The organism is Armatimonadota bacterium (assembly GCA_016125185.1).
Lineage (GTDB): Bacteria > Armatimonadota > Fimbriimonadia > Fimbriimonadales > Fimbriimonadaceae > Fimbriimonas.
On record WGMG01000006.1, the window covers coordinates 1310861 to 1426203 of the forward strand.

General features: G+C 56.3%; 104 protein-coding genes and 1 tRNA gene (2 of these 105 running past the window's edge). 48 read left to right on the top strand and 57 right to left on the bottom strand.

From position 1 onward, the window contains the following. Window positions 1-993, top strand: partial view of a phosphoesterase gene (locus GC165_14170; protein MBI1334014.1) — the final stretch only. 1407 nt of this gene lie to the left of the window's left edge; 993 of the gene's 2400 nt are visible here — the last part of the coding sequence; its start codon lies off the left edge, out of view; its stop codon occupies window positions 991-993. A gap of 1 nt (window position 994) precedes the next feature. On the opposite strand, the gene GC165_14175 is transcribed toward GC165_14170, so the two are convergent. The 5 genes from GC165_14175 to GC165_14195 are packed head-to-tail and all read right to left on the bottom strand — an operon-like array spanning window position 995 to window position 7768. Further along, on the bottom strand, window positions 995-2410 hold the full coding sequence (locus GC165_14175) for a serine hydrolase (GenBank protein MBI1334015.1): 1416 nt from the start codon (window positions 2408-2410) through the stop codon (window positions 995-997). A gap of 54 nt (window positions 2411-2464) precedes the next feature. Beyond that, a complete protein-coding gene (locus GC165_14180) occupies window positions 2465-3277 on the bottom strand; it encodes a helix-turn-helix domain-containing protein (GenBank protein ID MBI1334016.1) in 813 nt (270 codons plus the stop codon). Between the two features lie 25 nt (window positions 3278-3302). After that, window positions 3303-3761: a hypothetical protein gene (locus GC165_14185; GenBank protein ID MBI1334017.1), complete on the bottom strand. Its 459-nt coding sequence runs from the start codon at window positions 3759-3761 to the stop codon at window positions 3303-3305. Window positions 3762-3766: 5 nt separating this feature from the next. Further along, complete coding sequence (locus GC165_14190; protein ID MBI1334018.1) at window positions 3767-4480, bottom strand: hypothetical protein; 714 nt, start codon at window positions 4478-4480, stop codon at window positions 3767-3769. A gap of 15 nt (window positions 4481-4495) precedes the next feature. Next, window positions 4496-7768 carry a hypothetical protein gene (locus GC165_14195; GenBank protein MBI1334019.1) on the bottom strand — a complete coding sequence of 1091 codons (3273 nt, stop codon included), beginning with the start codon at window positions 7766-7768 and terminating at the stop codon, window positions 4496-4498. A gap of 65 nt (window positions 7769-7833) precedes the next feature. Here GC165_14195 and GC165_14200 point away from each other — a divergent pair, with 65 nt between their 5' ends. Both GC165_14200 and GC165_14205 read left to right on the top strand, forming a co-directional pair. Next, on the top strand, window positions 7834-8559 hold the full coding sequence (locus tag GC165_14200) for a helix-turn-helix domain-containing protein (protein MBI1334020.1): 726 nt from the start codon (window positions 7834-7836) through the stop codon (window positions 8557-8559). A 46-nt stretch (window positions 8560-8605) separates the two neighbouring features. Continuing rightward, the gene (locus GC165_14205; GenBank protein MBI1334021.1) at window positions 8606-9916 is read left to right on the top strand and encodes an AAA family ATPase; all 1311 of its coding nucleotides are present in this window, start codon (window positions 8606-8608) and stop codon (window positions 9914-9916) included. Here the strand turns inward: GC165_14205 and GC165_14210 are convergent. Then, window positions 9913-10479, bottom strand: coding sequence for a hypothetical protein (locus tag GC165_14210; protein ID MBI1334022.1), 567 nt, complete (start codon window positions 10477-10479; stop codon window positions 9913-9915). The two genes, GC165_14205 and GC165_14210, sit on opposite strands and share 4 nt — an antisense overlap. Window positions 10480-10535: 56 nt before the next feature. Continuing rightward, window positions 10536-10622: transfer RNA gene (locus tag GC165_14215), tRNA-Leu, on the bottom strand. Window positions 10623-10743: 121 nt separating this feature from the next. Here GC165_14215 and GC165_14220 point away from each other — a divergent pair. Both GC165_14220 and GC165_14225 read left to right on the top strand, forming a co-directional pair. Further along, the gene (locus GC165_14220; GenBank protein MBI1334023.1) at window positions 10744-12444 is read left to right on the top strand and encodes a type II secretion system protein GspE; all 1701 of its coding nucleotides are present in this window, start codon (window positions 10744-10746) and stop codon (window positions 12442-12444) included. 155 nt (window positions 12445-12599) lie between these two features. Further along, window positions 12600-13820 carry a PilT/PilU family type 4a pilus ATPase gene (locus GC165_14225; protein MBI1334024.1) on the top strand — a complete coding sequence of 407 codons (1221 nt, stop codon included), beginning with the start codon at window positions 12600-12602 and terminating at the stop codon, window positions 13818-13820. 7 nt (window positions 13821-13827) lie between these two features. Here the strand turns inward: GC165_14225 and GC165_14230 are convergent, their stop codons facing one another. Further along, a complete protein-coding gene (locus GC165_14230) occupies window positions 13828-14442 on the bottom strand; it encodes an orotate phosphoribosyltransferase (GenBank protein ID MBI1334025.1) in 615 nt (204 codons plus the stop codon). Here GC165_14230 and GC165_14235 point away from each other — a divergent pair. Then, window positions 14336-15694 (top strand): cation:dicarboxylase symporter family transporter, encoded by a 1359-nt coding sequence (locus GC165_14235; GenBank protein MBI1334026.1) that lies wholly within the window; start codon window positions 14336-14338, stop codon window positions 15692-15694. The genes GC165_14230 and GC165_14235 overlap by 107 nt on opposite strands. On the opposite strand, the gene GC165_14240 is transcribed toward GC165_14235, so the two are convergent. Continuing rightward, window positions 15691-16869 (bottom strand): PDZ domain-containing protein, encoded by a 1179-nt coding sequence (locus GC165_14240; GenBank protein MBI1334027.1) that lies wholly within the window; start codon window positions 16867-16869, stop codon window positions 15691-15693. The genes GC165_14235 and GC165_14240 overlap by 4 nt on opposite strands. Before the next feature lie 52 nt (window positions 16870-16921). Then, a complete protein-coding gene (locus GC165_14245) occupies window positions 16922-17719 on the bottom strand; it encodes a tetratricopeptide repeat protein (protein ID MBI1334028.1) in 798 nt (265 codons plus the stop codon). A 104-nt stretch (window positions 17720-17823) separates the two neighbouring features. On the opposite strand from GC165_14245, the gene GC165_14250 reads away from it, so the two are divergent. The 5 genes from GC165_14250 to GC165_14270 all read left to right on the top strand — a co-directional run bounded on the left by GC165_14250 (window position 17824) and on the right by GC165_14270 (window position 23026). Beyond that, complete coding sequence (locus GC165_14250) at window positions 17824-19110, top strand: ABC transporter substrate-binding protein (GenBank protein ID MBI1334029.1); 1287 nt, start codon at window positions 17824-17826, stop codon at window positions 19108-19110. Further along, window positions 19065-20282 carry a hypothetical protein gene (locus GC165_14255; protein ID MBI1334030.1) on the top strand — a complete coding sequence of 406 codons (1218 nt, stop codon included), beginning with the start codon at window positions 19065-19067 and terminating at the stop codon, window positions 20280-20282. Before GC165_14250 ends, GC165_14255 begins: the two co-directional genes overlap by 46 nt. Beyond that, window positions 20258-21490 carry a hypothetical protein gene (locus GC165_14260; GenBank protein ID MBI1334031.1) on the top strand — a complete coding sequence of 411 codons (1233 nt, stop codon included), beginning with the start codon at window positions 20258-20260 and terminating at the stop codon, window positions 21488-21490. The genes GC165_14255 and GC165_14260 overlap by 25 nt, the downstream gene beginning before the upstream one ends. After that, window positions 21487-22251 carry an ATP-binding cassette domain-containing protein gene (locus GC165_14265; GenBank protein MBI1334032.1) on the top strand — a complete coding sequence of 255 codons (765 nt, stop codon included), beginning with the start codon at window positions 21487-21489 and terminating at the stop codon, window positions 22249-22251. Before GC165_14260 ends, GC165_14265 begins: the two co-directional genes overlap by 4 nt. A gap of 118 nt (window positions 22252-22369) precedes the next feature. Next, window positions 22370-23026, top strand: coding sequence for a hypothetical protein (locus GC165_14270; protein ID MBI1334033.1), 657 nt, complete (start codon window positions 22370-22372; stop codon window positions 23024-23026). Between the two features lie 9 nt (window positions 23027-23035). On the opposite strand, the gene GC165_14275 is transcribed toward GC165_14270, so the two are convergent. Genes GC165_14275 through GC165_14290 form a run of 4 tightly spaced genes read right to left on the bottom strand, consistent with a single transcriptional unit; the run spans window position 23036 to window position 28227 of the window. Next, a complete protein-coding gene (locus tag GC165_14275; protein ID MBI1334034.1) occupies window positions 23036-24967 on the bottom strand; it encodes an alpha-L-fucosidase in 1932 nt (643 codons plus the stop codon). A gap of 36 nt (window positions 24968-25003) precedes the next feature. Then, window positions 25004-26017, bottom strand: a complete 1014-nt coding sequence (locus tag GC165_14280) for an alpha-ketoacid dehydrogenase subunit beta (protein MBI1334035.1) — start codon at window positions 26015-26017, stop codon at window positions 25004-25006. Further along, window positions 26014-27234 carry a hypothetical protein gene (locus GC165_14285; protein ID MBI1334036.1) on the bottom strand — a complete coding sequence of 407 codons (1221 nt, stop codon included), beginning with the start codon at window positions 27232-27234 and terminating at the stop codon, window positions 26014-26016. The genes GC165_14280 and GC165_14285 overlap by 4 nt, the downstream gene beginning before the upstream one ends. A 9-nt stretch (window positions 27235-27243) precedes the next feature. Continuing rightward, window positions 27244-28227 carry a thioredoxin fold domain-containing protein gene (locus GC165_14290; GenBank protein MBI1334037.1) on the bottom strand — a complete coding sequence of 328 codons (984 nt, stop codon included), beginning with the start codon at window positions 28225-28227 and terminating at the stop codon, window positions 27244-27246. A 38-nt stretch (window positions 28228-28265) separates the two neighbouring features. On the opposite strand from GC165_14290, the gene GC165_14295 reads away from it, so the two are divergent. From GC165_14295 to GC165_14340, 10 genes are all read left to right on the top strand, one after another. Next, window positions 28266-29660 carry a phospholipid carrier-dependent glycosyltransferase gene (locus GC165_14295; GenBank protein MBI1334038.1) on the top strand — a complete coding sequence of 465 codons (1395 nt, stop codon included), beginning with the start codon at window positions 28266-28268 and terminating at the stop codon, window positions 29658-29660. A 26-nt stretch (window positions 29661-29686) separates the two neighbouring features. After that, complete coding sequence (locus GC165_14300) at window positions 29687-30253, top strand: sigma-70 family RNA polymerase sigma factor (protein ID MBI1334039.1); 567 nt, start codon at window positions 29687-29689, stop codon at window positions 30251-30253. Continuing rightward, a complete protein-coding gene (locus GC165_14305) occupies window positions 30243-30965 on the top strand; it encodes a hypothetical protein (protein MBI1334040.1) in 723 nt (240 codons plus the stop codon). The genes GC165_14300 and GC165_14305 overlap by 11 nt, the downstream gene beginning before the upstream one ends. Window positions 30966-31000: 35 nt before the next feature. Next, window positions 31001-31726, top strand: coding sequence for a hypothetical protein (locus GC165_14310; GenBank protein MBI1334041.1), 726 nt, complete (start codon window positions 31001-31003; stop codon window positions 31724-31726). A 110-nt stretch (window positions 31727-31836) separates the two neighbouring features. Continuing rightward, window positions 31837-35034, top strand: coding sequence for a hypothetical protein (locus tag GC165_14315; GenBank protein ID MBI1334042.1), 3198 nt, complete (start codon window positions 31837-31839; stop codon window positions 35032-35034). A gap of 77 nt (window positions 35035-35111) precedes the next feature. Continuing rightward, entirely contained in the window at window positions 35112-35633 is a 522-nt protein-coding gene (locus tag GC165_14320) for an adenine phosphoribosyltransferase (GenBank protein MBI1334043.1), read from the top strand. A gap of 2 nt (window positions 35634-35635) precedes the next feature. After that, window positions 35636-36016 carry a hypothetical protein gene (locus GC165_14325; protein MBI1334044.1) on the top strand — a complete coding sequence of 127 codons (381 nt, stop codon included), beginning with the start codon at window positions 35636-35638 and terminating at the stop codon, window positions 36014-36016. Window positions 36017-36022: 6 nt separating this feature from the next. After that, entirely contained in the window at window positions 36023-36910 is an 888-nt protein-coding gene (gene miaA, locus GC165_14330) for a tRNA (adenosine(37)-N6)-dimethylallyltransferase MiaA (protein MBI1334045.1), read from the top strand. 10 nt (window positions 36911-36920) lie between these two features. After that, complete coding sequence (gene hfq / locus GC165_14335; protein MBI1334046.1) at window positions 36921-37181, top strand: RNA chaperone Hfq; 261 nt, start codon at window positions 36921-36923, stop codon at window positions 37179-37181. Between the two features lie 17 nt (window positions 37182-37198). Further along, window positions 37199-38002 (top strand): diaminopimelate epimerase, encoded by an 804-nt coding sequence (locus GC165_14340; GenBank protein MBI1334047.1) that lies wholly within the window; start codon window positions 37199-37201, stop codon window positions 38000-38002. Here GC165_14340 and GC165_14345 read toward each other — a convergent pair. Together GC165_14345 and smpB are read right to left on the bottom strand one after the other, a co-directional pair. After that, window positions 37985-38596, bottom strand: coding sequence for a hypothetical protein (locus tag GC165_14345; GenBank protein MBI1334048.1), 612 nt, complete (start codon window positions 38594-38596; stop codon window positions 37985-37987). The two genes, GC165_14340 and GC165_14345, sit on opposite strands and share 18 nt — an antisense overlap. A 43-nt stretch (window positions 38597-38639) precedes the next feature. Beyond that, window positions 38640-39119 carry an SsrA-binding protein SmpB gene (smpB, locus tag GC165_14350; GenBank protein ID MBI1334049.1) on the bottom strand — a complete coding sequence of 160 codons (480 nt, stop codon included), beginning with the start codon at window positions 39117-39119 and terminating at the stop codon, window positions 38640-38642. Between the two features lie 58 nt (window positions 39120-39177). On the opposite strand from smpB, the gene GC165_14355 reads away from it, so the two are divergent. Together GC165_14355 and GC165_14360 are read left to right on the top strand one after the other, a co-directional pair. Continuing rightward, entirely contained in the window at window positions 39178-39960 is a 783-nt protein-coding gene (locus GC165_14355; GenBank protein ID MBI1334050.1) for a hypothetical protein, read from the top strand. Window positions 39961-40093: 133 nt separating this feature from the next. After that, window positions 40094-40480 carry a hypothetical protein gene (locus GC165_14360; GenBank protein ID MBI1334051.1) on the top strand — a complete coding sequence of 129 codons (387 nt, stop codon included), beginning with the start codon at window positions 40094-40096 and terminating at the stop codon, window positions 40478-40480. Between the two features lie 14 nt (window positions 40481-40494). Here the strand turns inward: GC165_14360 and GC165_14365 are convergent, their stop codons facing one another. Further along, window positions 40495-41235, bottom strand: coding sequence for an SDR family NAD(P)-dependent oxidoreductase (locus tag GC165_14365; protein ID MBI1334052.1), 741 nt, complete (start codon window positions 41233-41235; stop codon window positions 40495-40497). Window positions 41236-41298: 63 nt separating this feature from the next. Here GC165_14365 and GC165_14370 point away from each other — a divergent pair, with 63 nt between their 5' ends. Continuing rightward, window positions 41299-42657 (top strand): ascorbate-dependent monooxygenase, encoded by a 1359-nt coding sequence (locus GC165_14370; GenBank protein ID MBI1334053.1) that lies wholly within the window; start codon window positions 41299-41301, stop codon window positions 42655-42657. 45 nt (window positions 42658-42702) lie between these two features. Here the strand turns inward: GC165_14370 and dnaK are convergent, their stop codons facing one another. Both dnaK and GC165_14380 read right to left on the bottom strand, forming a co-directional pair. After that, the gene (dnaK, locus tag GC165_14375; GenBank protein MBI1334054.1) at window positions 42703-44592 is read right to left on the bottom strand and encodes a molecular chaperone DnaK; all 1890 of its coding nucleotides are present in this window, start codon (window positions 44590-44592) and stop codon (window positions 42703-42705) included. Between the two features lie 266 nt (window positions 44593-44858). After that, complete coding sequence (locus GC165_14380) at window positions 44859-46388, bottom strand: hypothetical protein (protein MBI1334055.1); 1530 nt, start codon at window positions 46386-46388, stop codon at window positions 44859-44861. A 640-nt stretch (window positions 46389-47028) separates the two neighbouring features. Between GC165_14380 and GC165_14385 the strand changes: the two genes are divergently transcribed. Next, window positions 47029-47481, top strand: coding sequence for a transposase (locus GC165_14385; GenBank protein MBI1334056.1), 453 nt, complete (start codon window positions 47029-47031; stop codon window positions 47479-47481). A 341-nt stretch (window positions 47482-47822) separates the two neighbouring features. Here the strand turns inward: GC165_14385 and GC165_14390 are convergent, their stop codons facing one another. Then, window positions 47823-48926 (bottom strand): aminotransferase class I/II-fold pyridoxal phosphate-dependent enzyme, encoded by a 1104-nt coding sequence (locus tag GC165_14390; protein MBI1334057.1) that lies wholly within the window; start codon window positions 48924-48926, stop codon window positions 47823-47825. 83 nt (window positions 48927-49009) lie between these two features. Next, on the bottom strand, window positions 49010-52513 hold the full coding sequence (smc, locus tag GC165_14395) for a chromosome segregation protein SMC (protein ID MBI1334058.1): 3504 nt from the start codon (window positions 52511-52513) through the stop codon (window positions 49010-49012). Between the two features lie 73 nt (window positions 52514-52586). On the opposite strand from smc, the gene GC165_14400 reads away from it, so the two are divergent. The 7 genes from GC165_14400 to GC165_14430 all read left to right on the top strand — a co-directional run bounded on the left by GC165_14400 (window position 52587) and on the right by GC165_14430 (window position 60487). Then, a complete protein-coding gene (locus GC165_14400; GenBank protein ID MBI1334059.1) occupies window positions 52587-53084 on the top strand; it encodes a hypothetical protein in 498 nt (165 codons plus the stop codon). A gap of 87 nt (window positions 53085-53171) precedes the next feature. Next, the gene (locus tag GC165_14405) at window positions 53172-53963 is read left to right on the top strand and encodes a hypothetical protein (GenBank protein MBI1334060.1); all 792 of its coding nucleotides are present in this window, start codon (window positions 53172-53174) and stop codon (window positions 53961-53963) included. A 577-nt stretch (window positions 53964-54540) separates the two neighbouring features. Further along, complete coding sequence (gene rfbD, locus GC165_14410) at window positions 54541-56271, top strand: dTDP-4-dehydrorhamnose reductase (GenBank protein MBI1334061.1); 1731 nt, start codon at window positions 54541-54543, stop codon at window positions 56269-56271. A 98-nt stretch (window positions 56272-56369) separates the two neighbouring features. After that, window positions 56370-56669 carry a PEP-CTERM sorting domain-containing protein gene (locus tag GC165_14415; protein ID MBI1334062.1) on the top strand — a complete coding sequence of 100 codons (300 nt, stop codon included), beginning with the start codon at window positions 56370-56372 and terminating at the stop codon, window positions 56667-56669. 99 nt (window positions 56670-56768) lie between these two features. Continuing rightward, window positions 56769-58574, top strand: a complete 1806-nt coding sequence (aspS, locus tag GC165_14420) for an aspartate--tRNA ligase (protein MBI1334063.1) — start codon at window positions 56769-56771, stop codon at window positions 58572-58574. Window positions 58575-58601: 27 nt separating this feature from the next. After that, the gene (locus GC165_14425; protein ID MBI1334064.1) at window positions 58602-59297 is read left to right on the top strand and encodes an alpha/beta hydrolase fold domain-containing protein; all 696 of its coding nucleotides are present in this window, start codon (window positions 58602-58604) and stop codon (window positions 59295-59297) included. A gap of 278 nt (window positions 59298-59575) precedes the next feature. Beyond that, window positions 59576-60487, top strand: a complete 912-nt coding sequence (locus GC165_14430; protein MBI1334065.1) for a hypothetical protein — start codon at window positions 59576-59578, stop codon at window positions 60485-60487. Here GC165_14430 and GC165_14435 read toward each other — a convergent pair. Further along, complete coding sequence (locus tag GC165_14435; GenBank protein MBI1334066.1) at window positions 60484-61758, bottom strand: sigma-70 family RNA polymerase sigma factor; 1275 nt, start codon at window positions 61756-61758, stop codon at window positions 60484-60486. The genes GC165_14430 and GC165_14435 overlap by 4 nt on opposite strands. A gap of 59 nt (window positions 61759-61817) precedes the next feature. Beyond that, a complete protein-coding gene (locus GC165_14440; protein MBI1334067.1) occupies window positions 61818-63023 on the bottom strand; it encodes a type II secretion system F family protein in 1206 nt (401 codons plus the stop codon). Window positions 63024-63241: 218 nt separating this feature from the next. On the opposite strand from GC165_14440, the gene GC165_14445 reads away from it, so the two are divergent. Next, window positions 63242-64909: a hypothetical protein gene (locus tag GC165_14445; GenBank protein MBI1334068.1), complete on the top strand. Its 1668-nt coding sequence runs from the start codon at window positions 63242-63244 to the stop codon at window positions 64907-64909. Window positions 64910-64927: 18 nt separating this feature from the next. Here the strand turns inward: GC165_14445 and msrB are convergent, their stop codons facing one another. From msrB to GC165_14475, 6 genes are all read right to left on the bottom strand, one after another. Then, window positions 64928-65407, bottom strand: a complete 480-nt coding sequence (gene msrB, locus GC165_14450; GenBank protein MBI1334069.1) for a peptide-methionine (R)-S-oxide reductase MsrB — start codon at window positions 65405-65407, stop codon at window positions 64928-64930. A 34-nt stretch (window positions 65408-65441) separates the two neighbouring features. Next, window positions 65442-66041, bottom strand: a complete 600-nt coding sequence (locus tag GC165_14455) for a hypothetical protein (GenBank protein ID MBI1334070.1) — start codon at window positions 66039-66041, stop codon at window positions 65442-65444. A 181-nt stretch (window positions 66042-66222) separates the two neighbouring features. Then, window positions 66223-66588 carry a hypothetical protein gene (locus tag GC165_14460; GenBank protein MBI1334071.1) on the bottom strand — a complete coding sequence of 122 codons (366 nt, stop codon included), beginning with the start codon at window positions 66586-66588 and terminating at the stop codon, window positions 66223-66225. Window positions 66589-66611: 23 nt separating this feature from the next. After that, window positions 66612-67238, bottom strand: a complete 627-nt coding sequence (locus GC165_14465; GenBank protein ID MBI1334072.1) for a ComF family protein — start codon at window positions 67236-67238, stop codon at window positions 66612-66614. Further along, on the bottom strand, window positions 67222-67713 hold the full coding sequence (locus tag GC165_14470) for a DUF1854 domain-containing protein (GenBank protein MBI1334073.1): 492 nt from the start codon (window positions 67711-67713) through the stop codon (window positions 67222-67224). The genes GC165_14465 and GC165_14470 overlap by 17 nt, the downstream gene beginning before the upstream one ends. Before the next feature lie 99 nt (window positions 67714-67812). After that, window positions 67813-68088 carry a hypothetical protein gene (locus GC165_14475; protein ID MBI1334074.1) on the bottom strand — a complete coding sequence of 92 codons (276 nt, stop codon included), beginning with the start codon at window positions 68086-68088 and terminating at the stop codon, window positions 67813-67815. A 218-nt stretch (window positions 68089-68306) separates the two neighbouring features. On the opposite strand from GC165_14475, the gene GC165_14480 reads away from it, so the two are divergent. After that, complete coding sequence (locus tag GC165_14480; GenBank protein MBI1334075.1) at window positions 68307-69059, top strand: methyltransferase domain-containing protein; 753 nt, start codon at window positions 68307-68309, stop codon at window positions 69057-69059. Window positions 69060-69078: 19 nt separating this feature from the next. On the opposite strand, the gene GC165_14485 is transcribed toward GC165_14480, so the two are convergent. Further along, entirely contained in the window at window positions 69079-69495 is a 417-nt protein-coding gene (locus GC165_14485) for an RNA-binding protein (GenBank protein MBI1334076.1), read from the bottom strand. 183 nt (window positions 69496-69678) lie between these two features. Between GC165_14485 and dacB the strand changes: the two genes are divergently transcribed. Then, window positions 69679-70917, top strand: coding sequence for a D-alanyl-D-alanine carboxypeptidase/D-alanyl-D-alanine-endopeptidase (dacB, locus tag GC165_14490; GenBank protein ID MBI1334077.1), 1239 nt, complete (start codon window positions 69679-69681; stop codon window positions 70915-70917). A gap of 25 nt (window positions 70918-70942) precedes the next feature. Beyond that, window positions 70943-71257 carry a hypothetical protein gene (locus tag GC165_14495; GenBank protein ID MBI1334078.1) on the top strand — a complete coding sequence of 105 codons (315 nt, stop codon included), beginning with the start codon at window positions 70943-70945 and terminating at the stop codon, window positions 71255-71257. On the opposite strand, the gene GC165_14500 is transcribed toward GC165_14495, so the two are convergent. The 4 genes from GC165_14500 to GC165_14515 all read right to left on the bottom strand — a co-directional run bounded on the left by GC165_14500 (window position 71254) and on the right by GC165_14515 (window position 75187). Then, on the bottom strand, window positions 71254-71784 hold the full coding sequence (locus GC165_14500; protein ID MBI1334079.1) for an acyl-CoA thioesterase: 531 nt from the start codon (window positions 71782-71784) through the stop codon (window positions 71254-71256). The two genes, GC165_14495 and GC165_14500, sit on opposite strands and share 4 nt — an antisense overlap. Before the next feature lie 777 nt (window positions 71785-72561). Further along, window positions 72562-73335, bottom strand: coding sequence for a family 16 glycosylhydrolase (locus tag GC165_14505; GenBank protein ID MBI1334080.1), 774 nt, complete (start codon window positions 73333-73335; stop codon window positions 72562-72564). Window positions 73336-73379: 44 nt separating this feature from the next. Beyond that, window positions 73380-74156, bottom strand: a complete 777-nt coding sequence (locus GC165_14510; protein ID MBI1334081.1) for a triose-phosphate isomerase — start codon at window positions 74154-74156, stop codon at window positions 73380-73382. Continuing rightward, window positions 74153-75187 (bottom strand): DUF1385 domain-containing protein, encoded by a 1035-nt coding sequence (locus GC165_14515; GenBank protein MBI1334082.1) that lies wholly within the window; start codon window positions 75185-75187, stop codon window positions 74153-74155. The genes GC165_14510 and GC165_14515 overlap by 4 nt, the downstream gene beginning before the upstream one ends. Window positions 75188-75601: 414 nt before the next feature. Here GC165_14515 and GC165_14520 point away from each other — a divergent pair, with 414 nt between their 5' ends. The 3 genes from GC165_14520 to GC165_14530 all read left to right on the top strand — a co-directional run bounded on the left by GC165_14520 (window position 75602) and on the right by GC165_14530 (window position 79674). Continuing rightward, on the top strand, window positions 75602-76702 hold the full coding sequence (locus GC165_14520; protein ID MBI1334083.1) for a Nif3-like dinuclear metal center hexameric protein: 1101 nt from the start codon (window positions 75602-75604) through the stop codon (window positions 76700-76702). 474 nt (window positions 76703-77176) lie between these two features. Beyond that, complete coding sequence (locus GC165_14525) at window positions 77177-77827, top strand: PEP-CTERM sorting domain-containing protein (GenBank protein ID MBI1334084.1); 651 nt, start codon at window positions 77177-77179, stop codon at window positions 77825-77827. 86 nt (window positions 77828-77913) lie between these two features. Then, entirely contained in the window at window positions 77914-79674 is a 1761-nt protein-coding gene (locus tag GC165_14530; GenBank protein ID MBI1334085.1) for a family 43 glycosylhydrolase, read from the top strand. Window positions 79675-79693: 19 nt separating this feature from the next. Here GC165_14530 and GC165_14535 read toward each other — a convergent pair whose 3' ends face one another. Then, on the bottom strand, window positions 79694-80212 hold the full coding sequence (locus tag GC165_14535; GenBank protein ID MBI1334086.1) for a hypothetical protein: 519 nt from the start codon (window positions 80210-80212) through the stop codon (window positions 79694-79696). A gap of 24 nt (window positions 80213-80236) precedes the next feature. On the opposite strand from GC165_14535, the gene GC165_14540 reads away from it, so the two are divergent. Further along, on the top strand, window positions 80237-81400 hold the full coding sequence (locus tag GC165_14540) for an MFS transporter (GenBank protein ID MBI1334087.1): 1164 nt from the start codon (window positions 80237-80239) through the stop codon (window positions 81398-81400). A gap of 202 nt (window positions 81401-81602) precedes the next feature. Further along, a complete protein-coding gene (locus GC165_14545) occupies window positions 81603-83714 on the top strand; it encodes a hypothetical protein (protein MBI1334088.1) in 2112 nt (703 codons plus the stop codon). On the opposite strand, the gene GC165_14550 is transcribed toward GC165_14545, so the two are convergent. The 5 genes from GC165_14550 to GC165_14570 form a co-directional block, all read right to left on the bottom strand. After that, window positions 83711-84208 carry a hypothetical protein gene (locus tag GC165_14550; GenBank protein ID MBI1334089.1) on the bottom strand — a complete coding sequence of 166 codons (498 nt, stop codon included), beginning with the start codon at window positions 84206-84208 and terminating at the stop codon, window positions 83711-83713. The two genes, GC165_14545 and GC165_14550, sit on opposite strands and share 4 nt — an antisense overlap. 50 nt (window positions 84209-84258) lie before the next feature. Continuing rightward, on the bottom strand, window positions 84259-85110 hold the full coding sequence (locus GC165_14555) for a metalloprotease (GenBank protein MBI1334090.1): 852 nt from the start codon (window positions 85108-85110) through the stop codon (window positions 84259-84261). A 40-nt stretch (window positions 85111-85150) separates the two neighbouring features. After that, window positions 85151-85945 (bottom strand): hypothetical protein, encoded by a 795-nt coding sequence (locus GC165_14560; protein ID MBI1334091.1) that lies wholly within the window; start codon window positions 85943-85945, stop codon window positions 85151-85153. A 27-nt stretch (window positions 85946-85972) separates the two neighbouring features. Beyond that, complete coding sequence (locus GC165_14565) at window positions 85973-86419, bottom strand: hypothetical protein (GenBank protein MBI1334092.1); 447 nt, start codon at window positions 86417-86419, stop codon at window positions 85973-85975. 75 nt (window positions 86420-86494) lie between these two features. Next, complete coding sequence (locus GC165_14570; GenBank protein ID MBI1334093.1) at window positions 86495-89647, bottom strand: hypothetical protein; 3153 nt, start codon at window positions 89645-89647, stop codon at window positions 86495-86497. A gap of 134 nt (window positions 89648-89781) precedes the next feature. On the opposite strand from GC165_14570, the gene GC165_14575 reads away from it, so the two are divergent. Next, window positions 89782-92223, top strand: a complete 2442-nt coding sequence (locus GC165_14575; GenBank protein ID MBI1334094.1) for a hypothetical protein — start codon at window positions 89782-89784, stop codon at window positions 92221-92223. A gap of 5 nt (window positions 92224-92228) precedes the next feature. Here the strand turns inward: GC165_14575 and GC165_14580 are convergent, their stop codons facing one another. From GC165_14580 to GC165_14600, 5 genes are all read right to left on the bottom strand, one after another. After that, window positions 92229-92486, bottom strand: a complete 258-nt coding sequence (locus GC165_14580) for a hypothetical protein (protein ID MBI1334095.1) — start codon at window positions 92484-92486, stop codon at window positions 92229-92231. Window positions 92487-92498: 12 nt separating this feature from the next. After that, the gene (locus GC165_14585; protein ID MBI1334096.1) at window positions 92499-93401 is read right to left on the bottom strand and encodes a hypothetical protein; all 903 of its coding nucleotides are present in this window, start codon (window positions 93399-93401) and stop codon (window positions 92499-92501) included. Further along, complete coding sequence (locus GC165_14590) at window positions 93398-94228, bottom strand: hypothetical protein (GenBank protein MBI1334097.1); 831 nt, start codon at window positions 94226-94228, stop codon at window positions 93398-93400. The genes GC165_14585 and GC165_14590 overlap by 4 nt, the downstream gene beginning before the upstream one ends. A gap of 180 nt (window positions 94229-94408) precedes the next feature. After that, entirely contained in the window at window positions 94409-94999 is a 591-nt protein-coding gene (locus GC165_14595) for a hypothetical protein (protein ID MBI1334098.1), read from the bottom strand. Between the two features lie 605 nt (window positions 95000-95604). Then, window positions 95605-95850 carry a hypothetical protein gene (locus tag GC165_14600; protein MBI1334099.1) on the bottom strand — a complete coding sequence of 82 codons (246 nt, stop codon included), beginning with the start codon at window positions 95848-95850 and terminating at the stop codon, window positions 95605-95607. 169 nt (window positions 95851-96019) lie between these two features. On the opposite strand from GC165_14600, the gene GC165_14605 reads away from it, so the two are divergent. Further along, a complete protein-coding gene (locus GC165_14605; protein ID MBI1334100.1) occupies window positions 96020-96889 on the top strand; it encodes a hypothetical protein in 870 nt (289 codons plus the stop codon). On the opposite strand, the gene GC165_14610 is transcribed toward GC165_14605, so the two are convergent. Continuing rightward, window positions 96882-97394, bottom strand: a complete 513-nt coding sequence (locus GC165_14610; protein ID MBI1334101.1) for a hypothetical protein — start codon at window positions 97392-97394, stop codon at window positions 96882-96884. The genes GC165_14605 and GC165_14610 overlap by 8 nt on opposite strands. A 12-nt stretch (window positions 97395-97406) precedes the next feature. Here GC165_14610 and GC165_14615 point away from each other — a divergent pair, with 12 nt between their 5' ends. After that, a complete protein-coding gene (locus GC165_14615) occupies window positions 97407-97688 on the top strand; it encodes a helix-turn-helix domain-containing protein (GenBank protein MBI1334102.1) in 282 nt (93 codons plus the stop codon). 139 nt (window positions 97689-97827) lie between these two features. Here GC165_14615 and GC165_14620 read toward each other — a convergent pair whose 3' ends face one another. From GC165_14620 to GC165_14645, 6 genes are all read right to left on the bottom strand, one after another. Beyond that, a complete protein-coding gene (locus tag GC165_14620; GenBank protein MBI1334103.1) occupies window positions 97828-98775 on the bottom strand; it encodes an IS1595 family transposase in 948 nt (315 codons plus the stop codon). A 410-nt stretch (window positions 98776-99185) separates the two neighbouring features. Further along, the gene (locus GC165_14625; protein ID MBI1334104.1) at window positions 99186-99494 is read right to left on the bottom strand and encodes a hypothetical protein; all 309 of its coding nucleotides are present in this window, start codon (window positions 99492-99494) and stop codon (window positions 99186-99188) included. Window positions 99495-99597: 103 nt separating this feature from the next. After that, window positions 99598-99954, bottom strand: a complete 357-nt coding sequence (locus tag GC165_14630) for a hypothetical protein (protein ID MBI1334105.1) — start codon at window positions 99952-99954, stop codon at window positions 99598-99600. Window positions 99955-100252: 298 nt separating this feature from the next. Further along, a complete protein-coding gene (locus GC165_14635) occupies window positions 100253-100690 on the bottom strand; it encodes a hypothetical protein (protein MBI1334106.1) in 438 nt (145 codons plus the stop codon). After that, a complete protein-coding gene (locus GC165_14640) occupies window positions 100641-104969 on the bottom strand; it encodes a hypothetical protein (protein MBI1334107.1) in 4329 nt (1442 codons plus the stop codon). The genes GC165_14635 and GC165_14640 overlap by 50 nt, the downstream gene beginning before the upstream one ends. A 229-nt stretch (window positions 104970-105198) precedes the next feature. Beyond that, a complete protein-coding gene (locus GC165_14645) occupies window positions 105199-106173 on the bottom strand; it encodes an NAD-dependent epimerase/dehydratase family protein (GenBank protein ID MBI1334108.1) in 975 nt (324 codons plus the stop codon). A gap of 118 nt (window positions 106174-106291) precedes the next feature. On the opposite strand from GC165_14645, the gene GC165_14650 reads away from it, so the two are divergent. Beyond that, window positions 106292-107578, top strand: coding sequence for a DUF3386 family protein (locus GC165_14650; GenBank protein MBI1334109.1), 1287 nt, complete (start codon window positions 106292-106294; stop codon window positions 107576-107578). Between the two features lie 60 nt (window positions 107579-107638). Here GC165_14650 and GC165_14655 read toward each other — a convergent pair whose 3' ends face one another. Beyond that, on the bottom strand, window positions 107639-109219 hold the full coding sequence (locus tag GC165_14655; GenBank protein ID MBI1334110.1) for a heme peroxidase: 1581 nt from the start codon (window positions 109217-109219) through the stop codon (window positions 107639-107641). A 120-nt stretch (window positions 109220-109339) separates the two neighbouring features. Here GC165_14655 and GC165_14660 point away from each other — a divergent pair, with 120 nt between their 5' ends. Both GC165_14660 and GC165_14665 read left to right on the top strand, forming a co-directional pair. Next, on the top strand, window positions 109340-111277 hold the full coding sequence (locus GC165_14660; GenBank protein ID MBI1334111.1) for an aspartate kinase: 1938 nt from the start codon (window positions 109340-109342) through the stop codon (window positions 111275-111277). Between the two features lie 38 nt (window positions 111278-111315). Continuing rightward, window positions 111316-111915 (top strand): hypothetical protein, encoded by a 600-nt coding sequence (locus GC165_14665; GenBank protein ID MBI1334112.1) that lies wholly within the window; start codon window positions 111316-111318, stop codon window positions 111913-111915. On the opposite strand, the gene GC165_14670 is transcribed toward GC165_14665, so the two are convergent. Both GC165_14670 and GC165_14675 read right to left on the bottom strand, forming a co-directional pair. Next, window positions 111912-112232, bottom strand: a complete 321-nt coding sequence (locus GC165_14670) for a hypothetical protein (GenBank protein ID MBI1334113.1) — start codon at window positions 112230-112232, stop codon at window positions 111912-111914. The genes GC165_14665 and GC165_14670 overlap by 4 nt on opposite strands. 14 nt (window positions 112233-112246) lie before the next feature. Then, window positions 112247-112894 (bottom strand): cupin domain-containing protein, encoded by a 648-nt coding sequence (locus tag GC165_14675; protein MBI1334114.1) that lies wholly within the window; start codon window positions 112892-112894, stop codon window positions 112247-112249. A gap of 26 nt (window positions 112895-112920) precedes the next feature. Here GC165_14675 and GC165_14680 point away from each other — a divergent pair, with 26 nt between their 5' ends. After that, window positions 112921-113478, top strand: a complete 558-nt coding sequence (locus tag GC165_14680; GenBank protein ID MBI1334115.1) for a hypothetical protein — start codon at window positions 112921-112923, stop codon at window positions 113476-113478. A gap of 7 nt (window positions 113479-113485) precedes the next feature. On the opposite strand, the gene GC165_14685 is transcribed toward GC165_14680, so the two are convergent. Further along, window positions 113486-114955 carry a hypothetical protein gene (locus tag GC165_14685; protein ID MBI1334116.1) on the bottom strand — a complete coding sequence of 490 codons (1470 nt, stop codon included), beginning with the start codon at window positions 114953-114955 and terminating at the stop codon, window positions 113486-113488. Beyond that, window positions 114952-115343 carry the 3' portion of a sigma-70 family RNA polymerase sigma factor gene (locus GC165_14690; protein ID MBI1334117.1) on the bottom strand. The gene runs 187 nt beyond the window's last position, so the window shows 392 of its 579 coding nt (coding positions 188-579); its start codon lies off the right edge, out of view; its stop codon occupies window positions 114952-114954. Before GC165_14690 ends, GC165_14685 begins: the two co-directional genes overlap by 4 nt.

Consider the following 115343-nt stretch of genomic DNA (forward strand, 5'->3'; position numbering starts at 1 on the left):
ATCTTCGGCGAGAAAATAACGCCCAATCGCCACCGTCTTGCTCGCGACTACGTGCTGATGGACAACCTGTACTGTGACGGCGAAGTGAGCGTGGACGGCCACGCCTGGTCGGACGGCGCGATCGCCAACGACGCCAACGAGCGCGATTGGACTTCCAGCTACGCCAGCCATGGCCACGTCGACGGGAGCGACGATGTCCAGCTTGCCGCTTCGAACTACATTTGGGATTCCGCCCTGCGGCATGGCCTCACCGTCAAAGCCTACGGCGAAGGCACCCCGAACTACCTCGGCGGACGAGCGCTGGCCACGAACTACCGCGGCACCTGGAAGGGCAAGCGCGACAAAGATAAGGTGGATGGATTCATCGCCGACCTCAACCAAGGCGAGAAGGACGGCAAGTGGCCAAACTTCATGATCATGTCCCTCGGCGAAGACCACACCACCGGCACCAAGCCCGGGACGTTCACCCCGCAAGCCGCCGTCGCCAGCAACGACCAAGCCATCGGCAAAATCGTCGAAGCCGTCTCCAAGAGCAAGTTCTGGGATTCGACCGCGCTCTTCTTCATCGAGGATGACGCTCAAAACGGCCCCGACCACATCGATGCTCACCGCACGTTCGGCCTTGTGGTCGGCCCATATGTGAAGCGACACTACGTCGATCACACGATGTACACCACTTGCTCGATGCTCCGCACCATCGAACTCCTGCTCTCCCTCCCGCCGATGACCCAGTACGATGCGGCCGCTCAGCCAATGTTCGATGTCTTTACGAAAAGTCCTAAAGCCGAACTCTACGCCCTTGCCCCGGCGCAAACCGACCTGAACGCTAAGAACACCGCTCAGTCGATCGGCGCCGCAGCATCGGCAAAGATGGACTTCAGCGAGTACGACCAGGCGCCGGAAGACGAGCTCAACCGAGTGCTGTGGGCGAATGCCAAGGGCCCCGATGTTCCTTATCCGGGAATCGTTCGACGCTACGCAGCAACCCACTGAACTATCGCTTGGGATGGTAAAGGACTCGAAGAGCGATTGAGTTCGCGATCTCGTCCGCGCGCTGGTCGCCGGAGTTCATCAGAACGACGACTGCCATTTTGCGCTTTGTAAAGACCCTCACGTTTGCCGTAAATCCGCCCGTGCCCCCTTCGTGATGGACGTAGGGGCCTCCCAGACGTGATTTTCCGACGAGCCAAAAGTAGCCCAGTTTTGGATACAAATCGCCGTTAAGAACCTGATGGCTCATCGTCACGATTGGGTTTGAATCCTTCATATTGAACATTGCGTACTTCAACAGGTCGTTCATCGTTGATCGGACCGCCCCTGCACCCTCAATTCCATGAACGTTCCAGCGATCGGTTTCTTCACCTTTGGCGTCGTGAGGGGTTGCATACTGCCCTTCCATCTCGGTCGTCAAGGCAATTCCTGTATGCTTCATGGCCAAAGGCGACCACAGTTGCTCATTCAAAAGAGATTCGAAAGACCGATGATACGACCGAGCCAGCAGCAAGCCGCAAAGGCCTCCTCCCATGTTTGAGTAGGAGAACCTCGAACCCGGTTTTGCCGTCAATCGGATGGTTGCGAGGTCTGAAAGGAGACCTTCCGAGGTGTAACGATCATAGGCTTCTGCTCCGGCATCGTCGGGAATTCCTGGCGGATTGGCTGGAAGCCCAGAAGAGTGAGTGGCCAGATCGCGAAACGAAATCGGCTTTCCTTGGAATTCGAGATTGTCATATTTATCTGGAAGCAAAGTTCTGATGTCTTGGTCTAGGCTCACCCTCTTGTCTCCCACCGCTTTTGCGAGCAAATAGCCCGTCATGGTTTTTGTAATGGAACCAATTTCATAGACTGTGTTGGCAGTCGGAGCTTTGCCCGGTCGAGATTGACCATAATTCCAGACGCTCGTCTTCCCTTTCCAAATGAGGCCAATGGTAAGACCTACTGGATGGAATTTGCTGAGATAGTCTTGAACAGACGCGTCAACATCGCGATCAATGGCTGTTCGCAAGGGATTGTCAGAACCAAGCTTAGTCAGTGGAGCGTTTGCACTTTCCCAAGGACTGATCTTTAGGGAAAAGAACCGACTTTTCGACTCGGCCCCAAGGGTCAATCCGAGGACAAAATCGGGCTTCCCTTCGCTCTTCGCAACCACTTTGTATGTTCGTTCCTCGCCAAGGTCCAGAGAGAGGACCGGTTTGCCCAGCAATCCCAAGCCATGCACCTGCGCCACCAGGCGGGGAAACACTCCATGTGGAATAGTCTCGAAAAACTCTGGAAGAGCAAGCTTGGACAATTGATCGACCTCATTGCTGTTCACCAAAGCGACAACTTTTTCGGCGAGCAGATTTGCTTCGCGAGTGTCGGCGATACCCGACTTCGCCAGACATGCGGTGAGGGACACGAGCGACAAAACCATGACAATAGGTTGCGATAGATGGACCTATGAAAGCTTGTCGAAAACTAACATTCTTCAGGCTAGACTCCGTCTTCGAAAATCGGAAGGCGACATTCCCAAATACTCACGGAAAACGCGCGAAAAGTGCTGCTGATCGGCAAAACCAAGATCGCATGAGATATCGCCAATCGACTCACTCCAGGGCGCCATGCGGAGCCGCCTGCATGCTTCGGATAGCCTCGTCTGCCGAACATAAGAACCGATCGAAAGGCCATAAACCTTTCGAAAGGTTCGCATCAAATGAACCGGATGAATACCAATCTCCGACGCCAGTTGCCCAATAGAAATTGCCGAGTCCGAATGGTCGTGCAGATATTCTCTGGCCAAGGTCAACCAAGTCGGAATACGCCCACCCTCGTCCACAGTGGCTCGCGACGAAAGATCGTCGAATAGCTCGATCATCATTCCCTCCATGATCAGCTTGGAAGCGGCGTCGCATCGCCGGTACTCCTCGTAAAGCGATCGCCCCAAGGCAGCGATTGGTCCGTCGATAACGTCAAAGGCACGACAAAACAGCTTCGAACGCAACAAGGCTGTTCGTTCGAAAGTCGAGGCTCGAACAGAAACATAAAATCCGATTGCCTCCGACATATAGCGGGAGGCATGCCTCGTTTGCGGCGGCATGTAGGAAAAGGTCGACTCCCCACTCAAGACCTTACTTCCGTTGACTTCCGACTCGACTTGGCCAGACAGCAGGAGAGCAAAGTGAGCTTCTTCATGTTCGTGAAACGCCATATCGAAGGGTTCACAATGATGAATCTGCTGAAAGAAAATACCTTCGGTGTCGACGACGTCTCCAGAGACGAAGTTCGTCATTCGCTCATCCATCGCTTATCCTAACAAGCCTTGTGCCTTACCAGTGCCAGCCGTCGTCGCCAAGGAGCGTCTGTATAAAGTTCAATTGCCCGCTGTGGTACCAAAGGTGGAGGGCCATAAACCGACATCGCTCGAACCGATTGGTTTCGGAACCGTCAGACTGAATTGGCTCCAACATCTCCGCTTCGCTATAGCCTTCGACCGTCGCCAAAATCTTCTCTGACGACTTCTTAAAGGAGTCCACAACCGCTTGCTTCGAGTTCAACTCCGGTGGAGCCGTAATCCATCCGTCCGGCCACTCGAAAAGCTCTTCACCGCGAATCGTCAAGCCAATGTGGTCATTCACCATGTTCACTTCGTGCACGATATCCGCCACGGTGCGAGCCTTACCGCCAAATGATTTGCAGAACGCCTCTTCCGGCAGAGCCTCCAGGTCCTTCAAAAAAATCCCACACGCGCTCTTCAGAGCGTTGAACGCAATCGGCTTGACTTCCATCTCGGCTAGGCTACCCCTTCGAAAGCAAATTCAACATGCAGAGACGAATGGTCCGAAAGCCCGTCGGTGCGCACGTCGTGCCGGTATCGCGCCGACCGCAAACACGAAACCAAGGAGGGCGAAATCAGGCAGTGATCCAGGCGAAATCCGTTCTTCTTATGGCTGTACCAGGTGAACTCTCGCCCCTCGGGATGAAGCCTCCGCCAGGCATCGACCCAACCGCACTCCAAGTACCCGTTGAAGTAGGTTGCCTCGTTGATGAAAGCCCCTTCGCAGTCCTCGTCCCGCGCCGTATTCAAGTCGCCGATCACAACGGCATGACCGTCCAAGTTCGCCTTGACAAAGGCGTCAATGCACTCCAAAAACTCCCGCTTGTTCCAGACCTCGCTGACGTTGGGAACGTGCACTCCCAAGACCACGACGCCATCAAACTCCGTCGCTACGCTCACCCACCGATGAAGGCTTTTTGGGAAGCGAGGACAATCGCAGACTCGCACCGGCGATTTCGACAAAACACACACGCTGTTGTGCGGCCCGTCCGGCTCGCCCGCCACCATATGGTAGTTGAGGGGCGATAGCCGCTCTAAAAGCGCCTGCCCCGGCTTCGGACGATATTCGGTCAACACCAATACGTCCGGCTCCTCGCACAGGATGACATCCGCAATGGCGGGAATCCGCTTCCCTCCCCCTGCCCGGATATTCCACGTCGCCAACCTCACCGTTACAGTTTGACATTAGCCACGGCTCCCTCCCGTTTTGATTGGATACGGGGGATGAACCGGCATTTGGAATGGATGGGCCTTGAGTTCCGACATGAGGACTGAAATGGCCTTATCGAGTTGAGGGTCTCGACCCGCCATGACAGAGGCCGGATCCTCATCGATTTCATAGTCGGGAACCGCACCCTTCCCTTCCACGATCCACTCGTTTCCAATCCACGCGCCATAGTTGGGAACGCTGATCCCTCCGCCATCGACAAGTCGATAGCCGACCGGCCCGACGGTGCCGCCAGTAGTCCGGTGGCCGATGACCGGACCAATCTTGAACCGCTTGAAACACTCGGTAAAGTAATCGGCATCGGAGAAAGCCCATTGGTTGGTGACCAGCGCCATCTTTCCGAGAGGCGCCCAACTTTCCCGGCGGTAGTTGGTACCCGTCCTGTACGCAAAGAATGCCATGGGGTGAGCGCTCAGGTCGCTGAGGATATTGCCCGAAATATTTCCGCCATCGTTGCCTCGGATATCGAAGATGATGCCCGGCTTATCGACATTTGGATAGTATTGTTGGGCATACTGGGTCGCTCCGGGGTCAGACATGTCGCCAAGATACACGTACGACAACTGGCCACCTGAGGCTTTCTCGACATAAGCCCGACGACTCTCGATCCAGTCGCTCAATCTCAAGTCTCGATCGCTCGCAATCGGCTTCACGACCAACGTCTTAGCGCCCTCCAGAGTCGGACGACGATTGACAACGAGTTCGACGCTTCGACCAGCCATTCCCAACAGGAGCGCGGCCGGATCAAGATCGCCGCTTAAATCTTTGCCCGCGATCTTGAGTAGATAGTCGCCTTCCCTGATGTCGGATCCAAGCGGCGATAAGGGCGAACGTGCGTCCGGATTCCATGCGCTCCCTCGATAGATGTGGGATATTTGATAGGCATGGACTGTTTCATCCCAGGTTAGGTCCGCGCCAAGTGAAGCTGGACGAGATTCCTTGCCCACGTAGTCGGGAAATGAACCCGCGAAAGAATGCCCAGTGTTCAGCTCGGAAATCATATCGCGGATGAGTCGCGTCAGATCGTATCGACTTCCGACCATCGACAGCCGGGGCTCGTACTTGGTCCACATCGCCTTCCAATCGATCCCATGCATTTTCGGATCATAAAAGAGATCGCGCCATACTCGCCAAGTCTCCCTCAACATCTGCCGCCATTCCTTCTCAGGTTCGACGGTCACCGTCAGCCCCTGGAGATCGACCGTCCCAGCGCCATCGGGAGCCGATTCGGCTCCCGCATCCAAAACCCGATAACTGCTCCCGCTTTGGACAAGGAGCTTCTCTCGGTTTCGAGACAAATCGAGGATCGTCGAAGAACCTGCGAGCCTTGAGGTCTTGCCGGTAGAAATTTCGCAGGATAAGACCACATTGTCTCCTTGAACCAGTAATCGATTCTTGGCGGTAAACAACGCCCAGTACGGCCCTGGCGGCATATGCAGATCGAACGTGCGAGATTCCAAACCGTCGAAATCGATTGAAGGTGGAGCGTCGTCTCCTTTCTTGCTCGTTCCAACCATTGGGTTCGGTGTTTCCTTCGAAAGGCAAACGCCCGTAACCAGCCCTGCATAGGTTTGACTCATCCGACCTGAGATGCCCGTCCAGCTCTGCGAGATCGACCGGTCCTGAATCATGAAGAGGTATTTGCCGTCGGCGGAGAATACTGGGGCAGAGGAGCCGATATTGGGATTCGAAACCCGAACCGATTTGCCCGTTGCAACCTCGTATAAGTAGACAGTCGTAAATCGCCAACCAGCCGAAACGGCATATGCGATCCACCTACTGTCAGGGCTAAACGAGAAGTCCGCCTCTATATATCCGCCCGACCAAGGACCTTTATCATGAGCAACCTCGGTCTCCTTTCCGGTCGCGACATCGACCAGTTGAATATGTCCCGACCGATCCCCGATCAAAAGGAACTTCCCGTCTGGCGACCAAACTGGAGGTCCGTGCTCCCCTGTTAATCCCCGGGTGATTTGGCGAGCCTTCGAACCGTTATGATCTTCGATTTCGTACAACTGCTCTTCTCCAGAAGAGTCGCTGAGGTAGGCGATTTGTTTTCCGTCGGGTGACCAGGCCGGATATTTGACACGTTGGCTCGAGTCATCCACCAATTGATGGACCTCGCCCTCCTTGACTGGCACGGTCACCAAGTGTCCACGGGGCGAGAGGACGATTCGTTCTCCGTCCGGGCTCATACCCGCCCCGGTCGATACGTCGTCCATATTGGGCTTGACCAAGGCCTGAAACGGACGGGCATGAACTCGGTCCGAGTGAAGATTGATCGTCACTGGACGCGAAGCGCCCGTCTTTGGATCGTAAAGGCCGAGGCCAGTTCCCAGTTGGAAGATAATCCGATTCCCATCGGTGGAGGGAAATCGAACTTGGTCATCCTTGAAGAAGGTCACCTGGACAGCCCTTTTCGTTGCCGGATCGAGTCGCCAAAGGTTGCGGGTACCACTTCGTTCCGAAACAAAATAGACCTCGGATCCAAACCAAATCGGCTCGGTGTCGACGCTTTTCGAGTCCGTTAGGCGGCTAAAAGTTCCCTTCGTAATATCAGCAAGCCAAACCTGATCGGCCTCGCCCCCTTCATAGCGGAACCAGTTCATCCACTCCGAACTGGAGGGCACGTACACGACGGACTTTCCGTCCGGGCTCCAAGACGCATAGGTCGCTCGTGGCACCGCAACCAATTTTGGTAGGCCGCCCGTCGAGGACACTGTAAAGAGCTGTTGGGTCATGACCTGTTCCCACTTCGGCGCCGATAGCTTCGCCCCCGAATTAAACACGATGTTCTTCCCGTCCGGCGTCCATCCTTGCACTCCGTCGGCGAACGAGTCGTCTCCACCCGAAAAGAAGGTCAATCGGCGAGGAATCCCGCCGTCGATCGGCATCATATAGACGTCGCGGCCACCGTCATACTGGGCAGTGTATGCCAACTGCGAACCATCGGGCGAAAAATGGGCGTTGGTCTCAACCCCTCGGTCGCTTGTCAGCCTCCATGCGTCCCCGCTTTTGAGTTCTGCAATCCATAAATCGCCTTCCGCGGTAAAGACGATGCGATCACCGTGGATATCTGGATGACTCAGGAAGGCGTTCGGTTGAGCGAAGCAAATTGGAAGCATGGCAAAAGCCCCCATACTCGCCAGGATTCTTCGAACCGTAGTCAGGAAGTGCATGATTTCATTCTGGTCGTCACCGTTCCCCAAAACGCATAACTGCCCGAGCATGCAAAGACCTGAGTGCCTATTTAAGTCTTATTAATTATGCAGATAACAGGTAAACATGGAGAGCAGTGACTCATAAGGCTCGCGACTTCGCGCTCATTGGATTCAACGTTCGATGCCTTCGGATGGCCCACAACCGCACCCAGGCCCAACTCGCGGAGGAAGCTGGAGTCAACACGTCCACCGTCCACCGTTTGGAATCTGGCCATCGCATTCATCCGCGCAACCTAGAAGAAATCTGCACCGCCTTGAGCCAAACCGTCGAGTTCGTCAGTTCGGTTCTTCCGTATGGTGCGCCGGAAACCGTTCGCTCTCTCTTCGTGCATCGCAATTCTGACCTGGATTGGTACGCCTCGGGCGATCGACGCAAACGAATTCCAACCGATAATCATCGCCAGATTCAGCGCGATGGCGAGCGACTAAGGCTGGGAAAACTTGGGTTTGCTCGCTCATTTCAGGCCTACATGCTCGTCATGCCGAACGGCCCCTCCATGTCCCGAATTGAGATATTCGAGCAGGTGAATGTGGCTCCTAATCCAGCCTATAAAGACTGTATCCTCGTCTGCGCGCAAGGAAGGATCATCTTTCGTGCTCAAGACCAGGCGATTGAGTTGAGCCAAGGCGACAGCATCGGCTTTTCGACCGATCAAGAAGCTACGATCGAGCCTATGGAGTCGATCGATGCAACTGGATTTCCGCCAGTCGTCATGGTCGTCACCGCAAATCGGCGGGGAACCGTCCCTCTGGAATACCAAAATCGGAAACGTGCGAGAACCCGGCACAAAGCTTCCTAAAGAATCTGCTTTGTTCTGACCTCGGTGACCGTAAAATCTTGTGTACATGGCCAATCTCTTCGAATCCGACGAATTCGAGAAGGACTCGCCGCGTCCGTTGGCCGACCGCCTCCGCCCTCAATCCCTCGATGAGGTCTTGGGTCAGGATCATTTGCTCGGCCCGGGTGGACCGATTCGCCGCATGGCCGACGTCGGTCGCTTATCGTCGATGATCCTATGGGGACCGCCAGGAACCGGCAAAACCACCATCGCCCGCCTGCTCGCCCACACCACCGGCTACCATTACGAACAGCTCTCCGCCGTCTTTTCCGGCGTCGCCGACCTGAAAAAGGTCTTCGAAGCCGCTAAACTCCGACGTCAATCCGGGCATCAAACCCTCCTCTTCGTCGATGAGATTCACCGGTTCAACCGAGCCCAGCAGGACGGCTTCCTCCCATTCGTCGAGCAAGGCATTGTCACGCTAGTGGGCGCGACCACCGAGAACCCATCGTTCGAGCTCAACGGAGCGCTTTTGTCGCGTTGTCAGGTTTTTGTCTTACGACGCCTCGACGAAACCGCCCTCGAAGAGCTTCTGCGAAAGGCTCAAGACCACAACGAGCGAGCGTTGCCCCTCACTCCCGAAGCCCGCACCGCCCTTCTCGCTCTAGCCGATGGCGACGGACGCTACCTGCTCACCCTCGCCGAAACCCTGTTCAACATCGGTCCGTCCGAACCCTTGTCCGTCACCGAACTCAGCCAACTCCTCCAAAAACGAAGCCCTGCTTACGATAAAGATCGCGAGGAGCACTACAACCTGATCTCGGCGCTCCACAAGTCCATTCGTGGTTCCGATCCAGACGCCGCCCTCTATTGGCTAGCGCGAATGTTGGTAGGGGGCGAAGACCCTCTCTTCATTGCCCGACGATTGATGCGAGCCGCCAGCGAAGACATCGGTGCCGCCGATCCGCTCTCGCTCCTACTTGCCAACGCCGCCAAGGACGCTTATGACTTTATGGGTTCGCCCGAGGGTGAATTGGCCCTCGCCCAACTGACGGTCCACCTCGCCTGCGCGCCGAAGTCGAACGCCGTGTACACCGCCTTCGGCGCAGCCATGCGCGCCGCCCGAGAGACCGGTTCCCTAATGCCTCCCGCCCATATCCTCAACGCCCCCACCAAGCTGATGAAAAACCTCGGGTACGGCAAGGGTTACGAATATGACCACGACGCCGAAGAAGGCTTCTCGGGTCAAAACTACTTCCCGGACGGCATGCCCAGACAGAACTTCTATCAGCCAAAAGGCGAAGGTGCGGAGGCGAAGATCAGAGAGCGACTAGAGCGGTGGGCGGCGATCCGAGTCGACAAAGCCCCAAAGGCTTAAGAGTCGTTAAGAAGCTTGACAAGTTTCACGCACACTTCTTCTTCTTTCGAAGTTCTAGTTGCCGAATCCTTCAGCTCGTTCAAGTAGGTGGCTGCCAACTCTACGACACCCGGATTGCTGAAGATTTCACCTGCACGGGGAGGTCCGTATCGAGAAGGCTGGTCTTTGGTTTCTTTGGCAATCCACTTCAGAGCGACATCAGCTCGACCGAAGTCCCTTCGAATGATCACCGTTAAGCTTCTAGCACAGGTAGGGACTTCCTGCCGCATGTAGAGAGTCAAGGCCGACATCAAAACAATTCCCGTAAATACCAGCCAGATTGCGCGCCTCACATTGTCGTTGGTCATAAAAGTCACGCCAACGAAGCAGAAGAGGCCAACTGAGTAAATTGCGACAAGCGAATTTCTAAAATGCTTCAATCGCTGATCGTAGCGCTCGATCAGTCCCAAATAGGAGCTGGCATCAGCATCGGATAGAAGTTGCTTGAGGACTGAAACTCGGAGAGATTTAAGGCCTTTTTCGACCTCGTTTGAGATAGTGCGGTCTAACTCGTCTAGACTCATCAACGATCCCCGCCAATAAATCTGCAAACTGCTAGTCGCAGACTGCTAACTAAAAATGGTGCCCAAGAAAGGACTCGAACCTTCACCCCCTTGCGAGGACTAGTACCTGAAACTAGCGCGTCTACCAATTTCGCCACCTGGGCAAGTGGAGTCAAAAATATACCCGGTCAACGACCAATTCGTGCAAAAAACCAATAGAAATTCTGCACCTGATTGCCGATCATTCCCCTAAGGGAACGTGTCCCCCGAGGTTTTTACGGTTCTATGGTTCTGACAGGAGAACATTTTCTTCAAGAAGGGTTGATCTCAGAAGATCAGCTTAGTCAGGCCATCACAAAGCAGCGCGAACTTGACAACAAGGAGTCGCTCGCAAAGATTCTGGTCCAACTCGGATTCATCACCGAGCGCGACCGCGTCCGGTGTCTGGGCAAGGTATGGGGTGTCCCGTTCGCCGACGTTAGCGATGTGATTCCACGGCCCGAGGCCCTTGAACTGCTCAGCATCAAGAATGCCCGCAAATTCAAAGCCCTGCCGATCGAGCGACACGGCAACCGAATTCTGGTCGCCATGGCCAATCCGCTCGACATCTTCGCGATCGACGAGATTCGTCTGACGACCGGCCTCGACGTCGAACCGATGATCGGCATCGAAGAAGACATCGTCAACGCGCTTCAGCAGTACTACCGAAGCGAAGGCGAAGTCATCGCCGGCGTTATTCGCGACTTCGATGGTAGCGAGCTCAGCATTCAGGCTCCTGCCGAAGAGGAGGAGGAGCAGGAAGCCGACGACGCGCCGATCATCCGACTTGCCAACCTGATCATCAGCCAAGGCGTTATCGACAAAGCGTCGGACATCCACATCGAGCCACAGAAAGACGGCCTCCGCGTCCGATACCGCATCGACGGCGTGCTGATGGAAGGCATGAACCTACCCAAAAAGGTCAGCGCCGCACTCGCCAGTCGCTTTAAGATCATCGCCAACATGGACATCGCCGAGAAGCGCGTCCCCCAGGACAACCGAATCTCGATGAACGTCTCCGGTAAGGAGTTCGACTTCCGCGTTAGCACCCTACCGTGCGTCTATGGCGAAAAGATCGTCATGCGCGTCCTCGATAAAGGCAGTATCAAAGTCGGTCTCAACCGGCTTGGCCTTCTCGAAAACAACCTGATGCTCTTGGAGGATATGTGTTCCAAAACCTACGGCATTATCCTCGTCACCGGTCCCACTGGCTCGGGTAAGTCGACGACGCTGTACTCCGTCCTCAATCACATCAACACCGGCGACAACAACATTATCACGATTGAGGACCCGGTCGAATACGAGCTTTCCGGCATCAACCAGTGCGGCGTCAACGTCCGCGCGGGCATGACATTTGCCGCTGGCCTTCGTGCCATGCTCCGCCAAGACCCGGACGTGATCATGGTTGGTGAAATGCGCGACAGCGAAACCGCCACCATCGCGATGGAAGCCGCTCTGACCGGACACTTGGTTCTGTCCACGCTTCACACCAACGACGCGCCATCCGCCCCAACCCGACTGATGGACATGGGCGTCGAGTCGTTCCTCATCTCATCTTCGATCATTGGTATTCTCGCCCAGCGACTGATCCGCGTCACCTGCAACAGCTGTAAAGAGTCCTACCAAGTCAAAAAGCAGGACGTTTTGCGGTTCGGCTTCGAGCTTCCGCACCACCTGATGAACGACGGTTCCGACTCGATCACCCTCTACCGTGGCATCGGTTGCGATAAGTGCAAGCGAACCGGCTATAAGGGTCGAACCGGTATTCACGAGCTCATGATCGTGACCGACGAAATTCGCGACCTCATCCTGAAGGAAGAAGCCGCACACGTGCTGCGCAGCACCGCCCAAAAGAACGGAATGCAGAGCCTTCAGGACGACGCGCTGGCCAAGGTGCTCCTTGGCGTCACCACTATCGACGAAGTCGTCCGCGTCATTTACGCATAAGATTTGAATCCAAGTATGGAAATAAATAAACGATATCAGACATTGAAAGGGGAAAAATGAGCGAGGAATTTAACTGGAAGCAGTTTCTGAAGACCGAGGAGAATCTTTCTCCGGCGGTTCAGGAAGGAGCGATTGTCGATCCGCGGACCGGGGTCATGATCCATCAGCCGTACGAAAAGAAGGACGGCGAGGACAAGATCAATATCCATGCGTCCCAGACCCTTGCGGACCAAGAAGTCGACCAAAACCAATTCCAAATCGACTCCGATCGCCCGTCTGGATTCAGCAAAGAAGAGCTGAAATCGGTCACTGACTATCACATCGACGATATTCTACGCATCGCCCTCGAGCGAAAGGCTTCGGACATCCACATCACCGTCGGCCTGCCGCCGATGATCCGCTTGGATGGTGAAATCATTCCGCTTCCCTTCCATGCTCTCACGCCCCGCGATGCTCGCCGACTGATTTACGACACCCTGACCAACGACCAGTTGGAGCGATTCGAAACCAAGCATGAGCTTGACTTTGGTTACTCGGTCAAGGACCTGGCCCGTTTCCGTTTCAACGTCTATATGCAACGCGGCTCGGTCGCTGGTGCGCTTCGAACGATTCCGACCATCATTCCTCCGTTCGAAAGCCTCGGCTTGCCTCAGGTCATCCGCGAGGTTTCCAAGCGAACGTCCGGCCTTATCCTTGTCACCGGTCCTACCGGCTCCGGTAAGACGACCACGATCGCCTCGATGATCGACGACATCAACGAGAACTATCCGGCTCACATTCTCACCATCGAAGACCCGATCGAATACATCCACAAGCACAAGCGATGTATGGTCAACCAACGCGAACTGCACCACGACACCTTCTCGCTCCACGACGCGCTCCGTGCCGTGCTCCGTGAAGACCCGGACATCATCCTCGTCGGTGAGTTGCGCGACCTTGAAACGATCGAAGCGGCTTTGACTCTGGCAGAAACCGGTCACCTCGTGTTCGGCACGCTTCACACGCGAAACGCTCCCGCGAGCGTTGACCGTATCGTCGACGTTTTCCCGTCTGACCAGCAAGATCAGATTCGCGTCCTTCTTGGTAACACCTTGGAGGGTATCGTCGCCCAACAGCTTCTGCCGAAGCTCGGCGGTGGTCGTATCGCGGCCATCGAGGTCATGCTCGGTTCGCCCGCTATCAAGAACCTCATCCGCGAAGGAAAGACGCACCAGATGTACTCGATCATCGAAATGTCGGGCGCGTCCGGTATGCAGACGATGGACCGATCGCTAGCCGATCACTACCGCGCTGGCATCGTAACGTTCGAAGAGTGCCTCATGCGAGCCATCGACAAGGACACCTTCGCACGACTCGCCAAGGGCGTCGCGGCTTAGCAATCAGCTACTTAAAGACGCTCGTACCAGGCTTAACCGGAGGAATCTGGTTGAGCCATTCGGGTATTTCATCCTCGGCATAGCTGACTGCTTCCACCGTATAGGCGCTGAACAGCGGCTCGGCATCGATGCGCACCTGTGCCCGGTTGACCAGGACAGCGTAGGCCACCGGAGTCCCTCCTGCTCGGACGATGGCGTCGCGAGTTTCGAACAAACTCTTGCCAGTTGTTAGCACATCGTCCACAATCAGGACTCGAGATCCAGTCGGAATAGTCTTTCCTCGACGCAGGGTTTTCACCCCATTCTCCGTTTCCGCGTAGACCGCAGGCTTGCCCATCTGACGCCCGACCTCGAACGCGATGATGATGCCGCCCGTCGTGGGCCCGCAGACGTAGTCGAACTCCAAATCCTTGTAGGCTTCGGCGATCTCGGAGCAGAGCGCGCTCAGCACATCTGGTCTCTCGATCACCCGAAATTTCTCGAAATAAACCTCGCTGTGGCGTCCGCTCGCCAGGATGAAATGCCCCCTCAGAATGGCTCCCGACTCCTCCAGGAGCCGACCAAGATCAACTTTAGTCACACTAGTATTTTGGCGGAGATTCGGGCAGAATAGCGCAAGCATGGATACCGGCCACGCAGAACCGCTCGAAACCACCGCCAAAAAGAATTGGTACACGCGGGTCCCGCTCTATATCAAAATCATCATCGCGTTGGTTTTGGGAGCGATTCTCGGCCTCATCGCCCCTGGTCAAGGCTGGGATATGGAGAAACTGAAGTGGATCTCCGATCTCGTCCTGCGCATGCTTCGCACCCTGGCGACGCCGCTGATCTTTAGCGCTGTCCTTGGCAGCATCATCGGTGCAAACATCACCGGGAAGAAGGCGGGCCGACTCATGTGGCTGCTCATTTCCAACTCGGTCGTCGCCATCGTCATCGGCCTCGTCGTTGCCAATGTGCTTCAGCCGGGTCAGCACCTGCGCGATCACATGACCCAGGGCGCGGCGAGCAACAAAGAGCCTTACAACCTTTGGCAGCACCTCTTCGATAGCATCCCCAGCGACTTCATCACGCCGTTCCAGAAGAACGACATTATCAGCATTCTCGTCCTCGCCATCGCCTTGGGTTGTGCCATGAGAATCCTGCTCCATTCGTCAAACGAGCAGGTCTCGCGAAGCGTCCGCTCGCTGCAGAACGTCCTCAACGCCCTTTTCCAAATCGTCATCACCGTTCTCAAGTGGGTTTTTGAACTTGTACCATTGGCTGTCTTTGCCGTCGTCGCGCGGGTCGTCGGAAGCGGTGGACTCGGCAAACTTGCCGCGATGGGCTACTGGATCGGATCGGTCGTCACCGCTCTCGCCCTGATGATGGCGTTCTATCTCATTCGAATGATGATTTCGTCCAAGACCAAACCGTGGGACTTCCTCCGGGGCGGCTCCGACGCCTTCGCCATGGCCTTCTCGACCGCATCTTCTGCCGCCACGCTACCGGTCACCTATCGGTGTGCAACCGACAAGCTCGGAATTCGGCCCGATAACGCGAACATGGGAATCATGGTCGGCGGCACATTCAATCACGATGGCACCGCCCTCTACGAAGCCATGGCCGCGCTCCTAATCGCCCAAGGCCTCGGCCAGCACCTCAACATCTCTCAACAGATCGTCGTGGTTCTCATGGCCATCATCGCCAGCGTCGGCGCGGCCGGAATTCCCGAAGCCGGACTCGTCACGATGATCGCCGTTTTCCACGCGGTCAACCTACCCATCGAGTACATCCCGATGCTCCTCACAGTCGACTGGTTCCTGGATCGATGCCGAACGACCATCAATGTGATGGGCGACATGGCGTCCACGTGCATCCTCGATGCGAAAGACTAGCCTTTCGGGTCGTTGATCAGCAAAACGCGTTCGACTTCGGCCCGATAAAGCTCGCCTCGTCGGGACATGGCGATCTTCACCTTTGATCCTGGAGGGCCCTCAAGCTTTGCCCGCATTCGGTCGAAACCGATGTTCAACGCCTCGTCTCCGTCAACGCCGATCATAATGTCGCCCTTCTTGACGCCCGCCTTCGCGGCCGGACTGCCTTCCTGGACGTGGTACACCACGTAGCCCTTCCGGCCTTGGTCCCAAAAGACGTCCATGCCGATGCCGCCAACTTCGTCATCGCTCACCTTGCCGGTAAAGTTCTCCAGCCAAACGTAGCGTCGATCATAGTCAATGATGATATTGAAGTTCTTCAGGAACCCGAATCCGACCGTTCCGTCCGAATCCGAAGAGCTCGAAGGCAGGTCGATCACATCCCAAATCGACGACTCCACCGGCACACCGAAAATGGTGAGCTTCGGCATTCGAACGTACCACGAGTCCACAACGCCTGATGCCACGCCCGCCGCCGTCATAAAGTTCGGCTTGCGCGAGATCGGCCAAATGCCGACCCGGTCTAAAACCTCTTTGTGGGTCGTTGCGTAAAACGAGTTGCCGGTGTCGAGGGCAAGGTGCATCGACTTCCCTTCCGCCGTCTTTACCGCCAACTCGACGGCGTTGAAGCCTTGTGGAAGCATCTTCACCAAAAACGTTCGCTTATTGTCCGGCACCTTTTTCGTGATGTCGAACGATTGCGGATAGAACACAAACTTGCTCTTCTCAAAGTTGATTTCAGTGATCGTGTTCTTGATGACCGAGAAGCCCATGATGCCGTCGCAGTGGGTACCAAACGCCTCGGTGTAGCCGCTTGGCGGCGTCAAAACCGCTTTCGATGACTCATCCAGTGGCAAGTCCATCGTTCCCAATCGAAGCGACTTGATCGTCACCGTGGGAACTTCCATCAGACCGACAAAGTCCTGCAGAGTCATCTTCCCGTCCGGCTTACCGAGATTGATGCTGTCGTCGAGAACCGTCCATCCGCCGAAGCCGGTGTCGAACATCAGCGAGACCTTCTTCTTATTCACCTCGGCATCCACAATAAAGGCGGTATTCACCATCTTAAAGGGACACTCGCTGATTGCCTGCTTCGAGGCGTGCGCGGCCAGCAATAGGGGAAGAGCGGTCAACATGATTCAATAAAGATAACGTATGAACGCCCCAAAAGGTCCACCGTTTTCGTACCTATTTTCGTCCTAGCGCCATGTAGAGCGGCAGGGTGAGGAAGTTTCCGCCCAAGAACATTCCACAACAGCTACACGGAATATGGCCGATCAGCCATAGGAAGCTTCCCTTCCGGTGGATGATGTCCATGATCATGTAGATGATGTTGGCAAATACCAGAATGTAGGGTCCAAAGCTCAGAACCGGGTTGGAAACCTTCATCGCAAAATCGCGCGTCGCATCCGGGTTGTTTTCCTGCGCCGCCTTCATCAACTCGTTGATGTGCGGGAACAGTGTCGCCCAAAAATAAATGAAGAAGACGAATGTCAACGCGCTGATTCCCCAACCAATCGCCGTCCACTGCGGAGCCTTGTTGCGCAAAAACGCGATTCCTTCGTACGCAGGCTGGAAGCCTTCCATGGGCTCGCGCGGGTACGCCGCCGTTGGCGTGCTGAAATCCGGTGCTGCCGGAAGCTGGCTCAAAACGTTCTGAGCCCCGCTGTGCGACGGGTCCATGCTCAAAACTTCTTGGGCATACGATCGCGCAAGATCGAACTGCTTCGCGTTCAACGCATGCACCGCCGCGTTGTACCGAACGCGCGTATCCGTTGGGGCCAGAGCCGCCGCGACCGAAAACGCCTCGGTGGCGTCGCTTACGTTTCCAAGTTGAGAAAGCGAGATCGCCTCGATGAGTTTCGCATCGGCGCTATTCGGGTCGGTGACCAAAACGGACCGGGAGAGTTCGAGGGCTTCAGAAAATTTCCCTGAGTTGACCAAATCCGTCGCTCGTTGAATCAGGGATCGCTGTTCTTCGCTCATTTACAAGCGATTCTACTTTGAGAACCAAGAAATTAACGCCAAATTTCTGTATACTTTCGGCACTCGGATCGTTGACACGTCGTTAACACGAACAAGGTGAACCAGTGAAAATCGGGGGACGAAATCTTAACCTACTCGCGCTTGGAATTCTTTTCGCAGGCGCTCTCGTCGGATGTAATGGCGGTGGCGGCACCGATAGCAACAGTTCAGGTGCTAGCGGAGGCAACACGGCCAGCAACGACAGCGGCGCGGGTGCACGAAAGATGCCCACCGCTGAAGGCTTCAAGGTCGAGGGTGATACCATCGACATCGGCGTTGCCGCGAGCATTTCGGGCGACAGCAAGCCGTGGGGCGATGACGAGCTAGCCGGATGCCAGCTCGCCGCCGACGAGGCCAATGCGGCTGGTGGAATCAACGGCAAGAAGATCAAGCTGGTTGTCGAAGACACCGCTTCCAAGCCCGACCAGGCCAAGCTGGCCGCTGAAAAGCTTCTTGGACAAAAGGTCGTCGGCATCGTCGGTGAAGTCTCGAGCGGTAACACGATTCAGATCGCCAAGTCGGCCTTCGACAAAGGCGTTCCCGTCGTCGCCGTCGGCGCGACCCGAACCGACCTCACCAACGAAGGCGCTCACGTCTTCCGCGTTTGCTACACCGACGCCTTCCAAGGCCCGGTCATGGCCACGTTCGCTTTCGATAAGCTCAAGCTGAAGAAGGTTGCCATCATCACCGACAACTTCCTTCCCTACTCGCAGGGCCTCAGCGCCAGCTTCAAGGACAAGTTCCTTGCTCTCGGCGGCGAAGTCGTTGACGAAGAAACCTACGAATCGGGCGGCAAGCAGGTCCCCGACTTCCAAGCGGTTCTCACCAACATTGCCAAGGCCAATCCCGACGGAATCTTTATGAGCGGCTACTTCCCCGAAGTCGGCCCGCTTGCCAAGCAGGCCCGCGCCGCTGGCATCAAGGCGACCTTTATGGGTGGCGACGGCTGGGATAGCGACACGATCCTTACCGGTGGCGGCGACGCAATCATCGGCGGATACTTCTGCAACCACTACAACAACTTGGACCAGGCGCCCGAAGTTCAGGACTTCCTGAAGAAGTGGCGCGCCAAGCACGGCGGCAGCGATCCCTCGACCACGATGGGCGCCCTCGGTTACGACGCGATGGCCCTGACGATCGACGCTCTGAAGCGGGCTAAGAGCCTTGACTCGCGATCCTTGATTGATGCGCTTGAGAACACCGAGAACTTCAAGGGCGTGTCCGGCACCATCACCCTCAAGGGTATGAACGGCAACCCGCCAAAGAAGGCGATCGTCGTGCAAGTCACCGCGAAGAACGGCTCGAACTGGCAGAAGTACGCCGTCAGCTACACTCCCGATCAAATCAAATAGTGATTCATCTGGCTCACCTTCCATTGGCAGCGTTGGACTTTACAACGCTGCCACAACAGCTTGTGAATGGACTCTTTTTGGGGTCCATTTACGCGTTGATCGCCCTTGGGTACACGATGGTGTACGGCGTCCTCAAGCTCATCAACTTCGCCCATGGCGAAGTCTTCATGTTGGGCTCCTATGGTGCGTTGTTCACGTCGTGGATGCTCGGCTTTGGTCCTGGCGGTAACGCCGCGCAAGGCTCGATCTTCACCCTCGCCCTCATGCTCCTCGGCGCCATGCTCATGAGCGGAACGGCAGGATTCATCATCGAGCGCTTTGCCTATCGACCCATCCGAAATCACCCGCGAATCGCGTCGCTCATCACCGCTATCGGTCTCTCGCTTCTCCTCCAGTACGGCGGTCAGGCGTTCCTCCTCGATGGCAAAAAGCAGGCGATCACTTCGAAGGTCAGCCCTTACAACGATGACATCATCCTGAACCTGCGCAAGCCGAATACGGAAAAGCTCCATGAGGCTCAGGCGCTCCAGCCAGAAGTGGACGCCGCCAAAGCCGCATTCGATGCCCAGCTCCCCTTCGAAAAGAGTCAATTCGAATTGAGCCCCAAGGGCGACGCCCTCAGTACCGCTCTGGCCAACGTCAAGGAAAAGCAAAGCAATTTGATGACCGCCGCGAATGCCAGCGCCGTCTCGCTTCGCCTGCCCAAGGGCAAACTGATCATGTTGACCACCACGATCATCCTTATGATCGCCCTGTGGTACCTGGTCATGAAGACCAAGATGGGCCGCGCCATGCGTGCCGTCTCCGTCGACTTCAATGCCTCATCGCTGATGGGCATTAACCTTAACACGGTCATCACCTTCACGTTCATCCTCGGCTCGGTCCTGGCTGGCGCGGGCGCGATGATGTATTCCACTTTCCAATCCGCGCCCATCGACCCGTTCTCGGGCATGGCCCCAGGCGTCAAGGCGTTCGTCGCCGCGGTCTTGGGTGGCATCGGAAACATTCCTGGCGCGGTCCTCGGTGCCATCATCATGGGCATCGCCGAGAACCTCGTCAGTTGGTCCGGCTACTCCAGCTATCGCGACGCCATCGCGTTCGTCATCCTCATCGGCGTACTGCTCTTTAGGCCCGGCGGGCTCCTCGGATCGAGCAAGGTGGAGAAGGTTTGAAGAACTTCCAGTTCGGCAAGTGGATTGGCTTTCGCGTGGTGAGCTTCGGCGTCGCCGCGCTCCTCTGCTTCCTCCTCGACCGAATACTCCAGGGTGATAACCAGTCCTACACTCGGTTCTTGGTTTCCCTGGCGGGTATCTACGTCACGCTTGCCGTTAGTCTGAACCTCATCAACGGCATCACCGGCCAGTTCTCAATCGGTCACGCTGCCTTCTACCAAATCGGTGCCTACACCGGCGCGGTGTTAGCGGGCGGAATGTTTGCCAAATTGGCCACCAGCCAGCCATTGCTCTGGCTCGTCCTCGCCGCCATCTTTGGGGCCATCACCGCCGGAATCTCTGGGTTCATCGTCGGCTTGCCGTCTCTTCGGCTTCGCGGCGACTACCTGGCCGTCGTTACGCTGGGCATTGGCGAGATCGTCAACATCATCGCCAAAAACCAAAAGGCGCTCGGAGAAGCCTATGGTCTGGCCGCTAACAAGATCGAGTCGGTCTTCCTGGTCAGCCTGCTCGCCGTCATCTGCATCGCCGTTTCGCGCAACCTTCTCAAGACGGCCCACGGCCTGGCCTTCCTTGCCGTCCGCGAAGACGAAATCGCCTCGTCCGCGATGGGCGTCAATGTGACCAAGATCAAGGTCACGGCATTCGTTCTTGGGTCCGCCTTTGCCGGCGCCGCTGGTGCGCTCTACGCCCACACTAAGGGCTTCGTCAGCCCGCCCGACTTCTCGATGGACGTCTCGTTCCTCATCCTTACGATGGTCGTCCTCGGTGGAACCGGTTCGATCACCGGCTCCGTGCTCGCTGCCGTTGTGCTGTTCATCATTCCCGAGAAGATGCGCGACCTCAAGCCGGTCATGATGGGCGCGCCGATCGGTGTCGCCATCGGCATCATCGTCGGCGTCGCGCTGCTCAAGAAGATTCAAGATAACTATCACGGTCCGGCCCTCAAGCGCTTCGGCATGAACGTGGGGTCGATAGCCATTGGCATTGTCATGGCAAAGCTCATGGCGACCCTTCTCGTCAAGATTCCCGCCCTTCAGCACATGATCAACGGTGCATCGTTCCGAATGCCGGCTCTCGCCGTCACCCTCGTCGTTCTGATGCTCCTTCGCCCGCAAGGCGTCTTCGCCCACCATGAATTCAGTTGGAGTTGGGTTCAGAAACTATTGGGTCGAAAATCCGTCCCCGAGACTGAGGTGGCCGCGTGAGCCTTCTCACCCTCAACCAAGCTACGATCCGCTTTGGCGGACTGGTCGCCGTCAATCAGGTCTCGTTCGAACTCAATAAGGGCGACCTATTCGGCCTCATCGGTCCGAACGGCGCGGGTAAGACGACCTGTTTCAACCTGATCACCGGTGTCTACGCGCCGACCTCTGGCGTGATCACCTTCGATGGCCGCAACATCACCGGAACACCATCGAACAAGATTGCCCAACTCGGCATCTGTCGTACGTTCCAGAACATCCGCCTCTTCCAGTCGATGTCATCACTGGAAAATGTCGTCGTAGGCGGCTTTCTCCGCCATCGCACCGTCCTCGGATCGGCGCTCATGTATCTTCCCAGCGCAATTAAGGAAACCGAGCGGCTCAAGGAACAGGCAATGCAGCTCCTTGACCTCGTGGACCTCGCCGACGTGGCAAACACCCGAAGCCGAGACCTCCCGTACGGCAAACAACGTCGATTGGAGATCGCCCGCGCCCTCGCGACTCAGCCAAAACTCCTGCTCCTCGACGAGCCGGCCGCCGGCATGAACCCGCAGGAGAAGATGGAGCTTTTGCAAATGGTCAAAAAGGTCCGGGACGAGCTTGGAGTCACCGTCTTGCTCATCGAACACGACATGAAGTTCGTGATGAACCTTTGCGAGCGAATTGTGGTCCTCGACCACGGCGAGGAAATCGCGCAGGGTCCTCCATCCCAAATCCGAAATGACCCCAAAGTCATCGCCGCCTATCTGGGCGAAGCCGTCTAAGCGGTCGCACTTTCTGGCCTATCATATCGGCATATTTCGATTTCCCTAACGATTGTCCTGGGCGGGTGGTAACACCCCCCCCCCCTCATTTCAAGTCGTCCTGCTAACATAGATCGGGATGTGCCTTCGATACCAGTACGAGTACGACCAAATGGATCGGGACGCGATCGAAGTATCGGTGGCGGCCCAGGCTGCTTTTGGATCTTCGAGTGGAGACCAGTCAGATGCCTTCCCTGCCTCGATCACGCCGATCATCATCCTGGATAATGGCAAGCGAGTGGTGGTGCCTTCCTACTTCGGGATGACGCCGCCGTGGGCTAAAGACGAGACCTTCGGAAAGAAATACGCCTATAACGGACGCGGCGAGACGATCAACGAGCGGCCGACCTTTCAAGCTCCACTTCGGGCTGGCCGCCGGTGCTTGGTTCGGGTCGTTTCGTTCATGGAGAATCTAGGAAAGAACCGATGGCTAAAGGTGTCGTGCGTCAATCCCGACTATCAGCTTTACATTGCGGGTCTCTACGAGGAGCCTAATCGGCATCGCACAACAATCTCCCATTGCTTAGTCACAACGACACCAAATGAGCTGATTGAGCCATATAATGACCGAATGCCCGTTCTGCTCTCCGGGCCCGGTCAGGACAAATGGCTCGACCCGAAGACCTCCGTGTTCGATGCTTTAGAACTCCTTCGCCCATGTCCAGCCGAATGGCTCGCCATCGAAGAGTTCGAAGAGGTTCGCCGTGACCAGAAGTATCTTGACTTTGGAGAATGACAAAGTTAACTACTCTTGCCGCCGCAAGAACGTGTCGCATAGGTTGATGGGTTGCCACGACTCCGGCACCGCCGCCGAGAGCGTCACGTCGTACGTGCCCGCTGGAAGCGCCACCGATTGCGGTGTAGCCGCCACAAAGTCCTCCCAGCTCCCATTTCCCACAATCTTGAACGTGAGCTTTTGAGCCTTATGGCTGGCCGCGTCCGTGATCGTGCACAACAGGTCCGTTCCGCTTCGCGCCGTACAAGCGGCAAAGCCAAACTCGTATGTTCCCTCCGAATCCACTTTCACTCGCCACGTCACCTTGTCGGCCGAAGAATCCCAGAACCCGAAGTTCCGCTTGCCTCCGCGCGACTCAACCCGCACGCCTCCTTCCACGTCCGCCTTGTCCGCCGATAAGTCGAAGTCGCCTTTGGCATCGGCCTTCAGGGCAACCGGTGACGGCTTGGGCACCAAGTCCGGACGGAAGGCATTTACATCGCTACAAGTGATCTTGAAGGCGTACGCCAGTCCATTCCGCGCTTCCGCCGGAAGCTGAATATGAAGTCCTGTCGCATCGTGAGTGAACTTCAACTCCTTCTTATCCGCCAGCGAGACCACCTTCGTCACCCTGCCTTTCACGCCATCGAACCGCGCCAACGATTGAATGGTCACCTCATCCGTCTTCGGCGCACCAAGCGTCGTCGCGTAAAGCGTATTCTTCCCGTGCGTGGCAAAACGAATGTCCTCGGCCGAGAATGGGAAGTCTTCGCTGAAGTGTCCACCTCCCACCTTCGTCGGTCCCTCGCCAAAGGTTAACCAGGGCCGAGTGCCGTAGATCGACTCCCCGTTCGCCTTCAGCCAACCACCTACCGTGTGGAGAGTCTGTACTAGGTCGTCGTCCAGGCTGCCGTCCGGCCGCTGAACCACGTTCAACAGCAGGTTTCCGTTCTTACTGACGACGTCGATGAGAGTGTGGAGAATCCAGTCTGCCTTGCGGAACGGCCAATGCTTGTTGTAGAACCAGTCGCCAACCGATGTATCGGTCTGCCATTCGAAAGGGTAGATTTCCGACATCGAGCCCCGCTCGCGGTCGGTCACGCAAGTGCCCGCCACGAACTCGCCGGACGTCATGTCCTTGCACAGGTACACCGCTTGCTCCACGCCTTTCGTATCCAAATGCTGGTTGTAGTGGTTGGCCACCACCTGCCGACCAATTGCCCCAAAGGGCACGCCACCATCGGAGTACAGCAGGTCGGGCTTATAGGAGGAAATCAGATCGTTGATCCGCTCCGACCATTCGTGTTGCCAAGCCGGATTGGTCGAATACCAGGCGTTGTCGTCGGCCGCAGGCAGAGGATGATAAAGCTCCTGATAGGCCGGATTCGCTCCTTCGTACGGCACGCCCGCCTTTGGCCCCGTCTTATCCGAGCCCTTCGAGCCTCGCCACCAGGTGTAGCTCGCACCCAAGTGCTCCGAAACGCCGAACTTAAGACCGTACTTCTTGGCCGCCTTCTGCCACTCGCCCACGACGTCACGATGGGGGCCGTGCTGAACCGCATTCCAGGTGTGGTACTTCGAGTTCCAGAGGTCGAAATTGTCGTGGTGGACGCCCATGCTCACGAAGTACTTCGCGCCGGTGTCCTTGTACAGCTTCATCAAGGCGTCCGGGTTCCACTTCTCGCACTTCCACTGCTCGATGATCTCGCGGTAGCCATGCTCCGAGGGGTGCCCATACTCCTTCAGGTGGTCTTCGTACTGCCGCTCACCCTGGATGAACATGTTGCGGGCGTACCAGTCGCCGTCCATCGGCACCGACTGCGGACCCCAGTGCGCCCAGATTCCGAACTTGGCATCCCGAAACCATTCCGGGCACCGATACTTCTTGAGAGAATCCCAATCAGACGTGAACTTCTGCGTTTGATGAACCATACTGAACCCGACAAGCCATGCCAGCGACATGCGGGTCAGTATATTCCGATTGGGATACGGTTATGCCTAGAACCGATAGATTCGAACTGCTTCGGCCACGATCTTGTCGATCGTCGGCAGAACGTGAAGTTCTAGCGGCTTCACCCACGGCACTGGCGTGTCCATTCGCGTGACTCGGCTGGGAGGCGCATCCAGGAGGTGGAACGCCTTCTGGCTGATCCGCGCAATGAGTTCGCCCGCAAATCCACAGGTCATCGGCGCTTCGTTCACCACAATCACTCGGCTCGTCTTCGCGATCGAATTGAAGATCGTGTCTTCGTCGAGCGGGACCAGCGACCGAATATCGATCACCTCCGCCGAGATGCCAAGCTTCTCAAGCTCGACCGCCGCGTCCAAACAGTGGTACACGTTTTGGCCATAGGAGACCAGCGTCACGTCCTTCCCTTCTCGTCGGATCGCCGCTTTGCCAAGCGGAACAATGTAGTCCTCGGTAGGAAGCTCTTCCTCGATCTCGCGCTTTCGATAAAGCTCTTTGATCTCGTAGAAAATGACCGGGTTGCCGTCGCGCAGAGCCGCCTTCAGCATTCCCTTCGCGTCGTACGGCGTCGATGGGCACACAACCTTCAGGCCCGGGGCGTTGCAGAACCACGCCTCGTTCATCTGGCTGTGGTACAGCGCGCCGCCGCCATAAGCGCCGGCTGGGCCGCGCACCACGACCGGAATATGGACTTCGCCTGCCGTTCGGTAGTGGTAAGTCGCCATCATGTTGACGATCTGATCGAAACCGCACGAGATGAAGTCGATGAACTGCATTTCGGCCATCACCGTCATGCCGTTCAACGCCATGCCAACCGCCGATCCAACAATCGCCGCTTCCGAAATCGGCATATCGACGACTCGATCTTCGCCGTATTTGGCCTGAAGACCTTCGGTCACGCCGAACGCACCGCCCAGGCGACCAATGTCCTCGCCTTGGCAAAGCATCATCTTATTTCGGGCCATTTCCTCATCCAGCGCCTCCTTGAGGGCGGTGAGGTAGTTCTTCTTCAAAGCTGCGGGAGCTTCGGTCGTCGCGCTCATGCCTGACCTCCGTTCCAGAACACCCATTTCTCGGCTTCTTCCGCCGCTGGCATGGGCGAGTTCATCGCGAATTCGATACCTTTGTTCAGGAAGTCCACCACCTCGGGCGGGAAGTCGTCGTTGGTCGCGTCGCCCGCGTTCTTGCCTTCAGCCATATACATCGTCTTTGCGTCGCCCGTCAGGTAGCCGAGGTCGATCAACGTCTGTCGGCAAACCGCGATCGGGTCGCGTCGCCTTCCCTTCTCAATCTCTTCGCTCGGTCGATACTTCATCGCGCGGTCGTCGTCGTGGTCGCCGTGACCATATGCGCGGAACGTCTTACACTCCACAATCGCCGGACCGTTGCCTGCGCGAGCGTATTCGACGGCTTCCATCACTTTATCGTAGACATCGAAAACATCCTGACCATCCGCGATGAGACCGGGAATGCCGTAGCCCTTTGCACGGTCAGCGACGTCGGGAGTCGGGCACTCTTGGTCAACCGGAGTTCCGTACGCCCATTGGTTGTTCTCGACAATGGTGATGACCGGCAGTTTGTGGACGGCGGCATAGTTGACCGCTTCGTGGAAGATTCCCTGAGCCGTCGAGCCTTCGCCGTTGTACGTCAGAACCACGGCGTCTCCGCCCTGCATTCGGTCGGCGTAGGCCACACCGGCGGCAACCGGAATCGTGCCCGCCAGCATCGATGTTGAGTGAATGATTCGCTTGGACTTGCTTCCGATGTGCGACCAGTTGTCGCGGGCGCGACCGGGCGAGCCTTCCTTGCCCCAAACCTGGGCGCACACCTCTTCGATGCTCATACCCAGGCGATCCGGGTTATCGATATCGAAACGAAAATCTTTCATGAAGAAGGCCGGCATATCGCGGTGAATCGGACTGATCCAGTCGGTGGGTTTCAATCCGAACAAAGAGCCGACCAAAACGGCCTCTTGGTTATGCGAGGAGTAAAGCGTGCCGCGAAGGCGTCCCCGCTTCTTTTCTTTAATAAGCCTTACATCAAAATAACGAGCTAAGTAAAGTTGTTTGAAAATTTCTAAGCAATCTTCCTTCGTCAGTCGCTGACTAGGCTTTTTGACTTGCTCCGCCCTTTCAGCGGTCGCGGATCCAGACTTGGCGCTCAACAGATTCTCCGTCTTCTGTATAACAATTATGGCTAGGTTACCCCAGCCCAAATAGACTAAAAAACCCGAGGGGACGAATTCCCTCGGGCTCTTCAAAAGAAACGACTATTTCGTCGAATCGATCATCGCTTGGATCTGCGGGATGAACTGGTCGGCGGGGGTGTAGCCGAGCACGTGTCCAACCACCGAACCATCGGGTCGGATGACGAACATATTCGGGATCGCTTCGACTCCGTATTGGTCGGCAAGAGCCGGATTCAGGTCGATGTCGATCTTGCAGAACACCAGGCCCTTGCCCAGCGCTTTGAACTCATCCGTCTGGAAGACCGTCTGATCCATCATCTTGCACGGGCCGCACCACGACGCCATGAAGTCCACGAAGATCTTCTTGTGCGTTCGCGTCGCTATCAGTTTGGCCTCATCGAGGTCATGGAACCACTTCGACGAAATCAGATCTTGATAATTGATTTCCTTGGCATCGTCCGGAGCGTTAAAGGCATAAAGCGTGTCGGCCTGGCTGCCATTCACGACCAAGTCCTTCGCGTTGATGACGGCCACGTAGTCGCCGCCCTGTTGCTTCTTCGCCGTAATCGAAGCTCGCTTGGCGATGTTGTCGCTGCCGACGTAGAACGACTGGACCTTCTTTCCAGATTTGTCGTAAAAGCCCTTGACTTCAAGGACCTGATCGCCGCCGAGGCTCTTTCGCGCGCCGTCTTCGGTCTTGAAGAGGTCCGGGGCGTCACCGAAGAAGCCGGTGAACAGAGAATATTGATCGTCCCCCAAAAGAACCTTCATATCCTCGTCCGTTTGCGGCTGCTTGTAGTAGACGCCCTGTTTCTTGTCGAAAGTCGTGATGTTCTTGCCGTCCGCAATCACCAAAGTCGAACCGGTATCGAGGCGAAGAAGATTCGGCTTCTTCATGTCGATGGTGTACGAGTTCGACGTACCGCCAACTTCCTGAACCGTCACCTTCGCGCTGATGGAGGTTTTGCCCTTGAGGGTATCCTGCCACGCCGCGAAGCCCTTGCTGGGCGCATCGACCCCACCAAAGAATCCTGAGAAAACGCTTAATGCTAATAATGTCGTCATAGCCAAGACCTAGCCTTAAACGCTATGATACAACCAGAATGACCGCACCAAGCAAGCTGACAAAGATTTTATTGGTCGTATTTGCTTGCTTACACCTTGCGTTTGCTACCAGTTTTGCCCTCGAAACACCGTATCGGACAGGAGGATTTCTCTACAACCAGCGCGACGTAGAACACGGAGGCTATGCCCATGCTCCCGACATCGGTGCGCCCGACGAACGGCAGCACGCCAACTACGTTCGATACCTACTGAAAGAGCATGCGTTACCGGTCCTTCACCCCGGGGCGCCGGACACCGGTGAAGAGTACGAGAGCCACCAGCCGCCGCTGTACTATGCGCTGACGGCGGGCGTCGCTACCGTTACGGGCCAGACCGACGTCGAAACGGGCAGCTTTGGGAACGTCGCTCGCATCTTCAATGCTCTTATCGGCGTCAGCGGAATCATCGGCATCTTCTTCGCCGCGCTTTGGGCCACCAAGCGAGAGGACGTCGCCATCGTTGGGACGGCGTTCGCGGCCCTGCTTCCGATGAATTGCGCCCTCAGCGGCGCGATCTCGAACGACCCGCTCCTGATCTCGATGATCTCATGGTCGTTCGCCTTATGCGCCAAAGCTCTTGGTGCCGAGGAAGATAGGGACATCAAGAAGGCGATGATCCTGGCCGCCGTGTTTGCCGGGCTCTCCTGTTTGACCAAGTCGACCGGTCTAATCTCGATTCTCGGTCTGGTTGCCACGGCGATTTCTCTTCGCAAGCAGGTCCCCCTGGCCAAGGTTGCCGGATGGGCATCCATCGCCTTTCTCATCGCGCTTCCCGTCTGGATTCGCAACCAGATGATCTACGGCGATCCCTTAGCGCAAAAGGTGTTTAAGGAAGCGTTTACCGGTTCCGCTCAAAAACCGATGATCATCGCCACGATCGAAGCCAGCAACGCGCCTGGCTCGCCCGAGGTTCAGTACTGGCTGAATTGGGTGGGATACTGGGCGGCTCGGAGTTATATTGGCGTCTTTGGCTATATGGACATCTGGATGAACGCCTCCGGCAAGGCCATTCGGGACACGGACCCCAACTGGCTGTACAAGGGCATTCTCGCCTTCATCGCCGTCGGCAAGCTCGCTTTCCTCGTCTATCTGCGAAATAAATGGAAGGAAGTCCCCAGGGCCATATGGGTCGGGTTGCTGATCGCCGTTCTCACCATTTTGCTGTTCATCGGCTTCAACATGACCTACTTCCAGGCCCAAGGGCGATACCTCTTGCCCGCCTTGGCTCCGGCCGCCATTGTGCTCGGCATCGGATGGGGCATGATCTTTCGGTCTAAACTAATCCCGGCACTCCTGGTCGTTGTTCTAGTTTTTGGCGGTACATCGGTGTACGCATTGAGTCAACTTTCGTCCGAATTTGCCGCACGCCAGTCCGGGTCGCTGTCACCTCGATAGCGCCTTGCGCGTCACACTAAGAGGAAGTGGTGTCGATTTATTTAGAAGGTGCCGGCAATTACGATGAGGACGCGATCCTGGTCGAGCGTTTTGTCGCGGGTGAAAAGACCGCCTTCGAAGACCTTTACCACAAGTACTACAACAAAGTTTTCTCGCTCGCCAAGGGCGTGATGATCCTCGAAGAAGAAGCGATCGACGTCACGCAAGAGGTCTTTGCCCTCGTCTACCGAAACCTCCACCGCTTCAATCGCCAAGCTAAATTTTCAACGTGGCTGTTCCGAATTACTATTAATCGAAGCATTCAGGAGTCCCGAAAGCGACGATTCAAGCACAAGCACGTTGAACTCATCGAAGCGGCCGAAAGCGTCGCCCCGGAAGCGCCGGAGCACGACGACCCACGAATTCAGGCCGCGATGGAGAAGCTCACCCCTCAAGATCGCGCCATCATCATCCTATTCTATTGGCAGGAGCAAACTCTCCAGGAGATTGCCGAGTCGATGGACATCAACCTGAACGCCGCCAAGACAAGGCTGTATCGCGCCCGTGAGCGTTTCCGAATCTTCTTCGAAAAGGAGACTGGCCATGATTCCTAGAGAAATCGACGAATTGATGTGGACCATCGCGGAAGGTGGTAATTCCGAGGCCATTTCCGAATTTGGAGATCGCTATCCCAACCTTCGCGAAGAGCTTCTGAAGCGGATTCGAACTGTAAATGCCTTAAAGTCTGGTGGTCGCAGCGTGCCAAGTGGGAAGGTTCCAACCTTCAACAACACTCGCGTCCAGCCTTTCAATTGGCGAATCGTCTTTGCCACTCTCGGACTCACCATTCTCGTCATGGCCAGTTACGGCCTTTGGCGAGCGACCTCGCATCCTCAGTCGGCACCAGTCGTTCCGCCGGTGAACGTCAACGAGCCCCAGCTTCCCCAAGCAAACATCGCGATTCAACCGGGCAGCGCCGAACCTCAACCTCGACCCAAGAACAACGCGCCGATCAACTCACCCGTTGTTCCCAATGTCGAGCCCGATGTTCCCGCTCAGCAAGCTACGAGCGTCAAGCTGGAATCAGCCACTTTGCACGCAGCGATCACACTGATCGCCGAAGCCGGTGGGATGAAAGTCACCATCGCTCCCGGAACGCCAAATCCGACGGTTAAGATCGATTTCGAGGACATGACCCCTTTGGACATGCTGAAAAAGCTCGGTCAAGACTACGCCTTCAACACGCTGATGGACGGCGACCACGCCATTCTCGTCATCCCCAAGAAGGACGAGGACGACGAACTAATGACCAACGAAACCCGTTGACGAAAAACCCGTCGTCGGCTATAGTTGAAAAATTCATGCGAATCCAACGGTATTCGGACGTCATCGAGAAGATCAGCGAGAAGGCGTTCTACTTTTTCGTGGGCGCCGTTTTCAGCGGCGCTTTCGGCGCATTACTCTTGCGGTACCGGGGAGACGGCATGTTTCTTGGCCTTGCCTGGGTTCTGATTCTCGCCGCCATTGGGATGCTGGCGTACGGCCTATTTGTCGCCTTCACCACGACCAAAGTGACGAGTTTTTCTATCGAGTGTCCAATCTGCACAGAAGTGAACGAGCTCACCGAGAAGCCAGAAGATGACGATATCACCTGCGTTGCCTGTAACCACCGCATTCCGATTCGCGACGGCCAGGTTCTGCCCGTCATGCAGGTCCGGTGCGGTTTCTGCAACTCACTGAACTATTACAGCGACAAAACCGACCTGCTGATCTGCGAAACCTGTAACCACGAAATTCCAATTCACCAGGAAGAGGGCAAGCCGGTCAAGCATCTGCCGAAAGGATTTGCGGTCGTCGATGACAACATGCTTTATGAGTTGGTCCTTCTCGATGCAGGCAAAGGCGGTGAAGATGTGGTTAAGACTTTGCAGTCGATGCTAGCCCTCAACCGCAACCAGGTGAAGGACCTTTTGGAGGAGGTGCCCGTCACACTTCTGCAGGGAATCACCCGCATGAAGGCGGACATGCTGACCGCTCAATTGACCGTTCATGGGGCCAAAGCCGAGGCCCGACAGATCGACCAATAAGTCCTGTTGCACTTTGGCACGGGCTTTGCTAGGTACAATAGTCGCAAAGTCCGGGTCAGCGGCCAAGTGCTTCACGCACGGAAGCGTTTGATTTCAGGTGGTAAGAAACCATGAAGTCACTTCAGCTCGCAAAAGGGCGTGCTCTTAGCACACCAACTCGTTTACGCCTATTAGGCATATTTGTTCTGGGTCTCCTCTCTTCGTTCGCGTTTGCGGGCGAAGGCGAAAATGTCCATCTACAATTCGCATCGTCCGACAACACGACGCTCATTATCGCGGCCGTGCTCGGCCTCCTTGGCATCTTCATGGCCGCATTCCTTGGAAAAGGAATCGCGAGCGAGGATCGAGGAAGCGAAGGGATGCGCGAGGTCCAAGACGCTATCGAGTCTGGTGCGCGCGCCTATTTGAAGAAGCAGATCAACATGATGGCACCATTCATCGTCATCCTTGCGATTCTGCTGTTCCTCCTCTACAAGGGTTCCCACGGCAACTGGGCATTGGGTGTCTCGATCACCTTCATCCTTGGTGTCGTTTCGAGCTACATGTCCGGTTTTGCAGGCATGATCATGGCCGTCAAGGGCAACGCCCGAGTGGCCGCCGCCGCATTGACCAGCAACAAGAAGGCTCTCGAAATCGCCTTCAAGTCCGGCTCGGTGGCCGGCTTGATGACGGTCGGTATCGGCCTCTTCTTCTCCTCGCTGATCCTGCGCTTCGCTCCGGCTAACGCCATCATCCTGCTCATCGGCTACGGATTCGGCGGCTCGCTCGCCGCCCTGTTCATGCGCGTTGGCGGTGGTATCTACACCAAGGCCGCCGACGTCGGCGCGGACCTGGTCGGAAAGGTCGAGCAGTCGATGCCGGAAGATTCTCCGCGCAATCCAGCCACCATCGCCGATAACGTTGGAGACAACGTCGGTGACTGCGCCGGTATGGCCGCCGACGTATTCGAGTCGTACGAAGTCATGCTCGTCGCCACCATCGTTCTTGGTGCGGCGACCGCTTCCGTCCTCGACGCTTCCGTCTGGCCCAAGCTCATCGTTTTCGCCCTCGCCGCATGCGGCATTGGCATTGTCGCCTCGATCATGGGCATCCAGTTCGTGAAGGGTAGCGACGACGTCGAGACCGACCCGCTGAAGCCAATTCTTACTGGTTTCCGCATCACCGCTCTGCTCGCCGGTATTGGCACCGCGATCCTCGCTGCCGTTCTGCTGAAGGACGTCAACGTTCAGGAATTGGTCACCCAGCAGGCTGCAAACGTTCGTCTCACCAAGAAGATCGTCGCCATCCGCGACGACTACGCCAAGCAGAAAGGCATCGACAAGACCGCGGTTCAGGCCAAGGACCTGTTGAGCGACGAAAAGATCAAGGCGCTTGGCTTTACTGACAAGGACGAGAATCGTCTCTCTTCGGCTCTGTTCACGACCCCGGACATGCTGAAGAACGACGCCGCCCTCGAAGGCTACCGAGAGGTTTCGGCCGACGATATCAAGAACGTTGCCTTCCCGGCGCTGAACTATGCGGTCGAAAAACCGCAAACCGACGCCACCGCGCCATCGTCCAAGACGGAGTTCATCACCGTCGCCGACATGTTCAATCCGACCAAGGATCCTCTTGTTGCCGCCAAGCTGACGGTTCACCAATCGGCCCCAGCCCAAAACGGACAACCCGCCCGATCGGCCGACCAGGTCGTCTGGGTGAGTGGCGCGACGGTCAAGGACCTGAACGAGCAGCTCGACAAGGCCCAAAAGGCCGCCATGGCTCAGGGCGGTTCGCTCAAGATTGACGTGGACAAGGATCACATCCTCCCCATCAAGCTGTTCTACAACCAGCGCGACGACAAGTTTGCGATGGTCGCAGGCATCGGCGTTGACAAGCCGGAAATGTTCCAGACGATGTTCCCATACGCTTTCTTCCGAAAGTCGGTATCGGACATGGAGTCGATCAGCGGAAAGATCAAGGTCGATCCGAAGTCGGCTACGATGCCGGAAAGCGTTTCCTTCGATTCCGCCGCCGCAATGGTGGTGGCCAAGGCTGAGTGGTGGAGATTTGCGCTCGCCCTCATCTTTGGAATCATCATGGCGATGGGCATCGAAGCGCTCACCAACTACTACGTCGGCACCTCCAAGCGACCGACCAAGGAAGTGGCGGGCGTAGCCACCACCGGCCCGGCTCCGATGATCATTCAAGGCTTTGCCTACGGTGCCGAATCCAGCGTCTTCATGGTCATCGCCATCGTGATTGCGCTCATGGTGCCGCTCTTCCTCTTCCCTGCCGCCACCTTCGGTTCGATGGTGCTTGGCTTCTACGGAATCGCTCTGGTCGGCCTCGGCCTTCTCACAACCACTGGCTACATCCTGGCGATGGACACCTTTGGCCCGATCTCGGACAACGCCCAAGGCGTCTTCGAGATGAGCGGCGAAAGCCATAACGAGTACGGTTCGAAGTCGCTTCAGCGTCTCGACGCCGCTGGCAACACGACTAAGGCTCTCACCAAGGGCTTTGCCATCGCTACTGCGGTCGTAGCCGCGGTCGCCCTGTTCCAGTCGTACGTTGGCGCAGGTCAGCTTGAGAGCATGGGACTTCGCATCGACGTTCCCGAGATCTTCATGGGTCTCCTGATCGGTGCCGCCGCTCCGTACCTCTTCAGCTCCTTCGCAATCAACGCGGTTGGACGTTCGGCGTTCGAACTCATCCATGAGGTTCGCCGCCAGTTCAGGGAGAATCCGAAGATTCTGACCGGAACCGACAAGCCGGATTACGGCCGATGCGTCGAGATCGTCACCGCTGCCGCTCAGCGCGAACTGCTCGGCCCGGGCATCCTCGCCATCTGTCTCCCGATCGCGGTCGGCTTTGGCTTCAGCCTTCTGCCCGGCACGCCGGTTACCATCGGCGACCACGTCTACAACCTCAAGGGCGCGCAAGCTCTGGGCGGATTCCTCGCCGGTGCCATTGCTAGCGGCCAGTTGATGGCTGTCCTCCTCTCCAACTCGGGCGGTATGTGGGACAACGCCAAGAAGCTGATCGAAGACGGAATGTTCGGCGGAAAAGGAACGGAAGCCCACCGCGCGGCCGTCGTTTGCGACACCGTAGGCGACCCGTTCAAGGACACGGCTGGTCCGGCCCTGAACCCGCTCATCAAGGTCATGAACCTCGTTGCTCTACTCATCGTCGGCGTCGTGATCGAAAGCTCGATCAGCGTAGCGATCCGAGGAGCGGTAACCGCGGTTGCGATCGCACTGCTCGTGTTCGCATTCTGGCGAAGCAAGCAGGGTTCACTGGCCGACAAAATGCAGCACATGAACGACTAAGGGTTCCCTTACCAACCCTTCCAGAGCCCAGAGCCAACCGGCCCTGGGCTCTTTTTCGTGGTATCCTCTCGGACGATATGGCAGAGCTTCTAGCCCGTGCCCTCGTTCGAGACGTTCCCGACTTCCCGAAACCAGGCATCCTATTCAAAGACATCACGCCCATCCTCGAAGACCCTGCGGCCTTCCAAGAAGTCATCGACCTCTTGAGCAAAGACGCTATCGCCAAAGGGGCGGAAGTGATCGTCGGAATCGAGAGCCGAGGTTTCGTTTTCGGAACTCCGATCGCTCTCCAGTGCAAACTCCCGTTCGCCATGGCCCGCAAGCTTGGCAAACTTCCCTACGACCGCATCACCGAGGAGTACGCACTTGAGTACGGCACGAATACCGTGGAAATGCACGTCGATGCGATCAAGCCGGGTCAGAAAGCCTACATCGTCGATGACCTCTTGGCAACCGGTGGAACCGCCGGAGCCGCAAGCCGCTTGGTCGAAAGACTGAAGGGCGAGGTGATTGGCTTCGGTTGTCTGATCGAGCTCGGCTTCCTCGACGGTCGCAAGGCCCTGCCTGATCTCCCCATCACCGCGCTGATGGAGTACTAACCATGAAACGAGTTCTCTCCCTTTCGCTCATTGCCGCCGCCGCATTCGCCCTGGCCGTCGAATCCGTCACGCCTTCCGACATCGTAAAGTCCCCGGACAAGTTCGACAAGAAGGAAGCCACCGTGGTTGGCTTCGTCAAGAAATTCAAGGCCCGCACTTCGAAGGCTGGCAACGACTACTTCATTTTCGACCTGACCAAAGGCGGAGACAAGATCGCCATCTACGGCCACGGCAAGCTAGAAAAGGACCTGAAGGACGGCGACAAGGTCGAAGTCAAGGGCATCTTCACCAAAGAGAAGACCGTCGGTCAATCGACCTTCAAGAACGAACTGGACTGCTCCGGCAAGCGCGGCGAAAAGCCGAACCTCAAAGTCCTAAAGTAATTCCTTATGTCGGCCCCGCGTCTGTTCGCAGTAATGGGGCCGACAGCCTCTGGTAAGTCTCATCTCGCCGAGGAGATTGCGAGCCTCCTCGACGCCCCCATCCTCAACGCCGACGCGTTCCAAATCTATCGGGGTATGGATATCGGTACCGCCAAGCCTAATGATCGTGAGCGGTATCACCTGCTCGACCTCAAGAATCCCAATGAGGACTTCGGCGTTGGCGAATTTGTAATCCTCGCTGCCGACCTCCTCCGGCATTTTTTTGATCAAGGTCGTGACGTAGTGATTTGCGGTGGAACCGGACTTTACGTTCGGGCCCTCTTGGAAGAATACAAGGATCTCATGCCGGCGCCATCTGAGGCCCTTCGCCGCGAGATTGGCTCTCTCAGTCTGGACGAAGCTCTCGAGCGCCTACAAAAGGCTGACCCCGATGAAGCCGTTCGAATCGATGCCAAGAATGAAATTCGGGTCAAGCGAGCCCTCGAAAAACTGACCGGAGGTCAAACCCCGATTCAATTTAGCTTGCCCCCCTTTCTCACTACAAAAATCGCAATCATCCCGCCCGTGGAAATTTCACGTACAAAAATCATGCAACGGACAAAAGAAATGATTCAAAATGGCTGGGTAGCCGAAGTTAATGAATTGATTAGTCAAGGCTATGGACCAGGAGACCCAGGATTCCGGGCCCTTGGGTACGAAGCCATCGCGCAGTACGTACAAGAGGGTGGGGATGAACTGGAATTGGTCCAGAAGATCGAGTTAGATACGGTAAAGTATGCAAAACGTCAAAGGACGTGGTTGCGGGCTGAACCTAACTTGACTGTTTTTAATGAAGCCTCCGAGGCATTGGACGCCGTCGAGCGACAAGTTCGAGGAGGTTATTACGAAGGATAAGAAAGACAAGATGGGCAAGGCAATAAACCTGCAAGATATGTTTTTGAACCAGGTCCGAAAAGAAGGAGTTGGCGTTACCATTTACCTCACGAATAGTGTCCAGTTGCGTGGACATGTTCGAGGCTTCGATGCATTTACGATCCTGTTGGATAGCTCCGGCAAACCCACCCAGCTCGTTTACAAGCATGCGGTAGCAAGCATCGTTCCCACGAAGACCGTTGGATCCTATAAGTCGCCTAGCGAAATGGATCATAACGAATCAGAAGATTGAACCTGAAATTCACCAAAATGCACGGAATCGGAAACGATTTCGTGCTGATCGACACCATTCGGGACGGGGAGCCCGAGGGTGATTTGATGACTTTGGCTCAGAAACTTTGCGACCGGCGCTTCGGAATTGGAAGCGACGGGCTGATTCTCGTCGAGAACCCAGACAGCAGTCTCACCATGCGGATGTTCAATCCGGATGGATCGGAAAGCGAGATGTGTGGCAACGGCCTACGCACCTTCGCCCGGCTCTGTCACGACCGCGGTTACGGCGGAGACTCTTTTCCTGTCGCCACTGGCGCAGGAACTCTGCAAGTCACTTTCCACGACGATCAGACGGTTTCCGTGAACATGGGTCCCGCCATCCTTTCCCCCGAAGGGATCGGCATGACTGGCGTCACCGGATCAACGTTCGTCGGCCAGGACATCGGCAAGGGGCAGTTTGGAACCGCAGTTTCGATGGGCAACCCACACCTAGTGATCCTCGTCGAGGTTATCTCCAAGATTGAACTGGAAGTCGAAGGTCCCCGGCTAGAGCGGCATGCCTTCTTCCCCAAGCGCACCAACGTTCACTTCGTACAGATCGACTCAAGCGATGAGATTTCGATGCGAACGTGGGAACGCGGAGCGGGGCCAACCCTGGCCTGCGGAACCGGAGCCTGCGCCTCGGCAGTCGCGGCTTACCTGAACGGCAAGACCGGACGAAAGGTGAAAGTGAATCTGCCTGGAGGCAGCTTGAACGTCGATTATCAGGACGACGGAACCGTCCTCATGCGAGGACCAGCGGAGTATAGCTTCGAGGGATCGTTAAGCGACCCGCTTTAGCGCCGAATAAAGCTTGTCGCGCGAATCGTCGAAGAAGTCCATAAACTCGATGCCGTTGCTCTTCCCTTCCACGTTTTCGTGGACGACGAGGCCAAGCGCTCGAATCTGCTCTCCGTCGATCTCACATTTGAATTCGACCAGCGAATCCTTGGCCAGCGGCGGGTCCATGGAAATCCAAGCCCCACCCAGACTCAGATCCTTGGTTTCGCCCTGACAGACCGAGATGACGGTCGATGTCTGGACATCGGAAACGGATCGAAGGCTCACCGGCACATGCACTGCATACCGAGGATAAACTCGTCGGTCGACTTCTTTCAAATTCGTTCGGCGAATCTCGAGAACGTTGCCCGACTTCCACGGCATCGTTCCGACCGCCTCAGCCTCACCCTTCAAAACATCCACGCCTCGGTGCCAAACCAGCACAACCGGAAGCGGATACTTCAGATCGAGAATGCGTAAATCCTTCGTAAAGAGATAGAGCGGTGCCTCGCTCGTCACAAGACAGCTGACCGCCATCGGTCGACCCTCAATCATAAATGCCACGACGACCGTGCTATCGATCGGCAAATATTTCGAGACTTCTTGCTTAGACACGCTGTAAGTATCGGAAGCGCAAGAAAAACCCTGTAGGGAAATATCAGAATTTTTCCGACTGCGCGCGCTCTAATTCTCGGCGAGTGTCCTTCTTGGCGATGGACTCCCGTTTATCGTACTGAGCCTTGCCCCTTGCCAGGGCGATTTTCACCTTGGCTTTGCCGTTTTTGAAGTAGATCTCCAAGGGCAGAATCGAGAAACCTTTCTCTAGCGCCTTGCGCTCCAAAACCAGAATTTCTTTCTTGTGCATCAACAGCTTTCGCTCGCGGCGTCGCTCGGGCTGAAAGTTCGAACTGTACTTGTATGGCTCGATGTCCAACTGAAAGAGCCAAAGCTCTTCGTTGACGATGCGACAATAGGCGTCAGTAAGGTTGGCGCGTCCGTTATACAGGCTTTTGACCTCGCTCCCGGACAGCACGATTCCCGCCTCTTGCTCGTCGAGGATGTGGTAATCGAACCTAGCCTTGCGATTCTGGATCGTCTTCGGCCCCGAGGGTTCTTGCTTGGTTTTGGACTTCGCCATCCCCGTAAGTGTACTTTGTGGGAGCAAATTGGCACGATTTTGGGTAATTTCTAATGATATGACGCGATATGCGTACCTGCTTCTCGCCGCCGCCCTGCTTGGTGGCTGCACGACCGACAAAGGAGCGAGCAACAATGCGGCTCCCGAAGCGAACAACGCTCCGGTTCCAACCTCTGCGGAATCGCTAAAAGTCGGCATCAAGGATATCGTCGAAGGCAAGGGCAAGCCGATCGCTAACGGCGACACGGCCATCGTGTTCTACATCGGCAAGCTGACGAACGGAAAGCAATTCGACGCCAACATGAATGAGGACTACACGCCCAAGTCCGACAAGGAACCTTTTGCGGTTCAGGTCGGCATGGGTCAGGTCATCAAGGGCTGGGAAGAAGGCCTGATCGGTGCAAAGGAAGGCGGCGTTCGCCAACTCCATATCCCGTGGCAGAAAGCTTATGGCGCCGAAGGTCAAGGGGCGACGATCCCGCCGAAGGCTGACCTCAACTTTACGATTAAGATTCAGACCGTCTACCACGCCGGTGAGGCGCCGCAAATCTTTGCGAACGACATCAAGGTCGGAAGCGGACCAGCCGTCACTCCGAATAGCACGGTCACCTTCACCTACGTAGGCAAGCGCCTGAACGGTCAGATTTTCGACGACCAGACGCGAAAGCCGCTGGTTCAGCCGGTTTCCAACCTCATCCCCGGATTCAAGGAAGCCATCATCGGTATGAAGCCAGGCGGACGACGACTGATCAAGTGGCCCCCGGGATCACCAAACCCAACCGGCATGATCCCCGGCAATCAACCGGTCGAGTACACCATCGACATCATTGCCGTCAAGTAAGCCTCTCAAAAGCCTCGAAGCCAAACTTCGGGGCTTTTTTGTGCCTCTTGGAACTCCCAGGCGGGGTTAAATCGAAAGTGCATTAGGTGAATTCACTTTGAAACAGACCGTCTCTCTCCTGCTCGTCCTCGCCATGACCGCCGCCTTCGCTCAAAAAGGCAACTTTAAGAAGCTCACGACCAAAGACCTCAAGAAGGGCTCTGGCCGCGCCGCCAAGAAAGGCGACTCCGTCACCGTTCTCTACATCGGCAAGTTCAAAGACGGAAAGGTCTTCGACTCCAACATGGACGACAAGTACAAGCAAAAGCAGGGGAGCGAGCCGTTCACCCTCACGCTAGGAGCAGGTCAAGTCATCAAGGGCTGGGACCAGGGTCTTGTTGGCGCAAAGGCAGGCATGGTCCGCGAACTGCACATTCCTTACAGCCTGGGCTACGGCGATCGGGGCGCTGGCGGCGTGATTCCGCCCAAGACGGACCTCGTCTTCGTCGTCAAGGTCCTCAAGGTCCAAGCCGGGTCCTAAGGCAAGTAGATCGCCTAGTGGAAGTAACTCGCCCCATTGATATCGATCACGACGCCGCTGAGGTAGCTAGCGGCGTCGCTGAGTAGGAAGCTGGCCGTCGCCGCGCAATCCGCCGGCGAGGCCATCCGTCCCATCGGGATCGTGGCGAGAATTTCCTTCAGCCGATTGTCCATTCCGTCTCGCGCCATCGAGGTATCGACCCAGCCTGGCGCGAGGCCGAAGAACTCGATTCCTGAATTGGCATATTCGACCGCCAGGCTCCTTGTAAGGTTGATCAGCGCGGCCTTGGAAGCCGCATAGAAGGCGGCATTCGCCTCACCCCGGAAGCCAACTCGACTAGCGACGTTCAGCACCTTCCCTTTGCCTCGCCCTTCGAAGTCCTGCAGAGCGGCGTAGATCAGTTCGGTTGGCGCTTCGAAGTTCACGCGCGTCATCTCGTTTCGGACCTTCTGCCAGGTGGCCGCATCCGAGCCAAACGGGCTCTGGATGTATACGCCGGCATTGTTCACCAATGCGTCGATGGGAGCCATCTCGCGAGCAGAGAGCCATAGTTTCTCCGTCTCTTCGGGACTGCGCAGATCGGCCTTCACCACACCCAGGCAGGCGTCTCCCAACGACTCGGCCAATACATGTGCTTCGGTCACCCCGTTCGTACAGTGCAAAATCACCTGCCAGTCATCGTGAACTAATTGTCGAGCGATCTCGGCTCCGATTCCCCGGGAGCTTCCCGTCACCAGAGCGGTCTTTCCATTCATCTAGACAAAAGTTTACAATCCAGACGGAAACCTTGGATACCGAGCAACGTATAAACTAGCAACATGAAGTTGCCGTCCGTTTTAGTTGGGGTTCCGTGCTGTGCGATTGTCGGCTTCGGACTCTTTGGGTTCGCCAAGAACGGCGATCAAAAGACGAAGGTCGCACCGGTTGTGCCGGTGGTCACAGTTCCCGACAAGGTTACCTACGCCGAGAACGTCGCTCCGATCCTGGACAAGCACTGCACCAAGTGCCACCACGACGACGCCGTTGCGCCGTTCTCGCTGGTTGGTTACGACAATGCCAAGCGGCAAAGTGCAATGGTTGCCAACTCGGCCAGCGACAAACGAATGCCACCCTGGAAGGCGGTCCACGGCTACGGCGATTTCCTCGACGAGAACCGGCTGACTGACACCGACATCGCGATCTTGAAGAAGTGGGCCGAGACGGGATCGAACCGCGGCGATGCCGCCAAGGAACCTAAGCCGCAGGTCTTCAACCCGACCTGGGAGCTCGGCACACCGGATATCGTTCTGCAGGCATCGAAGCCGTTCAAGCTAGAAGCAGAAGGCGACGACGTCTACCGCAACTTCGTCTTCGACCTCCACAACACCGAGCCGGTGTACGTGACGGCGATGGATGTGAAGCCGGGCAACAAGCAGGTGGTTCACCACGTGATCGGCTTCCTCGATGCCAGGGGCCGTTCGGTCACGCTGGAAAAGAACAACAAGGACGGACAGGAGGGCTACACGACTTCCGGCGGTGGAATCGGCGTTCCTCCGAGCGGCGCCCTCGGCGGATGGGCACCCGGCGTGACGGTTCGAAAGACCCCGGCGGGCACCGCGTTTGTGGTCCAACCTGGCACCAAGATCGTGATGCAGGTCCACTATCACAAGGACGGCAAGGAAGAGACCGACCAAACTAAGCTCGGCCTTTATACGACCAAAGTGAAGCCGGAGCGGCAGATGGACATCTACTGGTGCGCCCAGCACTTTTTCAAGATTCCCGTCGGTGCCGCCGACCAAGAAGTTACTTGGCAGGATACGATGCCGGCCGACGCCACCATCTACTACGTGATGCCGCATATGCACTTGCTTGGCAAGTCGATGAAGGCAAAAGTGATCAAGGATGACGGCACCGAGGTTCCGCTCGTGTTCGTTGACCACTGGGACTTCAACTGGCAGTTGATTTACGCGCTAAAGGAGCCGCTCAAGGTGAAGAAAGGCTGGAAGCTGGCGGTCGAAGCCCACTATGACAACTCGGATGATAACCCGTACAAGACGGACCGCCCGGTGACGTGGGGCGAGCAGACGACCGATGAGATGGCGCTCCTGGTTGTGGGCTACACCGCAGAAAGGCCGATCACTATTCAGCAGATGATTCAGCAGAAGCTGAAGGACGGATTCCGCCGAGGCGGCCAGTAACAAAAAAATCCCCCCGGCATTCGCCGAGGGGACCTCTCTCCAGTCTTACTTCTCTTCCTGGAACTCGGCGTCGATGACCTCTTCGCCGTCGGCTTGCCCTGCCGTCTCGCCTGCGGTCGGTTGACCCGCTGCGCTATCGGCATAGAGCTTCTCTGCGATGGCGTGCGACACGGTTTCCAGCGCTGCGTAGGAGGTTTGAATCTCCTCTTCGAAGCCCGCGGTGACGGCCTTGCGGACCGCCTCGATCTTCTCGGTGGCGTCCTGTCGGGTCGCCTCGTCGATCTTGTCGCCCGCGTCCTTCAGCGTCTTTTCCGTCTGGTAGGACAACTGGTCGGCCTTGTTCTTCAGCTCGGCGAGCTCCTGGAACTTGCGGTCGGCCTCGGCGTTCACTTCGGCGTCGGCCACCATTCGCTCGATGTCGTCGCGATTGAGGTTGCCCGAACCGGTGATCGTGATGCTCTGCTTGGCTCCGGTTCCCTTCTCCTGCGCGCTGACGTGCAGAATGCCGTTGGCGTCGATGTCGAAGGTCACTTCGATCTGCGGAACGCGAGCCGGGGCCGGCGGAATGCCCGCCAGGTGGAATCGGCCCAGCGACTTGTTGTCGCGTGCCATCGGCCGCTCGCCCTGCAAGATGTGAATCTCGACTTCCGGCTGGTTGTCCGTCGCCGTGGTGTAGATTCGGCTCTTCTTGGTCGGGATCGTGGTGTTGCGGTCGATCAGCTTGTCGAAGATGCCGCCCTGAGTCTCCACGCCCAGCGAGAGCGGAGTGACGTCGAGGAGGACGATGTTCTTGACTTCGCCGCCGAGAACGCCTGCCTGGATGGCCGCGCCGATTGCGACGACTTCGTCCGGGTTCACCGATCGGTTCGGTTCTTTGCCCGTAAGCTGTTTGACCAGGTCCTGCACCTGCGGCATTCGGGTCGAACCACCCACCATGATGATCTCGTCGATCTCGCTCGCCTTCAGCTTCGCGTCTTCCAGCGCCTGGAAGAACGGCTTCTTGACGCGGTCCATCAGGTCCGAGGTCAGTTCTTCAAACTTGGCTCGGGTCATGGTCATGTCGAGGTGCTTCGGCTCGTTATCGACGGCCGTGATGTACGGCAGGTTGATCTGGGTCGAGGCCTGGCTGGAGAGCTCGATCTTGGCCTTTTCCGCCGCATCGCGCAGTCGCTGGACTGCGGCGGTGTCCTTCAATAGGTCCACGCCCTGCTCCTTCTTGAACTCGCTGGCGAGGTAGTCCACGATCTTGTTGTCGAAGTCGTCGCCACCGAGGTGGCTGTCGCCACTGGTCGATCGCACTTCGAACACGCCTTCGCCCACGTCGAGGATGGAAACGTCGAACGTACCGCCACCGAGGTCGAAGACGAGGATGGTTTCGTTCGCCTTCTTATCCAAGCCATAGGCCAGCGAGGCCGCCGTCGGCTCGTTGATGATGCGAAGGACCTTCAGGCCCGCGATCTCACCCGCGTTCTTGGTCGCTGTTCGCTGGGCGTCGTTGAAGTACGCCGGAACGGTGATGACCGCCTGGTCGACCGTCTCACCCAGATAAGATTCGGCGTCGGTCTTCAGCTTCTGAAGGATCATCGCCGAGACTTCTTCTGGAGTCAAATCTTTGTCGAGGGCCGGAACAAAAGCGACGGCTTGGCCGTTCTTGCCCGCCTTAATCTTATAAGAAATTCGGCTCTGCTCTCCCGAGACTTCGCCGAACTGGTGCCCCATAAAACGCTTGATCGAATGAATTGTATTTTCGGAGTTTGTGACGGCCTGGCGTTTTGCCGGCGCGCCCACCAAGCGCTCACCATTCTTCTTATAGGCGACGACACTGGGACACGTTCGCGCCCCTTCCGCCGTACTGATGACGACGGGCTCACCGCCTTCCATTACTGCGACGACCGAGTTGGTCGTACCTAAGTCAATTCCTACTGTTTTTCCCATTGCTACTTACTATTATGGCATTAAACCACTTGAGTCTTATACGCTCAAGGAGTTTTACGTTTAGGTTACCAGAGGCGTTGCACGATGGGTACGAATCGGTGCGCTTCTTTATAAAAATGTGGACATGTTTCTTTTCCGGGCGATGGGGAATGGCCGAGATCATCACGATTCCATGCCTTAGGGAAATGAGTGTGAAACCCTTCTTAACGCGATGAATCGCGTTGGTGAAAGCGCGGATGAATCCGCGCAGTCCAAATGGGCTCCCATTACTCCCGCCACCGACCCGCCAGAATATCGTCGATCGCCTGAATCTTTGGACTCGTCTTGGTCAGATCGTCGGTCAGGCCCCACGTTCCATACTGGCCGTCGTACCCCGTCGCACCCGCCACAAAATAGTTCATCAGCCCTCCGCCCATCGACCGCCACGTTCGGTAATACTTCAGCAGAATCTGCCGCATCCGAGGGTCGAACTGGGCTTCTTTCTTCCCCTGGATCGAGTTCGGACCGAACGTATCCGGCCCCGCCTCGTACGCCACCAATCGCAAACCGTACTTCTTCAGGTTTGTTGCGTACCAGTCGGCCTTGCAGTAGGTCGGAATCGCGTCCACGACCTTGCTCATGGCGTCCAGTACCTGGTCCTTGGTCAGGTCCTTTTCGTCGTTAGCCTTGCCCAGGTTGAAGTACGGCGCACCGGCGATGGCATAGATGTAGTCCTTCGGCGGGCCATAGTTGTGGTCGATGTAGTTCAGCCCCTGCTCTAGCCAGTTCTCCGGCCACACTACTTGCCCCGCCAGGATCGGCCGCACCGAGTCCGAGAATCGTGCGCCGTACACGTCTTTGAAGATTGCGCGAATCTGCATCAGACGTTTGGCGATGCGCCGAGCGGGCCAAGTCCAATCCTGCCCCTTACCGTCCCAACTGAGGTCCTTGGCGTCCGGCCCCTCGGCCTTGGCGTGGTCCAGGTTGTAGTGCGACTGCTCGAAGCCCCAATTCCAAACCTCGTTGCTGTTCTCCACGTACACATGCAGTTTGGGGTCCAGCCGCTTCTTGCATAGCTCGGCCAGGTTGCGCACATAGTCGTCGTCGGCGTGCTCCGGCACGCAGAACCATGGATCGGCATGCACCAGGTTCGCCAAATCGATCATCGCCTCGTACGGCACACCGCGGTCGTTGGCGTAGCTCGGGCTCTCCGGCAGGTTCCTCTGCGACCATTTCTCCTGCTTGTTGCCGTTGGTCGAGCCCCAATCCATGAACCGCAAGGTCCCGAACCGACGAATGTGGTCGACGAAGACTTTGGTGAATTGGCCCTCGGCCGGAAGCGGACGGAGGACGTGCAGATTTCGCACGCCGCCATCGGTGTTGGTGAAGCCCAACATCAGCGAATCCTGCCCTTGCGGAGCATCGAGATCGGCTTTCCAGAGCCCGCCTTCGCGATGCAGATTCTGGATCGTACCGCCCGAGGCCACCGCCCGGATGCTTGGATTACCTTTGCATTCAAAGCTGAGCTTGTAGGTGCCGCCGGTGTTGGCGACGCCCTTTTGCGAGGCCATGAGGATCACGCCGAAGTCGGTCGTGGGCCAGCCTTGCGCGTCGAGGGTTTTGATCGCCACCCACGGCTTATCCGGCTGACCGAACTCGCGCGACTGCTTCATGATGTCGGCAAACGCCATCGATCGGCTCCAGTCGGCGATGCCCTCCAGATTCGCCCCCAAGAGGTCGCGGTTGGGGCTCGCCGCCGACGCCGAGGTCGGCTTCTGGCACCCCAACAAGACGGCAAAGACGACCGTGCCAAGCATATAGGAACTATACAGGAATCCGGCTCGCATGAGGAATAGGGGGAGTCTAGACCTTTGCTACCTCAGTAGCAAAAGGATCGTCTTCCTATGGTTTCTCTGTTCGACCCTTTAGGCTGGAGGTCTTCAAGTCTTCTACCTTGCCCCGTTGGGCAATTAAAATTGACCCAGCATGAAATGCTGGGTAAGTTCCGGCAGAAACAAGCGAGCTGAAAGTTCGCATCAATGTTGACCATCTCCGAGATTGGCAAATGGGGATTGAGGCGAGCCTACAGCTCGCTTCATTTCCCGGCTAACTACCCAGGGTTACACCCGTGGGCTAATTTGAGCCAGCCCTTCAGGCTGGGGGTCCTCGCTGATGAGGCTTCTGACCACCCTCAACAGCGAATGCCCAAACGATCCACTTCAGCTCATCAAATTGGAGTACAAATCTGATGAGCTACGGAGGAGACCAATGTCCGCTTTCCAGCGCACTGCGCTAATGTGATCCAGCACTTCAGGCTGGAGGCCCTAAAGACTGAAGGAGTCTCCTACTTTGCCCCAACGGGGCAATTCAAATTAGCCCAGCATGAAATGCTGGGTAAGTCCCGCACCAAACCGGCGAGCTGAAAGTTCGCATCAATCCAAATAAAATAGATGAGCCATGCCGCAGTCTCTGTCCCAGATCGTCGTCCACGCCGTTTTCAGCACCAAAGATCGGACGCCTTGGCTCGACGAAGCATTGAGGCCAGCGCTCTTTGCCTATATCGCCACCGTTATCAAATCGGACGGCCACGTACCAATCATGGTCGGCGGACATGACGATCACGTTCACATTCTCTTCGGTTTGGCCCGAACGGTGCCCATTGCCGACATGATCAAAAAGACAAAGGTCACCTCATCGGTTTGGATCAAATCAGAATTCCCGCACCGGTCGAACTTCGCATGGCAGGGTGGCTACGGAGCGTTCAGCGTTTCCTACCCGTCGATCGACGCCGCAATCGCCTATATTGCAAATCAGGACCAGCATCATCAGAAGCTTTCGTTTCCCGAAGAGTTTCGCCGTCTCATGGATGAGAATGGAATCGCCTTCGATGAGAAATACGTTTGGGATTGAGGCGAACCTTCGGCTGGCTTCATTTCCCGGCCAACCCCTACCCAGGGTTTCACCCTGGGCTAATGTGACCCAGCCCTTCAGGCTGGAGGTCTTCAAGTCTCCTACTTTGCCCCAACGGGGCAATTCAAGTTAGCCCAGCATGAAATGCTGGGTAAGACCCAGGCAAAACCAGCGAGCTGAAAGTTCGCATCAATTTAGATCATCTCCAAGATTGGCAAACGGGGATTGAGGCGATCCTAGAGCTCGCTTCATTTCCAGGCCAACTTCGAACATGCATAGACGGAGCCTTCCTCACCTGTTCTGCCGCAGCATGTTCGTCTAACCGTGCCATCCGTGATTGCTCACGTTCGACACGCCACAATCGAACCGATCGCGTCCACCATCCGCTGGTTCGTCGAGGCGTCCTTGACCGCGACGCGGACCCACTCGTCCCCCAGGCTCGGCGCCGATTTGCCAAGGTTGCGCACGAACAGCCCCTCCCGAAGAGAAGCCGCACGAAACGCCTCGGCCCGAGGCACCCGCAGGTTCAGCCAGTTGGCGCAACTGTCGTGCACCTCCAGCCCGAGACCGGCCAGCCCCGACGCCAGCTCGCCCCGCAAGCGGTGCGTCTCCTGGTACCGATCGTGGTAGTACGCCAGGTCCCGAAACGCCGCGCAAGTCGCCGCCTGGGCCGGGAGCGAGACCGCCCACGGGGGAGTCCACCGCGACAGGTCCGAGCGCAGATGCGGGTTGGTGCGGAGCATCGCCGCGCGCAGACCGCTAAGGGCGAACCGCTTGGAGAACGAGCACACGACCGACACATTGGGTGGCAGGTCGGCCACCGACAGCAGGCTCTCGCCCGGATTCCAGAACTCCATGTACGCCTCGTCGATCAGCACCAGGGTTCGCCGCGGCACCGCCCGTAGCGCCGCCAGCAGATCGTCCCGGTCCACGGGTTGCCCGGTCGGGTTATTGGGGTTGACCAGGACCGCCAGGTCGAATGCGCCGTCCGCCAGCCTGGCCGTCCACTGCTCGAGGTCCAGCCGAAAGCCGTCGTCCGGCAACAGCGTCAGCCGCGTGACCCGACAGCCCACCACCTGCTCGCACGCATGGGCGTACTCGCCGTAGCTGGGCTCGATGAGGAGCACATGCGACGAGGGGCGAAGCGTCCGCGAGGCGAACAGGAACCACAGCGACGACGACCCGGCTCCGACCAAAAGCTGGTCTTCGGGCACGGCGTAGTGCGACGCGATCTCCGCGATCAGGCCTTCGGAATACGTCGGCGGCGAGGTCTGCATCGACCATTGGGCGATGTCGGCCAATGCGTCGGCCACCCGGGGCGACGGCGGAAACCAGGCGTCGAGGACGTCGGCATTGATGATGTCGCCAAAGCGATTCGGCGAATGGAACCGAGGGTCGAGCCGCTCCCAAAATGCGCCGCCGTGATAACAGGTCTCGTCAACCATGCCCTCATTGTTGAGCGATTCGTCGCGATTGAGAAGCCTGCAATGCCGAATTCAGACCCTGGGGCCGAGAAAGTTCAGACCTTTTACGCCACCGGCGCATCCGCTTCGTGCACGATCACCGCTTTCGACTCCGGAAGCTTCATCGGAATCAGCGTCGAGACCCCCGCTTCCTGCATCGTCACCCCGAACAGGTTCGGCGCAATCTCGATCGTCGTCGGGTTGTGGGTGATCACCACGAACTGGATCAGCTCCGAGAACTGCTCCAGCGTTTGGGCGAACCGCTCCACGTTGCGGCCATCCAGCGGGGCGTCCACCTCGTCCAGCACCACCAGCGGTGCCGGCTTCACCTTCAGCAGAGCGAACAAGAACGCCGAGGCGCACAGCGACCGCTCGCCACCCGAGAGGAGCTGCAGCGGTTGACGCTTTTTGCCCGGAAGCTGAACCACGATCTCGACGCCGCTTTCCAACACCTTGGCCGGATCTGTGAGCTCGATCGACGCCGTTCCGCCCCCGAACAGAAGCGTGAACATGACCGAGAACTCGGCCCCGACCGCCTCGAACGTGGAAACGAACTTGTCGCGCGTCAGCTTGTCCAGTTCCGCGATGGAAGCCTCGACCTGCTCTATGCCCTTCATGATGTCGTCGCGCTGGAGACTCAGCGACTCCAGCCGCTCGGTCAGCCGCTCGAACGCCTCGATCGCGCCGGTGTTGACGTCGCCCATCGCCTTGATCTCGCGTCGCAACCGACCCACCACGGTTTGGGCATCCGCCGGAACCTCGTGCATGTTCTCCTGCGCCAGGGCGTCGGTCTCGCTGAGGCCGTACGCGTCCATCAGCCGCTCAGCCAAGGTGGCCCGTTTGGTCTCGGCTCGGGCTCGGGATAGTTCGTTCTGGTGGTTGGATTCGCTGAGGGCCATCACGTTCGCCCGGGCCTCCTTCAGCTCCTCCTGAATCTTCATCACGTGCTCGCCCAGCTCGCGCCGCTCTTTGGTCAGCGCCGTGAGCGACACCATCAGGGTCTGCTTCTCCTTGGCGTGGGTTTCGGCCTCGGCCCGCAGTTCCTCCACGTGCTTGCGCAGTCGGTCGCGCTCCGGTCCCAGGTTCTCCAGCCGTCGCTCGCGATGGTGCTCGGCTTCCTTGGCCGACTCCAGCCGCTTCTCGGACGCATACTGGCGAATCTGCGCTTGGCGCACCCGCTCTTGAGCTTCCCGCAATCGAACCTCGGCCTGCTCCACGTCCGCCGACTTCGAGGCGACCGCCTTTAGGCATTCGTCCCGCACCCGCTCGAAAGCGGTGATGTCCACATCGTCGATGCCCGCCTGTGCGCCTTTCTCGATCTGCTCGATCTCGTGCTTAGCCTTGTGCAGTTGCCGCTCGGCGTCACGCAGTTCGTCTTCCAGGGCCTTCAGCAGGTGTTCGGCTTCGTCCGCCGGTTCCTTGGCCACTTGCCGCTGTTCGCGGTGGTCGGCCATCAGGGCTTCGCATTCGGCGATCTCCTTCGCCCGCTTCTGCTTGCGCTGGTCGGCTCCCGCCAGGAGCTTATCGATCTCGGCGATCTCCCGTTCGATCTCGGCGAGGTCGGCTCGGCGCTGGACGATGCCGTAGCTCTGCCGCTGAGTCTGGCCGCCGGTGACGGCGCCGCTAGAGTGGACCACTTCCCCTTCCAAGGTCACCATTCGGCTCCAACCCGACGTCTTGGCCAGCTTGAGGGCGTCGTCGATGGTCTCGACGATCACGATTCGGCCTAGCAGACTTTCGATAACCGGCTCCACTCGTCGCTCGCATCGCACCAGGTCCGAGGCTCGGTTGATCACTCCGCGTTCGTTGAGGACTCGCCGAAGCTCCGGGCTTGGGTCGTTGCGCCGCATTAGCGAAATCGGCTGGAAAGTACATCGTCCGGCCCGGTTCTCTTTCAGCCAGTTCACCGCGTGCTTGGCGTCTTGGTCGGTGTCCACGATCAGGTCGTTGGCCGACGCGCCCAGCGCGGTTTCGATCGCCAGTGAGTACTCCTTGTCCACGTCGATGGCATCCGCTACCGATTCAAATTCACCTCGGATCAGCCCCCGGTCTCGCGCTTCCAGCACCGCTCTGGAGCCCTGCGAAAGGCCTTCGTGGGCGTCCAGCGTCGCTTCGATGCCTCGTCGGCGTCCGTCCAGGCTGGCCCGTTCGGCCAGCGAATCTCGCATCTTGGCCGACTCCCGATCTTCGTCCTTCTTGATCTGATCGACCGTCGTCTGGAGCCGCCCCAGCGCGGCGTCGTGCTCCTGCATGGCCGCATTCGCGACCTCAAAATCCTTCCTTGCCGCCTCGATATCCTTGCCCAGTTGCGGCAGCGCCTTTTCAATTCCCGATATCTCGCGGTTGAGGAGCCGAGCCCTACCTTCCTGAGCCTCGCGCTCCGCTTCCCACTTCATGCGCAAGCCCTTCTTTTCCCGCGCTTCCTGCAGGTCCTTTTCCGCTTGCTTCAGCCGGTCGGAGAGCTCCTTCGATTCGCTGGACGCTCCCGCCGATTCGAGCTGAATCTTCTCCAGCGCTTCAATCTCGGCCGACACTTCGGCAATAGCTGATTCCGCGTCTTTGGCCGCCTCGCCCAGGCGGTTCGAGACCGTCTTCTCGTCTTCCTTCAGGTTCTTTTCTTGGGCGATCAGCGACGAAATCTTCTCTTCCGTGATCTTGACGTTGGCTTCGGCCCGCTCCTGGAGCGTCATCTGGTCCTGATGGAGGGTACGCGTGCGCTCGACCTGCGAGTCCAGCGCTCGGATGCGCTCGTTGCTCTCCTCGGTCTCCTGCTCCAGCCTCGCCGAGTTCACCCGCTCTCGCTCGACCAACTGCCCGGATTGGGCGATCTTCTCTTCCAGCGTCTGCAGTTCGTGAACCGCGCCGCACAGGTCGCGGATCAACAAGCCGACCTCGACCTCCCGCAGGGCCGCATCCAACTGCTTGAACCGGACGGCGACCTCCGCCTCTTCGCGAAGCGGCTCGCGCTGGGATTCCAGCTCATTGATGATGTCGTCCACCCGGCTAAGGCTGTCCCGCGCCGCCGCCAACCGCCGCAGGCTCTCGACCTTTCGCGCTCGGTAGCGCTGAACGCCGGCCGCTTCATCGATCCACGCTCGGCGATCCTCCGCCGACGCCGCCAGGGCCTGGTCGATTTCCTTCTGACCGACGATCGCATAACCGGCTCGGCCCAAGCCCGAGTCGGCTAGCAGTTCCAAAATGTCTTTGAGTCGGCACGACTGCCGGTTGATCGAATAGTCCGAATCTCCGCCCCTCGTCAGCCGACGGGTGATCCACACTTCCGACGCCTCGATGGGAAGCGTGCCGTCCTCGTTATCGAAGCACAGCGAAACCTCGGCGTAGCCGACCGGCTTCCGATTTTGTGAACCGCTGAAGATCACGTCTTGCGACGATGAAGCTCGGAGGTGCTTGATGCTTCCCTCGCCGAGCCCCCAAAGGATCGCGTCCACCAGATTCGACTTTCCGCAACCGTTCGGACCTACGACGGCGACGATACCGCCGTCGAGGCTGAACTCAGTTTTTTCCGCGAAAGTCTTGAATCCAAAGATTCGAACACGCTTGAGGCGCATATAAAATGAAGTTCTTAGAATACTATGGCGCGAACCTTGCAGGCTTAGTTTGAACCGGAAAGTTACTCACATCATGACAGGACGCCTCTTACTACCGCTCTTCTTGACTCTGGGCCTCGTTGCCACGTCGTTGGCCGAAACCCCAAAGGAGGCGATTCAGAAGCGGTACGACGAGCTTTCTCAGCTTGAAAAAAAGAAGGACGCCCAGGCTCTAGAGAAGGCTTATCGCCTCAACGCGGCTAGCAACTTCATGTACGTAGATCTCTTCCAAAACACTTACGACATCGACGTGTCCGTCGCTCAATATGTGAAGCAGTTGGACCGGGTCGAGGACTACGTCCAGAACTCAAATACCATAACCGATATCCGTCGCGATGGTCTCAACTACGTCTGCACGGTCAAGACCGTGTTAGACGCTTTTCTAGACCCCGATCACAAGCGGCACCTTCAAGGCGTGTCGATCAGCGAGGACATCTGGACCAACACGATCGCTGGATGGAAGATGCTAAAAAGCCATGTCACCAAGGAGTCAGCAAAGATGAACGGCAAGCCGATCATCTCGAAGGGATAGGCCCTGCGGCACACCTGCAACCTATCGTAGACTTAAACCGAATGTGTATAATCGGAAGACGAATCATTTTCCGGAAATTGAATCTCGATGAAGCGCTTTATTAACTGGCTCAAAGGTCTCTTTAACCGAACCATGGACAAGCTTGAGGATCCTGAGATGATGCTCGAGCAGGCTAAACGGGACATGCAAGTGGCCCTCCAACAGAACCAGGAGAAGGCGGTTCAGGCGATTACACAGAAGAACATGCTCGAGAACATGCTGAACGAGCAGAAGCGAAAATCGCAGTCCCTCGAGAACCAAGCCGCGATGGCCCTGAAGCAGGACAAGCGCGATCTTGCCACGCAGTTGATGCGCGAGAAGATGAACGTCGATGCGAGCCTGACCAACCTTCAGACTAGCTACGATCAGGCCGTTCAGACCGTCGAACAGATCAAGGTCGGCATCAAGCGACAGCAGGAAGAGGTCCGCAAGAAGACCGCCGAAGCGATGCTCCTGAAGACCCAATGGAAGCAAGCTCAGGTTCAAAATTCCATCAGCAAAGCCCTCGAAGGCTTGACCTTCGAGAACCAATTTGAAGGCTTCGGTGCGGCGCAAGACCGCATCCGCGAGAAGCAGAGCGAAGCTGCCGCCCGACAGGAACTTCACAACGAATCCTTGGCCGGCAAGATGATGCAGTTGGAAGACACCTCGCGAGACATGGAAGCCGAAGAAGAGCTTTCCAAGCTCGAAGAGCGACTTGGAATGAAGACGACCGCTGCTCCCGCTGAGACTCAGACGGTCAGCGTGACCGACGGTGGAGCCGCCGCTGGCGGAGCCACGGTGGGCGAAGCCGAAAAGGCCCTGGAAGACCTGGAAAAGCGACTGAACAGCGGAAATTAAGCCGCCGTTCGTCGGGTTTGCTAGTAAGCTAATACCATGGCATCAGCCGACCTCATGAAGCTGTACCAGCTTCACCTGATCGACGTTGGCATCCTCGAAGTCCGAAAGAAAGCCGCCGCTCTCGAAGCGGGCAAGAAATTCCAAAGCGAAGTCGAAGCCTTTACCGCCCAGGTGAAGGCGCTGGAAGCGGCGTACCACAAGGCGCACGGCGAGCAGAAGGACCTCGAACTTAACAATCAGCAGATCGACGACAAAGTGAAGTCGATCGACAAACTCCTCTTCGGTGGCACGGTCACCAACCCCAAGGAAGTCGACGCTTACGAGCACCAAGTCACCTCGCTCAAGAAGCAGAAGGAAGCCAACGAAGACCGGCTCTTGACGGTTTGGGATGAAGTCGCCGCGGCTGAAACCAAGCTGAAGAAAGGTCAGGCCGAACTCGGCGAGAAACAGTCGGCCTTCGACGATTGGAGGAAAAAGGCGGTCGCCGTCAAAAACCAACTCGAAACCCGGTTCAAGGAACTGACGGCCCAACGTCCCGACGCGGCCAAGGGCCTTCCTCCAAACCTCATCGCGACCTATGACGCCATTCGCAAACAGCACGGCGGCATTGGCCTCTCAAAGGTCACCAAGCAGCAGACCTGTGAAGAATGCGGAACCAAGGTGGCCGACAAGAGTATTGAATCCATCAAGGACGATAAGATGGTTACCTGCGAAGAATGTCACCGAATCCTCTACTGGACGGGCGGTCTGGTGTGAGAAAGCTCTCCCTCGTTATGCTCGCTGCCGCGGCATCGCTGATGGGCGGATGCGCCAAGTTTCCCGCCAACATCACGACCGATGCCACCCGAGTCATCTTTCGCATGACGGTGCGAGGCACTATTCGCCAGGACTACGTGTACATCATCCCGATCCGGGTGTCCACCCTCCTCAGCCCCACCGACCAGGGTCCCATTCCCGTCGTGGCGTTCCCCAATGCCAACGGCTTTGTGGATGGCCACGTGGACTACTTCGTGGTCTGGACCCCCGATACCCAACAGTACACGCTGTACAAGTTCGACGACTCTTCTCTGACGCTCTACACCGCGATCGGCGTTCCGATCAACACGGTGGACGTCACTCCGGGCTCGTCCACCACCATCGGCTTCGAGCTGTCGCTTCAGCAGATTCTTGGCTCCGCAACGTCGTGGGACCAACTTCAGTCGATCCAGGCCAACTTCCTCACGATGAACTACCGGCTGACTGCGGGTGCGAGCGCTTCGGGCCGCATCATCGACTGCCTCGGCAACACCAACCTACAATCCGACCTCAACGAGCCGGTCACCATCCCGCTGGCGACTTCGGGCACCTACGACAACGCTCGCTTCAACGAAATCGAACCGGCGACATCCGATTGTCCCGATCCCGACCTCGACATTTCCGATTGGTCCATCGAGGTCCAACGGCAGTGAGGGTACTGGTCCTGGGTGCGAGCGGAATGCTCGGCACCGACCTGGTGCGCATCCTGCGCGACCGGGACCATGACGTAACCCCATTCACCTCGAAAGACCTCGACCTCACCAACCATAAGGCCGTCCGCGACTGCGGGGCGCTCTCCAAGAAGCGGCACGATTGGGTCGTCAACTGCGCCGCCTACACGGCCGTCGACCAGGCCGAACTTGAACCCGAACTCGCGTGGGACGTCAACGAAGAGGGCGTGCTCAACCTTGCCGAAAAATTGGAGAACGGCCCTCGCCTCATCCACATCTCCACCGACTTTGTCTTCGACGGCTCCAAGACGACGCCCTACACCGAAGAGGACGAGCCAAACCCGATCAGTATCTACGGCCAAACCAAGCTCGGCGGGGAGCGTTACGTCGAGGCGATGATCGACGATGCCGTCATTTTGCGGACTTCTTGGCTGTACGGTCCCAACGGCAAGAGCTTTCCCAAGACGATGATCAACGCCTACGAAGCGGGCAAGACCCTTCGCGTCGTCAGCGATAAGGTCGGTTGTCCGACCTACACGAAGGACCTGGCGATGGCGATTACCGAGGCCATCGAAATGAATATTCCTGGCGGTATCTATCACGCCGCTGGCCCCGACGCCCAATCCTGGCACGACTTCGCCGAGCTGACCCTTTCAACGTGGCGTGGCGAACCCGTGAGTATCGAACCCATTCCGACTTCGGCATACCCCACTCCCGCCCAGCGGCCGAACTATAGCGTCCTGGATACCGGCAAGCTCGCCGCCCTTGGCATTTCGCCGTGGCAATCAACCGCCGAGTGCCTAAAAGACTTCTGCCAGGACCTGAAGGCCCAGGGCCTGTAACCGTATCCCTACCGGTTTTTGCTGGCCGCTTTGACCAGTGGCATCCAACTTGCAACCACCTTTTCTCGCCAGGGCACGATGCCCAGGAAAAGGAAATCATGGTACGACGGATCGTTACTCTCGCAACCCTTTTTGTCGTCGCTTCGGCCTACGCTGGTGGCGGAAACAACAACTACTCGAATTTCGGCAGCAGCAACAACTGGTGCAACACCGGCATCCAGACCAACACGAACAACTGGTGCGGCACCACCAAGAACAACACGGACTGCAACACGCCAAAGCCGCCGACCAACTGCAATCCGCAACCGCCGACCAACTGCGTCCCCGAGCCTTCGTCGATCGCCGCTCTCGCCGTGGGTGGATTCGGTCTCATTCGCCGAAAGAAGAAGCGCGCTTAAGCCGCTTTAACTAAGGAATTCTCGCAAAAGAACAGGGGTTTCGCCGTATCGCGAAGCTCCTGTTCTTTTTTTGCGATCAGGTATCCTTTTAGGTTCAAAATGACCTTTAACGCACGCACTCATCATTGTGGAGATATCCGCCTTTCCCAGAAGGGAGAGACGGTTACGCTGAATGGCTGGATCCACCGCGTGCGGGATTTGGGCGGCCTCTGGTTTGCCGACGTTCGCGACCGGACCGGTCTCGTCCAAATCTTCATCGAACCGGAGAAGTTTCCCAACCGATTCGACCTGCGAAACGAATGCGTGATTGAGGTAACTGGCGTCGTCACCGAGCGCGACGAGCGCAACAAAAACCCCGAGTCGCCAACCGGCGAAGTCGAGATCGTCGTCGAGTCGTACCAGGTCCTTTCCGCTTCCAAACCTCTTCCCTTTCCCGTCAGCGACGAAAGCCAGATGGAGTCGGTCAGTGAAGACCTGCGCATCAAGCACCGCTACCTCGACCTGCGTCGCGCCAAGATGTATCGCGGCTTGGCCATTCGAGCCGCCGCCAATCGAAAGATTCGCGAATACCTCGGCACCCAAGGCTTCCTTGAAGTCGAGACGCCGATCATCACGAAGTCCACTCCCGAAGGCGCTCGCGACTACCTTATCCCCTACCGCCAAACTCCCGGCCTCTGGTACGCCCTTCCGCAATCGCCGCAGCAGTACAAACAGCTTCTGATGGTGGCGGGTGTGGAGCGATACTTCCAGATCGCCCGATGCTTTCGCGACGAATCCAGCCGAGCCGACCGACAGCCGGAGTTCAGCCAGCTCGACCTTGAGATGTCGTTCATCACGCAGGAAGACATTCTCCAGCTCAATGAGAACACGGTTCGCTACGTCGTCAACGGCCTGATCGAGGAATTCGGTCTCCAGAAGGACCCGGTGCAGGACTTCCCACGCATGACTTTTGACGAAGCGATGGACCAGTACGGCTGCGACAAGCCGGACATCCGCTTCGGCCTGGAACTATTCGATATCAGCGCCGAAGTCGAGGGCTGTGAGTTCGGCGTCTTCAACAACGCGATCGAATTCGGCGGCAAGATTCGCGGCGTTCGCTATCCGGGCGGCGCAAAGCTTAGTCGCAAGGAAGTCGGCGTGCTGGAAGACTTCGCTCGTGAGTTCGGAGCCAAGGGCATGGCGTCCATGGCTGTCGAATCCGAAGGCGAAGGCGTCGATCTCGGCAACGGGCTGAAGGTCCGAAGCTCCATTGCTAAGTTCTTCTCGGTCGACCAGCTAAGAGCCATCGCTGACAAGGCAAAAGCCGAAGCTGGAGACCTGCTGTGCTTCATCGCCGATAGCTACGAAACCGGCAACAATGTTCTGTACCGACTCCGATTGGAGATCGGCGACCGATGCAACCTGCGAGACCCGCGCAAACTGGCGTACATGTGGGTGCTCGACTTCCCGCTCGTCGAGTGGGATGCCGACGGTCAGCGATGGTCCTCGATGCACCACCCATTCACGATGCCGAAGTCCGAAGACCTCGAGAAACTGGAGTCCAAGCCGGGCGATGTTCGCGCCCAGGCGTACGACCTCGTCTGCAACGGTAGCGAGGCGGGCGGCGGCAGCATTCGAATCAATCGACCCGACGTTCAGGCCCGAATCTTCACCTTGCTCGGCATCGACGACACCACCCAGCAAGAGAGGTTTGGACACCTTTTGGAAGCATTCTCTTACGGCGCACCGCCTCATGGCGGCATCGCTTGGGGCATGGATCGCCTGATCATGCTTCTCACCGATACGGAAAACATCCGCGAAGTAATCGCCTTCCCGAAGACCGGTCCTGGCCACGACCCGATGATGAACGCACCGAGCCCGGTCGATCCACAGCAGTGGGCCGAACTCGGACTCCGCCTCGGTTAGCCCGCAAAACTACCTTATAATGAGGGTATGGTCTCCCTCGTTGTAAGCTTGCTTTTGCAAACCGTCGATCACGACATTGTCTACTCGACGATCTCTGGCAAGGACTTGAAGCTCGACGCGTATCGACCCAAAGACCCCATCGGTAAGGTGTTCATCGCCATCCACGGCGGCGGCTTTGTCGGCGGGGCGAAAGGCGGCGACACAGCCGCGATCTGTCAGTACCTTTCTTCGCGAGGGTTCACTTGTTTCGACATTGACTACCGCTTGCAGTCCGACGTTGGCGGCACCATCCAGGACGCCATGAAGGCCGCCCAAGCCGACACGGTGGTGGCTTACAACTGGGTCGTCAAGCACGCTAAGGAGTACGGCGGCAACCCGGACAAAATTTCGATTGGCGGCTCATCGGCAGGGGCGATTACGGCTCTCGCCGTCACTTACATCAAGCGTCTGCCCGTCAAGTCAGTGGTGGACCTCTGGGGTGGCATGTACGGCAACGAGAAGGAACTGCGCAAAGGCGATCCGCCCGTTTTGATCGTCCACGGTACGGCCGACAGGATCGTCCCTTTTGTGCAAGCTCAAAACCTCGCTAATCAGGCCAAGATGGCGGGTGTCAAGTACCGGTTCCTCAAGACCAACGGCGGACATTCCATGAACCTCAGAACCGAGATTGACCACTACACGATCTTGGAGCACATCGACTCGTTCCTGCGTGAAACGCAATAGCTAACGTTTGGGCGGTTGGACGGGTCGCCGCGACTCGATCAACCGCTCCCGGAAGTCATTAAACGAGCAAATAGTGCGAATTCCGAGAATCTGAGACACACTCACAGCCGTCTCCCAATTATGGGGGTTCACCTTTCCGTCGAGACAGCGCTTTGCTTCGGCGTCGTATCGGTGGCAATCCTTACAATCCAAAACAGGCTCCCGTAAGTATGCTTTCGACCATTTTCGTGACTTCTATTTTACAGACGCAGACGGGTCAAAGTCCGTCGCTCCAAGTTGTGGGAAACAAAATAAACGTCACGATCGGCAAAAAGATGGAGTCTGTCGATGCCACCGTCGATCCGTCGAAAGAAGCTCCCGCCGACCACGTCGCCTACCGGCGTGACAAGATGTGGGCGGTGTGGGACAGCCGAGGACTGACCGTTCGCAATGGCGAAAAAGTCTTCTCCACCAAACTTGGCGACATCGCCGTTTCGCCTCGCGCGTTTGCTCGCGAAGATATCCTCAAGACGCTCGATCTTTTCAAAGCCAAGCAGCGAACCAAGGACTGCGATTCGCTGAGCGGGTCCGTCCGCATCGGCACCAAGTGCTACTTTCTTCCCCGCTGGACTCAAAAAGACGGCACGACCTGGCTGGAAGCTCTCATTGTCGTCGATTTCGCCGACGAAACCCTCAAGCCCAAATTCCTGGGGCGGTTCATGGGTTTCAGCACTGCCAACCAAAAGATCGACGACAAGATGTTCACCGTCAAGGACCAGCTCTCGATCGTGACCAAGCAGGGCGACACATGGGGCCTTAGTTCCTTCAATGCCGACCAGACGACCTTCGACTTCAACCCACTTGGCTCGAACTTAGTCTCCTACTATCGAGGCGGATACTTCCTGGAAACTACCAGCTACGGAACCAGCATCGTAGGGCAGATCGACCTCGCGAGCGGTTTACGCAAGAACCTGTTTGAGACTCGGGCAAAGAACGTTGAGCTTTCGGACGGAAGTTATCTCGCCATCCTGCGAAGCAAGGACAATACGGTCATCAAGAACCTGAAAACCGGTGGCCAAGTGATGCACGCTGCAAACGCGTACGTGGAACCGCTCGATAACTACGTGTTGGTGTGGACCAAAAACACTCGGACCACCGCGTGGCTGTATGAGCCAACGCGATGGACCGCGATTGCAACCGGAGCGAACTAAGCCGCCTTCGGCGTCGGTGTGGCCAGCGATTTCTCGGCGTGAGCCAAGACTTGGCGGCTGGTCTTTCCATGATGCGGGCAGACCGCGTTGCCGACGAGAATTTGGACGGCCCCGGTCGAGCCGTATCGACCAGAAACCCAGTTCTGCAGGCTATCGAACAAGCGGTCCTTGACCACCTGAACATTCTTGCCGCCGCTGGGCAGGATGATTGCGTAGCCGTGCTCTCCGTATCGAGCTACGACGTCGAGACGTCGTAGGTTCTCGCGGAAGAAGTCGGCCGCGTCGGCCATAAAGTCGAGAATCGACTGCTCGCCGTAGAATCGTCGCAGACCTTCGAGCCCGGTGAACTGAACCAGCACCACCGCCACCTCGGTCTTGTCGTGCGAAGCTCGGTGAAGCTCCTCTTCGACTCGGCTTCGGAAGTAGGCCTCCGTGTACGCGCCGCTGTTACCGTCGATGATGTCGTTGTCGGCCTGAAGGTCGGCGCCGCGAAGCATTCGATCCTTTCGCTCTTCCGAGGTCAGAATCTTGCGAAGCTTCGACAGGCTCTGCCGCAGAATGTGCGACACGTAGTTGCACGAAATGCCGAGCCGCGAGGCGATTTCCGTCTGGCTGAGCGCCTCGAAGTGGAACAGGGAGAGAACTTCCTTTTCCAAATCTCGGAGCTGAGACATGGCGTCTTCCAACACCACTCGATCCTCGACCGAGAGCTGCTCAGGCGAAAACTGGGCGGCGTCGATCTTATCGACTTCGCTCTCGCTCTCGTCGTCGGCGTCGTTCATGCTATCCAGCGAGCCAATGCGCAGAAGGTCTTGCGTCACGATGACTTCGTGCACCGAGCTTTCGCTCACGCCGAGGTTATCGGCGATCTCTCGTTCGGTCGGTACACGTCCAAGTTCGGTCTGCAGGGCTGCCGCCGCCTTATTGACGCGGTGGCGAAGCTCCTGAAGCCAAGCAGGTTGTCGGATCGTTTGCGATTTGTCGCGTAAAAAGTGCTTAATTTCTCCCGCAACCAAATAGGTTGCGTACGTATTAAACCGAACTCCTGCCGTCGCGTCGTATTTGGCCAGCGCGTTGAGAAGACCGATGTACCCTACCTGGACCAGATCCTCGAAGGCTTCGATTCCGGAGAACTTTCGGGCCGTCCTTTCGACGAGACCCGAGTAGGTCACCATGATCATGTCCTTGAGTTCTGGCCTGGGATCTTCGAGATATCGAAGAACCAGGTTCTCGGACTCCAAATTCATATTTTGTTGCGTTTGTAAGCTCATTCCCTTGATTCCAAGTTCATGGGGCGCCTCTTGCACCCCTCCAATCCATCCGAGTTCGATTACTTGATGTTGTTCACGATGCTAAAGATCGGGACCATAATCGAGATGGCAATAAATCCGACAACACACCCGAGGAAGATGATCAGCAGAGGCTCGATCAGCGAGGTCAGGCCCTTGACGGTCTGCTCCACTTCCTGATCGTAAAACTCGCCAACTTTGACCAACATCTCGGGGAGTCGTCCAGACTCCTCACCGACGTCGATCATCGTCGTCACCATGGTCGGAAACAGGCCCGACGCGGTCAGCGGCACGGAAAGCTTGTTACCTTCCTTCAGGCTGGCGCGGGTCGTGTCGATGGCTTGCGCCAACACCAAGTTCCCGAGTGTCTCACCGACAATTTCCAAGCTTCGCATCATCGGAACGCCCGAGTTGATCAGCGTGCCAAAGGTTCGCGAGAACCGAGCAACACTCATCTTGAGCGCCAGGTCGCCAATGACCGGAATGCGTAGCTTGAGAAAATCCCATCGATAGCGGCCTTGAGGCGTCTTCACCCATTGCTTGAGGCCGATAAAGGCGCCTACAAACATGAGGATGACGGCCCACCAGTAGGCCTGCATAAAGTCGCCGATCGCAAAGAGAAACTTCGTGACGGTCGGCATTGGTGCGTTCATGCCTGCGAAGATGTCCTTAAACTTCGGAAGCACGAACGTAAAGAGGGCGAAAAGCATGATCTGGGAGAAGACCAAGACGAGGACCGGATAGGTCATCGCGCTCTTGATCTTGCCGCGAACTTCGGCCTCGTACTCAAGGAACTGGGCCAGTCGGTCCAGAATGAGGTCCAAGATACCGCCGAGTTCGGCCGCCTTGATCATGTTCACATAAAGTCGAGAAAAGACGTCTGGGTGCTTGGCCATCGCCTCGTTCAGCGTCATACCGCCCTTCACGTCGACGGTGATGATTTCGAGGGTTGACTTCAGAGCCGGGTCCTTGCACTGGCCCTGCAGAATGTCCAGACATCGGAGAATCGGAATACCGGCGTCGATCATCGTAGCGAACTGTCGCGAGAACACGACGAGTGCCTTCGGCTTGATCTTCTTTTTGCCACGGGCTCCGGCCTTAGCCGCCTTGATCGGCTTGACCTCGGCGACGTGAAACTCTTGCTCACGCAGCTTGGCGGCTACGCTCTGCTCGGATTCACCTTCCATGGTCGACTGAACGACCCTTCCCGAGGCGGTGTCGATTGCTTTATATGCGTACAAAGGCATTAGTAAGACTCCATCGACGCTCCGATACCGGGATTGTCGAATCCTATAGTTCAGTTATCGGAAGAATTGCTGGCAGGACACCAGAAAAATCGCTAGGTTTTTTAGCGTCCATAAGGCCCAAAATGCATCGCTTTAGGTTCTAGACCGGAAAACCTGAAGTATCGTGAAAGGTTGATAGCAGGTGCATCGCCGCGACCTATGGTTGTATAGTCATAGGTATGCGTTATTTTGCTGTTCTTGTGGGGCTCGTCCCTGCCCTAAGCGTTGCGCAAGCCTCACCCGAGGTTCAGGCCTGGGCAAAGGAGCATTTTGGCCTCCAAATCGAGTTCCCGACGACATCGTCGACCCAAAACTATCAGCGGGTCGCACAGACCGATGGCACTTATGTGTACAAGCCGAACGGTCCCACTTATCTCTACAACGATCCTGCCTGCCAACCATGGCAGGGTGCCTATTCGGTTGTCGATCTCATGCCGACCGGCACGTGGATTCGCGCATCAGTGAACCTGTGGGAGCATTTCCGGAACCACAATCCCGGCCCTCCCGACGACTATGATCGTTATCAAATTGCGATCACTGGGCGAGTGCTTTTCCCGAATATGCCCAACAACACGGATGGACATAACATCCTTTGGGTCATGGTTCCCGGCATCCCGCCCCGGTACTCCACCAATGATGGATGGTTCGATTACCCGGAGACCCGCGACTGGTATAAGCCGATCCCCGAAAACCGACCCTATCTCCATGCTCAAGTCCAAGCGTTTGTGACGGGCGTTAACAATTTCGCCGTTGACCTCGCCAAGCCGATGTTTCCAGGCAAGATTACGGAAAACATCGTCGGCCGTATGGGCTTCCAGCTTGGCAACGAGATCGGCGCCGCCCACCCTGGCGGCTCGGTCTATGGCCCTCCTGGCGACTGGACCGGCATGGGGCAGGTCATGGAAGATACGACCAACGGCATTAGCTGGAGGCCCGACGATAACTACACGAGCAGTCTGGCCGGAGGAGCCAGTTGGACGAATCCCATCAATCTGCCCGCGTTCTCGTTCCTGACCGAGTCTCGAGGACAGGCGTTCGTCAACCAAACCCTCTACGGACAGGTGAAGTCGATTCAATGGCCTGGCGCTACAGTTCCTGGCCTCCGCGAAATCTATTCGTACTACGATGAGGTCTTCGGCCCAAGCAACAACTTCGGCTGGGCGGCTCAGGCTAGCCGGCGATCGGTGCACTTCCGGTCGCCCGTCATCCAGTGGATTCGCGCCAACGACGGTGTTCGCGTGTATTGGCCCGATATCAATCCCGACCTCACGCTGAACGGTCGATGGGAAAATGCTCAGGAATTCGCCAAGCGTTGGGTTGATGAGTTCGCCCTCGTGCTCAAAGGCTATGGCCGCTTGCCGATGCCGAGCCCGGCCCCGACCGTGGATATGACCGAGTGCTACCTCACCTACGGCGAGTTGAACTCGAAGATCCTGAGCCCCGACAACTATCAGTTCACCGTCAATGGTGTGCCTAAGTCGACCGACCAAATTCGAGCCGATGCTCTGCAAATGGGTTCGACCAGCGTGGTTTCCGGTCAGTCGATCGTGGCTCCAGTTCCGCCGAGCCGCCGTGAGCTATTCGCGGCGATCCGCGACGAACTATACACTCGATCCGTCCAGGGCGGCTTGCCGAACCTGGGCCGAATCTTCTGGGTCAACGGCTACACGTCGGACCCACGACGAGAGACAGGGTTCGAGTCGGTCGATCCGATCACATCCTACAATCCTTGGGCCGATTTTCGATTGAGCCCGGCCGAGATTACGACGCTGTTCGGCACCTACACCGGTGGTCAATCGACCGGTGTTAACCTCGGAAGAGGTGGCGGAAGCCGCGGACGCGGCTAAATCTGAGGGTCCTCAGGTTCAATTCCCTTTTTTCTTATTGGGAACGAACTTGAGGACCTTTCCGTTCATGCAGTAGCGCAGGCCGGTCGGCTTGGGACCATCGTCAAAGACGTGGCCCAGGTGGCCGTCGCATCGCGCGCACAGCACCTCGGTTCGCGTCATGCCAAACGAGGTATCAACCTTGAACCAGATGTTCTTCGTGTCGATCGGCTTGTAGAACGACGGCCAGCCAGTGCCCGAGTCGTACTTGGTCACGGCTTCGAACAACGGTAGGCCGCAACCGACGCAATAGTAAGTCCCGCCGCCCTTTTGGTCGAGGTTAACTCCACAGAAGGCGGGTTCGGTGCCTTTGGCTCGCAGAATCTCGTATTGCTCCTTCGTCAACCGCTTTTTCCACTCAGCATCAGAGAGCACGACCTTATCGGGTCGCTTGGGGCTCGTAGTGGCGATTCCGTCGTACTTGACGACCTGCGTGGCGAGGAGAAGCGCGAAGATCATAACCTATTCTATGCGCGAGAAGCCGGATTCGTTCCTATTTCTCGTCTTTGGGCTTTCCGTAGTACATGGGAAGACCGATATCCTTGAGCTTGTCCCAAGGGAAATTCTTCGGGTCGTTCTTACGCCCGTACGGCTTGGCGATGAATTCATGGCTGGTCAGTTGCTTGATCGGGAATCGCCGCATCATGACCTTGATGATCGCGTGAAGCGCGTCGATCTGAGCCTGCGGATACGGGTCCTTCCCATCGTTCAAGTTCACCAACTCGATGCCGATTGAAAAGTGGTTGACGTTGTCCCGGCCATAGAAATCCTTGCTCACGCCCGCATGCCAAGCTCGGTCGAAGGTACTGACGTTCTGCACGATCGAGCCATCTTTGCCGATCGTGAAGTGCGAACTCACTTGGCTCGATTCGCGCTGAAAGGCCTCGGTTGTTTTTTCGAGGGTGGGGATGACGGTCGAGTGAATGACAATGGTGTCGACGTCGTACCCAGCCGGTCGCTTTCCGTAGTTGGGAGACTGAATCCATACGAGCTTCATGTAGCCCGGGTCCTTCCACGGATTCGGCATGGGCGACTTACCGTCGCCTTGTTGAAGAGCAAGCAGAATACTGGCGTTGAGAATCGTTCCAATCATGAACTTTGACTTTCCTTACTTTCTGGCGGCCAATCGCTCGTTCATAGACTGAAGACAACGACCACCGAGGCAACGAGGATGATCGTCGCCGGATAAAGCTGGTGATCGGCAAAAGTGGGTTTGGCGAACTTCCCGATTCCCACCCAGGTTACCACCAATGTCGGAATTAGACCAGTCCTGGCTACTGAGTGTCTTCTCGCTCGAGCTTGGCTTTCATTCCCGTCATGTGGCCCGAACCCAAAAGCAGGATGAGCACCAATGAAAGACCGGCCATCAGTCCATTCGGATAGAAGACGCCCGAGAAGGCACGCGGAGCAAACATGCCAAGCGACAAGACCCCGAGGACGAGGGACATAATTCGACCCACCCGCGGATTTGACTTCCAAAGGAAGAAGGAGCCGATCATGAGGGCACCAAGCATCGTTCCGCCAACGAGCGACATGATGTGGGGCTTATGCCCGGCGGTTGGGGCAAAGTAAGCCATGCCTCCTAGGGCAATGCTGATCATGCCGAACAGAACTACGGCGGCGTTGATGACTTTGGTCATACCTTAGGTTGTACCCGCTGAAGTCATCGGCGACGCATTGCGAAGACGAGAACTCCCACCCACGCGGCACCAGCTTCCTTCATCGCCTTGGCGCATTCGTGCGCCGTCGCACCGGTGGTAAAAACGTCATCGACCAGCAGTACCCGCTTCCCAACCAGCGAGGTCGAGCATCGGAAGGCACCGATGAGATTCTTTGCTCGCTGTTCGGGCTTTAGCTCTACCTGCGGCTTAGTCGCCCGGATTCGCACTAAATGTTCGGTTACCAAATCGCTTGGTAACTTTTCGCAGAGCAGACGTGCCTGGTTGAAACCTCGAAACGCTAGCCGACGTCGGTGGATCGGAACGGGAACGATGAAGTCAGGTTCGGGGTCCCATTGGTCGAAGACCTCGGAGACGGCGCCTGCCATCAAGTCGACCAACGCAGTCTCCCGTCGATACTTCAGAGCCTTCACCAGTTCGGACGCCGACCCTTCGTACGGGTAATGAGCCCTTAGCTCGTCCACCATGGCGACCGGATCGACATACCGGAGTCGTTCGGGTATCAAAGATTGCGCGCACCGTCGGCACGGAATCTCTTCCGAAAGCATCCGGCACACCGGACACTTCGTCGGATAAACCCAGCCTAGGATCCGCTCAAAGAAGCTGTTCAATCAGCATCTGGCTTCGATCGTCCAACTCGTCCAAGTTCAGAATCTCGTATCGACCGCCGTCCACGCTCGTGATCTGCCATCGTCCCGACGTGAGTTCGTGGGCATTGTCGCGCCAGTTGCGCACATAAAAATCGGAGTGCCCGCGCGTCGTCTCTACGTCGAACTTCCACATGCTCGCATCGTTCTTCAGCGAATTGATTTTGGTGATCGCCGGCGTAAAGTAACGTCGGTCGAGCTCGTCGTCGGCCAGCTTTCGCGAGGCTTCGTCCAACTCATCCAGGTCCTCGATCACGCCGATTTCCTTCTGCTCCATATCGCGAACGGAGATCATCTTCTTCGGCTCGCTCAGCGGGAAAGCCCGCACGAGATGAACGTTAGCCACATCCTTGCCCTCGACTGTGCAATCCAAAAACAGAGAGTCCGGGCGACGGCGAATCTGGATATCTCCACCCCGGAGGTAATTCAAGTTGGACATCACTCTAGTATGACGGATGTCCACCTATCCAAGCCTCAAAAACGACAAAAGGGCCGCTCACCTTTGAGCGCCCCTTCATCAGTATGTTGTTGGTCGGTCTTAGCCTTCGCCGCGAACGTGGCCGAAAGACGGCTCGAACGGAATCAGACCCAGGCGAGTAGCCGCGCGGAATGCTTGGACTCGATTGCTAACCTGCAGCTTGTCATAAATGTTGGCAAGATGAAAGTCGACGGTTCGCTTCGAGACATAAAGAACATCCGCCGCTTCCTTGCTGCTGTGCCCTTGGGCGATAAGACTAAGAACTTCAATTTCTCGTTTTGTTAATCGTACAGACCGCTGTGACGCGTCTGCTCTTGTTGCTGTTGTTAATGGCATAACCCACCCCTCACTATCGTTTCCACCGCCTGTACGAATTTGATTCCATCTTGCGACCCAGGATTGAGATCGAAAACCTGACAATTTTTCTCAGCTAGTACTTGAACGGGTTCAAATGGAGCCGAAATAGGTTCATTTTTTCTTTTGACGTGTGAGCTACACTCAAGTTCAAATACTAGGTCCTTTAGCCAAAATCTTCATGGTTCATACTTAAGAAGATGGCATCAAATGACTGGAATGCGGATCGTTACGTCAAGAATGCGGCGTTTGTCTCGGAATACGGATCGGCGGTCGCCGAGCTACTGGGGAATATCTACGGAAAGCGAGTTCTCGACCTAGGCTGCGGCGATGGACGCCTAACGTCCGAACTAGTCAATAAGGGCGCAAGCGTCATCGGCATCGATGCCTCCGACAGCATGATCGAATCGGCTCGCGAAAAAGGGCTCGAAGCCTACGTGCTGGACGCCCTGCAGATGGACTATGAAGCAGAGTTCGACTCCGTCTTCACCAACGCGACTCTTCACTGGATTCCCGACCACCCAAGTCTGACCGCCAAGGTCTTTCGGGCCCTGAAGCCAGGCGGAGAGTTTGTCGGTGAGTTCGGCGGCCACGGCAACGTCGCCGCCATCAGCACGGCGGTACGGGCTACGTTGACAAAGCACGGCTATTCCTGGGTCGGAAAAAAGCCGGTCACATATTCTTCCGTGAAGAAATTCGAAGAGGTTCTTCGGGGTGCCGGTTTCGACGTCCCTTATATTCAACTCATTCCCCGTCCCACGCCGCTGCCAACGGGCGTGCGGGGTTGGTTGGAGACGTTTGGCAAGCCATTCATGGAGGACGCCGACAGCGAGACCCAAGCCAAGATGATCGATGATATCGAAGAACTGCTCGCCCCGGCTCTAAGGGATGAGTACGGAAATTGGACGGCGGACTACATCCGCCTTCGGTTTAGAGCAACGAAGGGCGCCTAAGCGCCCTTCTCAAGGTTTCTTACCAGTCTCGGCCGCCGCCGCCGCGTCGGCTGTCGCGACCGCCGCCTCGACCACCGCCACCGCCGCCACCGCTTCGGAAGCCGCCACCGCCGCCTCCGCCGCCGCTACGGAAGCCACCGCCACCGCCGCCACCGCCGCCACTTCGGAAGCCGCCACCGCCGCCTCCACCGCCGAATCGCGGTCGATCTTCCTTCGGACGAGCTTCGTTCACTCGGATCGTTCGACCATCGAGCTGAGCTCCATCCATCTTAGCAATCGCGGCTTCCAGCTGTTCCTCCGGAACCTCGACGAACCCGAATCCCCGATTCGGAATGATTTTGGCGTTCTGCGGCTGAAATTCGCCGAACGCGACGAGGAGACCTTCCTCGTCAGTGCTGTAGGACAGGTTTCCTACAAATAGATTCTTAAGTGCCATTTGCGTAGTTCTTAGTTCCCCTCTGTTCTTCTGACCTGGAAACAACTCGCAAATCGTCTGACTTTCTGAAACTAGACGGACGTTGAATGTCCGCCACAGCTATTATGGTCTATTTATCCACTAATGTAGCCAAGGAAATTGTCAGAGTTTCGTCAGGCTCTCACAACCGTCAGAAAGGATAGAATGATGAGCATGCTCAGCCTGCTTGCCTACGGAGCCATCCAATCCCTCGGCGATCCCCTCGACGACCCCAAGCTGAAGGGCGCCATGGTGTGTGCGATTGTGACCGATTTGGACGGCAAAGTCCTATTTGAGCGCAATGCCGAACAGCGGGTGATGCCGGCAAGCAATGAAAAACTCTTCACCTGCGCATTTGCCCTTGCCCAGCGCGGACCCGACTACCAGTCGGCCACCAAGTTCTGGGTCAACAAGTCTCAAATCAAGGTCGTAGCCGACGGCGATCCCACCCTTGCCTCGTCCAAACTGCTCGACATCCACAACAACTATCACATTGGCCCTGGGCACCGCGTTTTCATCAAGGAAGCCTACAAATGCGATCGTCCCGATACTTGGCAGATCGGCGACGCCCCCAACCGCTACGCCCCAGCGATCCACGCGTTTAGCGTCGACCGGGCCGGGTTTGAGCTCCACGCCGGGCCCAAAGGGCTCTCGTACTACCCCCATACGCCAGTCATCGAGACCGTCAAAGTCGTTCCCAATTCTCAGTCCATCCGCATCGACTATCAGCCGCTCGCCTCAAAACTGCTTGTGACGGGCAAGATGCCAGACAAGGATGAAAAGATCGACACGCTTTCCGATCCCGATCCGACCCAAACCGCCCTTTCATGCCTGATGGGCGTCAAGAATCCGATCCTCCAAGACTTGGACGACGAGCCGAAGGACGAACCGACGGAGAAGATCATGAGCCCGCCCATTTCGGAACTGCTGGGGAGCTGCCTCAAGCCGAGCGACAACTGCCTGGCCGAGCACCTTCTCTTTATTGGCTCGAAGGCTGATTCCTACTCCAACGCTCGAAAGGCAATTACCGAATGGCTGACGACCACGGTGGGTCTCGACGGCGACTCGTTCCGATGCGAGGACGGAAGCGGTCTAAGTCGAAAGAACCAGACCACGGTGCACAACATCGCAAAGCTCTTGCAGTGGACGACTCAGCAGAAAACGTCGGACTTGTGGCAAGGCTCGCTGGCCCGCGCTGGGGTGGGCACGCTCGCAAAGCGCCTTCAAAACGTCGATTTTGTTGGGAAAACCGGCAGTCTTGACATGGTCGCAGCCCTCAGTGGTTTCGTAAAGTGTAAGAACGGTGACACCAAAATCGTCTCCGTCATCCTAAATCATTTCGGATGCACGGAATCAGACGCAAGGGCGATCATCGACCGGTTTATAGAAAATGTCAGTCAGTGAAGTAACATCGGCACGGAATCTGCGAATGAAACAGGCAATGAGCATTGCCTTCCCCACCCGCAGTATGGCCGCGTTGCTGGCGATCGCCATCATTGACTTGATCATGACCGCCGTCCTGCACTCGAAGGGCATGATCGTCGAGCTCAATCCGCTGATGCGAGGCTTCATCACCCAAAGTGAGTGGCTGTTCGCCTTCGTCAAGGGACTCACTATCGGCGTCGCGTGGGGCACGATGGCGTGGTACGCCCAACAGAACAAAGAGTTCGTGGGCCGAGCCTGCACCATCGGCGCGCTCAGCTACGTAACCGTTTGGACGACCTGGTTCATCACTGGCCGCTAACCAGCCAACGCGGCATCCAGTTCCGCATCCGACATATGCTCGATGCGGTCGTAGGCGGCTAGCCGTTCCTCTCGGAGCTTCTTGCGCGCGTCGCGGCGCTGTTGTCCTTGCAAGAATCGAATTTTTTCTTCCCGTGTTTCGCAGACCAGGCGTGGGACTTCGGCGGGCACTCCGTCCTTCAAAGAGACCATCGTTACCCGCGCTGTGTTGGTGTGTCGCTTGATGCCTTTGCGAAGGTTTTCGGCAACGACTTCGACGATTACCTCCATCGAAGTTCGGCCCACGAACACGATCTGCCCCGTCAACGTGACAAGCTCGCCGACTTCGATTGGCTCATGAAAGTCCACCTGGTCGAAGCTAGCGGTGACGCAGACGCCTCCTGAGTGCTTCGCCGAGGCAGCATACGCGCAAAGGTCGATCTTGGCGAGCAGTTCGCCACCGAACAGTTTGCCAAGGAAATTGGCTTCGTTGGGCCGAATGACTTCGGCGATGGTGACGAGAGTGTCCGAGGCGCGCACACCTTGCATTGAGTACAAGTGTACTTGAGCTTACTTCGCTAAGGATGAACGACACCAGGGAGCGGAAGCGGAAACTTGTCGGCACTTTCGTCGATTCCACTTTCGGCCCTGAATTGCACTTTTACTTCCTCAATTTCATGTCGTATTTGAACGGGCACTTCGTTGAGTCGATAAATTCTTACTTGGTCCTTAGCTTGAACGACGACGCAATCATCGAACACCGAGAGCTGGCTGTTTCGAGGCAATTGATTCATAAGCTCCATTGCCATTCGGACCTCGTTGATCCGCCTAGACTCCGAAATCTTCCCATAGTCGAAGTCCCGTTCTTCGCTCGGGTACCCGGAGGGCGTCGGCGAGGGGTAGCCGCAATCAGTCTCTCCGCTTTCCCAGATTCCATCCTTACCGTAAGCGACGCCCAAGATGTTGAATCGAGACGGCGAAACAGATTGGCCAAGTCGCCTCATCACAGTCACCATCCAAGGCGCCAATTTACAGGGTTTCGTAGCGATCACTATGAATGAATAGTCAGCTCGCTTTCCCTTCGGTCCAGCCAATCCCTGGGCTTCTCTCATGTAGTCGCTAGGAGACATCACTTTGTGTGTTTTCGGGTTCCATAGAGCGTCCCGAAGCTTGTCCACCCGGTCAGACCGAGACAAATACTCTCTCAACATGGCCATACCGTCGGTCTCAGAGTAGCGAACAGGGCGAGTCCAAGAATAGAAAGAGATTCCGCCTAAACCGACAACGACCAAGAAACTCCCAATCAAGGGATTCAATCTTCGCCGTTTAGCCTTGTCCATGCTCAGCTACTTTCTGATACACCCGAACGTAATCCACCACATAGCGGCTCGGATAGATGCTTTCGTCGACGCCTTGCTGGCCGCCCCAGTTGCCGCCGATAGCGAGATTCAGAATCAAATACTGAGGCGCATTGAATGGCCACTTTCCAGGATCGTCGCTATCCTTGTCGTACTCCAAGACCGATTTACCGTCGAAGTACCACGTCAGCTTGTTTTTCGTCCATTCGAGCCCGTAGGTATGAAAGTCGTCCCAAACCTTCGGAACATCGATATGCGTTCCCTTGTTCGCGTCCTTGCAGTGGACATTGAAATGCACCTTGGCTGGATCGAAGCCGACGTTTTCCATAATGTCGATCTCGCCACACAGCGGCCAGCCAACCTTGCCGATGTTGGAACCGAGGGTCCATATCGCGGGCCATGTCCCCTTGCCGGTGGGGATCTTGGCTCGAACCTCGATGTATCCGTAGGTGAAGTCGAACTTGCCTTGCGAGGTGATGCTCGCCGAGGTGACTTCATGCTTCTCGAATCCGTCGTGTCGAGCCGTGATGGTGAGGTCACCGTTTGTAACCATCGCGTTTTCGAGGCGATCCTTTGTGTAGTACTGCTTCTCGCCGTTGCGAACGAATCCGACTTCGTACGTCCACTTCTTGGGGTCCGGCAAACCACGGTAATTAAACTCCTCGTTCCAAAGAAGCCGATAGCCCGGGATCGGCGACGGAATCTGCTGAAGAGCGATGGCAACGAGCCCCAATGTGAGCATAGGTTAACTATACAGCGACGACGGTGGCACTGAAAACTATATGACTATAGCGCGGCCGCGTGGACGACCTGCGCAAAGTCTTCAGCCTTCAGGGAAGCCCCGCCAACTAGACCGCCATCGATGTCGCTCTGTGCAAAGAGTTCGGCCGCATTGCCCGGGTTCACGCTTCCGCCGTACTGAATTCGCACAACCTCGCGTACAGACGCAGGCAGACAAGACCGAATCATTGCGCAAACGCGATTGGCTTCCGCCGCGTCGCAGACCTTGCCTGTTCCAATCGCCCAAACCGGTTCGTAAGCCACGACCAGAGGCTCTAGCTCTGAGTCCGAAATTCCGGTCAGCGCACCGGCAATCTGCGTTGAAATCACTTCGTCGGTTCGCCCGGCTTCCCTTTCCGCCAAGGTCTCGCCGACGCATACAATCGGAATAAGTCCTTCGGCCAAACACGCCTTCAGCTTCAAGTTAACCGTCTCATCCGTCTCGGCAAAAGAGCCGATCGTCGATTCCGGCACTTCCAGCTTGCCGAACCGACCTCGCCGCTCCGAGTGGCCGATAATCGCGTAAGTCGCCCCCACGTCCTTCAGCATTTTCGGCGACGTAAAGCCGGTAAACGCCCCCGACTCCTTCCAAAAAACATCTTGCGCGCCGATGCCCACGGTCCCTTCTCGAACCAGGTCCGAGATGTATAGAAACGGAGGACAGAAGCCATATTCGACCGAGTCCAAGTCGCCCAGTAAAGCGTGGAACAGCTTCGCCGTCTCCAGCGCCTCGGCGCGGGTCTTGTTCATTTTCCAGTTGCCGATTACGATCTTCTTTCTCATGCTTTGCTCTCCTTCAGCGACTCTTCGCCCGCCAAACAGGCCTTCAGCGACTCCAGCGCGACCTCTATCTGGTCGTCGCGAGGCTCGCTGGTTGTGATGTACTGGGTCCACAAACCGGGCAGGAACAGCTTCATGATAAGGCTGTTGTCGCGGAACTTGCCCGCGAACCGCAGAAGTTCGTAGGCTACCCCTGCGATAATGGGCAGGATCGCCACGTGCAGCAAGAAGTTCGACAGAGCCTCGGTCAGAAACACGCCCTTATTGATGCGGGGAATGAAGGTGAAAACGAAGAACTCGAGAATGATGACGATGATGGCGAAGCTGGTTCCACACCGTGGGTGCAATCGCGTTTGCTTCTTGCAGTTCTCCAACGTCAGCGGCAGTTCGGCTTCCCACGTATTGATCGCCTTGTGCTCGGCCCCGTGGTACTTGAACACTTCCTTCACCATCTCCAACTGGCCGATGGCGATCAGGTAGCCGAGGAAGAAAATGGCATGGATCGCTTCGATCGTGCCGTTGGTGGGAATGTCTCCCCAATGCTGCTTCTCACGCAGGAACGTGCCCAGCGCCTGGGGCAAAAGTTTGAATGCGACGAGGGCGAACACGATCGAAATGATCATCGTGACCATCACCACCCCGTCCTGAATCTTTTTGGCGGTCGCAACTTCCTTGGCCACGACTTCGTCCTTGGTCACCGGTTCGTTTGGATGCTGGCTTTCCAGTTCGTGCTCGACTTTCTCGACCGACTTTTCGTCCAGTGGCTGATATTCGGGAGCAAGTTGAACCTGCGAGGCGAACTTCATCGCCCGAGTTCCCAGCGACATCGCATCGAGAAGCGCCCACGTTCCGCGCAAAAACGGCGTCTTCAGCCACTTTTGGCGACCGATCCACGTCTTCTCCAGCGGTTCGGCTCGCACGATCAATTCTTGGTTTGGGGCGCGGCACGCGACGGCAAAATACTTCGGGGAGCGCATCATTACGCCCTCGACGATGGCCTGGCCACCAACACTTAGGAATTCGTCCTTGGACATCCGGTCAAATTATACCGAGCAGGGTCAATGGGGACCAAATACCTAGGGTTTGTAAGAGTTTTGTTAATAAAAGACGCCATTGTGCTAACGGCATCGAACTTGCTTAATAATAATCCTGTCTTACATGGAAGGAAGCGAAATGAACTCTACGATAACTAGAGGACTTGAGCTTACCGAGGAAGAGGCGTTTGCTCTATTGAGCCTTTGCATCACCAGCCCTGTGTCGGTGGACGAGGTTTCGAAACAAGCAATTCTAAAACTAGCGGAATATTGCTCGCAACGGAGCGAACCAAGCAATTATAAAGAAATTCATATCAAAGCCGCAGTTGTCTAAATTGGTAACTTGAGCGTCAAAGGGGAAAGCATTAGCTTTCCCTTCCTCATTTTAGGGGTTCTCTGCCAAAATGAAACCAGATGCCGAAGGTCGCCGACGCTCTTTCGTTTTTGGAATCCATTGCCCCGTCTCGCTGGGCGTTCGACTTCGATAATGTGGGCCTGCTTTTTGGCGGTCGCGACCAGGACGTCACCGGTATTGCGTTCGCCCTGGACGCCTCCCACGGTCTGATCAACTTCGCCCAGTCGTTTGGCGCGAATCTGCTGATCACCCATCACCCGATTTTCTTCAGCGGCACGAAGAGCGTGGACTGCGGTTCTGCCGACGGACGCCTGGTCCTTTCCCTTGCGCAGGCCGGATGTAATCTGATCGCCGCCCACACCAACTGGGACTGCGCTCCGGGTGGCATCAGCGACACAATGGCCGAACTCCTGGAACTGACGCCTCGTGCCTCGTTTGGCGATGGTGCCGAAGTTCCCTATTCCAAGATTGTTACCTTCGTTCCGGTCGAATATACCGACGCGATTCTCGACGTCATGGCCGACCATGGCGCGGGTTTCATCGGCAACTATCGCCGATGCGCCTTCAAGTCATCCGGCATCGGCACGTTTGAACCGATGGAAGGGTCGGATCCCTTCATCGGCCGCGTCGGCAAATCGGAAGAGGTCGAGGAGGATCGTCTCGAAATGATCTGTCCTTCGAGACTAGTCGATGACGTCGTCGAGGCCCTGGTCGAAAAGCATCCTTACGAGCAGCCCGCCTTCGACGTCATCCCGCTTCGCCCCCTGGTTGAGCAACCGCTCGGGCGAATCGGCACACTGGATGCTCCCACCAAACTCTCCGACTTCCGCCTCAAATGCGAGAAGGCATTCGGCGGTCCGGCGCTCGCGTGGGGCGACCCTGGTAAGCCTATTGAGCGGGTAGCCGTCGTGGGTGGGGCAGGCGATCACAGTTGGCACGATGCCCTACGCGATGGCGCCGACGCGTTTGTGACCGGCGAAGTGAAGCACCACATCGCGAAGGAAGCCAGCGACGCCGGGCTCGCCATCCTCAGTTGCGGACATTTCGCGACGGAGAATCCCGGAATGGGATCGCTGATGGAGATGTTCGACGAGCACTTTCCGCATCTCCGATGCAAGCTCTACACGCCGAATGCAGGTGAGTCTGCGCGACCGATTTAGGCCGGGCGATTGTACGAGCGTCGGTTTCTTCGCCTGACAACAACGACTCCCGTCATCATGCCAAGCGAGGCAACTACGCCGCCGGACGTCACCTTGAACAGTGGATCGTCCAAAACGCTGTCCCTTCCGTCATAGTCACCACACTTGTTGGCCCTAACTGGACTAGGCGGGCCGGCAGGTTCCGAATACTGATGATGGTTGACTTGGAATTGCGCAAGGCAAACGATCGGCACGAACGCAATCCCAATGGTTAAGCCTTTGAGCCCCGATCTCATGTAAGTGTGAGTGCTCTTTTGGGGCCGGAAAGTTCAAACAGTACCAACAGATTCTGAAAGCGGCGTTCGGTCGAACATAGATGTACCAAGGACGCGCTACCATCTCGGAACAATTTATCAAACCGCCCAGTCTGAAGCGATAACGGATTGATGGCATTCAAGAAGGGTATTTAAGCCCTCGCAAAGTACAGAGGAAAATATGAATCTCAACATTCGACTTATCTCGACGGTCGCGATGGCGGCCGGTGCCATCGCCGCAAATGCAACGCTGACCGACATCGGTCAATTCACCGGTTCGATTTCGGAATCTTTCGAGAGCTTTCCCAACTTCAATCAAGGTCCTGTGTTCCAGACTGAACCATGGGCAGTGATGGGCGGCGGCGCCAGCTTTACTAGTCAGAATCACGACCTCGCCATCTACGAACCTTCGGCGGCGGCCCTTTGGTATCTCGATTCATCCGGGTGGGCTCAAGTTGCCGATGGCACGAAAGGAATGGGAATGAACTCCGACAGCGTTTGGGACCTGACGTTTGTGAACGATCAAACCGAATTCGGAGGATTCTGGGGGCTCGATACACCTTTCACACATAGCGAGGCGACGGTTTCGTTCTTCGATGCCTCTAATAACTTGGTCGGGCAAACATCGTTCTCCTACGACCATTCGACGAATCATGACGGCGGTCTCGACTGGAACGGATGGTCCAGCGACATTGCCTTCCGCAAAGTCGAGGTCCAGGGCCGTTACATGGTCGTCGACGGCATCCAAGCGGCGGCCGTGCCAGAGCCCGCTTCGCTCAGTGTTATGGCGCTGGGCATAGTCGCTATGCTTCGTCGCCGAAAGACTAGATAGCCCGACAATCACGAAGTCCCGTCGACAAACATCAGCGGGACTTCGGCATTTCCCATATGCTGAACCGGTTCAGTATAATGGCGAATATGTGGTCGACAGCGAAGTCGTCATTGGTAGCCTTGACCGTTTGCTTGGCTGGTCTCGCGTGGTCCCAGCGCACTTACTGCAATCCGATCAACGTCGACTACGGCTACTGCCCGATCCCGAACTTTGTTCAACAGGGCAAGCATCGAGCTACCGCCGATCCCGTCATCGTCACTTTCAAGGGCGATTACTACCTCTTTTCGACCAACCAATGGGGCTACTGGTGGAGCCACGACATGTCCCATTGGACCTTCGTCGCCCACAAATTTCTTCGGCCCGACATCGCGACGCTTGACGGGAATCCGATCTATGACGAGCTATGCGCACCCGCAGTCTGGGTCATGGGCGACCAACTCATGGTTATTGGCTCGACCTACCAGAAAAATTGGCAGATCATGGCCAGCGGCGACCCAAAGAACAATGAGTGGCACGAGGCCATCCACGAGTTTCCGGTCGGCGCGTGGGACCCCGCCTTTTTCCTCGACGACGATGGCCGGTTGTATCTCTACCATGGATCCAGCAACGCGTTTCCGATCTACGCATGGGAGATCGACCCGAAAACCCTTCTACCGATCTCAGAGCGAAAGGACCTTTTTGGCGTGGGAACCCACGGCTGGGAACGGTTCGGCGAGGCTAACGACAACACGTTTCTCAAACCGTTCATCGAGGGAGCCTGGATGACGAAGCACGGCGGCAAGTACTACCTGCAGTATGCGGCGCCGGGCACCGAGTTTAGCGGCTATGGCGACGGCGTTTACGTGGCCGATCACCCCCTCGGACCGTTCACCTACCAAGCCAGCAACCCGTTCTCGCTCAAACCAGGCGGATTCGCCCGTGGCGCGGGTCACGGCGCAACTTACCAGGACTTCAACGGCGACTGGTGGCATGTTTCTACCATCGGCATCTGCGTGAAAAACAATTTCGAGCGCCGAATCGGGATTTGGCCGGCTAACTTTGATTCCGACGGCGTGCTGTCCTGCGACCAAGCCTACGGCGACTATCCAACGTATCTGCCTGACCCCAGGCAAAAGGGTTTTGCGGGATGGATGCTCCTGAACTATAATCGCTCGGTACAGGTTTCATCGACTCTTGGCGGATTCGCGCCGAATTACGCGGTGGACGAAAGCATCAAGACTTATTGGTCGGCCAAGACCGGCAACAAGGGCGAATGGATCGAGACCGAACTTAACGAGCCATCGACCGTCCGGGCGGTGCAGATCAATTACGCCGACCAAGACGCCGACGTCATGGGCAAAGCCCCAGGGCTCTACCATCAATATCAGCTCTTCGCCTCCCTCGATGGCAGGCGGTGGAGCCTAATCGTCGATAAGGCGATGAACAAGACCGACGTTCCGCACGACTACGTGGAACTCGAAAAGCCGGTCGAAGCCAAGTACCTTAAACTCGTGAATATCCACATGCCCACCGGCAAGTTCGCCATTAGCGGCATTCGGGCCTTTGGGCTCGGGCATGGTCAGCCGCCCAAGCCGGTCCAGGGGTTCGTCGCCTTGCGCGGAACCGGAAAGGACAATATGGGCATCCGTGAGAACGCGTGGCTGAAGTGGGCGCCAAGCGATGACGCCGATGGATATGTGGTGCGCGTGGGTGTGGCTCCCGACAAGCTCACCAACAGCGTGATGGTGTACGGCGCGAATGAATACTATTGGCGCTACATGGACGCGGATAAGACCTATTACTTCCAAATCGAAGCGTTCAACCAGAACGGAATCTCGGCGCGGAGCGAAGTTATGAAAGCTGAGTGAGTCAGATGGTGGAACGGAATTAGCCTGGATAAGGCCAGACATCTTTTCGCATCTTCACCGCATATGAACCGCGAGTCGCCTCGATCTCTCGACTAATTTCTTCCGAAGCTGCCTGGTCGACCGTGAAAACAATTCGCTTGCTGGCGACGCAAACCCAGGAATGGAAATCGAGAACGAAAGCCTTGTATTTAGGATCGGTCGAAGTTCTAATTTGACTCTTAGCGAGATCTGTCAATGTTCCGCGCCGAATGACCTTACCGCTCTGATTGATTAAGAGAATCGTTCCGTCCTTAACCTCTACTCGCGAGTTCTTTCGATTCAAGAAGTCGATACTTAGCAGTCCGGCAAAAAATGCAAAGAAACTGGTGGCCGCAGCAAGGAACCAACCTTTCGTTGCAATGGTGGAGTCCGGAAACGACGTAAATATCTGAAAGAGAATCCAGCCAAGCCCTCCGACCTGCACTGCAATGGCTACTCTAAGTCTGCTTAGGTCCATTTCATTGTGAATTGGATAGCTCATCATGGCAAGATTCATCACCAATTCTAGTCAGTCTACACGGGTTTGCCATCGGGTCATACTAACTTGGTGAGGTCACGAGACGAGAACCGGAAGCAGCAACTCTCGACCCGCATCGCGTTCCTCGTCGCTGGCATCGGGTTTTCGACGCTGGCCCCTCTGGTACCAACCGTGAAGGCGCGGTTTTCCCTGGATGAAAGCTCGCTTGGTTTATTGCTGCTGTGCGTCGGGCTGGGTTCTCTTGGCGTCATGCCGTTTGGCGGGGCGCTAGCCGCGCGCTTTGGGTGCCGAAAGGTCATCGTGGCTTCCGCCATTGCACTGGCTCTTAGCCTGCCTGGCATCATCCTGGCTACGAGCATCCCCTTGTTGGCCATCTCTCTCCTACTCATGGGCGCGGGTGGTGGCACCCTCGACGTGGTGATGAACATTCAGGCCGTGATCGTCGAGGAGGAGAGCGGTCGGCCCATGATGTCAGGCTTTCATGGCCTTTTCAGCGTGGGCGGAATCGTCGGAGCCGGGAGCCTGACCGGCATGATGAGCCTTGGGGTTGATCCCAAGATTTGTCAGGTGGGAATTGCGACTGCGCTCCTTTTGATGATTGTCGCGGCGAGCCCATCGATGGTCGGCCACCATCCAACGATTCATCCAGCGGAACGGAGCTTCGTCTTTCCCCGCGGCAAGGTTCTGTTGCTCGGGGTTCTGGCCCTCATTCTGTTTATGGCCGAGGGATCGGTCGCCGACTGGAGCGGTGTTCTGCTCACCAAGTTTCGGGGCGTGCAACCTGCTCAAGCAGGTCTTGGGTACGTGGCCTTTTCGGCTATGATGACCCTGAACCGCCTGACGGGCGATTTTGTCATCCACCGACTGGGGCGCCGGTCGGTGATGCTTACGGGCTCGCTGGTTGGCGGGCTCGGCTTTGTGGTTGCCGCTTTCACTCCGTTTTGGCTTGGCTCGCTAGTTGGCTTTGCGATGGTGGGCATTGGGCTTTCGAATGTGGTGCCGATCCTCTTTTCGGAGACCGGGAAGCAAGATGTGATGCCTGGAAGCGTGGCCCTCTCGTCCGTTTCGACGATGGGCTACGTTGGGCTTCTCGCCGGTCCGCCGATGCTGGGGTTCATCGCGCGGGGCTCGAGTTTGCTGGTTTCGCTGTCGGTCTTAGCGGTTCTCTGCGTTGGCGTGGCCGCAACTTCGAGGCTAGCCACAGACTAAGAACCTAGGGCTGGGCTTCGCCCGGGTCGTCCCGAGGATCGGGACTCCTCGGACTTTTTCTGGCGTGGGCCAAGATACTATGCCCCTTCAGGGCTTGTTAAGGCGTTTTTCCAGTGAATCCATTGTTTTAAGAGGTTTAGCCTGGCGCCGAAACGCTTGGCACTTAGGCGCGTCTTCCTTTACACTGTCGTTGGGGAACTATATGGTCGGGATTTACCTCGCCGCTTTCGTCCTGGGAAATTGGGGCCCTTCGCCCACCCAAGGAACGCAAGAAAAAAAGGAGCCGGTGATCAAAGCCGAAAACGGGTTTGTTCGCGCCACCTTTACTTCGCCCAAGGGTCCCATCACCGTCATTCTGCCCGACGACATTCAGCCTGGCGATACGATTTCGGGCACGGTTTTTCCGGGTTCGAAAGACATCAATATTGGCGACGTGCAGATCGATATCGGCGACGTGCACGGAACGGTTACCGATCCCGGCAGTCCTCGTCGCACGTGGAAGATTCCCGAGGGCATCACTCCTCGCCTCAGCCTTTCGGGTTGGATCAACGGTGGCGAGACCCTCGGCACAACCTACGTTCCTGTCGGGCCATCGACCAAGAAGCCCGACGCCTACACGATCCCAAGCGCCGCCCGCATCGGCGCTCCGTTCGTGGTGAAAGGTCCCTACGATGGCGAAGCCGCCAATACGACCGTTTTGGTCGGTGGCCAGCCCATCCCAATCGTAGCGGAATCGCCGCGACAGTCGGTGGTCATCGTTCCGACCCTCACCGAGACTGGCCCCTCCAAGCTGGTGGTGGAAGAAGGCGGGCAATACGCCAAGGGACCGATTCAGTTATTGCGCGTCGATCTTTCGACCCCCAAGTCCAACCTTTTGCGGGGCGAGAAATCCGAGCTCAAGCTTCATGTGGAGGGCCTCGACGGGCTCCAGACCAAAGAAGCGCCGATGGTCGTCATCGAAAACCTCACACCGTCGGTCATCGACCTAGAAGGTCGACCCAAGCACTTTGTGATCCTCAAAGCCAACGCCAAGGGCGAGTTCGATCGGAACTTCCTCATCACCAGCATCCTGCCCGGAAGTTTCGGGGTTTCCGCCGTGGTCCAGCCGGGAACGGGCACCACCGCATCTCCTACGAGCGCGATCGTTCGCGGCGAAGTTCTTCCGACAACCTCAAACCCCGGCGCGGCGTCCACGATCAAAGACTTGTCGGACATTCCGCCGCCGTTCCTCTACGCCAACATTCCGCTTCGGGGTGGCACCTACGATGGCCGCTTCTACGACATCGCGGACAGCACAGGCAAGGGTCCGTGCGAGCAGAACTACGCCGAACTTTTCCAACTCCTCCACGCCCTCCAGAAACAGCTCGACGCCAACAAACAGGCGACCGAGGACAATCCGTTGGTGCAGGAGGTCCGGCTCTACCAGATGCTCGCACGACTGCTGCAGAACCCGCCGGAGATGAATGACGCGATCAAGAATCTTCTAGAAGGCAAATTCAAAGAGTTCTACGACTCACTCCAAACCAAAGAAGGTGTGGCAAAGACCCTCGACTACATGTCGAAAATGATCGATTTCATCGTCAAGTACGACAAGAGCCTCACCGACGCGCAAAAAGCCAAACTCAAGGGCCTCAGCACGCGCATCAACTACATTCTCAGCCACAACGAATCGTTCGAGGACCTGAAATCCAAACTGGAAGAGGCGATCAACGAGTTCAAAGCGTTGGTGGAAGACCCGCTGGGATTCCTGGAAGGCAAGATCAAGCAGGGCTTGGAAGATGAGCTGAAGAAGCTAGTCGTAAAGGCCGTGGGTGAGAAAGCGGCGGGCGCGATCTTCAGCATCCTTAGCGACCTCGTCAACCTCTCCGATTTCCTGCAGAACCAAGCCGAACACGACGCCCTGCAGAACAAGATCAACGAGCTCTTACAGAGCATTTACGACAAGTCGGTCGCCGATCCCTGCTTCCGCATCACGACCGAGTGGAACGAGCGGATCAAGCCGTATATTTGGTTCAAAGGACCGGAATGGTCAGGGCTCCGGGTCAAGATCAAGCCGGTCATCTACTGTTACGACGAGAAGACCAAGAAGTATCGAATCTGCGAGGACAGCGGCATTCAGATCGTGGACGAATTCGGGTCGAACAACGAACTTGATACGTTTGTTCCCAAGCTCGGCGACGGGGAGATATGGAAAGTGGACTACAAGATCGATGCGAGCCAGACGACCAAATGTGGTCAGAAGTGTATGGTGTTGATTCAGATCACCGGTGGACCGAACGGCGACATGTGGATGTGGGCCGGTTCCCTTCCCTAGTGGCTGACGATCGCCTCGACGGCGACTTTGCCCGCAACCGCGACGATAAGAATCGCGATGAGGATCAGCATTGCGTATCCGATTAGGTGTCCGAACTTTTCGCTGAAGGTCGGGGTCTCTTCGCGTCGCGCCAACACCGGTTTCGACTTGCTCCGCTCGGCCAAGAGTTGGACCGAGCGCATCTTCATCAGCGGATTTCCGAGCGGATCGGGCGGCGTGTGGCCCGTGCGCTCGACTCGGTACAGCGGCTCCTCCAGTTCGCGGAGAGTTCCGGCCAGCCTCGCTTCTCGATGTTCCTCGTGGATGCGCTCCAACTCGGCGGCCACGTAATGGGGATCGAGGTGAAGGGCCTCGGCGACGTCCTCAACGGTGACGGCTTCGGGTCGAGTGATTGGGTGCCAGTTCTCAACCTCGTTCAGCCGAGCGATCAACTCACGTAAGGTCTCGACGTCGGCAATTTCGGTCTGCCGAGACACTATCTGATCGCTCTCCATTTTTATTTCATATTACGTGATTTCAGTTCGTTTGGTTGAACCTATATCGTTCAGAGTTGGCGAGCATTGAACGTATCGCCATCGGCGATACGCCCGGTCTGATACCCTTTAAGGAACCAGCGGACACGCTGGGCCGACGTTCCGTGCGTAAACGAGTCGGGTACGACGTAGCCTTGCGACTCTTTCTGGAGCTTGTCATCGCCGATCTGTGATGCCGCGTTCACGGCTTCTTGAATGTCCTGCTTATCTATGTGAAGGTCGGTGGCGTAGTGAGCCCATACGCCAGCCAGAAAGTCGGCCTGGAGTTCCATGCGGACCGAGACCTTGTTGAAATCCTTGCCGCTGAGTCGGGCCCGGGCGGCATCGACCTGATGGCTGGTGCCCAGCAGATTCTGGACATGGTGTCCGACTTCGTGGGCGATGACATACGCTTGCGCAAAGTCACCACCAGCGCCAAGCTGGTTCTTCAGCGTGTCGTAAAAGCTAAGGTCGATGTACACCTGCGAGTCGCCAGGACAGTAGAACGGTCCGACGGCAGCATCAGCCAAACCGCAAGCCGACTGCACACGATCCGAGAAAAGTACGAGCTTCGGATCGACATACTGCTTGCCGGTCTGCTCCGGCAGGATCTTGCTCCAAACTTCTTCGGTCTCCTTGAGAACCTTGCTAACAAACTTCTTGCCCGCATCGTCGCCCGGCCCACTGGAAGCGGTGCCGCCAAGTTGCGATTGGGAACCGGTGCTCGAAAGAGCCCCCTTCAGGTCGTTTGGATTTCCACCTAGCAGCGTGTAGAGAATGACAATGACGATCGTTCCCAGCCCACCCCCGATGGCGAGTTTTCCGGCCGGTGCTCCACGTCGATCCTCGACGTTTGAACTCTCCTCAATGTCGTCCAATCGCATGGCCATTATTGTACGGCATGGCCCGGTCGCCGCGGCGGGACTATTTCGACGTCAGGATCGAGTCGCCAGCCCGAATCGAGCCGCTGTCGAACCCCTTTTCCATCCAATCGACGCGCTCTTTGGCCGATGCATAGTCCATCGGGTCTGGAATCGAGCCATCCTTGGGCAAGGTCGGTCGAATCGAAACATCGAAGTCGGCCAGCATCTTAATCGCCTTTTCGATATTGGTCCGTTTGAATTCGAACTTAAGGTCGACCGACGCCCAGACACCGGCGTAATAGTCGGCTTGATGTTCGTACTTCAGGCGGAGCTTCGCCTTGTCGGCTTCAGAAGCAGTGGCTAGGAGCCCGTCAAGCTCTGTGTCCTTACCAAGAACGTGCTGGATGTGATGGCCAAATTCGTGAGCGAACAGTATGGTCGCGGCGAGGTCGGCGTCGGCCCCGGGCGGAGGTGATTCCAGCAGAGATTGGTTGTACGCGATGGTGGATGAATCTCGAAGGTAGAAGCCGCATCCGTTCAGGAGCGTTCCTTTCCCAGGATTGGGGTAGCCCTTTTTGTAAAACGACATGTTCCCGGGCTGCTCGTATTGATGCCCGGTAAGGTCTACGAACCGCCGAGCCCACGTCATCTGAACCGTGGACCAAGCCTTATCGAGCTTCTCAGCCGCCGCGACGACGTTCAGCGCCGACTGAGAAGGCCGTTCTGGAGGTCGTGAGCACTTCAGGTAGCCAATGACGCTAAGGCAGAACGCCAAGCCACCGCCACCGAGGATGTACCACGGCATCCAGTCGCGTTTTTCTTGTTCTTCGGGCTCCTTCTGGTCGTATTCGCTCACGTCCTGAGTCTACGACATCCGACCGGTTTAGTGCGGGGTGAGATTCAGGTTATCGATGAGGGTGTGGAGCGCATTTCTCAGATTGGTCAGCTTGGACTTATCGGTGTAGTCGAGGGCCAGGCTGATGCGGTAATGGTGGAAGTCGAGCTTATAGTCCTCGCCATTTTTGCGGCTGTTCCGGTAGCCGATCCAGTTCGTCATGCGGATGGTGGTGAAACCATCCCCCTTATGTGCCTTCGAATTTCGCAGGAGGGAGGGCATGTCGGTTCGCGAACGCAGAACGCTCATCGAAATCGAGCCGTCTTCGGACTTGATTAGCCCTGAGCCAATCTTCACATCGGTAAAGCCCAAGGGCAGCGCGGTTACGGCGTAGTCCGTAACCGCAGGATTTTTCTGGTCCGCGTTATACACGGGAAGCTTCAAGGTCTGCCCCACAGGAGCAAGCGCGATGGCCATTGCGATCGAAGTAACCATAACAAACTCTTTGGACGACCGGAGCGCTTAGATTGCTCCGATCGGCCAAAGCGTACCACCCTTTAGGCCTAGCGGCTACGATCCGCCGTTCTTGACCCGATCCTTAGCTGGTGGCTCGTGCGGCTTAACCGGTGGGTTCTTCTTGATCTCGTTCAGCAGGTACTCAATCGCCTTGTCGATCTGCGGGTCAGAGCCCTTGATGAACGCGTTCGGATCGCTGGGAACATCGATGTCCGGCGACACGCCCTTACCCTCGATGGCCCACTTACCGTCGGGAGTCCACATGCCGTAGTTGGGCACGCTGATTTTGCCGCCGTCGGCCAATGGCCAACCCGGATCGGAGCCAACTTCGCCACCCATCGTTCGCCGTCCGAATAGCGGTCCACGCTTGATACTTCGGAACCGGTGAGGGAATTCCTCACCGCATGAGATGTCGAACTCGTTGATGAGCGCTGCCATCGGGCCCGTGAAATAGTCGCCCTGACGGGTCCACGAGTAGGGGCTGTTGCGCATGTTGAAGAAGCCGGTCAGGGACTCGTTCAGGATTCGGTTGATGTAGTCCTGCACAAAGCCACCATTGTTGAACCGTCCATCGATGATGAACCCTTCCTTGTTTCGCTGGTAGAAGTACTGGCGAATGAAGTCGTTCATGTCGCTGTTCGACATCGCCGCGAGGTGGAGGTACCCGAGTTTGCCACCGCTTTTCTTATCGACGTATTGCCGATTGGCTTCGACCCACTCCAGGTACCGCATGCGGTGCTCGCTGGGGACGGGCTTGATGAAGTAGGTTTTGGCCCCTTCCATCGTGGGCTTGTCATTGACGGTGACCGATACGGTCTGTCCCGCGCGCCCCGCGAGCTTATCGAGCGGATCGGCATCGAGCGAAAGCTTCTCACCGCCAATGGCGAGGAGGAACATGCCTTCCTTGATATTCTTGCCTGCGCCGAGCAGAGGCGACATTTCCGAGGTCGTGTATCCATCGCCCCGGAGAATCTTCGTGACCTTGTAGCAACCCGATGGGTCGGCGGCGAGATCGGCTCCGAGGTAGGCGTTGGGAACCCTCGGCTTGATATCCTGTTGGTCGCCGGGCGTCAGGTATTCGTGCGAACTGCCCACCCCGGCCTGAAGCCATCGGATGAGTTCGTCGAGGTCGCTGCGGGAGCGGACCGACGGCAGAAAAGTGGCATATTCGTCCCCAATGGCTTTCCAGTCCACGCCGTGCATGTTGGACACATAGAAGTAGTCCCGCATGTGCCGCCAAGCGTCCCAATAAATCTGCTTCCACTCGGCAGGCGGATCAATCGAAAGGCGAAGGTTTCCGTAATTCTCCGTCTTCTTTCCTTCACCATCGATCCCAATCGTTCGGTTGGGTTTGCCGGGGATCAGCAGGGTCTTTCCGTCATCGGAAAGCGTAAATGTCGCCGACTTTGCGACATCGCCACCGGCTTTGGAATTGACATCGAAGAATTTAACTTCGGCGTCCGTGGCATAAAGAACGCGAGTGCCGGACATGGCGACTTTCGTGACCTGCGCCGGTTCGATAGGCAATTCGATTCGTCGATCGAAGAGGCCATCGACATCGATCTTGACATCGACCTTCTTGTCGTCCTTCTTCTCCGCTTCCGCTTTTTGCCCCTCCTCGGGATCCTTAGGAGCAAGCGGATTTTCGCCATCCGCCGATAGCGGCGCGATGCACACAATGCTCATCGGCTGGACGTTCAGTTGATTGAGGATGGGGTCGGCCTGGGTATCGATGCGCCGGTTGGTGACGAACACCAGGTATTTGCCGTCCTGCGAGAAGGCGGGGGCGATGTCGTTGGCACGGCCATCGCTGACCTGGTAGGTTTTGCCCGTCGGAATGTTGTAAAGCTCGATGGCACTAAGCTGATTAACGTTATCCAGAGCCAGCGAGAAGGTGATCCAATTCGAATTGGGCGAGAACTCGTAGGCGGCGGCAAACCAGGTGAACGGGATCGTCGCAACGATCTTGTCGGTCGCGGTCTCAACGTTCACGATTCGAATGTGCATTTCGGAGTCCGTGAACGAGACCCACTTGCTATCGGGCGAGAACCGCACGCCCCAAATCTGGCCCTTCGTGTCCTTGGTCAGTTGCTTGGGGTTTGAGCCGTCTGCGTCGGCAACATAAACCTGCTCCTCGCCAGTGCTGTCGTCCACGTAAGCGATCTTCTTTGCATCAGGCGACATGGCAGGATGGCGATACCGAACGCCGGGCTTGGCGAGCAGGACTCGGGCCTCGCCTTCACCCATCGGCACCGTCACGATTTGGCCACGGGCTTCGACGAGGACGCGCTTGCCGGTCGGAGTCAGGCTCACATCTTGGGCAAAATCTTCGGCTCGGACCGTCGTCGGTCGCTCGTGAATGAGGTCGCTGTTGAGAGTAACTTCGACCTTCTGAGCCTTACCAGTAGCCGGATCAAAAACATCTAACTCGTGGCCGCTTTCGAATACCAGTCGCTTGCCATCGGTCTGCACTTCGCGGATTTCCACGTCGGAGTCGAACTCCTTCTTGGCCTTTCCGCCTCCCGCAGGAATCGACATCAACGTGAAATGAGCTTGGTTCTCGTTGACGAAGTACACGCGGCCACCACACCAGGTCGGATATTCGTTGGTACCCTCGATGTCCGTGATCTGCTTGAACTCAGGGCTGGCCCCGGCTTGTCGAAGCCAAATTTGGTTCTGCATGCCACCGATGTAGCGGAACCACGCCATGTACCAGCGGTCGAATCGAGTGAAAACGTACGAATCGCTGGTCGCGCCAAAGCTGATGTGGGAGGCGAACTCGAGCGGCATTTGGGTTGGCACCCCACCGGCCGCCGGGACGGTTTCGTACGAGTAGTTGGTCGGGACGCCAAAGTAGCGGATGACGACGTTTTTGCCGTCCGGCGTCCAGCCGTTCACACCACGGATGCCCTCTAGGCTCGTGAGCTTCTTCGGTGTGCCGCCAGCGGTGGGCATGACGTAGGCTTGCGGGGTTCCGTCATATTCGCCCATGAACACGATCTGCGTTCCATCGGGCGAGAAACGAGCGAACCTCTCCGTTCCCGCATCGGTCGTCAACCGGTGAGTTTCGCCGGTCTTGAGGTTCCCAAGCCAAAGATCGCCCTCATTGGTGAACACGATCTGGTCGCCATGGATATCCGGGTATCGCAGGAATGCGGAGGTCGGGGCCTGGTTGGCGGCGATGGCGAAGATGATCGGGAAAATCACACCTAAGACTATATCATTTTGGGGTTACGAAAGTTCCCAACTCAATATTGGATCCCACCCGAAATGCCAGGGCCACTGGTCCTATTACCGCCTTCCCTATTTTCCGCACCCGCCGTATAATTCGCCTCGGAGAGGTGATGCAAGTGAAGGGGCTTGTCACGTTCGTTTTTCTTGCTTTAGTTTCGCTGGCAACGGCCGACCAAAGCATTTATTCGGAGCAACTGAACAATAGTTGGCAGAATTGGAGTTGGGCGAATGTCAACTTCAGCAATTCGACGCCGGTGCACGGCGGCACAAAGTCGATCTCGGTGACGGCCACTGGCCCAAACCAAGCTCTGTACCTCCACCACAACGCGCAGTGGACCACCGGCTACCAGTCGCTGACCTTCTGGATGCACGGTGGCACCTCGGGGGGTCAACTTCTGCAAGTTCAGGCATCGGTCAATGGCGATATTCTCCCCGCTTACCCATTGCCCGCGCTCACAGCGAATACTTGGACCAAAGTTGTCGAGCCGTTGGTCGGCATCGGAGTGCATGGCGTCAATTCCTTCGATGGCTTTTGGATTCAAGATCGAAGCGGGACGACCCAAGGCACCTACTACGTCGATGACGTTTCGCTCGTCGATACCCCCGGATCGACGGCTTCCCTTCCGGCGTTCGACGACGTGCTCCTGAATAGCTGGCAGAATTGGAGTTGGGCGACGGTCAACTTGGGCAATACGAGCCCAACGCACGGTGGGACGAAGTCGATTTCCGTTCACGAAAACGCGGCTTACGACGGTTTCTATCTGCACCACGCCGCCCTCGATAGCTCACTTTACCGGACCATCTCGTTCTGGATCAACGGCGGGGCGTCGGGCGGACAACAGCTTCAGGTAATGGCGACGGCAAATGGCTCTCCTGGCGTTGGATTCAGCCTTCCCGCTCTGCCTGCCAATAAGTGGGTGCAGTATGTGATCCCTCTGAGCAAGCTGGGCATCCCAGCCCGCGGGGATTTCGACGGTTTTTGGATTCAAGGGCGCACGAATTCGGTGAACGCAACCTACTACGTCGACGACCTGAGCTTGAACGTTGAGCCGGTCGTCAACGCCCCGGCGATGATCTCCATCGATGCGGGCATCAAGTATAGGATTTCGCCTTATATTTATGGGGCCAACACGACCGACTACGCGGGGCTCGGCACCGGATTCCGGTTCGCGCGCTCGGGCGGGAACCGCCTGACGGCGTACAACTGGGAGAACAATGCCAGCAATGCCGGCTCGGATTGGTACTTCCAAAACGACGGCTATCTGGGGTCGACCGACGAGGCCGGATGGACAGATCGAACCTTCATCCAGGCGGCGATCGCCGGTGGCGCGATCCCGTTGGTGACGATTCCGACCGTCGGACACGTTTCGTCCGACAAATGGGGCGACGGCGACGTTCGCAACTATCCTGACTACCTGAACACGCGGTTTAAGGTCTCGAAGGCGGCTAAGCCGGGTGGCAATTTCGTGTATCCGCCCGACACCACCGACGGATACGTGTACCAGGACGAGTGCGTCCACTACCTGATGCAGTTTGCCCAGCCGAGCTTCCCCATCATGTTCGACCTCGACAACGAGCCCGACTTGTGGTCGTCGACCCATAACGAGGTCCACCCGACTCCGGCGACCTACGCCGAGATGATCGCATTGAGCACCGAATATGCCTCGGCGATCAAGAACGTGTACCCTTCGGCGACCATCTTTGGGCCCGTCAACTACGGCTGGTATGGCTTTATGACCTTGCAGGGCGCCTCCGATGGCGGGGGACGAAACTTCCTCGATGTGTATCTCGACGGGATGCGGAGTGCCGAGGTTCAGGACGGAAAGCGATTGCTCGACGTGCTGGACGTGCATTGGTATCCCGAAGCGCAGGGCGACGGACATCGGATCGTCAGCGACGGCGACACGCCGGGCATGAGCGAAGCGCGCATCCAGTCGCCGAGGTCCCTTTGGGATTCGTCGTACGTCGAAGCCAGTTGGATCACGCAGTCGATGGGCAACGCACCGATCCGCCTGATTCCGATGATCCAGGATCGGATTCACGCCCACTATCCCGGCACCAAGCTCGGGTTCACCGAGTATAGCTATGGCGGCGCCAACGCCATCAGCGGCGCGATCGCGCAGGCCGACGTGTTGGGGCTGATGGGCCGAAACGGCGTCTTCGCCGCCGCGAACTGGTATCTGAATTCGAGTTCCTTGGCGACGCTGGCGGGCTTTCGCTCGTTCATCAATTACGACGGCGCGGGCGCGCACTTTGGCGACTTAGGCGCGTTTGTCAGCGGCGAAACCGCGGCGGAGAACTCGGTCTACGCATCGGTGACTGCGGAACGAAACCCGGATATGGTGATCGTGGTGATCAATAAGACGGAGGGAGTGACGCCGTTCACGCTGAGCATCGCCGGTTTCCGACCGAAGGCCGGGACGGCCTATACGGTGACGGACGGGCACTTCGCGTCGCCGACGACGTCGGCGGTGAAGGCCGTGGGTCAGGTGGTGAAGTTCGATGCTCCGCCCCAGAGCGTGACGACGATCGTGTTGCCAAAAAGCTGAGGCGGTCAGGCGTCCGAACAGTGATCGAAAAAGTCGCTTGGGAGCTTCTTGGCCGCCAGCCAGGCTTCAATTCTGGCCCTTTTCATCGCCTGATGTTCCGGGCCTTGCATCTCGTTTTCCAGAAGGACGATTCGATCGATCAGATCAAACTTGTACGGCAAGTCTGGCGCTAACTGGTCGATTAGGCGCTGACGATCCGGCTCAATGGGCAGGCGTTGGGGACCAGTCACATGCACCATGATGTCTACATCAAACTTGTCCAAAACCTTCAATGACTAACCATAAACGAGCTTTCGAAATCTCTCTCGAGCTTCCGAAAGCTTTTCTAGCATTGCTAGAATCTCTCTTGTGTGCGATGGCTGAGCAATCCTACGCAAGGACTCGCGCTTGTTTACGATAAACTCGAGATGTTCCTTAAACGTTCGGCGAACTCGACTTGAAAATAGAAGGTTTTCCACATCAGCAAGCAACACAAATTCGCCGGACTCTCGATCACCCAGTTTTAACCAGATCGCGTCGCTTCCCCCATCCTTTATCAAGATTTCAAGGCCATTGCCTGAGATAGAGCGTATACCTAGGTCGCTTTCAAGGCTTATTGTCGGTGCTTCTCCAAATGCTGCGGCAATAAGCTCGGCAAGTTCGCCTTGGGGCCCCATGCGTTCGCGGACTATCTCAACCAGCTCCGGCCCAACCTCCTCAAGGCGTCGAAACAAGATATTCATCGACGGCCCATCCACGAACTCTTCGTTGTCGAAGAGTTCCGTCATCAATCGAAGATAAATGGAACTAGTATTGGCCCATGGTCGACCAAGTCCCTTGAAGACGCTTGGATCCGAGCACTTCTTTAGAACCAGTCGATTTTCAACCAACCATTCTAAATATTCTTCCAAACTAGAAGACACATTTCTTCCACCAAGTTCAATTTGCAGGGTACGAATGTCCTTGAAAGAGGTATGTCGTTTTACTTCCAAGGGAGCAAATTCAAGGACGTCTACATAGCCAGTCGGCGAAAAATCTCTGTCGCGAATGAATTTTAGCCGACAAAAGTCTCCCTCGATGATCATACTTGGCCAATTATTTTCAGGATGGCGCTCTAATACTGCCCAGAACTTAAATATCCTAGGCAAGAATGCCTCAATTCGATTGAGCGGTGAAGAAGACTCAACTATTTCGGTCATGGTTTGTATAAGTATCTACCTCCACGTCCAACTTTATAGCCTTTGGAGAGAAGATATCGGAGTTCTTTACCAAGGTATCCGTACATATCACCAATCTCTTCAGTCTTCACCGGATCAGCAAGAACAAACTTGGCTCCTCTTGCGATAGCCCGATCAAGGAATTTTTGGTTGGCAGCCCATGCGGTACCTTCATCCACCATTTTTTTCCAAACTGCATCCGGAACAGTAAATACCTTGCCACCTATTTTTTCGGCAACCTGAGTGTATCGACCGACTCTCCCAAGAACCACAATATCTTCGGCCTTCTTAGTGATCGACGCTAAACGTGTTGTAGCCCCAAGAACCTTAAATGCCTTCGACGCTGCCGCAGCTTGTTTCACTTTGACAACGAATTTTGTTGCCGCAACAACCTTTGAAATCTTGTCTATTGCCCCTATCTGCGCGGCCTGGATAAGGCACTCTTTGGAAACATGGGCGCAGATCACCGCGCCGTCGTAGCCAGGCTGATGCTTCGCCCACTCATTCTCTTTTCCGGTAAAGACATAGGCTATGGCGCACAAACCGGTCTTCGCCCCATCCCTAAAGCCGTCGGCTGTAAATAGGAATCCGCAAATCTCGACATCAGTGCCGTAAGGGTCCACCATCATCACCGGATTGCCTTCGCAATATGTATAAGTGTTTGCCCCGCCCTCATACCCAATGGGATCGCGACTGAGCCACCGACCCGACCCTGGATCGTAAAACCGGTGGAGGCAATAATACATATTTGAGAGGCCGTCGCCGTAGTATCCAAACTGCCCTTTGTACTGGAATGGCTGATTGAGCAACTTTGTACTTCCAGCCGAACCATCATTTGAATTTGAGTTCGTCCAAACGGGCCGACCGTAGGCATCGTAAAGGAGCCATTGAGAGGTGGCGTCGGCGGTGAAGGCCGTGGGTCAGGTGGTGAAGTTCGACGCTCCGCCCCAGAGTGTGACAACGATCGTGTTGCCAAAGAGTTGAGGCGGTCAGGCGTCCGAGCAGTGATCGAAAAAGTCGCTTGGGAGCTTCTTAGCCACCAGCCAGGTTTGAATTCTGGCCCTCTTCATCGCCTGATGTTCCGAGCTTTGCATCTCGTTTTCCAGAAGGACGATTCGATCGATCAGATCAAACTTGTACGGCAAGTCCGGCACTAACTGATCGATTAGACGCTGACGATCCGGCTCAATGGGCAGGCGTTGGGGACCCGAACCCAGGTAGCGAGCACATTGAAGGTTATACAAATCTCGAACACCATCGAACTTTTGGAACCTTTGCAGGGAAGCGTCGGAAAAAGCTCTCAACGGTCGCATCCTCTCGATGTACGATGCCACTTCGGTTCTGATGTATTCGATACTCTCATGCAAGTCCTTATTGGGCCATGACGAACTGATTCCTTGCCGAATTGCGTAAGTGTTCAACATGCCAATGTCATCCGGGAAAAGGGAGACATTCGTGAACATGGTTAAAGCTGTGGACCCCACCTCCATGCGAAGTCGCTGAACGTAAAGGCCGACATAGTAGCCTGGGCTGAGCCCTAAATAAGTAGTCGGACCCTTTGCAACCGATCCAGCGGGCATCGCTTCTATGCCAAATCTATGAGAAAACTTCCTGTCGTACTTCATGGTTTGCGGCTTGTTCCTTTATCTCGCGATACCTTTGCAACTTGATAGGCCCTTTTGATTTGGTCGTTCAATGGTTGCATCAGGCTCTCATCCATCTTAAAGTCTTGTATCAGATTGGTGAAGTCCAGGAATATCGTCCATCTTCGCACGAGTTCATCGAAGTCTGTGGAGCTCAGGTCAGGAGGGCAAACGTAAAATGTTCCGCTATCGGAGTCGAAAGCGACTTCGACTTCGACGGGATCGAGTCGATCTGGTACTCGCTTGACGGCAAGCCTGGGACGGTACTTTGCGGTAATCATTTTCATTTCAAGCCTTGATTTAGACAGTATTTAATCTAGGGTCTCCTAAATGTGATTGCAAAGAAGTGGCATGCCTAGAGATGCCCATCTGTTAACCGAAGCACTGACTGTCCCATCTACCAGCCTATTCGACACTTTGCGCAAGCCTGACGATCGTGCCAGTCCTGACCGATATTTCGACCACGGTGAATCGATAGTCTGAAGGCTTCGAACCCTGCGGATCGTTGTAAACGACCCAGAGATCGGCCTCTTCACAGCTTTTCATGTGCCGGTGGCATATTTCTTCATCCACGTCTGCTCGGTTAGAACGGCTTTGGAGATGGCCAGCGCGGTTTCCTCCTTCGTCACAAAGCCGTCTTGAGGGATTTGGCCGAGCCGATCTCCCTCCAAATAGTGATGAAGCTGGGCGGGCACTTGATCGTGGTCCTGCTGACCGACGCAATAGCGCCACCCAACGGCGCTAAGGACGGCGAGATTGACGAGGACGATGAGTAGTTTATGCTTCATTTCGGACTCTCGCAGGCGCGGGCACTCTATTATCCTTCGACCGCTAGAGTGAACGGCTACGGAAGTAAGCCGAACTCTTCTACACCACCGTTGAGGGGGTTGATCTTCACAAAGTACCTCTCCTCAAGAGGCAACAATATACTTCACACACCCAGGGAAGGTGTAAAGCGTGATCGCTGAAAAACCAAAATTCATGCCCTGGGTTTATAATTCGTACAAGTTATGGAGCCTGTACGAGATGCTTATTGAATTCCACGCGGATGCGCTTATAAACGCGATCAAAACTCTGCAAAGCAACGCGACTCATGCTCAAAGACACGCTGAACAGGAAGCGATAGGACAAGTTCACTTCGATGACACTGTTCGCACAAAGTTGGTTGGTAACTTGGACACCTTAGCCGAGCAATTTCGCAATGCAGGAATGCCATTTTCCGCTAAGGGGTTATTACGTGCAAAAGAGGAAATTGAACAGCCTAGATGCACATTTGCGTTGGCATCCCGCGTCCTTGAGGAATGTATTGCCAGGATGGAGGATGACGCCGGATTAAGTACGTTTTGGTATATGGACGCTGAGAGCGCAGATTGGTTCAATACCGATCCTGTAGCGTATTTTGGTGAAAGGGTTCACGACAAACTTCAACAGGCGAGGTTTGATATGCAAGAGGCAATTTTGTGCTTTGCTTTTGATCGCTACTCCGCGTCTATGGTGCATCTCACCAAAGTCACGGAATTTGCTTTGAGGAGATTTGCCACAAAAACCCTTGGAGCAAGCGCACTGGTTGGTACAAACTTTCGTCCCGCAAACTGGAATACGCTGTCGGGCCAAATAGGGCGGCATGTTCGATCCATGCCCACAACAACGGCTAAAGACTTGAAGAAAAAGGATGCGATGCTCGAAGCATTGAATCGGTTTGATACCGTTAGATTGATTCGCAATAGAGCCAGTCACGCGGACAAAGACCAGTTCACGGCGAAAGAGGCAAAGGACTACTTAAAATCACTGCCTATATTCCTTCAACAAGTGATTGACGTTATCTGACGGCTTCTGTACTTACCTTCCAATCCAGTTTTGGGTTAGCACCCTCATAGACGTAAGCCACGCCGTCACCGCGCATTTCCTCAACCTTTCCGATAATTAGTCTCTTGTCTATCGTGGCTGAGAGGAAAGCATGAAAGGTTCTTGTCTCGCCTGCCTTTAGATTACGAAATGTGTCGATCAAATCAGGATGCTCACCTTTAATCGGCTCATTACCGTTGAGCGGCTGGAATACGGTGAAGACACCAGTAAGTTCAACCTTTGTGGCGTCTACTTTTGAAGTATTCGTAATCGTCCCTTCAACTTCATATCTTCCCCGCAAGTAGCCAACAGTTCCCCGCACTTCGATGTCTTCTTTCTTGACCGTCGCAATGGGTGCCGCTGGCACGGCATTTCGGCTCTTTACGATCCAAACCGCATTGCCCAGCACAGACACAACGAGAAGGGCAATCAGTACCATTCTCTGCTTGCTGAGAGTATTGACACGAGTATCGGCTGGTACGTCCATACGCTTCTCCAGATGCTACCAAGATCGGTGCAACTACATAGGCAACCATACCCTGTATTGTCCTCGCCTGTCCAGAACTCGGAATACGATGATTTCCGCACTCTGCTTATTGAAGCAAGGGTGAAATCTGGCATAAGCCAACGTGAGCTTTGCAAGCGATTGAGCAAACCGCCGACCTACGTTACGAAGATCGAAAGCGGAGTCAGGCGCATTGATACCGTTGAGACAATCGCGTTCCTGAGAGAAGTCGGTGCTGATCCGCTCAAGTTCTTCTCAACGCTCTTGGAAGACTAATCAGCGGCGGGTTTAGCCTTTCCGCTTTTTGGTTTTCCGGCCTTTACGATTCTTTCCGTTAGCTTTTTGAACGCCTGAAACTCTGCGCTTTGGTTTTGGTCCTCGGGTTGATTTCCTGATCCATTTGTTTTTGATTTTTTCATGCGATTGCTCCGGTGGCTAACACCTTTCCGGTTAGCTCTTTGTAGGGCAGCTTCTTTCCAACGATACATGAAACAGCTTTCAAGAAACGATCAGAATCCGTTCCTTTGCGTTCATTGAATCGGAAAACCTGTTCACCGACATATCGGAAAAGGTGCGTTGGCTCCACGCTTACATACGTTCCGCTGATCGTTCTTTTGAGAAGTGACCAGAAGTTCTCAATACCGTTAGTGTGGACGTTTCCGCGCACATACTCTTGTGCGTGGTGAATGACTTCGTGTTCGTAGTGATACTTCATGAAGTCGTATCCATTGTGCTGATCTGTGTAGAGTTTTGATCCTCGCATAATGCTTTTCGTCAGCAGTTTCGTTACGGTTGGCCGATCCGGTTTCTGAATGACTTCTGCTTTCACGCTTCCACCACGTTCCAGCATTCCTAGAACTGTTGTCTTTCCAAACGAACCACCAAGACCGCCGCGTTGTTCTCGTCGCCATTGGTGCATGTTCTTTGCCTTGCCGCCGATATATGTTTCGTCGGCCTCAATTTCACCGGACAGCTTATCAATCGTTCCGTTGTGAAGAGCTTCGCGGATGCGATGAAGCATGAACCACGCCGTTTTCTGTGTGACGCCTAATGATCGGTGGATTTCATAAGAACTGATTCCATTCTTTGCGTTGGCAATAAGCCAAATCGCCGCAAGCCATTTATCGAGCGAGATTGGCGAGTCCTCAAAGATGGTTCCGATCTTGACCGAGAACTGCTTCTTGCAAGCCTTGCATTTCCAAATTCTGCGCGTTGAAAGGAACGAATGTTCTTTGCCGCCGCAGTGAGGACAAATAACATCATCGCCCCATCGAAGCGACTTTACAAACTCGAACGCTATCTGATCGTCCGAGAAATACCGCATCGCCTCCATCAGCGTCTTTGGCAGGTTCGTTGAATTCATTTGAACCTAGTATACCCTGAATTAGGTGTGTCATGTATATTATTGCCTCCTCAAGAGGGGTTGCTGTACCCAACTTTGGATTCTTGGTATAGCCAATCCAATATACGCCGACCTTCTCAACATACACCGTCTTTTCGTCGACACTGAAGAGGTATCGCAAGTGTAGTCGAGCTATATCGAGGGCTTGAAGCTTGGTTCGTACCAAACCATCAACGTTGGTGACTACACGGTGCGAGTTTTGCAACCAGTATTCGGTTGGCTTGTCGATGAGTTTGTCGGACTTTGTCTGGTGGCTGAAGCAGAAGACGAATGCACCGGCAAGACCAACGACCGCCAACAACTTTGTAACTTTCACAGGTCATTTTAGACGTTGGCAAAGTCGCCTGTACAACCCCCGAGCTTACGCGGTGCTAAGCCTCGAGGGTGAGATCCCTTTCCAGTTCGGCTGGAACATCCCAATACGCTGACATGACGGTAATAAAGTTCTTGAGCGAAATTGTCTCCGTGTTCGAAACATCAAAGACATTGGCCAGACAGCTTTCCATGTCAAGCGCTCTGTCCCACTCTAGACTCCGGGGACCTAGGGCCAAGGTAAGGTGTTTCGTCTCTTGCTTTCCACTTCCTCGCGGGAACTTGACACCGTCCATATCCAAGATGTCTTTGGGCTCAAATCCCCACACACCGCCAATCCTGGTGCTATCGTCGCCTTCCAGTTTCATGAATCCAATTCGATATTAGCGAACGCCGCATCGTACCTTCTTGTTCCCACGTATCCTCTCAGTCCCGAAATGCGGGGCCATACCATAGTCACAGTTGCATAACTCACCATGGTGAGTTATGTAGCATTTTCTCCTCATCCTCGTCAGGAGGATGATTCGCGACAATAAGCTTCGGGCAACCTTCGAGACGCAGCTCGCCAAAGTCGAGCACTTCAAGGGGCATAGGATTTCCAATATCATAACAATTAACCATCCAGGGCCGCAAATCGCCACTGGATAACGACATTAAGTCGGTAAGGCGAATTTCAATAACCACCCACTTATCTGGATAACTGCTATCTTTCACGTGAAAGCGTCGTTTGCACAGCAAGTAGACTCGTTCAGTATTTTGCCACGATTCGTCGGTACTGCGAACTGCGTAATTTGGTACCTCATCACCTAAATTGGTCCAGGCGCGCATCACCTCGCATTCCCATAGGTACTGAGGAAGACCATCTGGCCATAAAGAGAAACGAGCTATCATTTTGACGGGTCTGTTGTCGGAGGCGGAATTAGCGGTCTCCCATCAACAGGAGCGACATGGAACTTCAATCTTAACGAGGGCCTCATCATGCCATTATGGATCTGCGTATCCTCTCAGCCCCGAAACGCGGGGCAGATTGTCAGGTCTGGTCCGCCGAAGCATTAAGGCGAAGGCTGGAACGCGGGCCACACCAAATCATGGCTACCCAGCTCACGCAAGTGACTCGTCAATCACCCTATTGGCCGCCGGAACCGCTTCCTAGCTTATCAAAGTAAGGACCACCAGCAATACCGTTCTTCTGCATGTACATAAGATATTCACCATTGGGTAAAAAGAGCTTGAAAAGCCTATCCTTGTCCGAAATACTACTCCAGCGCTTACCTTGAAGCTTGGGGTTCATGTGGATTACAACGACTTCGGCGTTTTTCTTGATCGTCTGAACAGACCGGTAGGCAGGAGTATCAGGCTTCCAGTGAAAGTTAAGAATATCCTTCCAACAACTCAGCTTCCCGGTTTGTTTAGCGTACTCTACTACTACTGCGTATGCTGAATCGCACACCATAGAAGCTATCGAACCTCGACCAGGGTCTTGATTACATTTAATCAAAATTAATACAAGTCCGTTAGCCACCATTATATTTTTTATACCTCCTTTGGAGTTCTCTTTGTTCATTTATTACTTGATAAAGTGGGCTACCTCTATATTTAGGCATTAGTTCATTACACCTTTTTATGGTTTTATCACATGCCCTAACTTCCTTCTCATTCTTTGAAAACTTGCTTCCCATGTCATCCACATGCTGTAGCTCATGAGTGAGGATGAGTGCGAGTTCCAATTCACGCTTACCTAAAACAATGTCGTTTCCGCTATCTTCCAGATTCTTAAAGTAGGTTCGAGCTATCGTGATCCTCTTCTTGCCTTCACTCGGAACTTCCGCGGCAGCCCGTGACGGCTTCCCATTATTATCTAAAAAGGGCTCCCCGGATTCATTTTTCACCATACTCATTTTATCGTCATCCTCAATAAATAGCCCTGAATCTGGGTCCGGATCATTGAGCAGCTTTAGTAAGGCATCCGCATCATCTGCATACCCTTCTTCGCGAAGTTTACCGGCTACTTCCTGAACTCTCTTGCCCTCAGTTGAGTCAGGAAGAATTTTCTCTTTTAGTCCTGTAGAATCAACCGCCTTGAGCGGGTTATTCTTAGCATATCGATACCAGTTCCGGCCGTCTCGAACTGGATCCCTCGAAATAAATCGCCCCGTCTCGGGGTCGTAATAGCGGTGTCCGAGAAGCTTGAGGCCGGATTCGGCGTCTTCTTGGTAGCCGAAGTTCGCGGCGAATCCCTTTTGGGTGAGAGAACTTCCGACATGCGTCGCGTTGCCGAAGGCATCATAGGTTGCGGTGTCCGTTACCGTACCGCTAGCCGTCATCGCTTTCATCGAGCCGAGGCGGTCCGTGTGAACGAAGCTCGTCGTGCTTCCCGTCTTCTCAGAGATGCCGGGGACCATCGAGGCAAGACCGTCGGAGAGCACCGGAGCGGTCACGCCTATGCCGTCACGCTTGTACGTCCGACTTCCGAACGGTCCACTTTTGGCGGTTCGTGTTCCCAGGCCATTATACGTGTAGTTTGTCGCGGTAGTCCCATACACGGTCGCGCTCGTCATCCGGTCGTCGTAGTCCCATGTGAAGTTGCGCGTGTAGAGGCCAGTTACGGAGGTCATGCGGCCGGCATTGTCCCAGTTGTAGTAAGCCGTACCGTTGGACTTCGCCAAAGTTTGGAGCTTGTCGGCCGCATCGTACGTGTACGTGTCAACGTTGATCCCCGACGTTTTCGTCAGGCGGTTGCCGTTGTGGTCGTAGGTGTACCCATAGCTATAGCCACCGCTTTGACTCTCCGTCTTGAGCTGGTCGATATCATCATAGGTGTAACTTGTCGAGACCGAGTTCACCACCTTTGACATTAGGTTGTTGACGTAGTCGTAGTTGTACGTTTCCTGATGGAATACGCCCGAAGCGTTCGAGTGGGCGATGTAGTTCAGTCGGTCGTTGCCATCGTAGTCATAGCTGGTGCTTGTGGCACCGTCGCTCTTGGTTCTAAGTCGCCCGTACGAGTCATAGCCAAACGTCGTCGACACGCCATCCGCGCTCTTCGAGATGCCGGTCAGCTTCTCGTTGGTGTACGTGTAGAGGGTGTCGTTCCCGCCTTCGGTGAGCTTGGTGCGACGGTTCCACTGGTCGTAAACGTAGTCCATCGTGCCCTGCGGAGTCACGAGCTGAGTCACGTTGTCGCCGTTGTCGTAAGTCCAACTCGACGTACCGGTGCTGTCGACCATGTTCGTCTGGCGACCATCGTAATCGTACGCAAGGGTCGTCGGCGTGCCGGTGGGGTACGTGACCGTCGTCAGATTGTCGGTGTCATCGTAGGCATACTGGATCGTTTGGCTCAGACCGTTGATGCGACGGGTCTGGTTGCCATTTCCGTCGAATTTATACTGCTCGTTCGTACCATCGGCAAACAGAATCTGCTTCAGTTCTCCACGATACGTGTAGTAGTAGTACCGGTAGTACCCGTTGCCATTCTGAACGGACGTCAGGTTGCCGTCGGCGTCGAAATTGTAGTGTTCAGTGTCGCCTCGGGCATTGTCGACCGATGTCACTCGCCCAATGCCATCTCGGTGCAATGTCGTCGTGCGACTAAGAGGATCGGTGGCAGTCGAAATGTCGCCGATGGCATTCATCACGACCGAGGCGGTCGCCGAGTCGAACCGCGTCGTGCTTGTTAGCCGCCCCCAATCGTCGTAATAGAAGTTGGAGGTGCGGTTGCGGTTGTCCGTGACGGAAATCGGCTTGCCCAGCAACTTTCCGGTTCCGTAAGTGATCGTCGCGGAGCCATCGGGTGTCACCACGTTGTTCGGAAGATACGCAGAGTTATAGTTGATCTGAGTCGTGACACCTTCCGCACTCGCGGTCGCCATCGAACCATCGCTGTTGTAGGTGTAGGTCCCCAACGTGTGGCTATTGCCATCCACCACGCTCGTCAGCGTGCCCGGAATCGTCCCGCGATTGTAGTACGTCGTGACGCCCCGAGCATCCTTGGCCGTAACAATGTCATTCCAGGAGTTGTAGGTCGCCTCGTTGTCCTTACCCGCCGCATATTGACGCGGATCCTGGGTGCTCAGTACGTTGGCAAACGCATCGTAGATGTAACGGTACACATGGCCGCGGGCGTCGGTGTACTGGCTGACGTTGTAGTACTGGTCGTACTTGTAGCCGGTGATGAAGTTCTCTTGGTCCTTGATCTGAGTCAGGAGGCCGCCATCGTAGTACTCGGTCGTTTTGACTCCGCTTGGCTCAACGAACTCGGTCGACCCACTGTTGTAGTTGTAGGTGTAAACCGGATTGTTCGAGTTGCCGTTGCCGTAAACCGGGAGCTTGAAGGTCTTGAGGCGATTGGTGTCGTAGGTCTGCACCCACTGCCGCCCGAGGACGTCGGTTTCCGTTAGAATCGGGGCGCAAGAGGAGTAGTCGGCTGCTGTGTATCCATACGTAAACGTTTCGGTCGGCCGCGTTCCGCTGAGGGTCGGATAAGTAATGCCGCCCATCGTGATGCTGTGGTCGGTGGAGCGGAAGCCATAGCCCAGGTCCCACACCCGATTGCCGGGCGCGGTGACTTTGCTAAAGTAAGCCGTCGACATGCCAGCATACATGCCCGACTGACTGTAGTTGGAATACCAAGAGTCATTGAGCTCGATGTAATCGCCGGTGGGAGACTGGATGCGCAGGATGCCCGGAGCTGAAGTGGTCGCCCCCAGAATCCGGCTGATCGTCACCGTGTTTCCGTATCGATCATGGTAAGAAGTCAGTTTCCCATGCTGGTTGAACACGTACGTCATCTGCGACTTCGTACGGAGAAGCCATTGAGTCGGAGTCGTCCCCGCATCGCCATTGGGGATCAGGACATCGTAGAACCCAGTGGGCGGGAAGAAAACGCCGGCGAAGCTGCTATTCGGTACGACGTACTTGAAGACTAGGCGGCGACCGTCGGGATAGGTCACGACAGCGGTCGAAAGATTGTTGGTCAGGTTGCGGCCCGTGTACGTAACGCTGAAGTCGATGTTTGAGCGCCAACCCTTGCCCCAGCCAATATCGTTCGCGTCTTGGTTGTTATGGTAGAGGGTCAGACCAAACGGAACTCCGCCCTTGACCTTCCAGCCTACGATGGGAACCGTGGTGAGGCGATTGCCGGTTTGCGTGTTGACTTGACCGCTGGCGAACTCCGATCCGCCACCTGCGCGGGTGCCTTCCCAAGGGAAAGAACTGCCGGCATGAGCGCCGTTTCCGCCAGACCCAATAATCGTGCTTCCGGTGGTCCCGCCATCGGTCGAACCCGTCGTGCTGGTGGTGCTGCCGGTTGTCGATGTGGTGCTGGTGGTGGATGTCGTACTAGTGGTCGAAGTCGATGTGGAACCGGTCGTGAAGGTTGAGTCTCCGATCGTGCCGGTTGTGCTACTCGTCGTAGAAGTGGTCGAAGTTGTCGAGGTCGTACTCGTCGTCGAAGTCGAGTTGGTGTTCGGGTTGATGCCTCCGCCCGGCGTTGAATCGGGATCGGACTGATTCTTCGGGGCAGGTTCGGGGCGGCCATAGAGAGCGCCATCATCGCCTGGGTCGACGTAGGCAGGATTGGAAAGGGGCAGAAGCGCCGCTTCGGACTGCTGACCAACTTGAATCTGCGACGCTGTCTCGATTTGTCCTAGGTCGTCGGCCGAGTAAAAGTCACCTCGGTTGTCCGGCTGCACAATCGGGTTCGAGATGGTTCCCGGCGACACCGGTGACTCGGTATAGTCCGTGCTGAGGAACATGCTCAGGTTGGCGGCAACCGACGTAAAGACGCTGTTGAAGCCCTGTGCCGACGACGTATACGCCATCAGCACGGCAGCAAAAACGCTCACAATCTTGAACGAACGACGACTTCTGTCCCGAAAGGCCATAACCAAAAACCCCGTACCTCTCCCGGCATTTGCGCGGGCAAAAGTACTTTCGCGTTACATCTTATCGCAGGACTATTGGAAATGTATAAGAGAATTTAAGAATTTTAATGATAGATAATTTTTTATTGTTCAAATCTAAGGACAAAAATCTTACTAGCCCCTATTTGCGTCGGAACGAAGGGCCCAAAGGCTATCCAAACAGCTCGACTAGCTTGTCCTGCAACGCGTCCTTCTCTGCGTTTATAACCTGCCTGGCCGGGTCGGCATCGTACCATCCGATGATCTCTTCAGCCCCACGAGCGAACGGATAAGTGCAAACGAAGTCCGGAGCGGTACGCTTGATTTTGGTGTTATCGAAGATCATGCTGTTAGCTTTGTCACCCAAGAGGCCCGGTCCCCAATTCGGGTCATGAGCCGCCAACGTCTCGGAGGCGATGTGGACCTTTCGCGCCGTCGTTCCGGCGGCGGCAGCCACGATGTCGTAGATCTGATTCCAGTTCAGCAGTTCATCGCTCGTGATGTGGTAGGCCTCGCCGATCGCGTGCGAGTTTCCGAGCAAAGGCACAAAGCCCTTGGCGAAGTCCTTGTGATGCGTGAGCACCCAAAGCGACGTGCCATCGCCATGCACCACTACCGGCTTCCCTTTCCGCATCCGACCGACCACCGTCCAACCGTGATCGAACGGGAGCAGCCGCTGGTCGTAGGTGTGCGACGGACGAACGATCGTGATCGGAAACTTCATGTTCCGATAAGCCTCCACCAGCATCTCTTCGCACGCGATCTTGTTGCGCGAGTACTCCCAAAAGGGGTTGTCGAGGATCGTCGACTCAGTCACAGGAAGCGTCGAGGGTGGCGTCTGGTACGCGCTGGCCGAACTAATGAACACGTATTGGCTGACCTTGCCCGCAAACATCTCGATGTCCTGCCGGATGTGGTCGGGAGTGAATGCAATCCAGTTCACCACCACATCGAAGGTCATGTTCGCCAAGGCTTCCTCCATCGACTTGGGGTCACGGACGTCGCCAAAAATCTGCTTCGCATCTTCCGGCGTATCGCGGGTCGATTTGCCTCGGTTCAGGAAATACAGGTCGATGCCGCGATCAAGAGCTAGGGGCGCACATCCCGAGCTGATGATGCCGGTTCCGCCGATGAAGAGCACTTTCATGACCCGATTCTACTTTCCTAGCTCAGACCGGTGGGTCTAACGAACGAACTTCGTTAATCTACACTTTTTTGTCAAGAATCAGGAAATCGGTCAGTTAATCTAGACAAAATAGTAAAGTATGAAATTGCTCCGTACTCTTTTCGTGGCTGCGAGCGCCCTTCTGGTCGCGGCCGCGCAAGCCCATTTCGTATGGGCCAACTTCCGAGACGTCAAAAGCCGCGAGGTCGTGGTGACCTTCGCAGAGGTCCCAGGCGACTCGGTTCTTTCCATCATGAACAAGGTCGGCGGCCGCATCGCCGTTCAGAGCAAAGGAGCATCAAAGGGCAGGACCACGGTCCCAACCGAGACGACTTATCATTGGAAAGGCACCAAAGGCGTGTTCCTGGGAAGCCTCGATTACGGCGTCGTCGACCACGGCCAGGGTCCTTACATGCTGACCTACTGGTTCAAGGCGGTCTCGCGTCCGATCCAGGCGGCAAAGGCCGTGGGTAAAGGTCTTGAGATCGTCGCTGACCAGCACGCGGACCATTGGGAGGTTAAGGTCCTCATGGATGGCAAACCGTGCCCGAACGCTCAGGTCGTGTGGGGCTCGGGCGAAGCCGAGCAAAAGGAGCCCGCAAGTAAGCCGGTGAACATTCCCGTTCCTGGCGCTCCCAAAGAGCTTCCCGTGCGAGCCGTGCTAGAGCAAAAGACTCCGGGCACATTCGAGGGCAAGGCTTACCCTTCGAAGAAAATCTGGTCGACCCTTGTTCTGCCCGCCGTTGGCCAAGCACCAAAAGGAGCCGATGAGAGCGCATATCTTGCACTCCAGAACGCGACGATGGGTCGCGAAACCATTGGCCATGCGGCTCCGTTTTCGTGTTCCTTCCGGGCCACCAACGGCGATCAAACCGCTACGGGCACTGTGAGCGTCGATGACCAAGACAAGATCACCGTTAAGGTCGATGGAGTTCAGGAAGAAGGTTCCAAGCACGTCACTCAACAAATCACAAGTCTCTTCTCGCACCGGCTGGGGCGCGAGTTTTGGAAGGGCGAAGGACAGTACTCGCTAACCTGGTCCCCCAAAGACTCTGGCCTCTTGTCGGTAAACGACAAAATGCAGTCGTTCTATCGATTCGACCAGCAAGGCATCAAGATGGTTCAGCGCACATTCGGCCCGAACATTCTGGTTCTGGATATCAAATCGTCGATTGAAACGCCGTGGGGTGGACTCCTTTCGAAGGAGTACTCGGCCACGCAAAAGCGAGTTTCGGATGGCGTCGTCACCAGTCGCCTGAACTACAAGGACGACTTCCTTCCGTTCCAAGACGAATGGATGCCGAAAAGTCGAACCGTTACGGGCGATGTCGAGGGGCGCAAGATCACGATGAGCGTGACTTTCTTCGATTACAAGTTGGGAAGCTAACCCCCAAAATGGTCCACCCCGCTGGAACGCGGGGTGGTTAGGGGTTTGGCTTGATGGTCTCTAGATCACTTCTGCGGTCGTGCTTTCTACCACGATAGCCGCAGTAAGCGATGGGGAAGGCTCCGCCTTCTCGATCGCATACTGAACGAAGTCAGCCAAGTCAAACCTCGCTCCTTTGCCAATTTCCGGTTGCCACCGAGGATCGACGGAAAGGAACGATGTCGGGTCTCCGTGAAGAAGACCGATGAAGACTTCGGCGACGATCTGTGCGCCAACTGGACCCAGCCGCGCCTGGCCATGAACTCGAAGGTTCTTGGCCGCTTCGGCCAGGATGTAGACCCACAACGGAGTCTTGCCTTCGAAGTTCGCGCTGATGTCGGTGATCATCGCTGGCTGATCGACTTCGTCGGGATGTTCCAGCGCCTTGCCGATCAGAACATCCTGGGACTGCATCGGGACGAGCCCCATCGCTAGCGCCACGCTTTCACCCGAAGGCAAGCCCATCTGCTGACCGCGTAACAGGTTTCGGAAGGCTAGGTTGAGCACGGGAGCGCCGTCCATCACGTCATCACCAACCACCGAGCCAGGCAGGTCCTTGAGGGGATCGACCATCGACGTATCGATCTTATAGGCGTACTGCACACGGTCGGTTTCCGTCTGGTGCCGATGGTCCATCTCCAGGAATCGGTGCCAGTCGATCGCCCACGACGACTTGAAGGCGTCGAACGAGTTCAGGCCTCCGTTCGGGTCCATCCGATTGAAGATCGGCAGAAGGGTGGCGTCGTCTTCATTAAGGCGGTAGCCAGGGCGAACCATCGAGTGGCCAAGCCGGTAAGCCGCCGCCGAGAATTCGATTGGGATGTAGGGATCGTTTCGATAGTGATAGAAGGCCAATCTAGGAGCCAGCGACTCCACACGGTCATCCGAGTTCTGCCGATTGGGCAGGATTCGGTCGATCACCTCCGGGTTTACCAATCGCGGCAGAAAGTCGTTGAGGACGATGTACTGGTAGTGCCATCGCACCAGCGTTTGAGCCTCGGCAAAGGAGAGCGTCGGGCAGTCGTCCACGAGTCGGTTGTGGAACCGGTGGAAGGTGCTTTCCAACTGTGAGACGATCACATTCTCATCGTTTCGCGGATCGCCGATGATGGCTCGCTTCCTGCCGGTTGGCGGATTGCTTCGCGGCAGGTCGTGAGCGAACGGATTTCTCATCGCGCCGGTGAGGGGCGTACCCAAAATGAATTTCTTGCCGGTGTACAGGTAAGGCTGATCGTCCGGCCCGCGGCCATAAATGTTGTCGAGGTCAAAGCGGGGTGTTCGGAAATCGACCAGGGCATCCGGGTCGTTCATCTTCTGCAGTGAACTCGCCGGATCGAAGGTTAGGTCGTGATCTACAAACTGACCGAAATAGGTGTAGCCCGCCGGGATGTGGCTTTCTTCCCCATCGGCCCCGTCTTTTGCATCATGATCCCCCATCGTAATGGCTTGGGCCAAGGCCAAGAGGTCGTCCTCAGAGTGTTCCAAAGCCGGAAGATTCCTAAACATCCGGCCAAATTTGCCCTCGAAGAGGGGTGAGCCCGCCACAGAGCTCGAACCACGAACACCGCTTCCATGCGGCGACTTAAAAGCATTGTTGTTCATATAACCCACTAACGCAACGTCGCGTCTTTCCGCCACTTTATCACACCTTTCTCACCCAGCGTAAAGAGAAATAGGCATTTTGTCATAAAACGAATTATTAACATGTAGGAAAGACGCTAGATGCGAACCAGACAGGGCCCCTCGGTTGCGCTTCCTGGCGATGATCGGTATGATTTCCGTGTGGATCTTCGCGGAGCAGGCGGCCAACCGTCAACGGGTACCGAATTTGAAGTTCGGAAAGGCATTTCAAAAATGACGCTGGAGCCAGGGTTTGCCCTGGTCCATATCTCGCGAATTCCACCAGAGCAGCTTCACACCGAGCGGCTGCGAATCCTGCGAATGCTTGCCGACTCCGGGGTCAGCGCCAAGTTTCCCAAACTCACGGGAACCGGCATTTCGCTGACGATTTTTGAGAATCGTGCCGACGATGTCGAGAAGATCCTTGAGACTTGTGGCCAGTATTTTTCGGTCAAGCGTGGCCGGAGCGTGCTGACTATTTACGCTCCGAACATCCGCGAGGAAGAAGGGCTCATGAGCCGCATCATCGGCCACGCCATCACGGCGGGCGTCCACATTGACCACATCGGCGATATGCACGACCAAACCACGATGGTCATCGAAGCCGGATCGGCGGAAAAACTGCTTCAAAGCTTCGAAGAGAGCGATGACGCTCCTGCTCAGATCGATTACCAGGGACCGTTCAGCGGCAAGAAGGTCAAGGTCATGAAGTTCGGTGGCTCCAGCATCGAGTCGGCCGAGGCCCGTTTGGCCGCGGCGATGAAGGTCGTAACCGCTCGCGAGATGGGCTTTCAGCCCGTCGTGGTCATTGGCTCTATCGGACGCAAAGGACTTCCCTATTCGACCGACACACTGGTTGGCCTCCTCCAGGACATCGACACCAACATAAGCCCGAATCCTCGCGAGCTCGATCTCATCGTCTCGTCTGGAGAGGCTCTGTCGGGCGTCGTCTTTGCCCACACGCTCAAGACCCTTGGGCATAACGCCGAGGCATTTCGAGGTGGTCAAGCTGGAATCGAGACGGACGGCGAGTACGGAAATTCCCGAATTGTCGCCATTCGGCCCGAGCGCATCGAAAAATGCCTTCTCGATGGCAACATTCCTGTCATCTGTGGCTTTCAGGGCACTGGCGGCGCAGGCACAGAAGCGGCTGGAGAGGTCACCACGCTAGGGCGCGGCGGATCGGATACAACGGCCTCGGCGATGGCCGTCGCTCTTGGCGCGGACTCAGTCGAAATCTATTCCGATGTCGACGGCATCAAGACCGCCAACCCGAATGTCATCCCCGAAGCCCAAACGCTTCATGAAGTCACCTACGGCGAAGTCGCGGCCGTCTCGCACCTTGGTGCCAAGGTCGTTCATCCTCGGGCCGTTGATATTGCCCTTACCCACGGCATTCCTCTCTGGATCAAAAACACCTTCTCCGACGATCCTGGAACGCGAGTCGTGGTCGACGATGAAGCTCCTGAGCGCCGAATCACTGGTGTCATTCGGACGGGACGGCTGGTTTATCTCAAGTTCGACCTCAGTGACGCCTCGCCTGAAGATCGAGCCATGCTGGAGGGGCGTATCTACGAAACGATGGCCGAAAACGGCATCAGTCTCTTCATGATCAACATCAGCACGAAAAGCACCGGCTTCGCCATTCCCCGCTCCTCGTTCCCGCTCTTTGCCCACCTTTGCGATGGCCTCGTGCTACCGTCGGTGTCGAAGGAACGCTCCGCATATTTACTCCAAGTTGGTGAGGAGCCTTCGCCGCAGGTGGTCAACCAAACTCGGCTCCTGGCTAGCCTTGCCGAAGTCCACGGAATTACGACTTGCGTTACGCCTGGTTGTTCGATGGTTTCAATCGTAGGACACGAATACATCGAGCGGCCTGGCGTTTTGGTAGCGATATTATCCGTTCTCAATGCGGCAGGAATCTCGGTTCTGCAAACCAGCGATAGCAATTACTCGCTGAGTCTGTTGGTGCCGGAAGCTGAAACAAATCGAACAGTGCGGCTCTTGTTCGACTACTTCGACTTGGGCACCCCCGAGTAAAGACCACGGGGGTCGAAGGCTGAAGTACCATAAGGGGTATGGCGATCCCGCTCCTGCTTGCGCTTTCGATGGTGACGACCACCGACCTCACCTTTGTCCGGCACGGTGAGACCATCGCAAACGCGACGGGTAAGTACAACTCGAAGACGATCGACACGTTCAGCAAGAAGGGGGAGGCTCAGGTGAAAGCTCTCACCCAAAAACTGCTGAAAGAGAAGCCCTACGACATTATTCTGGTATCGCCATCGCCGCGAGCCCTGAAGACCATCGCCCCGTACCTAAAAGAAATCCATCGACAAGCGTTAGTGTGGCCGCTTCTTTATGAGTGCTGCACGAGTAAGCGACCGGCCAATGCCCACGCGACAAAGTTCACCTACAGCAAGCAACAAGTGGACGTACCCAGCATGATCGCGCCCCAGTTTCGCATCGGTCGGTACGACATTTACCTGCCGAACTCACCCGACTACAATGCCGGACTGGCTCAGGTATCGGCTTCGGTCGCCTTCTTCAAGAAGACCTACGCCGGTAAGCGAGTGCTGATCGTCGGTCACTCGGGACATGGTGGTCAGTTCCTTCACGCCTTCACCAGCAAGTACATCCGCCTCGAAAACGCGAGCCCGGTCCACGTAAAATTCTAAAGGTCGATCGGCTCGTATCCCGCAAACATTTGGTCGCTTTCGGGCACCTGATTGACCTTGATGTAGTCCGAGCAAGCCTCGTAGCGATCCCATAGCTTTCTGACTTCGGGGTCATGGTGGGCCCGTTCGATCGCCTCCGATGACACCCATTCAAAAACCTCGACAACGGTGCCGTCTTTAGCTTTCATCGCAAGGGTCGGACGTTCGGTCGCCAATCCAAGACCACGCAGAATCGGTAAATGATCCCTCACCACACCCAGCAACTCGTCGTCCTTGCCCGGTTTGGGCCGAAACGCGCAGATAACCATGATTCCCATGAGCGTCAGTATAGCTACGAATCGACACGGACGGAGAGGAGACGCACCGGCAGGTCCGCATTCTCTGCAGGGGCATAAGAGTGGGGTTCAGCGCTCCAAAACGTAATGCTTTCACCCTGATCCAGGGTCACCGAGTCAGAACCGACGTAGACCACGGCCTTCCCTTCCAAAACGTAAACGTACTCCTCGCCCGCGTGAGATCGCGTTTCGCTCCGCGAGAAAACTTCGATAATCGTCGGCTTGATACGTCCTTGTTCGAGCCGGCTCGCCAGAATGTTGAGCGGCGCAACACCTTCCCGAGAACTAAGCGCGGCGCGGGCCTCGACGCTGTGCTGGGCCGCCGAAGGTAACGGGCCATCGCCGAAATGCACGAGGTCGAACCAGGAGTCGTTTTCGCCGTGATGGACGGCGTAGGGCCGATCGCCCATCGGGTTTTCCAGCAATAAGCGATCCAAGTGAAGGCCCAATACTTGGGCCACCTTTAAGTATGTGCTTCGGCGAGAGGTGCGCCCGGATTCGACTTGAACCACCGATGTCTTGCTGATTCCCGCCTTCTCGGCCAGTTGGCGAATGGACAACTGCTGTTGCATCCGCGTCCGGCGCATCCTCGCTCCGGCGATGGCTCGAGCGTTCTCATCCCATCGCGGCTCGGAACCTGGCATGCAGAGAACGGTACCCTATAAGGCTCATGAGACTCTATCGGATGGGCGACGAGGGACCAGAGCAGATTCCGGCGTTCGACCGCGATAGTTACGAAGTCTTCCGGTACCCGGGTGGCACCGAGTGCCTTGTGGTCCGAGTCGTTTCGGACCGTTTGGGATTCCTCCGACTCCTGTTGGGCAGCCTAGATCAAGAGGTCAAGATTTTGTATATTCTTGTCCAATCGATCCAAGAAGGTGAGGTACCGGGCCGGTACCTTTCTCCAGCCTTGTTGCCAAGCGATGCGATCCGGTTCCTCGATGAGTTTGGAGACTTCTTGGTGGAAGACGCTCGGCACGAATTCTGGTTCATGACGAAGGATCGGCGCCGCATCGTCTGCGATATCCACGACCGGATCTGGCTGTACGGTCCCCTTGATTGGTCGATGCCTTGTATCGAGGAGTTCGGAATCCCAAATGGAATCGTCGAACCGATTTCTTTCCCGCACAGCCACCGCTACGCCTTCGGCGATACCGACTTGTCTCCTCGACTTCGCTCGCTCTGGGAGTGGCACTACTCGCCGCTGGATGATCGCGACGGCGAGTAGCAACGACTTAGGGTTGAATTTTGGCGCGGACCTTGTCGATTTCATCCATCGTGCCGCCCAAAGACCAGGAACTGTAGCCCTTTGATGGCGAGAGTCGCATCAGCCCTAGTTCATCCTGCAGGAACCCTTCAGCGGCTTTCCAATCTTGCAGTTCTTCCGCTCGCTTCGCTCTCGTCGCGGCGCGCGAGATCGCCGTATAGACTTCATTGCCAAAATCCATGTAGCTCAGCTTTTGAGCCCACCTCGGATAGTCTTGACACGTCGGCCCTGTAACAGTTTTCTGAAGCAACGACTGCTCGGTACCCGGATCGTTTGAATTCAGTTGCCACCGCTTCACTTCTCTGCCATCCGCATATCGTGAGATCGCCTGAATCATTTGTCCCAAGCTACCGTCCTTGTTCTTGACAATCCAGAAGTCCAGCGTCCGCTTTCGCTCAGCGGAGACCGGGCGGTATGGAACGAAGACCTCCATCTGAATCGTGCCGTCTTTAGGAATCGTTTCCATTCCAAAGTTCCCAAACAGATCGCCAAGGCGGACATAGTCGGTGTTCAAGTCGTCTTTGAGATGAATCGAATATCCGCTCCATGAATTCCAGGTCCGGCTGCCTGACTGGTATGCCACCAACACCGTTCCGTCCTGGGCTACATCGACGGCTCTGACGATCAGATCGTGCTTTTTGAGCGCCAACCGGCAAACGGTTTTCGCTGTCATCGAATCCAAAAACTCATTGCTCGCCTGCTCGGCGGACACGACTCGATGCGATTTGAGGTCCGAGGTATCGATCGACACATCGTCGCGGTAATCGAACACCATATTGGTGTTTGGCCGCCAATTTCCTTGTTCCAGAGACTCGACCACCATGTGGATCGGAAGTTGGGAGTCGGGATCGGCTTCGATGATGTACCGCTCCGGAAGGTCGCCGTTCTTAATGACGGCGCGAATAACTTCCTTCCCATTCACAACCGCCTTCGTCACTGTCGCCTGCTTCTTCACGGAGAAAATGCTTGCGCTCCCCAACATATCTGAAAGGCGCATTCGCAAGCCGTTCCGGCGCGGACTCTGAACATAAGCCCCGATCGTGGAATCGTAGCTATACGTGGTCGCACCGATCTCGTACTCGCGCTCATCCCCTGCCGCGTTCGTAGTGAAGACGTCGCCCTTGGAGATAGTCGTCGATCGCACCAGGACCTGTTTTGCCCCATCCTCCATGCTGTAGGTGAGCATTCGGCAACTCACTTTCCGATCCATCGCCGACACCATGCCCCCAATGCTGGCTTGGGCTTGCACGGCGGGAAAAACCCATATGCCCGTCGCAATGGCGGTGCCACAGGTCGCGGTGAAAAAGACTCGGCGCTTGACACGCCGTTTACCATCGAATCTGGCAAGCGCGCGGTCGATCTTAGCGTCGGCAGTTTCGGAGAGCGGCTCGACGGGAAAGGCGGCACGAAGATGGCGGTCGAACATTTGGTCGTTCATTTTTGGTTTCCTTGTAAATTGGTGAGGCGGCGAACCCGCTTCCGAGCTCTACCGAGAAGGGAGTTGGCGGCCTTGACGCTGCGTCCTAGGATCACGGCGATTTCCTCGATCGACAGATCATCGACGACCTGCATCAAGAGGGCGTCGCGTTCGTCGGGCGGCAGTTTGGCCACGATCGCCGCGGCTTGATCGGCCTCGGCTCTGGTCACGAACTCATCCATCGCATCGGACGTCGAATCACTCTCGCGGAGCGACCACTTGGGACGCTTCTTGCGAAGCGAGTCGGCGACTTTGCGTCGGGCAATTCCGAGCAACCAAAGTCGCGGATCACCCTTACGATGATTCCAATGCCGGTAGGCATCGACGAAGATCGACGCGACGACATCCT

Bases quoted from the DNA above. Each gene is read 5' to 3' on its own strand.
- GC165_14385 (MBI1334056.1), top strand. From the start codon at position 47,029: ATGCCGCAGTCTCTGTCCCAGATCGTCGTCCACGCCGTTTTCAGCACC.
- hfq (MBI1334046.1), top strand. From the start codon at position 36,921: ATGGGCAAGGCAATAAACCTGCAAGATATGTTTTTGAACCAGGTCCGA.
- GC165_14600 (MBI1334099.1), bottom strand. From the start codon at position 95,850: ATGAAGCATAAACTACTCATCGTCCTCGTCAATCTCGCCGTCCTTAGC.
- GC165_14485 (MBI1334076.1), bottom strand. From the start codon at position 69,495: ATGGCACTTAAGAATCTATTTGTAGGAAACCTGTCCTACAGCACTGAC.
- GC165_14390 (MBI1334057.1), bottom strand. From the start codon at position 48,926: ATGGTTGACGAGACCTGTTATCACGGCGGCGCATTTTGGGAGCGGCTC.
- GC165_14235 (MBI1334026.1), top strand. From the start codon at position 14,336: ATGAAATGCCCCCTCAGAATGGCTCCCGACTCCTCCAGGAGCCGACCA.
- miaA (MBI1334045.1), top strand. From the start codon at position 36,023: ATGTCGGCCCCGCGTCTGTTCGCAGTAATGGGGCCGACAGCCTCTGGT.
- GC165_14530 (MBI1334085.1), top strand. From the start codon at position 77,914: ATGTGGTCGACAGCGAAGTCGTCATTGGTAGCCTTGACCGTTTGCTTG.
- dnaK (MBI1334054.1), bottom strand. From the start codon at position 44,592: ATGGGAAAAACAGTAGGAATTGACTTAGGTACGACCAACTCGGTCGTC.
- GC165_14180 (MBI1334016.1), bottom strand. From the start codon at position 3,277: ATGGATGAGCGAATGACGAACTTCGTCTCTGGAGACGTCGTCGACACC.
- GC165_14505 (MBI1334080.1), bottom strand. From the start codon at position 73,335: ATGCTCACATTGGGGCTCGTTGCCATCGCTCTTCAGCAGATTCCGTCG.
- GC165_14355 (MBI1334050.1), top strand. From the start codon at position 39,178: ATGACGCGATATGCGTACCTGCTTCTCGCCGCCGCCCTGCTTGGTGGC.
- GC165_14470 (MBI1334073.1), bottom strand. From the start codon at position 67,713: ATGTCCAACTTGAATTACCTCCGGGGTGGAGATATCCAGATTCGCCGT.
- GC165_14495 (MBI1334078.1), top strand. From the start codon at position 70,943: ATGAAACAGGCAATGAGCATTGCCTTCCCCACCCGCAGTATGGCCGCG.
- GC165_14440 (MBI1334067.1), bottom strand. From the start codon at position 63,023: ATGCCTTTGTACGCATATAAAGCAATCGACACCGCCTCGGGAAGGGTC.
- smc (MBI1334058.1), bottom strand. From the start codon at position 52,513: ATGCGCCTCAAGCGTGTTCGAATCTTTGGATTCAAGACTTTCGCGGAA.
- GC165_14280 (MBI1334035.1), bottom strand. From the start codon at position 26,017: ATGAGCGCGACGACCGAAGCTCCCGCAGCTTTGAAGAAGAACTACCTC.
- GC165_14550 (MBI1334089.1), bottom strand. From the start codon at position 84,208: ATGGAGAGCGATCAGATAGTGTCTCGGCAGACCGAAATTGCCGACGTC.
- GC165_14270 (MBI1334033.1), top strand. From the start codon at position 22,370: ATGTGCCTTCGATACCAGTACGAGTACGACCAAATGGATCGGGACGCG.
- GC165_14405 (MBI1334060.1), top strand. From the start codon at position 53,172: ATGAAGCGCTTTATTAACTGGCTCAAAGGTCTCTTTAACCGAACCATG.
- GC165_14685 (MBI1334116.1), bottom strand. From the start codon at position 114,955: ATGAACGACCAAATGTTCGACCGCCATCTTCGTGCCGCCTTTCCCGTC.
- GC165_14680 (MBI1334115.1), top strand. From the start codon at position 112,921: ATGAGACTCTATCGGATGGGCGACGAGGGACCAGAGCAGATTCCGGCG.
- GC165_14555 (MBI1334090.1), bottom strand. From the start codon at position 85,110: ATGCGATTGGACGACATTGAGGAGAGTTCAAACGTCGAGGATCGACGT.
- GC165_14545 (MBI1334088.1), top strand. From the start codon at position 81,603: ATGGTCGGGATTTACCTCGCCGCTTTCGTCCTGGGAAATTGGGGCCCT.
- GC165_14670 (MBI1334113.1), bottom strand. From the start codon at position 112,232: ATGGGAATCATGGTTATCTGCGCGTTTCGGCCCAAACCGGGCAAGGAC.
- GC165_14630 (MBI1334105.1), bottom strand. From the start codon at position 99,954: ATGCGCGCCTGGACCAATTTAGGTGATGAGGTACCAAATTACGCAGTT.
- rfbD (MBI1334061.1), top strand. From the start codon at position 54,541: ATGACGCCATTCGCAAACAGCACGGCGGCATTGGCCTCTCAAAGGTCA.
- GC165_14595 (MBI1334098.1), bottom strand. From the start codon at position 94,999: ATGCCCGCTGGATCGGTTGCAAAGGGTCCGACTACTTATTTAGGGCTC.
- GC165_14435 (MBI1334066.1), bottom strand. From the start codon at position 61,758: ATGAGCTTACAAACGCAACAAAATATGAATTTGGAGTCCGAGAACCTG.
- GC165_14475 (MBI1334074.1), bottom strand. From the start codon at position 68,088: ATGCCATTAACAACAGCAACAAGAGCAGACGCGTCACAGCGGTCTGTA.
- GC165_14245 (MBI1334028.1), bottom strand. From the start codon at position 17,719: ATGAGCGAAGAACAGCGATCCCTGATTCAACGAGCGACGGATTTGGTC.
- GC165_14665 (MBI1334112.1), top strand. From the start codon at position 111,316: ATGGCGATCCCGCTCCTGCTTGCGCTTTCGATGGTGACGACCACCGAC.
- GC165_14500 (MBI1334079.1), bottom strand. From the start codon at position 71,784: ATGCAAGGTGTGCGCGCCTCGGACACTCTCGTCACCATCGCCGAAGTC.
- GC165_14220 (MBI1334023.1), top strand. From the start codon at position 10,744: ATGGTTCTGACAGGAGAACATTTTCTTCAAGAAGGGTTGATCTCAGAA.
- GC165_14460 (MBI1334071.1), bottom strand. From the start codon at position 66,588: ATGACCAAAGTCATCAACGCCGCCGTAGTTCTGTTCGGCATGATCAGC.
- GC165_14360 (MBI1334051.1), top strand. From the start codon at position 40,094: ATGACCGCCGCCTTCGCTCAAAAAGGCAACTTTAAGAAGCTCACGACC.
- GC165_14275 (MBI1334034.1), bottom strand. From the start codon at position 24,967: ATGTCGCTGGCATGGCTTGTCGGGTTCAGTATGGTTCATCAAACGCAG.
- GC165_14510 (MBI1334081.1), bottom strand. From the start codon at position 74,156: ATGAGAAAGAAGATCGTAATCGGCAACTGGAAAATGAACAAGACCCGC.
- GC165_14320 (MBI1334043.1), top strand. From the start codon at position 35,112: ATGGCAGAGCTTCTAGCCCGTGCCCTCGTTCGAGACGTTCCCGACTTC.
- GC165_14415 (MBI1334062.1), top strand. From the start codon at position 56,370: ATGGTACGACGGATCGTTACTCTCGCAACCCTTTTTGTCGTCGCTTCG.
- GC165_14635 (MBI1334106.1), bottom strand. From the start codon at position 100,690: ATGAACAAAGAGAACTCCAAAGGAGGTATAAAAAATATAATGGTGGCT.
- GC165_14525 (MBI1334084.1), top strand. From the start codon at position 77,177: ATGAATCTCAACATTCGACTTATCTCGACGGTCGCGATGGCGGCCGGT.
- GC165_14425 (MBI1334064.1), top strand. From the start codon at position 58,602: ATGGTCTCCCTCGTTGTAAGCTTGCTTTTGCAAACCGTCGATCACGAC.
- GC165_14520 (MBI1334083.1), top strand. From the start codon at position 75,602: ATGCCGAAGGTCGCCGACGCTCTTTCGTTTTTGGAATCCATTGCCCCG.
- GC165_14515 (MBI1334082.1), bottom strand. From the start codon at position 75,187: ATGTCCAAGGACGAATTCCTAAGTGTTGGTGGCCAGGCCATCGTCGAG.
- smpB (MBI1334049.1), bottom strand. From the start codon at position 39,119: ATGGCGAAGTCCAAAACCAAGCAAGAACCCTCGGGGCCGAAGACGATC.
- GC165_14195 (MBI1334019.1), bottom strand. From the start codon at position 7,768: ATGCTCGGGCAGTTATGCGTTTTGGGGAACGGTGACGACCAGAATGAA.
- GC165_14660 (MBI1334111.1), top strand. From the start codon at position 109,340: ATGCGAACCAGACAGGGCCCCTCGGTTGCGCTTCCTGGCGATGATCGG.
- GC165_14225 (MBI1334024.1), top strand. From the start codon at position 12,600: ATGATCCATCAGCCGTACGAAAAGAAGGACGGCGAGGACAAGATCAAT.
- GC165_14400 (MBI1334059.1), top strand. From the start codon at position 52,587: ATGACAGGACGCCTCTTACTACCGCTCTTCTTGACTCTGGGCCTCGTT.
- GC165_14675 (MBI1334114.1), bottom strand. From the start codon at position 112,894: ATGCCAGGTTCCGAGCCGCGATGGGATGAGAACGCTCGAGCCATCGCC.
- aspS (MBI1334063.1), top strand. From the start codon at position 56,769: ATGACCTTTAACGCACGCACTCATCATTGTGGAGATATCCGCCTTTCC.
- GC165_14310 (MBI1334041.1), top strand. From the start codon at position 31,001: ATGCGAATCCAACGGTATTCGGACGTCATCGAGAAGATCAGCGAGAAG.
- GC165_14625 (MBI1334104.1), bottom strand. From the start codon at position 99,494: ATGAAACTGGAAGGCGACGATAGCACCAGGATTGGCGGTGTGTGGGGA.
- GC165_14615 (MBI1334102.1), top strand. From the start codon at position 97,407: ATGCTACCAAGATCGGTGCAACTACATAGGCAACCATACCCTGTATTG.
- GC165_14585 (MBI1334096.1), bottom strand. From the start codon at position 93,401: ATGACCGAAATAGTTGAGTCTTCTTCACCGCTCAATCGAATTGAGGCA.
- GC165_14340 (MBI1334047.1), top strand. From the start codon at position 37,199: ATGCACGGAATCGGAAACGATTTCGTGCTGATCGACACCATTCGGGAC.
- GC165_14205 (MBI1334021.1), top strand. From the start codon at position 8,606: ATGGCCAATCTCTTCGAATCCGACGAATTCGAGAAGGACTCGCCGCGT.
- GC165_14380 (MBI1334055.1), bottom strand. From the start codon at position 46,388: ATGCTTGGCACGGTCGTCTTTGCCGTCTTGTTGGGGTGCCAGAAGCCG.
- GC165_14650 (MBI1334109.1), top strand. From the start codon at position 106,292: ATGAAATTGCTCCGTACTCTTTTCGTGGCTGCGAGCGCCCTTCTGGTC.
- GC165_14295 (MBI1334038.1), top strand. From the start codon at position 28,266: ATGACCGCACCAAGCAAGCTGACAAAGATTTTATTGGTCGTATTTGCT.
- GC165_14210 (MBI1334022.1), bottom strand. From the start codon at position 10,479: ATGAGTCTAGACGAGTTAGACCGCACTATCTCAAACGAGGTCGAAAAA.
- GC165_14315 (MBI1334042.1), top strand. From the start codon at position 31,837: ATGAAGTCACTTCAGCTCGCAAAAGGGCGTGCTCTTAGCACACCAACT.
- GC165_14185 (MBI1334017.1), bottom strand. From the start codon at position 3,761: ATGGAAGTCAAGCCGATTGCGTTCAACGCTCTGAAGAGCGCGTGTGGG.
- GC165_14455 (MBI1334070.1), bottom strand. From the start codon at position 66,041: ATGATTGGAACGATTCTCAACGCCAGTATTCTGCTTGCTCTTCAACAA.
- GC165_14565 (MBI1334092.1), bottom strand. From the start codon at position 86,419: ATGGTTACTTCGATCGCAATGGCCATCGCGCTTGCTCCTGTGGGGCAG.
- GC165_14445 (MBI1334068.1), top strand. From the start codon at position 63,242: ATGCGTTATTTTGCTGTTCTTGTGGGGCTCGTCCCTGCCCTAAGCGTT.
- GC165_14290 (MBI1334037.1), bottom strand. From the start codon at position 28,227: ATGACGACATTATTAGCATTAAGCGTTTTCTCAGGATTCTTTGGTGGG.
- GC165_14620 (MBI1334103.1), bottom strand. From the start codon at position 98,775: ATGAATTCAACGAACCTGCCAAAGACGCTGATGGAGGCGATGCGGTAT.
- GC165_14305 (MBI1334040.1), top strand. From the start codon at position 30,243: ATGATTCCTAGAGAAATCGACGAATTGATGTGGACCATCGCGGAAGGT.
- GC165_14370 (MBI1334053.1), top strand. From the start codon at position 41,299: ATGAAGTTGCCGTCCGTTTTAGTTGGGGTTCCGTGCTGTGCGATTGTC.
- GC165_14175 (MBI1334015.1), bottom strand. From the start codon at position 2,410: ATGGTTTTGTCGCTCGTGTCCCTCACCGCATGTCTGGCGAAGTCGGGT.
- GC165_14655 (MBI1334110.1), bottom strand. From the start codon at position 109,219: ATGAACAACAATGCTTTTAAGTCGCCGCATGGAAGCGGTGTTCGTGGT.
- GC165_14325 (MBI1334044.1), top strand. From the start codon at position 35,636: ATGAAACGAGTTCTCTCCCTTTCGCTCATTGCCGCCGCCGCATTCGCC.
- GC165_14230 (MBI1334025.1), bottom strand. From the start codon at position 14,442: ATGCTTGCGCTATTCTGCCCGAATCTCCGCCAAAATACTAGTGTGACT.
- GC165_14480 (MBI1334075.1), top strand. From the start codon at position 68,307: ATGGCATCAAATGACTGGAATGCGGATCGTTACGTCAAGAATGCGGCG.
- msrB (MBI1334069.1), bottom strand. From the start codon at position 65,407: ATGATCTTCGCGCTTCTCCTCGCCACGCAGGTCGTCAAGTACGACGGA.
- GC165_14240 (MBI1334027.1), bottom strand. From the start codon at position 16,869: ATGTTGACCGCTCTTCCCCTATTGCTGGCCGCGCACGCCTCGAAGCAG.
- GC165_14365 (MBI1334052.1), bottom strand. From the start codon at position 41,235: ATGAATGGAAAGACCGCTCTGGTGACGGGAAGCTCCCGGGGAATCGGA.
- GC165_14610 (MBI1334101.1), bottom strand. From the start codon at position 97,394: ATGGACGTACCAGCCGATACTCGTGTCAATACTCTCAGCAAGCAGAGA.
- dacB (MBI1334077.1), top strand. From the start codon at position 69,679: ATGATGAGCATGCTCAGCCTGCTTGCCTACGGAGCCATCCAATCCCTC.
- GC165_14645 (MBI1334108.1), bottom strand. From the start codon at position 106,173: ATGAAAGTGCTCTTCATCGGCGGAACCGGCATCATCAGCTCGGGATGT.